Annotated in this window: 111 protein-coding genes, 2 tRNA genes and 1 riboswitch (2 of these 114 only partly in view); of the genes, 38 read left to right on the top strand and 75 right to left on the bottom strand. The window is 63.7% G+C overall.

All coding sequences use genetic code 11. The features are described 5' to 3' along the window. Window positions 1-814: the 5' portion of a 2'-deoxycytidine 5'-triphosphate deaminase gene (locus tag L867_RS0122225; RefSeq protein WP_028738876.1), read on the bottom strand. The gene continues 284 nt to the left of window position 1, outside the view; 814 of the gene's 1,098 nt are visible here — the first part of the coding sequence; its start codon is at window positions 812-814; its stop codon lies off the left edge, out of view. Window positions 815-888: 74 nt separating this feature from the next. Further along, window positions 889-967: riboswitch (SAM riboswitch) on the top strand. A gap of 47 nt (window positions 968-1,014) precedes the next feature. On the opposite strand from L867_RS0122225, the gene L867_RS0122220 reads away from it, so the two are divergent. Both L867_RS0122220 and apaG read left to right on the top strand, forming a co-directional pair. Further along, window positions 1,015-2,199, top strand: a complete 1,185-nt coding sequence (locus L867_RS0122220; protein WP_028738875.1) for an O-succinylhomoserine sulfhydrylase — start codon at window positions 1,015-1,017, stop codon at window positions 2,197-2,199. A 204-nt stretch (window positions 2,200-2,403) separates the two neighbouring features. Next, window positions 2,404-2,796 carry a Co2+/Mg2+ efflux protein ApaG gene (gene apaG / locus L867_RS0122215; RefSeq protein ID WP_028738874.1) on the top strand — a complete coding sequence of 131 codons (393 nt, stop codon included), beginning with the start codon at window positions 2,404-2,406 and terminating at the stop codon, window positions 2,794-2,796. Between the two features lie 52 nt (window positions 2,797-2,848). On the opposite strand, the gene L867_RS0122210 is transcribed toward apaG, so the two are convergent. From L867_RS0122210 to L867_RS0122200, 3 genes are all read right to left on the bottom strand, one after another. Further along, window positions 2,849-3,838, bottom strand: a complete 990-nt coding sequence (locus L867_RS0122210) for an Hsp33 family molecular chaperone (protein ID WP_028738873.1) — start codon at window positions 3,836-3,838, stop codon at window positions 2,849-2,851. 147 nt (window positions 3,839-3,985) lie between these two features. After that, on the bottom strand, window positions 3,986-4,903 hold the full coding sequence (gene argF, locus L867_RS0122205; RefSeq protein WP_028738872.1) for an ornithine carbamoyltransferase: 918 nt from the start codon (window positions 4,901-4,903) through the stop codon (window positions 3,986-3,988). A 22-nt stretch (window positions 4,904-4,925) separates the two neighbouring features. After that, window positions 4,926-6,122: an aspartate aminotransferase family protein gene (locus tag L867_RS0122200; RefSeq protein WP_028738871.1), complete on the bottom strand. Its 1,197-nt coding sequence runs from the start codon at window positions 6,120-6,122 to the stop codon at window positions 4,926-4,928. A 436-nt stretch (window positions 6,123-6,558) separates the two neighbouring features. On the opposite strand from L867_RS0122200, the gene L867_RS0122195 reads away from it, so the two are divergent. Then, window positions 6,559-7,095, top strand: a complete 537-nt coding sequence (locus L867_RS0122195) for a GcrA family cell cycle regulator (protein ID WP_028738870.1) — start codon at window positions 6,559-6,561, stop codon at window positions 7,093-7,095. Between the two features lie 84 nt (window positions 7,096-7,179). On the opposite strand, the gene phoB is transcribed toward L867_RS0122195, so the two are convergent. The 7 genes from phoB to phoR form a co-directional block, all read right to left on the bottom strand. Then, the gene (phoB, locus tag L867_RS0122190; protein ID WP_028738869.1) at window positions 7,180-7,863 is read right to left on the bottom strand and encodes a phosphate regulon transcriptional regulator PhoB; all 684 of its coding nucleotides are present in this window, start codon (window positions 7,861-7,863) and stop codon (window positions 7,180-7,182) included. A 31-nt stretch (window positions 7,864-7,894) separates the two neighbouring features. Continuing rightward, window positions 7,895-8,608, bottom strand: a complete 714-nt coding sequence (phoU, locus tag L867_RS0122185) for a phosphate signaling complex protein PhoU (RefSeq protein WP_028738868.1) — start codon at window positions 8,606-8,608, stop codon at window positions 7,895-7,897. A gap of 46 nt (window positions 8,609-8,654) precedes the next feature. Further along, on the bottom strand, window positions 8,655-9,470 hold the full coding sequence (gene pstB, locus L867_RS0122180; protein WP_028738867.1) for a phosphate ABC transporter ATP-binding protein PstB: 816 nt from the start codon (window positions 9,468-9,470) through the stop codon (window positions 8,655-8,657). Between the two features lie 11 nt (window positions 9,471-9,481). After that, a complete protein-coding gene (pstA, locus tag L867_RS0122175; RefSeq protein ID WP_028738866.1) occupies window positions 9,482-10,819 on the bottom strand; it encodes a phosphate ABC transporter permease PstA in 1,338 nt (445 codons plus the stop codon). After that, complete coding sequence (gene pstC / locus L867_RS0122170; RefSeq protein ID WP_028738865.1) at window positions 10,816-12,276, bottom strand: phosphate ABC transporter permease subunit PstC; 1,461 nt, start codon at window positions 12,274-12,276, stop codon at window positions 10,816-10,818. The genes pstA and pstC overlap by 4 nt, the downstream gene beginning before the upstream one ends. 73 nt (window positions 12,277-12,349) lie before the next feature. Then, window positions 12,350-13,390, bottom strand: coding sequence for a substrate-binding domain-containing protein (locus tag L867_RS0122165; RefSeq protein ID WP_028738864.1), 1,041 nt, complete (start codon window positions 13,388-13,390; stop codon window positions 12,350-12,352). 194 nt (window positions 13,391-13,584) lie between these two features. After that, window positions 13,585-14,838, bottom strand: a complete 1,254-nt coding sequence (phoR, locus tag L867_RS0122160; protein WP_408606003.1) for a phosphate regulon sensor histidine kinase PhoR — start codon at window positions 14,836-14,838, stop codon at window positions 13,585-13,587. A gap of 213 nt (window positions 14,839-15,051) precedes the next feature. Here phoR and ppk2 point away from each other — a divergent pair, with 213 nt between their 5' ends. Further along, complete coding sequence (gene ppk2 / locus L867_RS0122155; RefSeq protein WP_028738862.1) at window positions 15,052-15,939, top strand: polyphosphate kinase 2; 888 nt, start codon at window positions 15,052-15,054, stop codon at window positions 15,937-15,939. 17 nt (window positions 15,940-15,956) lie between these two features. Here the strand turns inward: ppk2 and L867_RS0122150 are convergent, their stop codons facing one another. Further along, on the bottom strand, window positions 15,957-17,177 hold the full coding sequence (locus L867_RS0122150) for a hypothetical protein (RefSeq protein ID WP_028738861.1): 1,221 nt from the start codon (window positions 17,175-17,177) through the stop codon (window positions 15,957-15,959). Between the two features lie 293 nt (window positions 17,178-17,470). On the opposite strand from L867_RS0122150, the gene L867_RS0122145 reads away from it, so the two are divergent. Together L867_RS0122145 and L867_RS0122140 are read left to right on the top strand one after the other, a co-directional pair. Continuing rightward, window positions 17,471-18,430 (top strand): NAD(P)H-dependent flavin oxidoreductase, encoded by a 960-nt coding sequence (locus tag L867_RS0122145; RefSeq protein ID WP_028738860.1) that lies wholly within the window; start codon window positions 17,471-17,473, stop codon window positions 18,428-18,430. A gap of 135 nt (window positions 18,431-18,565) precedes the next feature. Continuing rightward, window positions 18,566-18,641, top strand: a tRNA-Thr gene (locus L867_RS0122140). Window positions 18,642-19,049: 408 nt separating this feature from the next. Here the strand turns inward: L867_RS0122140 and L867_RS0122135 are convergent. After that, a complete protein-coding gene (locus L867_RS0122135) occupies window positions 19,050-20,357 on the bottom strand; it encodes a UDP-glucose dehydrogenase family protein (RefSeq protein WP_028738859.1) in 1,308 nt (435 codons plus the stop codon). Between the two features lie 284 nt (window positions 20,358-20,641). After that, window positions 20,642-21,031 (bottom strand): PRC-barrel domain-containing protein, encoded by a 390-nt coding sequence (locus L867_RS0122130; protein WP_037174197.1) that lies wholly within the window; start codon window positions 21,029-21,031, stop codon window positions 20,642-20,644. A gap of 316 nt (window positions 21,032-21,347) precedes the next feature. Here L867_RS0122130 and L867_RS0122125 point away from each other — a divergent pair, with 316 nt between their 5' ends. Both L867_RS0122125 and pgi read left to right on the top strand, forming a co-directional pair. Then, complete coding sequence (locus L867_RS0122125; RefSeq protein ID WP_028738857.1) at window positions 21,348-23,063, top strand: long-chain fatty acid--CoA ligase; 1,716 nt, start codon at window positions 21,348-21,350, stop codon at window positions 23,061-23,063. 131 nt (window positions 23,064-23,194) lie between these two features. Further along, window positions 23,195-24,823 carry a glucose-6-phosphate isomerase gene (pgi, locus tag L867_RS0122120; protein WP_028738856.1) on the top strand — a complete coding sequence of 543 codons (1,629 nt, stop codon included), beginning with the start codon at window positions 23,195-23,197 and terminating at the stop codon, window positions 24,821-24,823. A 3-nt stretch (window positions 24,824-24,826) separates the two neighbouring features. Here the strand turns inward: pgi and L867_RS0122115 are convergent, their stop codons facing one another. Then, window positions 24,827-25,429 carry a hypothetical protein gene (locus L867_RS0122115; RefSeq protein ID WP_028738855.1) on the bottom strand — a complete coding sequence of 201 codons (603 nt, stop codon included), beginning with the start codon at window positions 25,427-25,429 and terminating at the stop codon, window positions 24,827-24,829. 82 nt (window positions 25,430-25,511) lie between these two features. Between L867_RS0122115 and L867_RS26615 the strand changes: the two genes are divergently transcribed. Together L867_RS26615 and L867_RS0122105 are read left to right on the top strand one after the other, a co-directional pair. Then, window positions 25,512-26,066 (top strand): DUF2975 domain-containing protein, encoded by a 555-nt coding sequence (locus L867_RS26615; RefSeq protein WP_028738854.1) that lies wholly within the window; start codon window positions 25,512-25,514, stop codon window positions 26,064-26,066. 3 nt (window positions 26,067-26,069) lie between these two features. Then, on the top strand, window positions 26,070-26,279 hold the full coding sequence (locus tag L867_RS0122105; RefSeq protein ID WP_028738853.1) for a helix-turn-helix domain-containing protein: 210 nt from the start codon (window positions 26,070-26,072) through the stop codon (window positions 26,277-26,279). A gap of 27 nt (window positions 26,280-26,306) precedes the next feature. Here L867_RS0122105 and L867_RS0122100 read toward each other — a convergent pair whose 3' ends face one another. Both L867_RS0122100 and L867_RS0122095 read right to left on the bottom strand, forming a co-directional pair. Further along, on the bottom strand, window positions 26,307-27,233 hold the full coding sequence (locus L867_RS0122100; RefSeq protein ID WP_028738852.1) for a carbohydrate kinase family protein: 927 nt from the start codon (window positions 27,231-27,233) through the stop codon (window positions 26,307-26,309). A gap of 83 nt (window positions 27,234-27,316) precedes the next feature. Further along, entirely contained in the window at window positions 27,317-28,009 is a 693-nt protein-coding gene (locus L867_RS0122095) for an orotate phosphoribosyltransferase (RefSeq protein WP_028738851.1), read from the bottom strand. Between the two features lie 520 nt (window positions 28,010-28,529). Here L867_RS0122095 and L867_RS0122090 point away from each other — a divergent pair. Continuing rightward, window positions 28,530-29,117, top strand: a complete 588-nt coding sequence (locus L867_RS0122090) for a ferritin-like domain-containing protein (protein WP_210163662.1) — start codon at window positions 28,530-28,532, stop codon at window positions 29,115-29,117. A gap of 63 nt (window positions 29,118-29,180) precedes the next feature. On the opposite strand, the gene L867_RS0122085 is transcribed toward L867_RS0122090, so the two are convergent. The 10 genes from L867_RS0122085 to pxpB all read right to left on the bottom strand — a co-directional run bounded on the left by L867_RS0122085 (window position 29,181) and on the right by pxpB (window position 38,882). After that, window positions 29,181-29,534 carry a DUF805 domain-containing protein gene (locus tag L867_RS0122085; protein ID WP_028738849.1) on the bottom strand — a complete coding sequence of 118 codons (354 nt, stop codon included), beginning with the start codon at window positions 29,532-29,534 and terminating at the stop codon, window positions 29,181-29,183. Window positions 29,535-29,659: 125 nt separating this feature from the next. Then, window positions 29,660-30,697, bottom strand: coding sequence for a dihydroorotase (pyrC, locus tag L867_RS0122080; RefSeq protein ID WP_028738848.1), 1,038 nt, complete (start codon window positions 30,695-30,697; stop codon window positions 29,660-29,662). Between the two features lie 87 nt (window positions 30,698-30,784). Continuing rightward, complete coding sequence (locus tag L867_RS0122075) at window positions 30,785-31,870, bottom strand: HD-GYP domain-containing protein (protein ID WP_037174194.1); 1,086 nt, start codon at window positions 31,868-31,870, stop codon at window positions 30,785-30,787. Between the two features lie 17 nt (window positions 31,871-31,887). Further along, complete coding sequence (locus tag L867_RS0122070) at window positions 31,888-34,098, bottom strand: ATP-binding protein (protein WP_037174318.1); 2,211 nt, start codon at window positions 34,096-34,098, stop codon at window positions 31,888-31,890. Window positions 34,099-34,124: 26 nt separating this feature from the next. Further along, complete coding sequence (locus L867_RS0122065; protein WP_028738845.1) at window positions 34,125-34,622, bottom strand: molybdopterin-dependent oxidoreductase; 498 nt, start codon at window positions 34,620-34,622, stop codon at window positions 34,125-34,127. A gap of 27 nt (window positions 34,623-34,649) precedes the next feature. Continuing rightward, window positions 34,650-35,042: a response regulator gene (locus L867_RS0122060; RefSeq protein ID WP_028738844.1), complete on the bottom strand. Its 393-nt coding sequence runs from the start codon at window positions 35,040-35,042 to the stop codon at window positions 34,650-34,652. 189 nt (window positions 35,043-35,231) lie between these two features. After that, complete coding sequence (locus L867_RS0122055) at window positions 35,232-35,948, bottom strand: Crp/Fnr family transcriptional regulator (RefSeq protein WP_232364001.1); 717 nt, start codon at window positions 35,946-35,948, stop codon at window positions 35,232-35,234. 160 nt (window positions 35,949-36,108) lie between these two features. Further along, window positions 36,109-37,149 carry a 4-hydroxyproline epimerase gene (locus tag L867_RS0122050; RefSeq protein ID WP_028738842.1) on the bottom strand — a complete coding sequence of 347 codons (1,041 nt, stop codon included), beginning with the start codon at window positions 37,147-37,149 and terminating at the stop codon, window positions 36,109-36,111. A 24-nt stretch (window positions 37,150-37,173) separates the two neighbouring features. Next, on the bottom strand, window positions 37,174-38,193 hold the full coding sequence (locus L867_RS26135; protein WP_051439158.1) for a 5-oxoprolinase subunit C family protein: 1,020 nt from the start codon (window positions 38,191-38,193) through the stop codon (window positions 37,174-37,176). Then, window positions 38,190-38,882, bottom strand: coding sequence for a 5-oxoprolinase subunit PxpB (gene pxpB / locus L867_RS0122040; protein ID WP_232363993.1), 693 nt, complete (start codon window positions 38,880-38,882; stop codon window positions 38,190-38,192). Before pxpB ends, L867_RS26135 begins: the two co-directional genes overlap by 4 nt. A 113-nt stretch (window positions 38,883-38,995) precedes the next feature. Between pxpB and L867_RS0122035 the strand changes: the two genes are divergently transcribed. Genes L867_RS0122035 through L867_RS26610 form a run of 4 tightly spaced genes read left to right on the top strand, consistent with a single transcriptional unit; the run spans window position 38,996 to window position 41,997 of the window. Then, window positions 38,996-39,760: a LamB/YcsF family protein gene (locus L867_RS0122035; RefSeq protein WP_028738840.1), complete on the top strand. Its 765-nt coding sequence runs from the start codon at window positions 38,996-38,998 to the stop codon at window positions 39,758-39,760. Window positions 39,761-39,770: 10 nt separating this feature from the next. Further along, complete coding sequence (accB, locus tag L867_RS0122030) at window positions 39,771-40,232, top strand: acetyl-CoA carboxylase biotin carboxyl carrier protein (RefSeq protein ID WP_028738839.1); 462 nt, start codon at window positions 39,771-39,773, stop codon at window positions 40,230-40,232. 5 nt (window positions 40,233-40,237) lie between these two features. Next, on the top strand, window positions 40,238-41,596 hold the full coding sequence (gene accC / locus L867_RS0122025; RefSeq protein ID WP_028738838.1) for an acetyl-CoA carboxylase biotin carboxylase subunit: 1,359 nt from the start codon (window positions 40,238-40,240) through the stop codon (window positions 41,594-41,596). Then, entirely contained in the window at window positions 41,593-41,997 is a 405-nt protein-coding gene (locus L867_RS26610; RefSeq protein ID WP_051439157.1) for a hypothetical protein, read from the top strand. The genes accC and L867_RS26610 overlap by 4 nt, the downstream gene beginning before the upstream one ends. 43 nt (window positions 41,998-42,040) lie before the next feature. Here the strand turns inward: L867_RS26610 and L867_RS0122015 are convergent, their stop codons facing one another. Together L867_RS0122015 and trxC are read right to left on the bottom strand one after the other, a co-directional pair. Further along, on the bottom strand, window positions 42,041-43,285 hold the full coding sequence (locus L867_RS0122015; RefSeq protein WP_408606005.1) for an alpha/beta hydrolase: 1,245 nt from the start codon (window positions 43,283-43,285) through the stop codon (window positions 42,041-42,043). A gap of 166 nt (window positions 43,286-43,451) precedes the next feature. Beyond that, a complete protein-coding gene (gene trxC / locus L867_RS0122010) occupies window positions 43,452-43,895 on the bottom strand; it encodes a thioredoxin TrxC (protein WP_028738836.1) in 444 nt (147 codons plus the stop codon). 84 nt (window positions 43,896-43,979) lie between these two features. On the opposite strand from trxC, the gene L867_RS0122005 reads away from it, so the two are divergent. Next, window positions 43,980-44,282 carry an ArsR/SmtB family transcription factor gene (locus L867_RS0122005; RefSeq protein ID WP_028738835.1) on the top strand — a complete coding sequence of 101 codons (303 nt, stop codon included), beginning with the start codon at window positions 43,980-43,982 and terminating at the stop codon, window positions 44,280-44,282. Window positions 44,283-44,325: 43 nt separating this feature from the next. Here L867_RS0122005 and L867_RS0122000 read toward each other — a convergent pair whose 3' ends face one another. The 4 genes from L867_RS0122000 to L867_RS0121985 form a co-directional block, all read right to left on the bottom strand. Next, window positions 44,326-45,819 carry an acetyl-CoA hydrolase/transferase family protein gene (locus L867_RS0122000; RefSeq protein WP_028738834.1) on the bottom strand — a complete coding sequence of 498 codons (1,494 nt, stop codon included), beginning with the start codon at window positions 45,817-45,819 and terminating at the stop codon, window positions 44,326-44,328. Window positions 45,820-46,044: 225 nt separating this feature from the next. Next, window positions 46,045-46,121: transfer RNA gene (locus tag L867_RS0121995), tRNA-Arg, on the bottom strand. A 136-nt stretch (window positions 46,122-46,257) separates the two neighbouring features. Further along, entirely contained in the window at window positions 46,258-47,742 is a 1,485-nt protein-coding gene (locus L867_RS0121990; RefSeq protein ID WP_028738833.1) for a sensor histidine kinase, read from the bottom strand. Between the two features lie 221 nt (window positions 47,743-47,963). Continuing rightward, window positions 47,964-49,988, bottom strand: a complete 2,025-nt coding sequence (locus tag L867_RS0121985) for a methyl-accepting chemotaxis protein (protein WP_028738832.1) — start codon at window positions 49,986-49,988, stop codon at window positions 47,964-47,966. A gap of 433 nt (window positions 49,989-50,421) precedes the next feature. Here L867_RS0121985 and rpmH point away from each other — a divergent pair, with 433 nt between their 5' ends. Genes rpmH through yihA form a run of 5 tightly spaced genes read left to right on the top strand, consistent with a single transcriptional unit; the run spans window position 50,422 to window position 54,524 of the window. Then, window positions 50,422-50,556: a 50S ribosomal protein L34 gene (gene rpmH / locus L867_RS0121980; RefSeq protein WP_028738831.1), complete on the top strand. Its 135-nt coding sequence runs from the start codon at window positions 50,422-50,424 to the stop codon at window positions 50,554-50,556. 26 nt (window positions 50,557-50,582) lie between these two features. Continuing rightward, window positions 50,583-50,972 (top strand): ribonuclease P protein component, encoded by a 390-nt coding sequence (rnpA, locus tag L867_RS0121975; protein ID WP_028738830.1) that lies wholly within the window; start codon window positions 50,583-50,585, stop codon window positions 50,970-50,972. Then, a complete protein-coding gene (gene yidC / locus L867_RS0121970) occupies window positions 50,972-52,837 on the top strand; it encodes a membrane protein insertase YidC (protein ID WP_037174191.1) in 1,866 nt (621 codons plus the stop codon). Before rnpA ends, yidC begins: the two co-directional genes overlap by 1 nt. 60 nt (window positions 52,838-52,897) lie before the next feature. After that, window positions 52,898-53,815, top strand: coding sequence for a DMT family transporter (locus tag L867_RS0121965; protein ID WP_028738828.1), 918 nt, complete (start codon window positions 52,898-52,900; stop codon window positions 53,813-53,815). Between the two features lie 49 nt (window positions 53,816-53,864). Continuing rightward, a complete protein-coding gene (gene yihA, locus L867_RS0121960; RefSeq protein WP_028738827.1) occupies window positions 53,865-54,524 on the top strand; it encodes a ribosome biogenesis GTP-binding protein YihA/YsxC in 660 nt (219 codons plus the stop codon). 54 nt (window positions 54,525-54,578) lie between these two features. Here the strand turns inward: yihA and L867_RS0121955 are convergent, their stop codons facing one another. From L867_RS0121955 to L867_RS0121945, 3 genes are all read right to left on the bottom strand, one after another. Next, window positions 54,579-55,136 (bottom strand): fasciclin domain-containing protein, encoded by a 558-nt coding sequence (locus L867_RS0121955; RefSeq protein ID WP_028738826.1) that lies wholly within the window; start codon window positions 55,134-55,136, stop codon window positions 54,579-54,581. 213 nt (window positions 55,137-55,349) lie between these two features. Further along, complete coding sequence (locus tag L867_RS0121950) at window positions 55,350-56,072, bottom strand: anti-sigma factor (protein WP_028738825.1); 723 nt, start codon at window positions 56,070-56,072, stop codon at window positions 55,350-55,352. Beyond that, the gene (locus tag L867_RS0121945; protein WP_028738824.1) at window positions 56,044-56,604 is read right to left on the bottom strand and encodes a sigma-70 family RNA polymerase sigma factor; all 561 of its coding nucleotides are present in this window, start codon (window positions 56,602-56,604) and stop codon (window positions 56,044-56,046) included. The genes L867_RS0121950 and L867_RS0121945 overlap by 29 nt, the downstream gene beginning before the upstream one ends. Window positions 56,605-56,782: 178 nt before the next feature. Between L867_RS0121945 and argB the strand changes: the two genes are divergently transcribed. Then, window positions 56,783-57,670, top strand: coding sequence for an acetylglutamate kinase (gene argB, locus L867_RS0121940; protein ID WP_028738823.1), 888 nt, complete (start codon window positions 56,783-56,785; stop codon window positions 57,668-57,670). 30 nt (window positions 57,671-57,700) lie between these two features. Here the strand turns inward: argB and L867_RS26125 are convergent, their stop codons facing one another. From L867_RS26125 to L867_RS26120, 4 genes are all read right to left on the bottom strand, one after another. Next, window positions 57,701-58,234, bottom strand: a complete 534-nt coding sequence (locus L867_RS26125; protein WP_051439156.1) for a methylated-DNA--[protein]-cysteine S-methyltransferase — start codon at window positions 58,232-58,234, stop codon at window positions 57,701-57,703. Between the two features lie 93 nt (window positions 58,235-58,327). After that, a complete protein-coding gene (locus L867_RS0121930) occupies window positions 58,328-59,242 on the bottom strand; it encodes an EamA family transporter (protein ID WP_028738822.1) in 915 nt (304 codons plus the stop codon). A gap of 65 nt (window positions 59,243-59,307) precedes the next feature. Continuing rightward, window positions 59,308-60,429, bottom strand: a complete 1,122-nt coding sequence (locus L867_RS0121925) for an NAD(P)/FAD-dependent oxidoreductase (RefSeq protein ID WP_028738821.1) — start codon at window positions 60,427-60,429, stop codon at window positions 59,308-59,310. Window positions 60,430-60,508: 79 nt separating this feature from the next. Beyond that, window positions 60,509-61,465, bottom strand: a complete 957-nt coding sequence (locus tag L867_RS26120; RefSeq protein WP_051439155.1) for a LysR family transcriptional regulator — start codon at window positions 61,463-61,465, stop codon at window positions 60,509-60,511. A gap of 140 nt (window positions 61,466-61,605) precedes the next feature. On the opposite strand from L867_RS26120, the gene L867_RS0121915 reads away from it, so the two are divergent. The 3 genes from L867_RS0121915 (at window position 61,606) to L867_RS0121905 (ending at window position 64,163) form a co-directional block, all read left to right on the top strand. Then, window positions 61,606-62,376 carry an ABC transporter substrate-binding protein gene (locus L867_RS0121915; protein ID WP_028738820.1) on the top strand — a complete coding sequence of 257 codons (771 nt, stop codon included), beginning with the start codon at window positions 61,606-61,608 and terminating at the stop codon, window positions 62,374-62,376. A gap of 146 nt (window positions 62,377-62,522) precedes the next feature. Then, window positions 62,523-63,242 carry a pyrimidine 5'-nucleotidase gene (locus tag L867_RS0121910; protein ID WP_028738819.1) on the top strand — a complete coding sequence of 240 codons (720 nt, stop codon included), beginning with the start codon at window positions 62,523-62,525 and terminating at the stop codon, window positions 63,240-63,242. Window positions 63,243-63,353: 111 nt separating this feature from the next. After that, entirely contained in the window at window positions 63,354-64,163 is an 810-nt protein-coding gene (locus L867_RS0121905) for an EF-hand domain-containing protein (RefSeq protein WP_028738818.1), read from the top strand. A 71-nt stretch (window positions 64,164-64,234) separates the two neighbouring features. Here L867_RS0121905 and L867_RS0121900 read toward each other — a convergent pair whose 3' ends face one another. Then, window positions 64,235-65,095 carry an LOG family protein gene (locus tag L867_RS0121900; protein ID WP_028738817.1) on the bottom strand — a complete coding sequence of 287 codons (861 nt, stop codon included), beginning with the start codon at window positions 65,093-65,095 and terminating at the stop codon, window positions 64,235-64,237. Between the two features lie 154 nt (window positions 65,096-65,249). On the opposite strand from L867_RS0121900, the gene dapD reads away from it, so the two are divergent. The 4 genes from dapD (at window position 65,250) to L867_RS0121880 (ending at window position 68,380) form a co-directional block, all read left to right on the top strand. Further along, a complete protein-coding gene (gene dapD, locus L867_RS0121895; RefSeq protein WP_028738816.1) occupies window positions 65,250-66,107 on the top strand; it encodes a 2,3,4,5-tetrahydropyridine-2,6-dicarboxylate N-succinyltransferase in 858 nt (285 codons plus the stop codon). A 5-nt stretch (window positions 66,108-66,112) separates the two neighbouring features. Further along, a complete protein-coding gene (locus tag L867_RS0121890) occupies window positions 66,113-66,496 on the top strand; it encodes a DUF805 domain-containing protein (protein WP_028738815.1) in 384 nt (127 codons plus the stop codon). Between the two features lie 107 nt (window positions 66,497-66,603). After that, window positions 66,604-67,797, top strand: a complete 1,194-nt coding sequence (gene dapE, locus L867_RS0121885) for a succinyl-diaminopimelate desuccinylase (RefSeq protein ID WP_028738814.1) — start codon at window positions 66,604-66,606, stop codon at window positions 67,795-67,797. Further along, the gene (locus L867_RS0121880) at window positions 67,784-68,380 is read left to right on the top strand and encodes a hypothetical protein (RefSeq protein WP_028738813.1); all 597 of its coding nucleotides are present in this window, start codon (window positions 67,784-67,786) and stop codon (window positions 68,378-68,380) included. The genes dapE and L867_RS0121880 overlap by 14 nt, the downstream gene beginning before the upstream one ends. A gap of 6 nt (window positions 68,381-68,386) precedes the next feature. Here L867_RS0121880 and arsH read toward each other — a convergent pair whose 3' ends face one another. From arsH to L867_RS0121845, 7 genes are all read right to left on the bottom strand, one after another. Continuing rightward, on the bottom strand, window positions 68,387-69,109 hold the full coding sequence (gene arsH / locus L867_RS0121875) for an arsenical resistance protein ArsH (protein WP_037174188.1): 723 nt from the start codon (window positions 69,107-69,109) through the stop codon (window positions 68,387-68,389). Further along, a complete protein-coding gene (gene arsC, locus L867_RS0121870; RefSeq protein ID WP_028738811.1) occupies window positions 69,106-69,519 on the bottom strand; it encodes an arsenate reductase (glutaredoxin) in 414 nt (137 codons plus the stop codon). The genes arsH and arsC overlap by 4 nt, the downstream gene beginning before the upstream one ends. A gap of 81 nt (window positions 69,520-69,600) precedes the next feature. Then, entirely contained in the window at window positions 69,601-70,362 is a 762-nt protein-coding gene (gene truA, locus L867_RS0121865; RefSeq protein WP_028738810.1) for a tRNA pseudouridine(38-40) synthase TruA, read from the bottom strand. Next, window positions 70,362-71,297, bottom strand: coding sequence for a methionyl-tRNA formyltransferase (gene fmt / locus L867_RS0121860; protein WP_028738809.1), 936 nt, complete (start codon window positions 71,295-71,297; stop codon window positions 70,362-70,364). The genes truA and fmt overlap by 1 nt, the downstream gene beginning before the upstream one ends. 63 nt (window positions 71,298-71,360) lie before the next feature. Continuing rightward, window positions 71,361-71,876 (bottom strand): peptide deformylase, encoded by a 516-nt coding sequence (gene def / locus L867_RS0121855; RefSeq protein ID WP_028738808.1) that lies wholly within the window; start codon window positions 71,874-71,876, stop codon window positions 71,361-71,363. 90 nt (window positions 71,877-71,966) lie between these two features. After that, window positions 71,967-73,481: a globin-coupled sensor protein gene (locus L867_RS26115; protein ID WP_104368065.1), complete on the bottom strand. Its 1,515-nt coding sequence runs from the start codon at window positions 73,479-73,481 to the stop codon at window positions 71,967-71,969. Window positions 73,482-73,652: 171 nt separating this feature from the next. Continuing rightward, a complete protein-coding gene (locus L867_RS0121845) occupies window positions 73,653-75,185 on the bottom strand; it encodes a globin-coupled sensor protein (RefSeq protein ID WP_028738807.1) in 1,533 nt (510 codons plus the stop codon). A gap of 323 nt (window positions 75,186-75,508) precedes the next feature. Between L867_RS0121845 and L867_RS0121840 the strand changes: the two genes are divergently transcribed. The 3 genes from L867_RS0121840 (at window position 75,509) to L867_RS0121830 (ending at window position 80,246) form a co-directional block, all read left to right on the top strand. Beyond that, on the top strand, window positions 75,509-76,726 hold the full coding sequence (locus L867_RS0121840) for a DNA recombination protein RmuC (RefSeq protein ID WP_051439154.1): 1,218 nt from the start codon (window positions 75,509-75,511) through the stop codon (window positions 76,724-76,726). A 42-nt stretch (window positions 76,727-76,768) separates the two neighbouring features. Further along, complete coding sequence (locus L867_RS0121835) at window positions 76,769-77,668, top strand: ribokinase (protein ID WP_028738805.1); 900 nt, start codon at window positions 76,769-76,771, stop codon at window positions 77,666-77,668. 223 nt (window positions 77,669-77,891) lie between these two features. After that, window positions 77,892-80,246: a methyl-accepting chemotaxis protein gene (locus L867_RS0121830; RefSeq protein WP_028738804.1), complete on the top strand. Its 2,355-nt coding sequence runs from the start codon at window positions 77,892-77,894 to the stop codon at window positions 80,244-80,246. Between the two features lie 89 nt (window positions 80,247-80,335). Here L867_RS0121830 and L867_RS0121825 read toward each other — a convergent pair whose 3' ends face one another. Further along, on the bottom strand, window positions 80,336-81,280 hold the full coding sequence (locus L867_RS0121825) for a nucleoside hydrolase (RefSeq protein WP_028738803.1): 945 nt from the start codon (window positions 81,278-81,280) through the stop codon (window positions 80,336-80,338). A gap of 155 nt (window positions 81,281-81,435) precedes the next feature. Here L867_RS0121825 and L867_RS0121820 point away from each other — a divergent pair, with 155 nt between their 5' ends. Then, complete coding sequence (locus L867_RS0121820; RefSeq protein ID WP_028738802.1) at window positions 81,436-81,861, top strand: Hsp20 family protein; 426 nt, start codon at window positions 81,436-81,438, stop codon at window positions 81,859-81,861. 49 nt (window positions 81,862-81,910) lie between these two features. Then, window positions 81,911-82,168 (top strand): BQ00720 family protein, encoded by a 258-nt coding sequence (locus L867_RS0121815; protein WP_028738801.1) that lies wholly within the window; start codon window positions 81,911-81,913, stop codon window positions 82,166-82,168. A gap of 9 nt (window positions 82,169-82,177) precedes the next feature. On the opposite strand, the gene trmB is transcribed toward L867_RS0121815, so the two are convergent. From trmB to L867_RS0121735, 16 genes are all read right to left on the bottom strand, one after another. Continuing rightward, on the bottom strand, window positions 82,178-82,879 hold the full coding sequence (gene trmB / locus L867_RS0121810; protein ID WP_028738800.1) for a tRNA (guanosine(46)-N7)-methyltransferase TrmB: 702 nt from the start codon (window positions 82,877-82,879) through the stop codon (window positions 82,178-82,180). A gap of 6 nt (window positions 82,880-82,885) precedes the next feature. Further along, on the bottom strand, window positions 82,886-84,124 hold the full coding sequence (gene metK / locus L867_RS0121805; RefSeq protein ID WP_028738799.1) for a methionine adenosyltransferase: 1,239 nt from the start codon (window positions 84,122-84,124) through the stop codon (window positions 82,886-82,888). 169 nt (window positions 84,125-84,293) lie between these two features. Beyond that, window positions 84,294-84,713 (bottom strand): helix-turn-helix domain-containing protein, encoded by a 420-nt coding sequence (locus L867_RS0121800; protein WP_028738798.1) that lies wholly within the window; start codon window positions 84,711-84,713, stop codon window positions 84,294-84,296. A gap of 147 nt (window positions 84,714-84,860) precedes the next feature. Continuing rightward, window positions 84,861-86,450 (bottom strand): apolipoprotein N-acyltransferase, encoded by a 1,590-nt coding sequence (gene lnt / locus L867_RS0121795; RefSeq protein ID WP_028738797.1) that lies wholly within the window; start codon window positions 86,448-86,450, stop codon window positions 84,861-84,863. Between the two features lie 101 nt (window positions 86,451-86,551). Continuing rightward, on the bottom strand, window positions 86,552-87,730 hold the full coding sequence (locus L867_RS26110) for a transporter associated domain-containing protein (RefSeq protein ID WP_084638688.1): 1,179 nt from the start codon (window positions 87,728-87,730) through the stop codon (window positions 86,552-86,554). Window positions 87,731-87,742: 12 nt separating this feature from the next. Next, entirely contained in the window at window positions 87,743-88,249 is a 507-nt protein-coding gene (gene ybeY, locus L867_RS0121785; protein ID WP_028738796.1) for an rRNA maturation RNase YbeY, read from the bottom strand. 15 nt (window positions 88,250-88,264) lie between these two features. Further along, window positions 88,265-89,320 (bottom strand): PhoH family protein, encoded by a 1,056-nt coding sequence (locus L867_RS0121780; protein WP_028738795.1) that lies wholly within the window; start codon window positions 89,318-89,320, stop codon window positions 88,265-88,267. A 39-nt stretch (window positions 89,321-89,359) separates the two neighbouring features. After that, on the bottom strand, window positions 89,360-90,766 hold the full coding sequence (gene miaB, locus L867_RS0121775; protein ID WP_028738794.1) for a tRNA (N6-isopentenyl adenosine(37)-C2)-methylthiotransferase MiaB: 1,407 nt from the start codon (window positions 90,764-90,766) through the stop codon (window positions 89,360-89,362). 56 nt (window positions 90,767-90,822) lie between these two features. Then, the gene (locus tag L867_RS0121770; RefSeq protein ID WP_028738793.1) at window positions 90,823-91,620 is read right to left on the bottom strand and encodes a lysophospholipid acyltransferase family protein; all 798 of its coding nucleotides are present in this window, start codon (window positions 91,618-91,620) and stop codon (window positions 90,823-90,825) included. 30 nt (window positions 91,621-91,650) lie between these two features. After that, a complete protein-coding gene (locus tag L867_RS0121765) occupies window positions 91,651-92,079 on the bottom strand; it encodes a Fur family transcriptional regulator (protein WP_028738792.1) in 429 nt (142 codons plus the stop codon). Window positions 92,080-92,122: 43 nt separating this feature from the next. Next, the gene (locus L867_RS0121760) at window positions 92,123-92,620 is read right to left on the bottom strand and encodes a GNAT family N-acetyltransferase (protein WP_028738791.1); all 498 of its coding nucleotides are present in this window, start codon (window positions 92,618-92,620) and stop codon (window positions 92,123-92,125) included. A 6-nt stretch (window positions 92,621-92,626) separates the two neighbouring features. Further along, complete coding sequence (gene tsaB, locus L867_RS0121755; protein ID WP_028738790.1) at window positions 92,627-93,277, bottom strand: tRNA (adenosine(37)-N6)-threonylcarbamoyltransferase complex dimerization subunit type 1 TsaB; 651 nt, start codon at window positions 93,275-93,277, stop codon at window positions 92,627-92,629. Between the two features lie 24 nt (window positions 93,278-93,301). Further along, window positions 93,302-93,865 carry a NifU family protein gene (locus tag L867_RS0121750; protein ID WP_028738789.1) on the bottom strand — a complete coding sequence of 188 codons (564 nt, stop codon included), beginning with the start codon at window positions 93,863-93,865 and terminating at the stop codon, window positions 93,302-93,304. Between the two features lie 112 nt (window positions 93,866-93,977). Further along, window positions 93,978-94,469, bottom strand: coding sequence for a universal stress protein (locus L867_RS0121745; protein WP_028738788.1), 492 nt, complete (start codon window positions 94,467-94,469; stop codon window positions 93,978-93,980). Between the two features lie 82 nt (window positions 94,470-94,551). Continuing rightward, window positions 94,552-95,616 (bottom strand): tryptophan--tRNA ligase, encoded by a 1,065-nt coding sequence (gene trpS / locus L867_RS0121740; protein ID WP_028738787.1) that lies wholly within the window; start codon window positions 95,614-95,616, stop codon window positions 94,552-94,554. Between the two features lie 105 nt (window positions 95,617-95,721). Then, on the bottom strand, window positions 95,722-96,117 hold the full coding sequence (locus tag L867_RS0121735; RefSeq protein WP_028738786.1) for a VOC family protein: 396 nt from the start codon (window positions 96,115-96,117) through the stop codon (window positions 95,722-95,724). Between the two features lie 211 nt (window positions 96,118-96,328). Between L867_RS0121735 and L867_RS0121730 the strand changes: the two genes are divergently transcribed. Then, the gene (locus L867_RS0121730; RefSeq protein WP_028738785.1) at window positions 96,329-96,760 is read left to right on the top strand and encodes a YcbK family protein; all 432 of its coding nucleotides are present in this window, start codon (window positions 96,329-96,331) and stop codon (window positions 96,758-96,760) included. Window positions 96,761-96,774: 14 nt separating this feature from the next. Here L867_RS0121730 and murJ read toward each other — a convergent pair whose 3' ends face one another. From murJ to mutS, 3 genes are all read right to left on the bottom strand, one after another. Beyond that, window positions 96,775-98,343: a murein biosynthesis integral membrane protein MurJ gene (murJ, locus tag L867_RS0121725; RefSeq protein WP_028738784.1), complete on the bottom strand. Its 1,569-nt coding sequence runs from the start codon at window positions 98,341-98,343 to the stop codon at window positions 96,775-96,777. Between the two features lie 2 nt (window positions 98,344-98,345). Next, entirely contained in the window at window positions 98,346-101,174 is a 2,829-nt protein-coding gene (locus L867_RS0121720; RefSeq protein WP_028738783.1) for a [protein-PII] uridylyltransferase, read from the bottom strand. A gap of 98 nt (window positions 101,175-101,272) precedes the next feature. Then, window positions 101,273-104,008: a DNA mismatch repair protein MutS gene (gene mutS, locus L867_RS0121715; RefSeq protein WP_037174181.1), complete on the bottom strand. Its 2,736-nt coding sequence runs from the start codon at window positions 104,006-104,008 to the stop codon at window positions 101,273-101,275. A gap of 113 nt (window positions 104,009-104,121) precedes the next feature. Here mutS and L867_RS0121710 point away from each other — a divergent pair, with 113 nt between their 5' ends. Beyond that, window positions 104,122-106,407, top strand: coding sequence for an NADP-dependent malic enzyme (locus tag L867_RS0121710; protein WP_028738781.1), 2,286 nt, complete (start codon window positions 104,122-104,124; stop codon window positions 106,405-106,407). Here L867_RS0121710 and L867_RS0121705 read toward each other — a convergent pair. Then, window positions 106,389-107,321 (bottom strand): LysR substrate-binding domain-containing protein, encoded by a 933-nt coding sequence (locus L867_RS0121705; protein ID WP_028738780.1) that lies wholly within the window; start codon window positions 107,319-107,321, stop codon window positions 106,389-106,391. The genes L867_RS0121710 and L867_RS0121705 overlap by 19 nt on opposite strands. Window positions 107,322-107,461: 140 nt before the next feature. Here L867_RS0121705 and L867_RS26105 point away from each other — a divergent pair, with 140 nt between their 5' ends. After that, window positions 107,462-107,692 carry a hypothetical protein gene (locus tag L867_RS26105; protein WP_146086616.1) on the top strand — a complete coding sequence of 77 codons (231 nt, stop codon included), beginning with the start codon at window positions 107,462-107,464 and terminating at the stop codon, window positions 107,690-107,692. Here the strand turns inward: L867_RS26105 and L867_RS0121695 are convergent, their stop codons facing one another. From L867_RS0121695 to L867_RS0121670, 6 genes are all read right to left on the bottom strand, one after another. Beyond that, window positions 107,693-108,571, bottom strand: a complete 879-nt coding sequence (locus L867_RS0121695; protein WP_028738779.1) for a GNAT family N-acetyltransferase — start codon at window positions 108,569-108,571, stop codon at window positions 107,693-107,695. Between the two features lie 148 nt (window positions 108,572-108,719). After that, window positions 108,720-109,211 carry a signal peptidase II gene (lspA, locus tag L867_RS0121690; RefSeq protein WP_028738778.1) on the bottom strand — a complete coding sequence of 164 codons (492 nt, stop codon included), beginning with the start codon at window positions 109,209-109,211 and terminating at the stop codon, window positions 108,720-108,722. Beyond that, the gene (locus tag L867_RS0121685) at window positions 109,208-110,068 is read right to left on the bottom strand and encodes a TrmH family RNA methyltransferase (RefSeq protein ID WP_028738777.1); all 861 of its coding nucleotides are present in this window, start codon (window positions 110,066-110,068) and stop codon (window positions 109,208-109,210) included. Before L867_RS0121685 ends, lspA begins: the two co-directional genes overlap by 4 nt. After that, window positions 110,065-111,270, bottom strand: coding sequence for a class I SAM-dependent methyltransferase (locus L867_RS0121680; protein ID WP_408606000.1), 1,206 nt, complete (start codon window positions 111,268-111,270; stop codon window positions 110,065-110,067). Before L867_RS0121680 ends, L867_RS0121685 begins: the two co-directional genes overlap by 4 nt. 54 nt (window positions 111,271-111,324) lie before the next feature. Then, window positions 111,325-111,669, bottom strand: a complete 345-nt coding sequence (locus tag L867_RS0121675; RefSeq protein ID WP_028738775.1) for a hypothetical protein — start codon at window positions 111,667-111,669, stop codon at window positions 111,325-111,327. A 109-nt stretch (window positions 111,670-111,778) separates the two neighbouring features. Then, the gene (locus L867_RS0121670) at window positions 111,779-112,081 is read right to left on the bottom strand and encodes an integration host factor subunit beta (RefSeq protein WP_028738774.1); all 303 of its coding nucleotides are present in this window, start codon (window positions 112,079-112,081) and stop codon (window positions 111,779-111,781) included. Window positions 112,082-112,424: 343 nt separating this feature from the next. Here L867_RS0121670 and lptC point away from each other — a divergent pair, with 343 nt between their 5' ends. Continuing rightward, window positions 112,425-112,711, top strand: the beginning of a protein-coding gene (lptC, locus tag L867_RS0121665) for an LPS export ABC transporter periplasmic protein LptC (protein ID WP_028738773.1). It continues 379 nt past the right edge of the window; 287 of the gene's 666 nt are visible here — the first part of the coding sequence; its start codon is at window positions 112,425-112,427; its stop codon lies off the right edge, out of view.

Genomic DNA, 112,711 nt, shown 5'->3' with positions numbered 1-112,711 from the left:
CGGCATAGAGCGGCGGGACATGCACCGCCTCATTGGAGACGAGGATGTAGAATTCATCCGGATCGAGGATGAGCTCGTCGGCGCCGCGGCTGTAGAGCGGCTCCCAGAAGTCAAGCACGTCATGCGCGGCCTTCTTGTCGACGTCGATCACGCCGGTATGGTGCTTGCCGCGATAGCCGATCAGGCCGTGCTCGCCGGTGCCCTTCAGGTCGATCGACAGCGCGATCCCGCCGCCCGAGACGTTCGGCGCTTCGCTGGCGACAAGAGTCTCCGCCGCATGCAGGTCAAGCAGTTCCCGCTCGCCGAGCAGCGCCTGACCGACGCGGAAGCGGATCTGCGACAGGCGCGAGCCGCGCCTAACGATCACCGGGAAGGTGCGCGGGGAAATCTCCAGATAGAGCGGCCCCTTGTAGCCGGCCGGGATCTTGTCGAATTCCTGGGCATAGTCGACCATGACGCGGGTGAAGATGTCGAGGCGGCCGGTCGAGCTCTTCGGATTGGCCGATGCCGACATTGCGGCCGGCAGGTCGAGGCTCTCCATCAGGGGGACGATATAGACGCAGCCGGTCTCCAGCACGGCGCCGTTTTCCAGGTCGATCTCGTGCAGGGTCAGCCGTTCGAGCTTGTCGGCGACGGTGTGGGCGCGCCCCGGCATGAAGCTCGCACGCACGCGCAGGGCCTTTGCGCCCAGGCGAAGGTCGAGGCTGGCCGGCTGGATCTGGTCATGATCGAGCATCATCTCGCTCATCAGCCGGCCTTCGCCGAAGAGCGTGCCGATGGCGCTGTCGGAGAGAATGCCCGTGGTCCTGGTCATCTTGCGTCTTCCTGTTTGGGGCCGACAAAACCAAAGTCGAGGAATTGACGCAAGCCCGCGATGGGCGTATGGCAAGCTTATCCCGTGGTGATTTGGCCGGTCGGCTTGCAGCCACGTTAAACAAATGGCTAAAGAGACCGGGTGCTAGAAACCGGTCCGATTTCGCGACCGGTTTTTTTGTATTCGAAAGGCTGAAAGGCATGAGCAAGAACTGGCGTCCGGCAACCCAACTGGTCCATGGTGGAACTCTTCGCTCGCCCTATGGCGAGACCTCCGAGGCGATCTTCCTGACGCAGGGCTTCGTCTACGAAAGCTCGGAAGCGGCGGAAGCACGCTTCAAGGGTGAGACGGACGGCTATATCTACGCTCGCTACGGCAGCCCGACCAACGACATGTTCGAAAAGCGCATGTGCCTGCTGGAAGGTGCCGAAGACGCCCGCGCCATGGCCTCGGGCATGGCCGCCGTCGCCGCCGCCGTGCTGTGCCAGGTGAAGGCCGGCGACCACATCGTCGCCGCCCGCGCCCTGTTCGGCTCCTGCCGCTATGTCGTCGAAACGCTGGCGCCGCGCTACGGCGTGGAATGCACACTGGTCGACGGCCGGGATCTGAAGAACTGGGAAGCGGCGATCCGGCCGAACACCAAGGTCATGTTCCTCGAAAGCCCGACCAATCCGACGCTCGAAGTCGTCGACATCGCCGGCGTCGCCAAGCTCGCCGACCAGGTCGGCGCCACGCTGATCGTCGACAATGTCTTCGCCACCCCCCTCTTCCAGAAGCCGCTCGAACTCGGCGCCCATGTGGTCGTCTATTCGGCGACCAAGCATATCGACGGACAGGGCCGCTGCCTCGGTGGCGTCGTACTCTCGTCGAAGGACTGGATCACAGAGAACCTGCAGGACTATTTCCGCCATACCGGCCCGGCCATGTCGCCGTTCAATGCGTGGACACTGCTGAAAGGCGTCGAGACTCTGCCGCTGCGCGTCAAGCAGCAGACGGCGAATGCCGCGGCGATCGCCGACTTCCTGGCCGAGCAGCCGCAGGTCGCCAAGGTGATCTATCCCGGCCGCGCCGACCATCCGCAGGCCGACATCGTCGCCAAGCAGATGACCGGCGGCTCGACGCTCGTCGCCTTCGAGATGAAGGGCGGCAAGGACGCTGCGTTCAAGCTGCAGAACGCGCTGGAGATCGTCAAGATTTCCAACAATCTCGGCGACGCCAAGAGCCTGATCACCCATCCGGCCACAACGACGCACAAGAACCTGACCGACGAGGCGCGTGCCGAACTCGGCATGTCCGGCGGGACGGTGCGCCTGTCCTGCGGCATCGAGGATACGCAGGACCTGCTTGAGGACTTTGCTCGCGCCATCGCGTCCGTCGGCGCCTGAGCGCGGCTCCAGCACTGCAAGGCCCCAGAAAAGTCCGGGTGAGCGTCTTGCGCGCCCGGACCGCGGCCCTTAACCCCAACCATTAGCATTAACAACGAAATCTCTGCCGGACCGGTCGCTTTGACCGGCCGGTGCGCTTGTATTTTTCCTTCATCGCGCCATGCTGTAGGCTATGCTTAGCGAAGCTTTAAAAAGGTCCCGTGCATGTATCGCGCCGTGACACGCGACATCGAGGTCAGTGTCGAACCTTATTACCTGGAGGAGCAATCCGATCCGGAGGACAGCCGCTATGTCTGGGGCTACCGCATCGTGATCGCCAACCACTCGACGTTGCCGGTGCGGCTGATGCACCGCTACTGGCACATTACCGACCAGAACGGCCAGGTCGATGAGGTGCACGGCCCCGGCGTCATCGGCGAACAACCGCGGCTGAGACCCGGCGACACGTATGAGTATTCGTCCGGCTGCCCGCTCGACACCCCATCGGGCATGATGTTCGGCCACTACCAGATGGAAGCCGACGACGGCGAGGTCTTCGAGGTCGCCATTCCCGCTTTTTCCCTGGATGCGCCGGGCATGGTGAGGGTGCTGAACTGAAACCGGCAGGGCTCGAGACCCTGCCGCTGTATTCCTTCGATCTCGCCCCTGCTCAGGCGTTGACGACTTCCGCCGCCTCATAGCGATAGGTGGTCGAACAGAACTCGCAGGTGACCGCGATCGCGCCATCCGTCTGGCTGGCATCGATCTCTTCCTGCGAGAAGCTCGACAGCACGCCCTTGATCTTTTCGCGCGAGCAGCTGCAGCGGTCATAGACGGCATGTGGCTCATAGACCCGGACGCCGCGCTCGTGGAACAGCCGGAACAGCAGGCGCTCCACGCCGATCTGCGGATCGGTCAGCTCGTCGGCGTCGATCGTGTCGACCAGCATGCGCGCTTCCGCCCAGGCGTCGTCCTCCGAGTGCGGCCGGTCACCATTGTCGCCGTCACCGCCATGCAGGTCGGAGTGGCGCATGCGTTCCGGCGCCTCGGGCAGGAACTGGGCGATCAGCCCGCCGGCACGCCAGGTGCGGCGGGGGCGCCCTTCCTCGTCGCGATCGAAGAACTCGGCGGCACCGAGGCGCACACGCGTCGGGATCTGCTCCGACTGGCGGAAATAGACCCCGGCAATATCCTCCAGCGAGGCGCCGTCGAGCGGCACGATACCCTGGTAAGGCTGCATGAAATTGCCCTGGTCGATGGTCAGCGCCAGCACGCCCGCACCCAGCAACTGCTCGGGCGAGGCGCGGCCGGCGGCGACGGCCTCGGCCAGACGCTCCTCGTCGAAGCGGGCATAGGCGCGGACATTTTCCGGCGAGGCGAAATCAGCGACCAGCAGGTCGACCGGACCGTCGCTCTTGGTCTGGACGGTGAACTTGCCCTCGAACTTCAGCGAGGTGCCGATCAGCACGGTGAGCACGATCGCCTCGGCCAGCAGCCGGGCGACCGGCTCGGGATAGTCATGGCGGGCAAGAATTGCATTCAGCAAGGGACCGATCTGCACGGCGCGACCGCGCACGTCGAGCCCTTCCACCTGGAAGGGCACAACCCGGTCATCACCGGCGAAACCGAATTCGCCAAGCTCGGCAGGCCTGTTCATCATCATTGTACTCCTGGCGCCTTGGCGCTCGAACATGGCGAGGCGCTGGGCCTCTTTCTCAACGGCACAAATGGGAACCGGGCGGAAAAAGATCAAGCGCGGCGAAAGCACTTGTTCCGCCGCGTGTTCCTCAAGCTTGTGCCGCCGCGATCAGATGGCGCCGAGGCACCAGGCCAGGATCGACTTCTGCGCATGCAGGCGGTTTTCCGCCTCATCGAACACGACCGACTGCGGACCGTCAATCACCTCGTCGGTCACTTCCTCGCCGCGGTGGGCCGGCAGGCAGTGCATGAACAGCGCGTTCGGCTGGGCCTGCTTCATCAGCGCGGTATTGACCTGGAACGGCTGAAACACATTGTGGCCGCGTGCCTTGTGCTCCTGGTTCATCGAGATCCAGGTATCGGTCACCACCGCGTCGGCACCGTCCACGGCGCGCTCCGCGTCATGGCACAGCATGATCTCGCCGCCATTGTTACGCGCCCAGTTGAGGATCTTGTCGTCCGGCTCGGAACCCAGCGGCACGGCCATGTTCATGCGGTAGCCGAAGCGGGCCGAGCCCTCGACCAGCGAATGCAGGACATTGTTGCCGTCGCCGGTCCAGGCGATGGTCTTGCCCTTGATCGGGCCGCGATGCTCCTCGAAGGTCATCACGTCGGCCATGATCTGGCAGGGATGGGTGCTGTCGGTCAGCGCGTTGATCACAGGAACGGTGGCGTGCTCGGCCATTTCCAGCAGCCGCGAATGATCCGTGGTGCGGATCATGATCGCGTCGACATAGCGCGACAGGACCTTGGCCGTGTCGCCGATGGTTTCGGCGCGGCCGAGCTGCATTTCGGTGCCGGACAGGAACAGCGTCTCGCCGCCGAGCTGGCGCATGCCGACGTCGAAGGAGACGCGGGTGCGCGTCGACGGCTTTTCGAAGATCATCGCCAGCATCTTGCCGGCGAGCGGCTTTTCGGCGGTGCCGGCCTTGGTCGACTGCTTGCGCGTCTTGGCGTCCTCCAGGATCAGCCGGAGGTCGGGTGCCGTCATGGCGGAGAGATCGAGAAAATGCTTCGGGGATGCCATGTCTTGCTTACCTGCCCTGGTTTTACGACGCCGCTGCGAGCTTGCCCTGCAAATGCTCGGCCGCCTGTTCGATACGCTTCAACCCTTCCCTTGCCTCTTCGACCGTGACGATGAGAGGCGGCAGGAGGCGGATGACGTTGTCGCCGGCGGGAACGCCCAGCACATGCTCCTCGCGCATCGCCATCAGCAGGTCGGTGTTGGGGACCTTGGCCTTGATGCCGAGCATCAGGCCCTCGCCGCGGATCTCCTCGATGATATCGGGATAGCGGTCCTTCAGCGATGCCAGTCCCTGGCGGAAAATCAATGCCACGTCGCGGACGTGATCAAGGAAGCCATCGGCCAGCACGACATCGAGCACGGCATTGCCGACGGCCATGGCGAGCGGATTGCCGCCATAGGTCGAACCATGGGTGCCGGCCTTCATGCCGGAGGCTGCTTCTTCCGTCGCCAGGCAGGCGCCGAGCGGGAACCCGCCGCCGATGCCCTTGGCAACCGCCATGATGTCCGGGGTGATGCCGGCCCATTCGTGGGCGAACAGCTTGCCGGTCCGACCGACGCCGCACTGAACTTCGTCCAGCACCAGCAGCAGTCCGTTGTCGTCGCAGATCTGGCGCAGCGCCCGGAGGAATTCGTTGGAGGCGGTGCGCAGGCCACCCTCGCCCTGCACCGGCTCGATCAGGATCGCCGCCGTCTCCTCGGTGATCGCCGCCTTTACCGCGTCGAGATCGCCGAACGGCACCTGGTCGAAGCCGGGGGCCTTGGGGCCGAAGCCTTCAAGATACTTCTCCTGGCCACCGGCGGCGATCGTCGCGATGGTCCGTCCATGGAAGGCGCCTTCGAAGGTGATGATGTGGAAGCGCTCGGGATGGCCCTTGGCGAACTGATAGCGGCGCGCCGTCTTGATCGCGCATTCCAGTGCCTCGGCGCCCGAATTGGTGAAGAAGACGCGATCGGCGAAGGTCGCCTCGGTCAGCCGGCGACCGAGCGTCTCCTGGCCCGGGACATCATAGAGATTCGAGAGATGCCAGACCTTGCCGGCCTGGGTCGTCAGCGCCTCGATCAGATGCGGATGGGCGTGGCCGAGCGAATTGACCGCGACGCCGGCCGCGAAGTCGAGATAACGTTCGCCACCCTCGGTCACCAGCCACACGCCCTCGCCTCGCTCGAACCGCAAGGGCGCGCGCATATAGGTCTGATAGAGGGGAGAGGCTTCGGCCATGATGAAAACACTCCTTCGGGAGGGCTTGACGGGACTACGGGCGCTTCTGATCTCGCGGCGAACGGCGCCTTGAAAAATCAAAAATGCCGCCTTGCGGCGGCGGGGCACTATCGACATTTCGACCTTGCCTGTCAACGAAACAGCGCGGCGCGCCTGAATTTTCGGCCCTGCCGGAAGCACGACAGCGACTTTTGGCCGCCCGCACCGGCGCGACGCGCCAAGGTAGCAAGTTGGGGAAAACTCCAAAATCGATTCGCGATGATTCGCCCGACTCTTGTCACGGAGTCAGCCCGGCACTAGGTTAACAGTCAATAAAGAAACTGCATGCGGCGGAACCAGTCACCGACAGTATCGAGGCGAGTTTGTTTCGGATCCTTCCGAAGCAACGGTGAGCGATTCTGCCATCACATATCGCGAGCGGCGGAGAGATAACGGCATGAATTGGACTGATGAGCGCGTCGAGAGACTGAAGCGTCTCTGGTCGGAGGGCTTGAGCGCAAGCCAGATCGCAGCACAACTGGGCGGCGTCAGCCGCAATGCCGTCATCGGCAAGGTTCACCGACTGAACCTTCCGGGCCGCGCCAAGGCCGGCGGCAGCTCGGCTGCGACGCGCGCCGCCAAGCGCCCGGCCCCCGCGCCGCGGGCAACGACCTTCCCCTCGCGCGTCGCGACCCGCACGGTCACCCGCGCCTCGGGCACCAACATGCTCAAGGAAGAGATCGAAATCGACGGCATCGAGGAGATCGCGGTCTCCCCGAGCCGGGGCGTCATTCTGCCGATTTCACGCAAGCTCGCCCTGACCGAACTCACCGAACGCACCTGCAAGTGGCCGATCGGCGACCCGATGAAGGACGACTTCCACTTCTGCGGCTGCGAATCCGCCGACACGTCGCCCTATTGCAGCTATCACGCCAAGCTGGCCTATCAGCCGGTCGGCGAGCGCCGCAAGGCGGCGAACGCGGCACCGCGCTGAGCGCAGCCTCCGGCAGCCAGTGAAAATGCAAAACGGGCCGTAGAGGCCCGTTTTTTGTTGGTCTGACTGAACGGTTCGTGCCGCTCAGGCTTCCATCGAGTAGCCGGCGCCACGGACCGTGCGGATCACGTCCTGCAGGTTGGAGAAGTTCAGCGCCTTGCGCAGCCGTCCGACATGAACATCCACCGTGCGCTCGTCGACATAAATGTCGTGGCCCCAGACGCCGTCCAGCAGTTGAGAACGCGAGTAGACGCGGCCGGGCGATGCCATGAGAAATTCCAGAAGGCGGAATTCCGTCGGACCGAGGCGCACTTCGCGGCTCTTGCGGTGAACGCGATGGGTCTCCCGATCAAGCTCGATATCCCCGCAGCGCAGCACGCTGGAGAGCACTTCCGGGCGGGCACGGCGCAACATGGCCTTGACACGGGCCATCAGCTCCGGCGTCGAGAACGGCTTGACGACGTAGTCGTCTGCGCCGGTCGCAAGTCCGCGGACCCGCTCGCTCTCCTCGCCGCGCGCCGTCAGCATGATGATCGGCAGACGCTCGGTTTCGGGGCGCATGCGCAGACGGCGGCAAAGCTCGATGCCGGACACGCCGGGCAACATCCAGTCGAGGATCAGCAGATCCGGGACGCGTTCCTGCAGGCGCAGTTCCGCCTCGTCCCCGCGCAGGATCGTTTCAACCTCGTAGCCTTCAGCTTCGAGATTGTAACGGAGCAGGACGCTGAGGGCTTCCTCGTCCTCGACGACGGCGATTTTGGGGAGCATGTCGGTCGATAACCTCTCGAATGCAGCCGAGTTATTCGGTGACGGCGCCGAAGGAAGAGGTCATGTCATCCTTCGGTCGCTCGCCCTCGGGCTGGTCGCCCGTGGCCATGTAGTAGATGGTCTCGGCGATGTTGGTCGCATGGTCACCGATGCGCTCGATGTTCTTGGCGCAGAACAGGAGATGGGTACAGCTGGTGATGTTGCGCGGATCTTCCATCATGTAGGTCAAGAGCTCGCGGAAAAGCGAGGTGTACATGGCGTCGATTTCCTCGTCGCGATCACGGATCGACTTGGCCTTTTCGACCGAGCGCGTGGTGTAGACGTCGAGCACTTCCTTGAGCTGGATCAGGGCCAGTTCGCTCAGATGCTCGAGGCCACGGGCCAGCTTGCGCGGCACGCCGGTCGCCTGGATGGCCATGACGCGCTTGGCATTGCTCTTGCCGAGATCGCCGACGCGCTCCAGGTCGTTGGCGATGCGCAGCGCGCCGATGATTTCGCGAAGGTCGGCTGCGACCGGCTGACGGCGGGCGATGGTGATGATCGCCTTGTCGCCGATCTCGCGCTCGGCGGCATCCATGATCACGTCATCGGAAATGACCTTCTGGGCCAGCGCCGCGTCGGAATTGACCAGCGCACGCACGCTGTCGCCGACCATCTGCTCGGCCAGGCCGCCCATCTCGATGATGCGGCGCATCAGGTATTTCAGTTCTTCGTCATAGGCGGTGTAGATATGCGATGCCGACATGTTCGTTGTCCTTGAAATTGGTGTCCGCTCGATCAGAAGCGCCGTCTCAGCCGAAGCGGCCCATGATGTAGTCCTGCGTGCGCTGATCGTCCGGATTGGTGAACATCTTGTCCGTGTCGTTCTCCTCGACCAGCAGGCCGAGATGGAACATCGCGGTGCGCTGCGACACGCGGGCCGCCTGCTGCATCGAGTGGGTGACGATGACGATGGTGAAGTTGGCACGCAGTTCGTGGATCAGTTCTTCAACCTTGGCGGTGGCGATCGGGTCGAGCGCCGAGCAGGGCTCGTCCATCAGGATGACTTCCGGGCTGACGGCAACCGCGCGGGCAATGCACAGGCGCTGCTGCTGGCCACCGGACAGGCCGGTGCCCGATTCCTGCAGGCGGTCCTTCACTTCGTTCCACAGGCCGGCCTTCTGCAGGCTGCTTTCGACGATCTGGTCAAGATCGGCCTTGGAACGGGCCAGGCCATGGATGCGCGGGCCGTAGGCGACGTTTTCGTAGATCGCCTTGGGGAACGGGTTCGGCTTCTGGAAGACCATGCCGACGCGGGCGCGCAGTTCGACCACGTCGATGGAGGGGTCGTAGATGTCCATGCCGTCGAGCGTGATCTTGCCGGTGACCCGGCAGCTGGCGATGGTATCATTCATGCGGTTCAGGCACCGCAGGAAGGTCGACTTGCCGCAACCGGACGGACCGATGAGCGCCGTCACGGTGTTCTTGCGAACATTCAGATTGACGTCATAAAGCGCACGCTTCTCGCCATAGTACACCGACACGTCTTGGCCGATCATCTTGTAGTCAACTTCGGTCATTTTCTGTTCCAGTGCCTTCTCTACAGCTGCGTCTGACAACATGTTCATCTCTTGGCTCCTTACCAGCGCCGCTCGAAGCGACGGCGGAGAATGACGGCAATCAGGTTCATGCACAGCAAGAACACCAGCAAGACGATGATCGCACCCGATGCACGTTCAATGAATGCCGGATCACCGCGCTGCGTCCAGTTGTAGACCTGAACCGGCAGGGCCGAGGCCGGATCGAAAAAGCCTTCCGGAGGGGACCTCGGATACTCCCGCACGAACGCCACCATGCCGATCAGCAGGAGGGGCGCGGTTTCGCCGAGCGCGCGGGCGAGCCCGATGATCGTTCCCGTCAGGATGCCGGGCATCGCCAGCGGCAGGACGTGGTGGAACGTCGCCTGCATCTTCGACGCGCCGACGCCAAGTGCGGCGTCGCGGATCGATGGCGGCACCGCCTTCAGCGCGGCGCGCGTGGCGATGATGATGGTCGGCAAAGTCATCAGCGTGAGCACGAGGCCACCAACGACCGGCGCCGACTGCGGCAAGCCCACGAAGTTGATGAGGACCGCGAGCCCGAGAATGCCGAAGACGATGGAAGGCACGGCTGCAAGATTCGCGATGTTCACCTCGATGAGGTCGGTGAAGGGGTTCTGCGGCGCGAATTCCTCGAGATAGATCGAGGCGGCGACGCCGAGCGGCAGCGACAGCACGAGCACGATCAGCATCATGTAGGCCGAGCCGATGATGGCGACGCCCAGGCCCGCCGCCTCCGGACGCGTATCGGACGCATCCGGCGCGGTGAAGAACGACCAATTGAAACTGCTCGTCAGGATGCCCGCGGTCTTCAGCTTGTCCGCCAGCATCAACTGCTCGGGAGAGACGTTGCTGTCGAGCTCGGCGCTCGCCATCGTCACGCGTCCCTTGTAGTAGCCGTCGATGCGGCCGGCGGCGAGCAGATCGAAATGCACGGTCTGGCCGATATTTGCGGGATCGGCGATCACGAGCCTGCGCAGATCCGCAGGCGCTTCCTTGGAGATCAGCGCTGCGGCCGTCTTCGCGTCGAGCCCTTCGACGGCGACGCCCTTTGCGGCCATCGCATCCTTGAGGGCCGTTTCGATCAGCGGCAGATAGCCGAAGGTCGAGATCTTGGCGATCGCCTCTGGATTGCGGCTGCCATCTTTGTCCAGCTTGGCCGGATCGAGATAGATGTCCAGGCTGATATAGGTCTGGCGGAAGGAGGACAATCCGCTCGTGAAGATCGACGTCAGCAGGCCCACAAGCGCGAGTACGCCAATGGCTACCGCGATTATGCCCAGCATGCGAAAGCGGCGCTCGGAAGCATTGCGGCGACGGATTCTCGCGCTGTCGGTCAGCACCGTCCTTCGAAGCGTGTCAGCGGTGAAGTCGGTCATTCGTACTGCTCCCGGTATTTGCGGACAATGTAGAGGGCCAGCACGTTCAGCCCAAGCGTAATGACAAAGAGTGTGAGACCGAGGGCGAATGCCACCAGAGTCTCGGGACTAGCGAATTCGGTGTCACCCGTCAGCTGGCTGACGATCTTGACAGTCACCGTCGTCATCGCCTCGAACGGATTAAGCGACAGCTTGGCGGAGGCGCCCGCGCCGAGCACCACGATCATGGTCTCGCCGATCGCGCGGCTCGCCGCCAGGAGAATGGCGCCCACGATGCCCGGCAGGGCGGCCGGCAGAACGACCTGCTTGATCGTTTCCGACTGCGTGGCCCCGAGGGCGTAAGCCCCATCGCGCAGCGCCTGCGGAACGGCGTTGATAATGTCGTCGGACAGCGAGCTGACGAACGGAATGATCATGATACCCATCACGATACCCGCCGTCAGCACCGACGAGGAAGACGTTCCCAAGCCGAGCGGCTCGGCGAGCCAGTCCCGCAGAAACGGCCCGAGGGTGACGAGCGCGAAGAGGCCGTAGACAATCGTCGGGATGCCGGCAAGGACCTCGATCGCCGGCTTGACGAAGCTGCGCGCAGTCGGCCCGGCATATTCGGCGAGGTAGATCGCGATCATCAGACCGAGCGGAACGGCGACGATGAGTGCCACCAGCGAGATGTAGAATGTGCCCCAGAGCAGCGGAAGAATGCCGAGTTCGGAACCGCCGCGGAACTGCGGGTTCCAGACGGTCGAGAAGAAGAATTCCCGCGCGGAGTACATCTTGAAGAAGGAATAGGTCTCGAACACCAGCGAGGCGACGATGCCGATCGTCGTCAGGATCGCCACCGTCGAGGCGGCGATCAGCAGAACCCGGACGAAACTCTCGCTGACATTGCGGGCGCGCATGTCCGGCGAGATGCGCCGGTACGACCAGAAAGCGAGACCGATCGACAAGGCCAGCATCAGTACAGTCAAAGCGGTGTTGCCGGTCTTGGTGTCCTGCCGATAGGTCTTGGCGGCCTCGAACACCTCGGTCGGCACTTCACCGCCCAGCGCCACGCCGACCTCGGCGAGACGGGTGCGCACATTGGTGAAGTCGGCGCGCATGTCGGACAGCTGGCTCTCTTCGAGCCCGCCCTGCGCCAGCACGGCGTCGAGGCCCTCGGCAATGCGCCTGACGTCAGCCATCACGAGGCTGCGTGCGCCGCCGTCGGGAATGGCGCTATCGGGGATCATGCCGCTGACGCGGGTCTCGATGAGCATGGGCTGCACCAGCAGCCAGGCGACCAGGACGAGGAGGGCCGGAACGGCCGCGAACAGCGCGACGGTTTGGCCGTAATAACCAGGAAGGGAATGAAGCTTTCTGCCACGTGCCGCGGCAAGCGACAGCGCGCGCCGCCGGCCAAGAACGTAGCCGAGGACAGCCAGTACCGCCACGACAAGGATAATCATGCCCACGTTCATTTCGCCCGCAACCTCCGGAAACAGTGGAAATCGGCGGCGCGATCATCGCGCCGCCGGATCGTCGTCGGCTGAATTACTTCAGCGGACCCATCGGGGTGCGAGCCTTGACGGCTGCCTGGGTCTTGGCAAGTTCCGGGTCGGAAACGAGGCCGTAAGCGGCAAGCGGGCCATCCGGGCCAGCCATTTCGTCGGAGACGAAGAACTCGACATATTCCTGCAGGCCGGGAACAACGTCGAGATGGGCGTTCTTGACGTAGAAGTAGAGCGGACGCGAGACCGGATATTCGCCGGAAGCGATCGACTCGACCGACGGAACGACACCGCTCATGGTGCCGACGCGCAGCTTGTCGGTGTTGTTCTGGTAGAAGGAGAGACCGAAGACGCCGATGCCGTTCTTGTTGGCAGCGACGCGAGCCAGCGTCTCGGTGTAGTCGCCGTCGATGTCGACGGAAACGCCGTCGGTGCGGATCTGCATGCAGGCCTTGGAAGCCTTGTCCTTCTCACCGGCATTTTCGGCGAGGAGAACGTCGTAGGTGCCATTTTCCTTGCAGCCGTCGACGATGACCTTTTCATCGAAGACTTCGCGGGTGCCGTGCTTGGTGCCCGGGATGAAGGCGAGGATCGGCTGGGCCGGAAGGTCGGCGCGGATTTCGTTCCAGGCCTTGTTCGGGTTGTCGATCAGCTTGCCGTCCTTGACGATCTTGGCGGCGAGAGCCGAATGCCAGTCAGCCGGGGTGAAGGCGTATTCCGGGCCGCTGATGTCGGAAGCGAAGACGATGCCGTCATAGCCGATGCGGACTTCCTGGATTTCCTTGACGCCGTTGGTGGCGCAGGTGTCGATGTCCGACTGCTTGATGCGCGACGAGGAGTTGGCGATGTCGATGGTGTTCTCGCCCACGCCTTCGCAGAGCTTCTTGCGGCCAGCGCCCGAACCACCCGATTCAACGACCGGGGTGGGGAAGTCGGTGTTTTCGCCGAAGGCTTCGGCAACGATGGAAGCGTAAGGCAGAACGGTGGAGGAGCCAGCGATCTGGATCTGGTCACGGGCGACAGCGGCGCCAGTGAAGGCGACCGAGGCAACAAGGGCTGCCGCCGAAAGTTTCAAAACGTTCATTTAGATTTCTCCCGTCATTGGGCTGGTGGGTCGTTGCGACCAAGTTCAGCGTTGTCCGCCAAAGATCAGCACGCCGTTCATACCGATCCTTCCCCCACGCTTTTATGTCAGTTCAATGAAACATTTGTGACAATTCATCCTACTGATTTTGCTGAGCTTTTCAGAATCATGAAGCCGGACGCCCGAGTTTTATGTCAAAAACGCACGGTGAACTCGGTTCCCTGGTCGATTTCCGAGCGGACAATCAGCCTGGCGCGGTGGCGGGTGAGGATGTGCTTGACGATCGCCAGCCCCAATCCGGTGCCTTTCTTCGAGCGGCTGTCGGTCACGCTGACGCGGTAGAAGCGCTCCGTCAGGCGCGGAACATGCTCGGCCGGGATGCCCGGACCGTGGTCGACAATGCTGACTTCGACGGAGCCGCCGGCCGGATTGCGGACATAGACGTCGACGACCTTGCCCTCCTGTCCGTACTTGCAGGCGTTCTCGATCAGGTTCTCGAACACCTGGACGAGTTCGTCCCGATCGCCCAGCACCTCGACCTTGCCGCCTGGAACATGAAGCCGGATTTCGACATCGAGATCGGAGGCGAGCGGCGCCAGGCTGTCGCGCACATGGCCGATGACCGGCACGAGATCGATCATCTGGTCGGGCGCGATGTGGGCTTTCAACTCCAGCCGGGAGAGCGACAGCAGGTCGTCGACCAGACGGCTCATGCGGTTGGCCTGGTCCAGCATAATGGCGAGGAAGCGCTCCTGCGCCTTGGGGTCGGCGCGAGCCGGCCCCTGCATGGTCTCGATGAAGCCGCGCAGGGAGGCGAGCGGCGTGCGCAGCTCATGGCTGGCATTGGCGACGAAATCGCTGCGCATTCGGTCGATGCGGCGCAGTTCGGATATGTCCTTGAACGACAGCAGGAACAGATCCTCCCGCGCGCCTTCTATATGGAGCGGCGCGATGCGGACGATATAGACCCGTTCGGAGGGAAGCCGCTCGGAATGCTCGATCTGGTTCGGCTCGTCAGTGGCGATTGTCTCGCGCACCATGTCGAGAACGCTCGGCGAGCGGAACCGCGCCGAGATATGGAGACCGGGTTCGAGCGCGCCGAAGGCCTTTTCCGCCGCGCGGTTCTGCTCGCGCAGGACGGCATCGCGGCCAAGAACGAAGACCGGCAGCTCGATGGCGCCGAGGACGGCGGAGATCACCGGACCTGACGCGTCGACCTTGTCGACCGGCGACGGTGCAGGTGTGGTCTCGGATCGGGCCACGGGCTGGTCCGCGCCATTGCGCACAAGGATGGCGATGACCGACAGGCCGAAGAGAATTGCCGCAAAGGCCGGCTCCGCGCCGGAGAGATAGGCCGCGAACGAGACGAGCGCGGCGGCGGCGAGATAGGCCCAGCCGGACGCGGCGCGCCGCAGCAGACGTCGCCAGCCAAAGGAATTTCCGCTCAAGAGGCGCCCGCCTTCATGTCTCGTGTCCGATCATCAAACTGCCCTCATAGCGTCGATTCATGACAGATGTTTGCGGGCCGCACCATAACGCACCATGGTTTTCCACGACCCTCACGTTCCTTGAGGATATAAGCAAGGGCTTGAATCCGTGCGGCAAATATGGCCTGACTAGAGCTCGCCCGGCGTCGGCCGCGGCGCGCGGGAGAAAAAAGCATGAACACAGCACCGGAAAGCCGCGCCGTCGAACTGAAGCTCGACGGCGAGATGCGCATCTTCGACATCGACGATCCGAAACTGCCCAAATGGATCGACGACGAATCCCTCGCCTCGGGAGGCTTCCCCTACGAGAAGAAGATGGACGAGGACGAGTATGAGAGCGAACTCGAAAAACTGCAGATCGAACTCGTCAAGGTGCAGTTCTGGCAGCAGAAGACGGGCCAGCGCGTCATGGCCCTGCTGGAGGGGCGCGATGCAGCCGGCAAGGGCGGCGCGATCCATGCGACGCTCTCCTACATGAACCCCCGTTCCGCCCGTGTCGTGGCATTGACCAAGCCGACCGAAACGGAAGCCGGGCAATGGTATTTCCAGCGTTACGTTCCGCATTTTCCGAGCCGCGGCGAGTTCGTGCTGTTCGACCGCTCCTGGTACAACCGGGCCGGCGTCGAACCGGTCATGGGGTTCTGCACGCCGGAACAATACGACGACTTTCTCAAGCAGGCGCCGCGCTTCGAAAAGCTCGTCGAGCAGGACGACATTCACTTCTTCAAGTTCTGGCTGGATATCGGGCGCAAGATGCAGCTCGAGCGCTTCCACGACCGGTGCCACGACCCGCTGAAAATGTGGAAGCTGTCGTCAATGGACATCGCCGCGCTGGACAAGTGGGAAGACTATACCGAGAAGCGCGATCGCATGCTGAAGGAAACCCATACGGACCACGCGCCGTGGACGGTCATCAAGGCGAACGACAAGCGGCGCGCGCGATTGAACCTGATCCGCCACATCCTGCTTTCGCTGGACTACGAGGGCAAGGACCAGGGCAAGATCGGCAAGATCGACGAGAAGATCATCGGCGCCGGCCCCGGCTTCCTGACAAAGGGCTGAATGCGCGGCCGGGCGATCTATTCGCCCGGCAGGATGCGCACCGAATAGAGATTGACGCCGCGGCCGGTGCCGCCGAGATCGCCGTTCAACAACAGGCGGCCGGCTGTGCCGGGCGACATGGTGCGATCGAACGACACGCGGAACAACACGTCGGACTTTTCCGGATTGACGGTAAACCGGTGGCGCGCGCAGTCACCGAGCCGGCCGAAATCGCAGGCAATGGAAATCTGCACCGGCTTGTCGTCGGCCGACTGAAGCGTCACCGCGATGGTCGAGGTTCGCCCGGCCATCTCCTGCAGCACCTCGGTCGGAACCGTGATCTCGGCGCTGCCGTCGGCATCTGCGCTGCGCGAAACCACCTGCACCGCCGTGCCATCGCTCGCCGCGACGACATCGACCAGGGCATTGCCACGGGCCCGGATCGCGGAGATCTGCTTGGGCTCGAACACCTGGATCCAGCTGTCGGAGAAACCGCTCTGCGTATCGAGCACGCGTGGTTCGGCGGTCGTTTCGGCCGGCTGATCCGTGGCAGGCTGGGGAGCCGGTTTTGCCGCCGGTTCGGCGCCGGTGAAATCCTCTTCCTCGGCGCGCGGCGGCGGATTGGGAACGCTGGTATCGCGCTCCGACACGGACAGCAGCAGGCCGGTCGAATACACCCACCAGGCCCCCATGCCGAGCGTGGCGAACAGAATGGAGAGCGCGAAAAGGCGCGAGTAGACGCCGCGGCGCGGCTTGCGCGGCCGGATCGGCGCCTCGGCGCGCACCTCGATCGCCTCGTCGACCGCTTCACCGAGCGGACGCCCGTCCGGCTTATCAACGGACGGCTCGGGCCAATGGTGACGGGACGCGGTCAGGCCTTCGCCGCCTACGGCCGGTGACGGGGTCGCATGACCCGGCTCGCCGAAACGGGGCTCGGCACGCGGCGAGGCCGTGATGGGCGGGGAAACGTCAGGGGCCGAAACAGGTGCAGGCGCTTCAGCGGCTGCGGGGCGCATCGGCGGTTCCGGGGGGCTGACGGCGTCGTCGAGACGGCTGCGCTCCTCCTGCTCGATCGCGTGGATCAGCGCCTCGAGCCGGTGGCGCTGATGGGCGACCGTTTCGGCGTCATTGATGTTCTGCTTGCGCAACCCGCTTTCCAGCGCCTGGCGCGCCGACTGATAGATCCGGGCGCGGGTTTCCGCATTGGTGCGATCCGAGCGCTCGAGAGCGTTTCTGATAGCGGCTTCCAATCCGTTCAAGGGCGATCCTGCTCCTGCCGGCGGCAACTGTCCCGCCACAACTGTGCTTTTAACGATTCGGTAACGGCTGGCGCCGCGATCCGCAAGCCCTGCCGTTTGTGTTACACGGGATACGCAGAAGAAAGTGGCGTTCATGAGGACCGGCCACATCGACGGGCGGGCGCCGGCGCCGGCGCCCCCAGCGGTGAATGCCCAGGCGGCGGCACGAGACACCGCCGGTGGTCTTTTCCTTGCGCCCGGCTTCTGCTAGTTTATTGACGTTTCCGTAAACGTAACATCTAGCGAGGCTCTCCATGGCTCTTCCCCCGGTCCTTTCCGACAATCTCAGGCTTCCGGTGGTGGCCTCGCCACTGTTCATCATCTCCCATCCCGACCTGACGCTGGCGCAGTGCAAGGCCGGCATTGTCGGCTCGTTCCCGGCGCTGAACGCCCGCCCGGAGGCCCAGCTCGACGAATGGCTGGCTGAGATCACCGAGGAACTGGCGAGCCACAATGCCAAGAATCCGGAGCGCCCGGCGGCCCCCTTCGCCGTCAACCAGATCGTCCATCCCTCCAACAAGCGGCTGGAGCATGATCTGATGATGTGCGTGAAATACAAGGTGCCGATCGTCATCTCCTCGCTCGGCGCGGTGCCGGAAGTGAACGCTGCCGTGCATTCCTATGGCGGCATTGTGCTGCATGACGTGATCAACAACCGCCACGCCAATTCGGCGATCCGCAAGGGCGCCGACGGCCTGATCGCGGTGGCGACCGGCGCCGGCGGCCATGCCGGCACGCTGTCGCCCTTCGCGCTCATCCAGGAAATCCGCGAATGGTTCGACGGGCCGCTGTTGCTGGCCGGCGCGATCTCGACCGGCGGCGGCATTCTTGCCGCCCAGGCGATGGGTGCCGACATGGCCTATATCGGCTCGCCCTTCATCGCCACGACCGAGGCGCGGGCGTCGGACGCCTACAAGCAGGCGATCGTCGAAGCCCATGCCAACGACATCGTCTATTCCAATTTCTTCACCGGCATCCACGGCAACTACCTGAAGTCGTCGATCGTCGCCGCCGGCATGGATCCGGACAACCTGCCGGTCGCCGATCCGTCGAAGATGGATTTCGACAAGGCGACCACCGGCGCCAAGGCGTGGAAGGACATCTGGGGCTGCGGCCAGGGCATCGGCGCGGTCAAGGCGGTCGAGCCTGTCGGGGCGGTCGTCGACCGGCTGGAGAGCGAATACCAGGCTGCCCGCGCCCGCCTCGCGCTCTGAGGCCGCCGTTAGGGACCGCAGGGCTTTGCCAAACAGGAAAACCGCAGAAGCGGAAAATCCCGGCTTGAAATTCCGGCGCGATGCCTGTATCAGCGCCGACAGATCAACGAACCGCACGCGCTGCGGTTCGCGTTGGCCGCTTTAGCTCAGGTGGTAGAGCACATCATTCGTAATGATGGGGTCGCAGGTTCGAGTCCTGCAAGCGGCACCACTCAACATCCTCATTTTTGTAAAGTTATCTTGTTGCCCCGGAGATCGGCTGCCTTTGGGCGCGCTCCGCGTCGCCACCGCGGCAGGCCATTTGAGGGTTTCAACGATCTGAATGGCCAACCTATTTTTTTCGTCGCGGCCATCGAATTCCGCTCTCGATCGGCACTTTCGCAGTCCGCAAATCGAGAGTGGGTCCCATGCTCAAGCATGCGAGGCCGGGCTATCGTCCGGGCCTTGGGCTTCGGAGCCACAGATGAAAACAGGAATCTGCCGCGGGTCCAACCCAGGAATTCTTTGAACATCTGCACCGGATGCGCGCGAGGCCCGCTCGAACGCCGCACCGAACGGGCTGCGCCGCCGCCAGGGCGGGCGGCAGCGCTTTCTCGACCCGCCAATCCGCGGAGGTGTTTTACTCCGCGCGACCGACGCTCTCGTAGACGAAACCGTGCTTGCGCGCCTCCGACGGCGTGTAGATGTTGCGCAGGTCGACGAGAACGGGCTGTTTCATCATGCCCTTCAGACGGGGCAGATCGAGGGAGCGGAACTGCTTCCACTCGGTGATGATCACCAGGGCGTCGGCCCCGTCGGCGACCGCATCGACATCGTCATGGTAGGAGAGTTCCGGCATGACGTGGCGGGCCGCCGGCATGCCTTCCGGGTCGTGGGCCTTCAGCGTGGCGCCCTTGTCAAGCAGCGCCTGGACGATCGCCAGCGCCGGCGATTCGCGGATGTCGTCGGTGTCCGGCTTGAAGGTCAGGCCGAGAATGCCGATCGTCTTGCCGCGCAGTTCGCCGCCAAGCGCGCGCTCGACCTTGCGAGCCATGGCACGCTTGCGGGTCTCGTTGATGCCGACGATCGTCTCGATCAGGCGGATCGGGCTGTTGTGATCCTGCGCGGTCTTGACCAGCGCCAGTGTGTCCTTCGGGAAGCAGGAGCCGCCATAGCCCGGTCCGGCATTGAGGAACTTGAGCCCGATGCGGCTGTCCAGACCCATGCCGCGGGAAACGTCCTGCACGTTGGCGCCGACCTGTTCGCAGAGATCGGCGATCTCGTTGATATAGGCAAGCTTCAGCGCCAGGAAAGCGTTGGCGGCGTATTTGGTCAGTTCCGCGGTCCGACGCGACGTGAAGATGACCGGGTGGCGCACCGGATCGAGGGCAGCATAGACCTCCGCCATGATGGAGCGCGCCCGATCGTCGTTCATGCCGACCACGACACGGTCCGGCGCCATGAAGTCATCGATGGCGGCACCTTCGCGCAGGAATTCCGGGTTGGAGACGACAGCCACGTCGGCATCCGGATTGGCTTCACGAATGATCCGCTCCAGTTGATCGCCGGTGCCGACCGGCACGGTCGACTTGGTGACGATCACGGTGAAGCCACTAACGGCGGCAGCCACTTCGCGCGCTGCGGCGAAGACATAGGTGAGATCGGCATGGCCGTCGCTCTTGCGCGAGGGCGTGCCGACCGCGAGAAACACCACATCCGCACTGGCCACCGGTTCGACAACATCCGTGGTAAAACGCAGGCGCCCGGCCGCGACATTCTTGTGAATCAGATCGTCGAGACCCGGCTCGAAGATGGGCACCTCGCCACGGTTGAGCTGGGCGATCTTTTCAGCGGCCTTGTCGATGCACACGACCTCGTGGCCGAAATCCGACAAGCAAACACCCGAAACCAGTCCGACATAACCCGTACCAATGATTGCAATGCGCACGCCCAACTCCATTTGGCTCAATCGGCCGAAGGTGTCTTCGTTCGAACCTGGTCCGACTTACAGTGAAATCGGAGAATTGAGGAAGAAGAACGAACGCCGACTTCTATGCCGTGAATTAGATTTATTGATTACGAGAAGATACTTACCGCATCGCAAAATGAAAACCAAGAGCATCTGTCAGTCAATCCGCGAGAACGCGGCGCGAAGACTCCCTGACCGAGAAAGGCGCCAGACAAGCAAAGGCCCCGCCGAAGCGGGGCCCTGCAAGACAATGCGCGGAACGATCAGATCCAGTAGGGCGGCACGCCGTAGAAGTCGTAGACATTGCGACCGTTGTCGCGATACCAGTCACCATTATCGTCGGCCAGACGCGGAGCGCCTTCAATCTGCTTCTTGGTAAGATCGATGCGGTAGCCGTCGACCGTCTCGTCATAGGTGAGCTTTTCCCAGGGCAGCGGGTAGTAGTCGTCACCGATGCCAAGGAAGCCACCGAAGCTCAGCACGGCATAGGCCACGCGACCGCCACGCTTTTCCAGGATGATTCGCTTGACCGAGCCGATCCGCTCACCGTCGACACCATAGACGGCGGTGCCGTCGACCTTGTCGCTGGCGATCAGTGATGCCGTATCCTTGACATAGGGGTCGCGGTTCGTCGCTTGTGTATTCTGATGCATGGCGCACCCTCCTTTTTCCAGTGTGGCGATGAAGGCGAAACGGTCGCAGCGGCCAGAAAGTTCCCGCCGGTCAAAAGCGCGACGGACGTTTGCCAGGCCGATCGGCGCGGTTGTCTACGCTCCTTGCTGTGCGAAGGTGAGCTACGCCAAAGCCTTGGACGACGGCCGGTGGATTATTGACGCTTACGTCAAGGTTATATAGAGCTAGGGACTTGAACCGGACTGCCAAACGCATAAGCTCGCTAAAGCATCTGGGAGGATCGCAGGTCCGCCGCTTACGGCAGACATGGCACAATGGACGTCGGGAGGGGAATACATGACGGACGCAACCAGCCGCCTCAGTGGCCGGGCATCGGAGAAAATTTGGCTCGATTCTTATCCGTCGGCTGTGCCCGCGGATATCGCGCCCCATGCCCACCCGTCGCTGGGCAGTCTTTTCGAGAGCAGTTGTGCCACCTATGCCGACCGCCTGGCATTTTCGAGCATGGGCCGAGGCATGACCTTCCGCGAACTGGAGATCCAGTCGCGCAAGGTCGGCGCCTGGCTTCAGGCAAAGGGTCTTGTCAAGGGCGACCGCGTCGCCGTCATGACGCCGAACATCCTGCAAAATCCGGTTGCCGTGTACGGCATCCTCCGGGCAGGCTTCACGGTCGTCAACGTCAACCCGCTCTACACCCCCCGCGAGCTGCAGCACCAGTTGAAGGACGCCGGCGCCAAGGCAATCATCGTGCTGGAGAACTTCGCCGGCACTGTGCAGCAGGTCCTGCCCAATACGCCGGTCAAGCATGTCATCGTCGCCACCATGGGCGACATGCTGGGCCTGAAGGGCCATATCGTCAACTTCGTCGTGCGCAAGGTGAAAAAGCTCGTTCCGGCCTGGTCGATCCCCGGCCATACCAGCTTCAAGACCGTTCTCTCCGAGGGCGCCCGCCAGACGCTGAAGCCGGTCGACGTGGTCGCAAGCGACGTCGCTTTCCTGCAGTATACCGGCGGCACGACGGGGGTTTCCAAGGGCGCGACGCTGACCCATGCCAACCTGCTCGCCAACAAGCAGCAGATCGCCATCTGGCTCGAGGCGGCCTTCGCGATCAAGGGCCGGCCGGAGGTCATGACCTTCATCTGCGCCCTGCCGCTCTACCACATCTTCGCACTCACCGTGAATTCCCTGATGGGGATTGCCACCGGCAGCCACAACGTGCTGATCGCCAATCCGCGCGACATCCCGGCCTTCGTCAAGGAACTGCAGAACCACAAGGCGCATATCTTCCCCGGCCTCAACACGCTGTTCAACGCGCTGATGAACAATCCGGACTTCAAGAACCTCGATTTTTCCTCGCTGCTGCTGGTGCTCGGCGGCGGCATGGCCGTGCAGCGGCCGGTGGCGGAACGCTGGTACCAGATGACCGGCTGCCCGATCACCGAGGGGTACGGCCTTTCGGAAACCTCGCCGGTCGCTACCGTCAACCGTCTCGACAGCACCGAATTCAGCGGCATGATCGGACTGCCCCTGCCCTCGACGGACATCGAGATCCGCGACGAGGAGGGCGCCACGCTGCCGATCGGCGAAGTCGGCGAAATCTGCATCCGCGGCCCCCAGGTCATGGCCGGCTACTGGCAGCGACCGGAGGAGACGGTCAAGGTCATGACCGACGACGGCTTCTTCCGCTCCGGCGACATGGGCATGATGAACGAGGGCGGATACGTCAAGATCGTCGACCGCAAGAAGGACATGATCCTCGTCTCGGGCTTCAACGTCTATCCGAACGAGATCGAGGAAGTGGCCGCGATGCATCCGGGCGTGCTCGAATGCGCAGCGATCGGGGTTCCCGACGCCCATTCCGGCGAGGCGGTGAAGATCTTCGTCGTCAAGAAGGACCCGGCCCTCACCGAGGCCGACCTGAAGGCGCATTGCGCGACCAATCTCACCAACTACAAGCGTCCGCGCTTTATCGAATTCCGCAGCGAACTGCCGAAGTCGAATGTCGGCAAGATCCTGCGGCGCGAACTGCGCGACAGCGAACCGACCAAATAACGACCGCTCCCGGTCGAGCCAGTGCAGACGCCCGGATTTGCCCAGCGCAGTCCGGGCGTTTTCGTGCGCTTGATCGCCGGCACCGCCCGGAATAGTGTCGCCCCCATCTCCGCCAAATCAGGGACACGAAGATGCAGGCAATCATCGACAAACTCACGAGCACTGCCGCGGCCACCCGTGCCGAGGATCTGCGCGCCGCCTTTGCCGCCGATGCCCGGCGCTTCGCCCGCTTCAGCACGACGCTGGACGACCTGCTGATGGACTATTCCAAATGCGCGGTGAACGGGGAGATCATGGCCCTGCTCGAGGAGCTCTGCGCGGCGGCGGGCGTTGCCGAGAAGCGCGACGCGATGTTCTCGGGCGAGCCGATCAATTTCACCGAAGGCCGGGCTGTCCTGCACACCGCGCTGCGCAACAGGTCGAACACGCCGGTCCTGGTGGACGGACAAGACGTGATGCCCGGCGTCAACGCCGTTCTCGCCGCCATGGGCCGCTTCGCCGAAGGGATCCGCTCGGGCGCGCTCACGGGCGCGACCGGCAAGGCGATCACCGATGTCGTCAACATCGGCATCGGCGGCTCCGACCTCGGTCCGGTCATGGCGACACTGGCGCTCGCCCCGTTCCACGACGGTCCGCGCCTGCATTTCGTCTCCAATATAGACGGCGCCCATATCGCCGACACGCTGAAGACGCTTGCCGCCGAGACGACGCTGTTCATCGTCGCCTCGAAGACGTTCACGACGATCGAAACGATGACCAATGCGCAGACGGCGCGGCGGTTCGTCGCCGAAAAACTCGGCGAGGCGGCGGTCGGCAAGCACTTCGCCGCGGTATCGACGGCGCTCGACAAGGTCGCCGCCTTCGGCATCGATTCAGAGCGGGTGTTCGGCTTCTGGGACTGGGTCGGCGGGCGCTATTCGATCTGGTCGGCGATCGGCCTGCCGCTGATGATCGCCATCGGCCAAGAGGATTTCGGCCGCTTCCTCGATGGCGGCCATGCAATGGACCAGCATTTCCGCAACGCACCGTTCGGCCAGAACCTGCCGATGCTGCTCGGCGCGCTCGGCGTCTATCATCGCAATGTGCTCGGCTACCAGACGCGCGCCATCCTGCCCTACGATCAGAGGCTGTCGCGTTTTCCCGCCTATCTGCAGCAGCTCGACATGGAATCGAACGGCAAGAGCGTGACGATCGACGGCAAGCCGGTCCAGGGTGCTTCCGGCCCCGTCGTCTGGGGCGAGCCCGGCACCAATGGCCAGCACGCCTTCTACCAGCTGATCCACCAGGGCACGAGCGTGATTCCGACGGAGTTCATGATCGCCGCCAACGGCTTCGAGCCGGATCTCAGGCACCAGCATGAACTGCTGATCGCCAATTGCCTGGCGCAGTCCGAAGCGCTGATGAAGGGCCGCACGCTCGCCGAAGCCAAGAGCCAGCTGACCGCCAAGGGTGTCCCCGACGAGGAAGCCGACTTCCTCGCTCCGCACCGCGTCTTCTCCGGCAACCGCCCTTCGATCACCTTCGTCTACGACCAACTGACGCCCTATGCGCTCGGCCGGCTGATCGCGCTCTACGAGCATCGGGTCTTCGTCGAAGGGGTGATTTTCCGCATCAATTCCTTCGACCAATGGGGCGTGGAACTCGGCAAGGAACTGGCGACCGGGCTCCTGCCGGTCGTCGAGGGCAAGGTTACGGCCACCGGCCATGACAGCTCGACCGCCGGGCTCATCAAGGCTCTGCTCGACGCCGCGCAAGGTTGAGGCCTAAGACGCGTTCACGCACTGCGGCACCGATTTGAGACCGGCTTGTTTGAGGATGGTCCGCAGATCGACGCCGCGAATGACCGGCAGATATTCGCTGCCTGCACTTGCCTGCAGCCAGATATCCAAGGGCAATGGCTGGCCTTCGGCCGGAAACGGCTCACTCCAGCATCCGCCGGCTAGACTGACAGAAAGGTTGCCGCTGCCGTTGTGGCCGGCCTGTTTCGCCTCGCGAACGGTCTGCTGGAATTTCACAACGGATTCAACTTCGCGAGCGCCGAGACTGAGCATCATGGCTTGCTGGCCGAGCCGCGGAGGCGGCAACGACTGCAAAGCGGCCGCATTTCCTGAGACTATCTGCAGATCGAATACCTTGGTGCTGGCGAGCGTTCCTGATTCCGACCAACCAAACCCGAGGCGAGCATCCCCTGTCTTCAACCGCAATGCAGTTGGCGCAAAGAGGGCGACACGGAATTCCGCCGGATTGGCATCGAGCGGTGAGAGTGCGGCCAACTTGGCGGCGCTGGATATGCCGCTCGACATACAGGAAGGCAGCCCGACAAGGGCCGAAGCAAAGAGGACGAGGCTGATGAAAGCGTTCTTCATGGAGATATCCCACAGTGATTGACGAGATTTAATTATTGTAATACGATAATTTTTACAATCCCCTCAATAAGAGATTTTCTCGATGACCCAAACTCCACTGACCCGCATCAGGTCCCTGAGCCGCAAGATGAAACTGCTGATAGCCCTGGCTGCGGTCGGCTTTGCTGCCGCTCTTGCCTATCTTGCCTGGATGGTCGCCTTCGACATCGAAGGGCTGAAGGTCCTGATCGCCCGCTATCCGCTTTCCGGGACGTACCCGCTTGCCCTGAGCGGAAGGGCCCTTGGCGGGCTTGCCGCTCTCGCTGTCGCGAACAGCATCCTAATCACCGCCGGCATCTGGACGCTCTGGGCAATGTTCGACCATTTCGAGAAGGGCGACATATTCTCGGAGAGAAGCGGTGTGCTTCTGCGCCGCACCGGCTATCTTGCCCTGATCGGAGGCATTTCGAGTTTGCTATCGCGCACGCTTGCGATATTGGTGGCCACCTATGACAATCCTCCGGGACAGAAAATGCTCTCCATAGGCATTTCCAGCACAGACATCGGATTGTTCATTCTGGCCGGACTACTGTTCGTTCTCGGCCACATCATGGTGATCGCGGCCGGGATCGAAGCCGACAACCGGAGCTTCGTCTAACGCATGCCGATCGTCGTCAATCTGGATGTAATGCTGGCCAAACGAAAAATGCGATCGAAGGAACTGTCGGAGATCGTCGGGATCACCGAGCAGAACATCTCGTTGTTGAAATCCGGAAAGGTCAAAGGCGTACGCTTTGACACGCTGGAACGGATCTGCGAGGCGCTCGGATGCCAGCCGGGCGACATCCTCGAATACCAGCCGGAAGCCTGACCCGCCGACGGCTGGCCCTGAGCGATTTCAGAAGCCGATCTCAGAGGCGAAGGGCGGGTTGGCGCCAGCGCGAGAAACGGTGACCGCAGCAGCCCGCGCGCCGAGCTCCAGGGCGGAACGCACGGCGGCCTCATCGAGCGCCGCGACCCGGGCCTTGGTCAGCAAGTCCTGCCGCTTCAGCGATGCCAGAATGCCCGCATCGAAGGTATCACCAGCGCCGACCGTGTCGACCACCTGAACACGCTGGCTCGGCACGGAGACCTTGAAACGGCCGGTGTAGCCGGTCGCGCCGTCGGCGCCGCGCGTGATGACCACGAGCTTGGCTCCGGCATCCAGCCAATAGCGGGCGAGATCGTCATGGCTGCCAGACAGGCCGAACCATTCGAGGTCCTCGTCGGAGAACTTGAGGATGTCGGACATGGCGGCCATGCGGTTGATCCGCGCCATGTGCGCGGCCTTGTCCTTGATGAAGCCGGGGCGGATATTGGGGTCGAGCGAAATGACGCGGGTTTGATGCTCGCGCGCCATCAGCGCCTCGTAGGTCGAACCGCAGGGTTCGGGAATGAGGCTGATCGCGCCGAAATGCAGGGCCTCGCAATCCGCGCCGAGCGCCGGCAGATCACCGGGCGAAATCATCCGGCCGGCGGTGTTCTCGTCATAGAAGGCATAGCTCGCCTGGCCATTGACCAGCTTGACGAAGGCGATTGTCGTCGGCCGCGACGACGTCGCGCAGAAGGCGGAGTCGACGCCGCTGGACGCCAGGGTCTCGCGCAGGATGTCGCCCATCATGTCGTCGGAAAGACCGGTGAAGAAACCGGTCGGAATGCCGAGACGGCCGAGCGCGATCGCGGTGTTGAAGATCGCGCCGCCGGCATAGGGGGCAAACGCGCGCTCGCCGAGCGTCGTCTCCCGCGGCAGCATGTCGATCAATGCTTCCCCGCAACACAAGATCATCCGACCGTCCTCCCGATAAGCTTCACTGCCCGAATGGATTTCAATCGATTTAATCCATTCGACGCGAAAAGGCCAGCCCCGCCTCAGCCGAGCGAAGCGACCCCGCCATTGCGGCCCGACCATGCGAGCGGCGCATCAAGGAAAGCCTCGACCTCGGACAGCGTCTTGTCGTCGAACAGTCGGCGCTCGCGGGCGACGGCGAGCACGTTGCGCCAGGTGGCGATATGATGCAGCGTGACGTTGCCGTTGGTGAAGCGTTCCCCGGCTTCGGGGAAGATGTCGTAGTAGAACAGCGCGACCCCGTGATCGACGACGCCGCCCGCAGCGCGGATCGCATCGATGAACTTAAACATGCTGCCGCCGGCCGTCGTCAGGTCTTCGATCACCAGCACCCGTGCGCCTTCCGGCATATGGCCCTCGATCTGGGCGTTGCGGCCGTGGCCTTTCGGCGCCTTGCGCACGTAGATCATCGGCAGGCCGAGCCGTTCGGCGAGGAAGGCGGCAAAGGGAATGCCGGCCGTTTCACCGCCGGCCACCACGTCGAACTGCTCGAAGCCGGCATTGCGCATCACGGTGGCGGCGGCAAAATCCATGATCGCCGAGCGGATGCGCGGATAGGAGATCAGCTTGCGGCAGTCGATATAGACCGGGCTCATCATGCCGGAGGAGAGCTTGTAGGGCTTGTCGGCGGAAAAATGCACCGCCTTGATCTCCCACAGCATCTTCGCCATCAGTTCCGCCATGACGGCCGGTTCGGGAAAGGTCGTGGTGATCATGGGCGGATCCTCGTGTTCGCGTTGCATTGGGTCGATTGCTTGTGTTCTCGCGACGACGGCGGCGAAAATCAAGCATTCCCTTGCCACGCGGCTTAGCAGCAAGATGTGCCCGTTTCCAGACATTCGACAGTGAAAACGCAGCGTTTCATGCCGCCCTTGCCATTTCCGCGGAGCCTTTGGGTGCCCGGGCCACCGTTGGAGAACCGGACTTCGCGCAGCGATCGTTAAGTCCATGTCATCTTCGGCTTACCGCGAATTAATCTGCCGTCCATCAGATAGATATGATTTTCCATATATAAATGAATCGACAGCCAAAGCAGAGATTTAGGCCGAGGCGGCTGTCCTCGGCAGGCCGACTAACCCCGGGGGAAGTTCATGTTTCGCAGATTCTTCATCTGGCTCATGCCGCTCTTCAACCGCCGAAACCGCAACCGGTCGCAAGGCCGGCCTCAGGGGCGAGGCGGACACGGCCACTGATCACACAAATCCTGCAATCGACACGACACTGAAGGAGACAAACATGTCCAGAATGACCCTTTCGATCATCGCAGCGGGCCTGATCGCAGTAACGACCATCGGCACTACCGCCAAGGCCGCAACGCTGACCGACGGCGCACGGACCGCCATTGAGGCAGCGCTGGAAGACGAGCACAGGGCGGAAGCCTTCTATGCCGCCGTCATGGCGAAATTCGGCGAGGTCCGGCCGTTCAGCAACATCATCCGCGCCGAGCAGACGCATGCATCCGAACTGAACGCGCTTCTGCAGAATTACGGGCTGGACCAGAAGACCACCAACCCTCATCTGGGCTCCGCAGAGTTTGCCGCCCTCGTGCCCGAAACGCTCGCCGAAGCCTGCAAGATGGGCGTCGATGCCGAGATCGCCAACCGCGATCTCTACGACAAGAAGCTGATGCCTGCCGTTCAGGATTACGCGGACGTTCAGATCGTGTTCACAGCCCTCCGGGACGCCTCGGAAAACAAGCACCTGCCGGCTTTCGAGCGCTGCGGCGGTGGGCAGGGACAGGGCATGGGCCAAGGGATGGGCCAGGGCCAGGGCCATGGTCAGGGCATGGGCATGGGCCATGGAAAGAACGCGACCCAGCCCTGAATACCCAAAGACCGCGAGGTTCGACCGGCTCCTTTTCAGCCGGTCGAACTTCTCATGCGCGGGTCAAGCAACCGGCTGCGGGCCGAAGCGATTTTCGCCTGGCTGGCCCGGCTGGACATTGAAGTAGATGAGGACGATCCAACCGACGACCGGCACGAGCGCCAGCAGCAGCCACCAGCCGGAACGATCGATGTCATGCAGGCGGCGGGCGCCAACGGCAAGCTGCGGAACGATCAGGGCCAGCATGGCCACGGTATTCAGCACCTGGCCGTCAAACAGCATTCCGTCCACTATGCCGGTGATGATGTTGACGATGAAGACGAACAACATGAACCACCAGAACTCGGGGCGCGCCGCGCGACCGGTGAAGGTGGCGTATTTTGACAGAACGGCCTGAACCGCTTCCTGAAAGCTCATGAAACACTACCCCGATTGAAGATGCCAGAATGAACACTTGTCTAAGCCATGCGTCGCGCTTCGACAACCCGATACGCAGACGGGCACAGGAATAGCCGATCGGCCCGGGCCTTGGCGTCGACTCCCTACGCGACGTCCCAATGCAGCGGGAACATGGGATCAAAGACGGTCACCGGTCCGGCCCCCGTTTCGATCTTGGCCGGGAAGCTCACAGCCGCATCGCGCCTGACCAGAGTGATGGTCTCGTCGTTGGGCGCAAGGCCATACCAGGCCGGACCGTTCAGCGAGGCAAAGGCTTCGAGCTTGTCCAGCGCGCCTTCCTGTTCGAACACATGGGCGAGACAGCTCATGGTGTTGATCGAGGTGTAGATGCCGGCGCAGCCGCAGGCGCATTCCTTCAGCGGATCGACATGCGGGGCGGAATCGGTGCCGAGGAAGAAGCGGCGATCGCCCGAGGTCGCGGCAGCCCGCAGCGCCAGGCGATGGCTCTCGCGCTTGGCGACCGGCAGGCAGTAATAGTGCGGCTTGATCCCGCCGACGAGGATGGCGTTGCGGTTGATGATCAGATGGTGGGTGGTGATCGAGCCGGCAATGTTGCGCTCGGCCGAGCGGATATAGTCAATGCCGTCCGACGTGGTCACGTGTTCCATCGTCACCTTCAAGTCCGGGAGACTGCGGCGCAGCGGATCGAGCACGGTGTCGATGAAGACCTTCTCGCGGTCGAAGATGTCGACCTCGGGCGTGGTCACCTCGCCATGCACGCAGAGCGGCAGGCCGATCTTCGCCATGCGTTCCAGCACGGGCATGGCCTTTGCCATGTCGCGCACGCCACCATGGGAATTGGTGGTGGCGCCGGCGGGATAGAGCTTCACCGCGGTGATCAGGCCGCTTTTCGCGCCCTCCTCCACGTCGTCCGGGCTCGTATCCTCGGTGAGGTAGAGCGTCATCAGCGGCTCGAAGCGGCCCCCCTTCGGCAGCGCCGCCATGATGCGCTCGCGGTAAGCCCTCGCATCCGCCGTCGTGACGACCGGCGGCACGAGGTTCGGCATGATGATGGCGCGGGCGAAATGCCGGCTGGTGTCGGCGATCACCCCTTCGAGCATCGCGCCGTCGCGCAGATGCAGGTGCCAGTCATCGGGGCGGCGGATGGTGATCGAGCGCATGACAAAACCTCCGGGGCATGGGTCTCGACCCCGCAGATAGCATGTTCCCGATGCGGGTCAAACCTGCCTTTGGAGTGTTTCCTGGCTCTAGGCGACCTTGCCGGAAAGTGCCGCAAGCGTTCTTTCCGCCTCCTCGAGCTGCTCGCGCCGATCGTTTTTCATGATCGAGCTGATCTTCGGCAATGCGCGCTCGAAGGCGGCGACGCAATCCGGATCGAACTGAGTGCCCGAGCGACCGAGGATATGCTCGACAGTACGGTCGAAAGACCAGGCCGGTTTGTAGGGCCGCTCGGTCGTCAGCGCGTCGAAATTGTCGGCGATGCAGACCACTCGGCCGGAGATCGGGATGACCGTGCCGGCCAGCCGGTTCGGGTAACCCTGGCCGTCCCAGCGCTCGTGGTGGCTGGCGGCGATTTCGGATGCGAGTTGCAGGAGCGAGGAATGCGAGCGGGCGAGGATGTCGCTGCCGATCTGCGCATGCGCCTGCATCTGCCGGTACTCGGCCTCAGTCAGACGCCCCTGCTTGAGGAGCACGGTATCCGGCATCGCCACCTTGCCGATGTCGTGCATCGGCGCGGCCAGGCGGATGTCGTTGCAGAACTGTTCGGGCAGACCGAGCTCAAGCGCGATCGCCTCGGAGTAGGCGGCCACCCGCAGGGTGTGGCGCGAGGTTTCCGGATCCTTGTAGCCGGCGGCGAGCGTCAGGCGATGGATGATCTCCTGCTCGCGCAGACGCAGTTCGCCAACTGCGCGGTCCACCTCGCGGCGCAGCCACTCGGCCTGGTCGGCCAGCTGCCGGCGGGCGCGGGCGAGCGACACGATGTTCTGCACGCGCGCCTGGAACTCGACGGGATTGATCGGCTTCGTCAGGAAGTCGATGGCGCCGGCGTTGAGTGCCGCCATGCGGGTCGTCATGTCCTTGTCGGCGGTGACGAAGATCACCGGCACCTGGGCATATTTCTCGAAACGCACGATCTCGGTGAACAGCTCGACGCCGTTGTAGACGGGCATCTGGTAGTCGATGATCGCGATGTCGAAATCGAGATCCGGAAGCGCCGACAGCACCGCGTCAGGGCTTGCGAAACCGAGCGCCTCGCAATTGTCCAGCTTGCCGACGAGTTTCGTCAGAAGCTTCAGGTTGGTGCTGTTATCATCCACCAGCAAGATACGCATAGACGCCTCCTTCGCTCTCAAGCGACAAGTTTGAATTTCAAGGTCTCGATTTCGCCGCTCAGCTTGTCGACGTCGGCAGGCGACGGTCGATGGCTGCGCAGTGCATGCGCACTGTCGGCGATGTCGTTCAGGCCGACATTGACGGCGGCACCCTTGATCGTGTGCAGAACACGATCGATCTTTTCAGGGTCGTGATTGGCCAACGCGACATGCAGATCCTGGATCAGCCCGCTCGCGTCGTAGAAAAAGGATTCGACCAGCTCGCGGAACACGTCCTCGCCCAGAGCCTCGACCAGCTCGGACTGGCGCGCCTCGTCCAGGCCCTCGATCGACAGCGGGGGAAAATCCACGTCGTCGATGATGATCGGTTCCGGCAGGCCGATGTCGTTTTGCATGTCCCGGCCCTGCCCGTTTACCGGGATGTCGACGATCGAATGAATCACGTTGCGCAGCCTTTCCATCGTTACCGGTTTCGATTCGAAGCCGGCCATGCCTGCCTCGATGCAACGCCGCCGGTCGTCGTCGGAGGCATTCGCCGTCATCGCGACGATCGGCGTGGCAGAACACAGTCCACCGTCGGCAATGATGCGTCGTGTCGCCTCAATGCCGTCCATGACCGGCATCTGCATGTCCATCAGAATGACGTCGAAGGCCTGTTCCCGGGCGATCGAGACTGCCTGCGCCCCGTCCCCGGCGACAACGACTTCCTGTCCAAGTCGATCGAGGAAGCGGGTGGCGACCATCTGGTTGACGCGATTGTCCTCGACCAGAAGGATGCGCAGGCGCGGCAGCGGTGCCTTGTCCTGCCCTGTCGCCTGGCGGCGGACCTCGTCCTTGCCGACGGCGACGACGGCAAGCTCGAACCAGAAAATGCTGCCGACGCCGACTGTGCTGCTCATACCCAGCTCGCCGCCGAGCTTTTCGACGATCTGTTTGCAGATGGTCAGACCGAGGCCCGTGCCGCCATATTTGCGGCTGATCGAGGCATCAACCTGCGAGAACGGCTTGAACAACTTGGCAAGACCCGCCTCGTCGATGCCGATGCCGGTGTCCTCGACCTCGAAGCGCATCATCAGCTTGCCGTGGCGGTAAAACTCGCGAAGACGCAGCGTCACCGTGCCCTTGCTGGTGAACTTGACGGCATTGGACAAGAGATTGAGCAACACCTGGCGCAGGCGCGTCGGATCGGTGCGCACAAAGAGCGCATCGAGTGAATCGGGGATGTCGAGCACGACCGTATTGCCGTGGTCGTCGGCGCGGCCGCGGATGATGCTGACCGTGGTTTCGGCCAGCGCGCGAATGTCGACGGCGCGCTCCTCGAGCTCCAGCTTGCCGTGTTCGATCTTCGAATAGTCGAGGATCTCGTTGATCACCTCCAGCAAGGCCTCGCCGGACGAACGGATGGTCTTCACGCTCGACAGGGCATCGTCGGGAAGCTCGGAGAATTCCAGCAGTTCCGACATGCCGAGGATCGCGTTAAGCGGCGTGCGGATCTCATGACCCATCGTCGCCATGAACTGCGACTTGGCGCGGTTGCCGGCATCGGCGGCCTCATAGGCTTCCGTCAGACGGTGGGCCATGCCTTCCAGCTCGACGCCGGCCTTGCGCACCGACTTCAGCTGCCGGCGCAGCGTCACGACAAGGAACACCACCGAGACCATCAGAAGACCGAGCATGATGGCGGAGGTCTTTTCAAGCTCAAGAATGGTGTCGCGAGCGTCGGCCCTGTCGGCGCTCAGCTGCATGTTGGTTTGGATCAGCAGCGCCTCGGTCGTCTTCGAGAGAGCGGCCAGCGCGTCGTCAAGGCTTTCAAGCTCGGCCGCAGTTGGCGTATCGCCAAGGGTGTAGGCATCGAAGGTTGCCTGAAAGGCCGTGACCTGTGCCGTGATTTCACCCAGCAGCCGGACAACCTTCGGATCATCGGAGAAATAGTCGCCGAACTTCGATTCGATCACCAGCTGCGTGCGGGAATAGAGGATGTCGTAACGCAGGGAAAGTTCGCCGAGCAGCGCCGGGCTCGGCGGCTGACGGCGCAGCTCGGCGAGGCTGTAGTCAAGCGCGCGCGCCTCACGGTCGAGCTGGTAGACCGACCAGACGGCGTTCTCGCGAATGCCATCCTGGAGGAACCGGAACTGGCGGGAAATGTCGACGAAGAGCACGATCAGCACGAACAACAGGACGGCCGACACCAGCTGCAGGATCAGCGTGGTGCTGCCTGTCTTGCGCATGATGTCGCCGGACCTGTGCACTCGTATCACTGAACGACCTCGATCTGTTTGATCTGCCAGACGGAGCGAGCGAAGTACTTCTCGTTGAACAGCGAGCTATCCTGGTCGAAGGGGTAGACCAGCATGGATGGTCCCTTGGTCCGCACGGTCATGACCTCGCCATCCAGCCGGGTGGCAAGGATGGTGTCCATGGCGAGCGCATCGGACATCGGTACTTCGGCGGAATAGCCGTTCAGCGCATGGACAAGCAGGCGGCTGCCCTCGGCACCGGCCGCCTTCAGCACTTCGCGCAGCAAGGGACCGGAAAATTCGACCTCGCCCTGGGTCCAGGGCGTGTCCATCTTTGCGCGCCGCCCTTTCAGGGCATCGAGCATTGCCAGGTCGAAGACCGCCGACCCATCACGGTTCGGCTCCGCCACGACACCGACGATCGTCAGGATCACCGGGCCCTTCGGCTCGTCGAGCGCTGCAGCAGGGCTCGCGGCGAGAACCGCGGCCAGAAGAATGGCAAGGAGAGGTTTCATGTGTGCACCCATCAAGAGCGGTCTGTCTCAGCCGGCCAGGACCTGGGGGGCCGGGCCACGTCCAAGGTAGGACGAGAGCAGCGAGCGAAAGGCCACGGCTTCGACCGGCTTGGTGAGAAAGTCGGTCACGCCGCCTGCCCTGGCGGCTTGGCGAAGGCCTGGCTCCTGGTCGGCCGTGACCATGACGACGGGGATGTCGTCGTAGCGCTCCATCATGCGGATCGCCTTGACGAATTGCAGGCCGCTCATGCCCGGAAGCATGTGATCGACGATCAGCATATTGTAGAAACGGTTGTGGCAGAGCGTCAGTGCCTTGGTGGCATCGGCCTCGACCACGATCTCCTCCTCGGTCACCTTCTTGGCAAGGTGCTTCAGGATCATCGCATTCGTCGGATTGTCTTCTACGATCAGAATGGTCATGCCCGGTCTTCCTTCGCTCCAAACCGCTTATCCTGCAGGATTTCCTAGCAGGTGGAGCCTGAGATACGCTGAACCATTTTGAATCAATTTTACCGATCGCTACTTTAAGTTCTTCTTAATTTTTAGAGCGCGCTAAATCGCCGCCGTCCGGGCCGGCGGTACACCTGTCTTGGGGCACAGCTCCGCGGCTCAGCCCTCGAGTGCGCGCGAAATGCGACGCGACAGCTCGACCGGGTTCTTCAGGATGATGGCGCGGCTGGTGCGTTCGATCAGCTGTTCGCGGATCAGCCGCGACATTTCCCGCGACACGGTCTCGCGGCTGGAGCCGATATGCTCGGCAAGCTCGGCATGGACGAGCGGCGGTGAGATGATCCGCTCGCGTCCGCCGTCGCCGCGCAGGCGCGAGAGCCGCAGCAGCGCATTGTAGAGACGATGCTTGGTGTCGAGAAAGGACAGCTCGGACACGCGCTCGTTCATCGAGCGGATGCGGCCCGACAGCAGTCGCATCAGGGACAGACAGACTTCCCGACGGGTCTGCAGGATGTCGTGGAAGACGGCATAGGGAATGACGGTCACGACCGCATCGCTGACCGCCATCAGGCTGGCCGAGCGGGCCATTTCGTCGATCGCCGACAGTTCGCCCAAAAGGTCGCCGCGCCGGAATGTGCCGAGAATGGCCTCCTTGCCGACGGTGAAGCGCAGCACGGCGCGAATCTCGCCGCTCTGCACGACGAAGACATCTTTCGATGCGTCCTCATAGTCCACGAGACTTTCGCCGGCGCAAAGATTGCGCGTGTGACAGCGCGCCAGCCAATCATTGTCTTCGCCGGCGCTCAGGCTGGCAAATATCGACGTGCCGCGCAGCGTGGAAAGACTGTGCGCGTTGTTTTGCGAAGGGGCTCCCACGGACAAATGATCTTCCACTTTTCTTGCTCATGCACCAATCAGGGCGACGCGAATACGATCGCTTCTTAAGCTGCCACCGTCGGAAAGTGCAAGTCTGGATCGACCAAGAACCTGTCGGTGTATTACCGCCGGGTTAATGGCGCGCCGCAAAGCAGTCCTATTAACCAATCGAACCCGCCGAGGGTCCCCAGACATCGGTGAGGGCGAAGCCATCGGCCAGCGGGTCGAACGGATCGAGCGCCACCTGGTGCAGGCCGAAGGTGAAGCCGCGGCCGCTGATCGTCGGGATGACGGCGGGGCGTCCGGCGACCTCGGTGACTTCCTTCAGGCCCACCTCGAATTCCGAGCCGATGATCGAGCGGGATTTCAGCACGTCGCCGACCTTGACCTTGCCGCGCGCGTAAAGCGTTGCGAGGTTGGCGGAATTGCCGGTGCCGCAGGGCGAGCGATCGACGCGGCCGGGCCACATGGTGGTGCAAGTGCGGATCGCGCCGTCGGGATCGACGTCGCGGAACATCACGTAGGCCACGCCGGAGATTGCCGGGATTTCCGGGTGGACGACCGGAATGCGGCGATTGATCTCTTCCTTGAGGATCATCCCGGCTTCGACCAGGCCGCGGGCATTGGCCTTGTCGATGGTGAGCCCGACCTGGCCGACATCGACCAGCGCATAGAAGATGCCGCCATAGCTGAGGTCGAAGGTGATGCGGCCCCATTGCTCGGTCTCGAGGCTGACGTCCAGCTCATGCACGAAGGACGGGACCATGGTGAGCTTGACCCGCTCGCAGCGGCCGTCGCGGCAGGTGGCGGTGGCGGTCACCAGGCCGGCGGCGGTGTCGAGCACCACCGTCGTCTCCGGCTCGGTCATCTCGACGATGCCGCTTTCGAGCAGCGCCGTGGTGATGCAGATCGAGTTCGATCCGGAGCTCGCATGGGCCTGGTCCGGCTGCAGGATGACGAAGCCCGCATCGGCCTTGGGGTTCTTGGCCGGCAGCAGGAGATTGACCGAGCCGATCGGCGCGCCGCGCGGCTCGAGCACGAGGAAGCGGCGGAGTTCCTGCCCCTTGGGGTCGTTGTTCAGCCAGTGCAGCTGTTCGGCAATCGTATCGCCCGGAATCTTCGGCACGCCGCCGACCGCCACCTTGCCGATCTCGCCCTCGCAATGGACGTCGATCAGCTGAAGAGTACGTTTCCATCTCATGGTCTTGCTCCGTCAGTCAGGATTTCAGGCTTTCGCGCGAGACAGCGCGGCCAGGTGTTCGGGATGCGACTTGTCCTTGCGGGCAAGGGCTGAAAAGGCGGCAGCACGATCAATCGCGGCGCGCCCGGCGCGCAACGCGGCGACGGCCTCGGCGCGGCTTACCACAGTGAAGCGCAGGCGACTGCCGACCGGGGACTGGCCCAGCCGCCAGAGATCCGCCTCGATCACATGGGCGATCTTCGGATAACCGCCGCAGGTATTGGCCTCGGCGAGCTGGATGATCGGCTGGCCTGACGGCGGCACCTGGACGGTGCCCGGCATGATGCCGTGCGAATGCAGCTCGAGCTTTTGCGTCAAGGTGAGTGCGGGGCCGGACAGGCGATAGCCCTGGCGGTTGGCATCGTCCGTGACCTGCCAGGCGGCGGCTTCGAGGGCCTCGACCGCCGCGGGCTCGAAGGACCCGTATTCCGCCCCCGGCAGAACCCGGATCGGCCTGTCCTCGCCAATGTCGAGCGTCGATCTGCCGATCTCCGCGGGTTCCAGGCCGAAGCCCGCCGGCAAGCCGGTCGCGGTCATCGGCGCAAAGCCGGTGTCGAGCCGGTCGCCACGACGCAAGCCCCTGCCCTCCAGGCCGCCCCAGCCGCTTTTCAGGTCGGTCGAGGCCGAGCCCAGCACGGCGGGAACGCGAAGGCCTCCGGAGATGGCGACATAGGCGCGCGCGCCACTGCGCGGCAGGCCGAGTTCGAGCATGTCGCCGGTGCGAACGGGCAGCGTCCACCAGGAGGGATAGGAAATTCCGTTGAGGGTCACGGGGCAATCCGCGCCGGTGACGGCCACCAGCGTCGCCTGGCCGAACCGCAACCGAAACGGAAAGATCGCCACTTCGATCGCCGCGGCACTAGCGTCGTTGCCGATCATTCGGTTGACCAGTTCCAGCGCCGGCGCATCCATGGCGCCGGAGCGGGAGACGCCGGCGTCGAGATAGCCGAAGCGGCCGAGGTCCTGCACGGAGTTGGCCGCGCCTGTCGTCAGGATCTCGATCATGCCCGGATCTCCTTGACGACGAAACGGATACGGTCACCGGCGCGAAGGGCGGCCGGCGGTTCGCGCATCGGATCGAACAGATGAAAATCGGTGTGGCCGAGAATATGCCAGCCGGAAGGTGCCGTCAGCGGCATGATGCCGGCCTGCGCGCCGCCGATGATGACGGAACCCTCGGGCACGCCCATGCGGGGAACCGCGCGGCGGGGCAGCGCAAGGGCCGGATCGAGCCCAGAGAGATAGACGAAGCCGGGCATCGCCCCGACGGCTGCAACGGAATAGACGGGTGCAGCGTGCATCGCGACCAGGCGCTCTACCGTCAGCCCCTTTGACGCGGCGACTTCGGCAAGATCGCTGCCTTCGTTGCCGTAGACGACGGGGATCTCCACCAGACGTCCAGCGGCCGGAGCAGCCTCCGTCGCCGTCCACTGGCCGAGCATGTGGGCTTCGAGCCTGTCCGGGTCGAGGCGAAGCGGGTCGAAGAGGACCATCAGGTTGTTCATGCCGGGTGCGACCTCGGAGACGCCAGGAATGGGGCGGAGGCCATCGGCAAAAACCCAGATGCGTTCCTGCAAGGACGCATCGAAAACCGGGCCGGCGACATCGAATAGAAGCGCCCCTGCCCCTTCCGGGCTGATCCGCGGATTATCGCCGTGCTCCTGCATGCCTGCCTTCATCGTCGTCTCTCTCATGGTGATATATCAGAATATGGTGGAGACCAAGAGCATTTCTTCGTCCGGCCATTGTGCATTCCCTTGGGCTCGACCTACTATTCGGGAAAACATCAACAGGGATCGTAAGCGGCATGTCACTCAGCGTCGACCTCAATTCCGATATGGGCGAAGGCTTCGGCGCCTATCGCATGGGCGACGACGAGGCGATGCTGTCGATCGTCAGTTCGGCCAATATCGCCTGCGGCATGCATGCCGGCGATCCGGACATCATGGCCTCGACCTTCGCCATCGCCAAGGCCAAGGGCGTCGCCGTCGGCGCGCATCCGGGTTTCCCCGATCTCTGGGGTTTCGGCCGGCGCAACATTCCCTTTTCCGCCGGCGAGATCGAGCGGCTGGTCGCCTATCAGATCGGCGCGGCGCAGGCACTTTCGACCTATGCAGGCCACCCGATCACCCATGTGAAGGCGCATGGCGCGCTTGGCAACCTCACCCAGCAGGACGAGAGCGTGGCGCAGGCCGTCAACAACGCGATCAAGGCCGTCGACCCGAAGCTCGTCTGCCTGACCATCGCACTTGGCCACCAGGAACGGCTGGCGCGCGAGATGGGGCTGGAATGCCGCTCCGAGATCTTCGCCGACCGGGCCTATACCGACGAGGGCTTCCTCGTCCATCGCAGCAAGCCCGGTGCTGTCATCCACGATGCCGACGCAGCGGCGGCGCGCGTGGTGCGCATGGTGAAGAACGGCGCGATCGAGACGATCACCGGCCGCGTCATCGTCACCCCGGTCGATTCGATCTGCGTGCACAGCGACACGCCGTCCGCCGTCGACATCGCCCGGACGATCCGCGCGGCGCTGGAAGCCGACGGTATCGCCATCGCCAACTTCCTGCGTTGAGGGAACCGCCATGGACCTTTCGACGATCGAGAGACTGATGCAGATGCTGGAGAACTCCACGCTCAACGAGCTGGAGGTCAGCGAGAACGGCATGCGCATCCGTCTCGCCAAGACGGCGGGCCGCAACGGCGGCGCCCCTGCAGTCGTGCCCACGCGTCGCGATACGCCCGAAGCCATGGCGGCGGCCGAGATCGCCGCGCTGATGGCGCTTCCCGATATCCCCGAGATCGACGAGGCCGTGATCGTCGCCGGCCTTTCCGGCACGTTCTATCGCGCACCCGCACCTGGTGCGGAACCCTATGCGAAGGAAGGCGACCTGATCGAGGAAGGCCAGACGGTGGCGCTCGTCGAAGCGATGAAGATGCTCAATCCGGTGGAGGCGCCGCGCGGCGGCCGCATTGTCTCCATCCTCGTCGCGGATGGCGAACCGGTGACGCCCGGCACGCCGCTCATCCTGCTTGCCTCGGACTGATGCGCATGTTCGACAGCGTGCTGATCGCCAATCGCGGGGAGATCGCCTTGAGGATACTCAGGGCCTGCCGCGACCTTGGCCTGAAGACCATCGCCATTCATTCGGAGGCCGACCGCAATCTCCGTCATGTGGCGCTCGCCGACCAGGCGCTCTGCATCGGCCCGGCGCCGGCGGCGCGCAGCTATCTCGACAGCCATGAAATCCTGCTTGCGGCACAATTGACCGGCGCGGGCGCGATCCATCCGGGCTACGGCTTCCTGTCGGAAAACGCCGACTTCGCCGAAATGGTCGAACGGGCCGGCATGGTCTTCGTCGGCCCGCCATCGGCGGCGATCCGGATCATGGGCGACAAGGTGGCCGCCAAGCGGGCGATGATCGCGGCCGGCGTACCCTGCGTTCCCGGCCCCGACAGCGCCCTGCCGGAAGACCCGGCGCGTATCGCCGCCGTCGGTGAGGAGACCGGCTATCCGCTGATCGTCAAGGCATCGGGCGGCGGCGGCGGGCGCGGCATGCGCATCGTCCGCGATCCCGGATCGCTTGCGGCCGCCGTGCAGATGGCACGCGAGGAGGCCGGGCGGGCGTTCGGCAATCCCGAGGTCTATGTCGAGCGCTTCCTCGAATTCCCGCGCCATGTCGAGATCCAGGTTCTCGCCGACAATCACGGCAATGCGATCCACCTCGGCGCGCGCGACTGCTCCACCCAGCGGCGGCACCAGAAGCTGATCGAGGAGACGCCCCCGCCCGGCATCGATCCGGCCGCCATCGACGCGATCGGTCGGCGCTGCGCGGCGGCGTGCCTGGCCATCGGCTATCGCGGCGCCGGCACCTTCGAATTCCTCTACGAGGACGGCGCGTTCTACTTCATCGAGATGAACACGCGGGTGCAGGTCGAGCATCCAGTAACCGAAGAAGTCACAGGTGTGGACATCGTCCGCGAACAGCTACGCATCGCCATGGGCGAGAGGCTCGGGCTGACCCAGGACGAAGTGCTTCTCAGTGGCCATGCCATCGAGTGCCGGATCAATGCCGAGCACGCCTTCAACTTCACGCCGTCGCCCGGCAAGGTGACGCGTTTCATCGCGCCCGGCGGACCGGGCGTACGGCTCGATACCCATCTTTATCCCGGCTATGAAATCCCGCCGAACTACGATTCGCTGATCGCCAAGCTGATCGCCCATGGACCGACGCGCGAGAGCGCGATCGCCCGCATGCGGCGGGCGCTTCAAGAACTGACCATCGAGGGCGTGGAGACGTCAAGCGCCCTTCACCTGGCTCTGCTCGATGAACCCGGCTTTTCGGCCGGCGGCATCGACATCCATCATCTGGAGCGGCTGATGGCCGACGGATTCGGGAGGCCGCTATGAGCAGCGCGTGGATCCAATCCGTCCTTGAGCTGATGCAGCGCTACGGCATTGCGGAGTTCGAGTATCAGGACGACACCCGGCACATCGTGGCGAGCGGCGGCGAGGTATTCGAGGTCGGACAGAGGGCGGAAGAACCTGCCGCTCCCGCTCCGCGCCGCGCGGAAACGGTCACCGCACCGCATCTCGGGTTTTTCCTTCCCGAGCATCCATCCAGCACAAAAGACGCCGCCCTGCCCCGCCTCGTGCGGCGCGGCGAGATCATCGGCTACCTGAAGGCCGGCGCCCTGCTGCGCCCGGTTGTTGCACCATCCGACGGCGTGCTTTCGCGCCAGCTGGCCCCCAAGGGCGCGCTTGCGGGCTACGGCACGCCGCTGTTCGAGCTGCACGCAGCGGACCTCTAAGGGCACGGTTTGCGCTTCCGGCATGATCGGCCGGTCACCGCGCTCAAGGCCGGGTCGGCGTCAACACGGTGCCGGCGGCGCCGATCGTATTGCCGGCGGAGTTGCCGAGCAGCAGCCACTGGCGGCCGTAATTTCGCCGGGTGCGCGGGTCGAAGATGGAGATCGGGGCGCTGATCACTGTGCTTGCCGCCTGACCGACCGTGGTGCCGGCGCCGATGGCGACGGCGCCCAGGCTCTCGCCGAGCCCGACGGAGGAATCGGTCACCGCCTGGCCGGCGATCAGCCGCTCGCCGATCAGGCGCACCACTTCGGGGCTCTCGGCGAACTTTCCATGGTTCAGCGCATCGCCGGATTTCAGCTTGGTCAGGTCGAGCACGGAAATACCGGCCATTTCCAGCTGCGAGCGGTAGGGCTCGGTCGTCGGATCGATATGGCCGAGGCGGTCGACATTGCCGGAAATATGCTTCGATATGGTGAGAGCCCGGTCGTCGCGCGAGACGAACAGGGTGAAGTGCGGCGCCTTGCCGGCAAAGCTCTGGAATTGTTGGCCGAAGACGTCGACGTCGAGATCGGGCGCCGCAAGGATGACATTGCTGATCTTCGGATCGACACGGCCGTGGCGGATGGCCATCTGCCGCAGCGCTTCGACCGCAAGCCAGGTCCCCATGGAATGGGCCATCACCGTCACTTCGCCGACGGCCGGATTGCGGGCGATCTGCGTCAGCAGGTCCTCCAGCGCATCGCGCGAGTAGTTCGTGCTTTCCTTGTCGTAATTGTAGTCGAAGATTGAACCCCGCGACGGCCAGGTGAAGACCACCGGCACCACGTCCGCCTTGGAATCGTGGACGATCTGGGCAAAGCGGTAGACGGCTTCCTCGTAGAGATTATTGAAACCGTGGACGAAGACCAGGACGCGGCGGCTCTTGGGAACATGCCCCTTGAGCCAGGCCTCGCCTTCCTTTTCGTTTGTGATCGGATCGACGGCGACCGTGGTGAATTCCTTCTGCGGATCGGCCGGCAGGCGTTTCGGCCACTGGACCTGGCCGATCTCGCGATTGGCATCGGGCGGGATGGAGAGGGTCACCGCGTCGATCATCAGGCCGGAACCGCGCTCGCCGGTGAAAAGAACCGCCTTGTCGACCGCCGGCGCCCGCGTCGTCGCCGCGATCAACTCGACCTTGGTCGTGCCGTTGGCGGTATGGTTCGTGGGCTCCATGACGCCGATCGGCCGGCCGGCGCAGGCGGCCAGAACCAGGACCAAGCCGGCGAACAGCGCGCCGCGGCGCAGTGCCGCCCGCAGCGGCGCCTTGCGGGGCAGGGAAAGCGCGGACGCGGTATCGTTGCAGTTCGAATGCACGCTCTCTCCAACGCCGGACGATGACAGCTACAGCTGCGTCATACCGGGCTTGGCACGCGCTTTCCAGCCTTTTCGCTCGACCGCTCGCTTCCCTGCCTCAGGCGGCACCGAGCTGCGCGCGGGTCCAGTCGACGATCTGGCGCGCCGACATGGCGCCGGACACCCGGCCGATTTCGCGGCCCCCCTTATAGAGCAGCATGGTCGGGATGCCGCGGATGCCGAGTTTCGAGGCAAGCTGCGGCTCGTTTTCCGAGTTCAGCTTGAGCAGCCGGACGTCCGGCTCGAGCATACCGGCCGCTTCGGCGAAGGCCGGCGTCATCATCCGGCAGGGTCCGCACCACGGCGCCCAGACATCGACGAGGACCGGGATCTCGTTGCGGCTCATATGCTTCTCGAAGGTCGGGGCATCGGCATCGGCGGGATGGGCCTCGAACATCGCATGACCGCATTGGCCGCAGCGCGCCTCGGAGGCCGGGCGGTCGGCCGCCAGGCGGTTGACGGCAGAACACTGAGGACAAACTATCTTTCTGTCTTTCTGCATCTTGCGTATTCCTGCAGTTCCAAGCCCCTTGAAACAAGGGCTACCGACTTGACAATATATTCGGAATAACGTAGATACGCAAGAATGAAAGTTGATCCAGATACCATGCAGGAAGCCGCCGACGACGCCAGCGAGTTGCTGAAAGCGCTCGCCAACCGTCACCGGCTGCTCATTCTTTGCCAGCTGATCGACGGAGAGCGCTCGGTCGGCCAGCTCGCCGAATTCCTCGGCATTCGTGACTCGACCGTTTCCCAGCATCTGGCGCTGTTGCGTCGCGACCGGATCATCTCCGGCCGCCGGGATGGGCAGACGATCTGGTATCACATTGAGAGCGAGCCGGCGCGCAATGTGATCACCGCGCTCTACGGCAGCTTCTGCGCCGTGTAGCCGCATTCGCGCGGCCTCTTCCGAACATTGGCAACGACCGGCCTCACGCCGGTCGCATCGTGCCCTTCTCGCGCAGGTTCACATGCCAGGAGAGCGCTTCCTCGAGCACATGCGGCGTATGCCCGCCCCGCTTGACGGCACGATCGTAATAGTCCTGCAACGGATCGCGGTAATCCTTATCAACGCAGTTGGCGATGATCACCGCCGCCCGTTCGCGCGGCGCAAGGCCGCGCAGGTCCGCGAGCCCCACTTCCGTTACCAGGATATCGGTGTCGTGCTCGGTATGGTCGACATGGCTGACCATCGGCACGACGGAGGAGATCGCACCGTTCTTGGCGATGGACTTGGTGACAAAGATCGACATGAAGGCGTTGCGGGCGAAATCGCCCGAGCCGCCGATGCCGTTCATCATGTGGGTGCCGCCGACATGGGTCGAGTTGACGTTGCCGTAGATGTCGAACTCCAGCGCGGTGTTGATGCAGATCAGACCGAGACGCCGGATCACTTCCGGATGGTTGCTGATCTCCTGCGGGCGCAGCAACAGATGGTGCTTGTATTCGGATAGTCGCGGCAGGACCTTCTTGTACATCTCGGCCGACAGCGTGATCGACGAACCCGACGCAAAGGTCATCTTGCCGGAATCGATCAGCTCGAAGGTCGAGTCCTGCAGGACTTCGGAATACATCTTCAGGTCATGGAAGGGCGTGTCGATGAAGCCATGCAGCACGGCATTGGCGATCGTGCCGATACCGGCCTGCAGCGGCTGCAGCTCATAGCCCAGGCGGCCCTGCTTGACCTCGTTGAGCAGGAAATCGCTGAGATGGCCGGCAATCGCATTGGTCTCGGCATCCGGGGGCAGGATGGTGGACGAGCTGTCCTGCTTTTCCGAGACGACGATGGCGATGATCTTTTCCGGCGGAATCGGGATGAAAGGCAGGCCGACACGGCTTTCCGGAGTGACGATCGGGATCGGCATCCGGGTCGGGCGGCGGGACGGAATATAGATGTCGTGCAGGCCCTCGAGCGAGGCCGGCTGGGAAATGTTGATCTCGATGATGACCTTGTCGGCGAGAATGGCGAAGCTCGCCGAATTGCCGACCGAGGTGGTCGGAACGATGCCGCCGGTCTCGGTGATGGCGACCGCCTCGATGATGGCGATGTCGACCGGCTTGATCTGCTGGGTGCGCAGCTGCTCGACCGTTTCCGACAGATGCTGGTCGATGAACATCACCTCGCCGGCATTGATCGCCTTGCGCAGACCGGGATCCGACTGGAACGGAATGCGGCGCGCCAGCACATGGGCCTCGGCCAGCGTCTTGTCGAGATCGTTGCCGAGCGAGGCGCCGGTCATCAGGGTGATCTTGAGCGGATGGGTCTTGGCACGCTCGGCCAAGGCCAGCGGCACGGCCTTCGCCTCTCCGGCGCGGGTGAACCCGCTCATGCCGACCGTCATGCCGTCCTGGATGTAGGCTGCGGCCTCCTCTGCACTGACCAGTTTGTCGAGCAGCGGCTTAAATCTGATCCGGTCACGCAGCATAATCCATCCTCATGAGACAACGCATATTGGCCCGATCGTGCACCGACGGGCAGAGGCCATGGCTTAAAGGCCCGCGGCGCGAAAACGCAATCATTCTTCAGTCGCATTGCGCGCTTATCTGCCATGCGCTTGACGCATAGCAGACGGTTGACAAACGACAACGCGCAAAAACCCCGTCAGCACCGTATGCCGCGGAAGTCAAAGGCATTTCAGAAGAGAAGGAAATGGCGCACCCGAAGAGATTCGAACTCCTGACCCCCAGATTCGTAGTCTGGTGCTCTATCCAGCTGAGCTACGGGTGCGTACCGGTCCGACTGTCGTCGGCGGCGTGGCGATCCTCTAAAACGTGCCGCGGAGGATTGCAAGCACCTTTCGGAAAAAAGAGTCATTTTGCCGTCATGTGAAGGCCGGCACCCCGCATTTCCGGCAGATCTTTTTTCAGGCGCGGGCACGCCAATCGTCGAGAGCGACAGGCCGATCGGGAATTTCGACACGAAACAGCGTGCCGGGGCCTGGCTTTTCCACAAGGGCGATGGTTCCGCCATGGGCCAGCACGAGTTCGCGGGCGATCGCCAGGCCGAGCCCGATGCCGCCGGAGCGTGCCGAACCGCGGAAGGCCATGAACAGGTTCTCCCGTGCCTTGGGCGGCAGGCCCGGGCCGGTGTCATCGATGGTGATGGCGACCACGCTGCCGATCCGCTGGCCCGACAGCGTGATGCGGCGCAACACTGCAGGATCATCGCCGCCGTGATTGGCCAATGCCTGGACGGCATTGCGGCAGATGTTGTGAATGACCCGGAACAGCTGCTCGCTGTCCGCATCGACTTCGATGTCCCCGCCGACCATGTCGACGAAATCGATGCCGCTCTCCGGGCCGATGGCCAGAATCTCGCGCACCTCCTGGCACAGCCCCGACAGGGGGAAGCGGCGGCGCTTGGGTTCGGGCTCGGACGCCTGGCCGTAGGCGAGCACTTCGTTGGTATAGCCGACCGCGCGATCGATGGTGCGCACCAGCTTCGGGGCGAAACCCTTGACCATGGGGTCCTCGACATCAACGAGACGGTCGGACATCAGCTGCGCCGAGGCAAGGATGTTGCGCATGTCGTGATTGATCTTCGACACCGCCAGCCCGAGGTCGGCGAGGTTGCGCTGCTGTTTCAGCGTCTTCTGCAACTGCTCCTGCATCAGGGCAAGGTGGCGGCCTGCCAGGGCGATCTCGTCGTCGCCGGGTGCCGGCGGCAGGATGCGGGCGGGGTCCTCGGGGTTTTCCGCAAAGGCCTGCATGCTCCGGGTCAGCCGGCGCATGGGCCGAATCATCATGCGGTTGATGGCGATGTAGATGAGCGAGGCGGTGCTCAGCGAAATCATCAGGGACACGGAAAAAACGCTGCGGGCATAGGCGAGCATCGCCTTACGCAGACTTTTCTCCTCCATCACCAGCTCGATGATCATGTCGCTGTCGCCAACCGGTCCGTAGACCCGCAGCATGCGGTCGCCGCCGAGAATGAGCGTGTAGAGGGCGTCGCCGATCGACTGCAGGGCCGGCACGTCGGAGAGGTCGTATTTCGCGTCAACCTGCAGCGGCATGTCCTCGACCGCCAGCAGGCGCGAGGTCCCGTCCTTGCGCAGCACGATCGCCTTGGTGCCGGTGGCCATCAGCGTGTCGTCCTGCACGGCGCGGGGCAGTTCGGCCGGCTGCAGGCCGTCGATCACCACGCCGGCGGCAGCGGCGGTGTTCAGTCGGTCCTCCAGCCAGCGCAGACGCATGGTGGCGACCGACGGGACGAAGATCAGCACTTCCGCCAGCATCACGAAGGCCATGGTCAGCCACAGCAGCTTGCCCGAAAGGCCACGCAACCGATGCGGCATGACCGATGGCTCACTCGATTCGGCTTGCCGACCGGCTTCGCTCAGTCGCGCCATCGCCCACTCCCGTCGTCATCCTGGTCCGGACCGGCTGCTTTCCGGCCCGGCTCGACAATTTGCATTCTTCTCATATTAGCCGACGCGGGAGAATTGGCCAATGGCATCTCCGGCGCAGGCAGCGGAGACCCTCCGCTCACGGGGCGCCGCCCGCAAACGACGACGCCGCGACCCAAAGGTCGCGGCGCCTCGATCTCGATGGTCCCGTCCGGGGCGACGGATCAGAATTCTTCCCAGCTTTCCGTTTCCTGGACGGCAGCCTTGGCGGTGGCGGCGCGACCGCCGCCGAATGCCTTGGCCACGGAACCCATCATCTGGCGGGCCGGCGACGGCGCAGGCTTGTGCTGGGTGGACCGAGCGACAACGGGTGCCGCGTGGGAGCGTCCCTCGTCGCCGGTGCGGAAGTGGGCCACCAGCGCGGCCAGACCGTTGGCCTCCCCCGACAGCTTGTGGGTCGCCGCCGAGGTTTCCTCGACCATGGCCGCGTTCTGCTGGGTCACCTGGTCCATCTGGTTCATGGCGGTGGCGACCTCGGCGAGACCGGTCGACTGTTCCTTGGCAGCTGCGGCGATCGAATGGATGTGGTCGTTGATCTTGAGGACGCGTACCTCGATTTCCGACAGCGCCTCGCCGGTGCGCTGCACCAGCTTCACGCCGCCGGCCACTTCCTGGCCGGACTTGGTGATGAGCGCCTTGATGTCCTTGGCGGCGTTGGCGGAACGCTGGGCCAGTTCGCGCACCTCCTGGGCGACAACGGCAAACCCCTTGCCTGCGTCGCCGGCACGGGCGGCCTCGACGCCGGCATTCAGCGCCAGAAGGTTGGTCTGGAAGGCGATCTCGTCGATGACGTTGATGATCTGCGAGATTTCGCGCGAGGCCTGCTCGATGCGGCCCATGGCATCGACGGCATCGGAGACGACGATTGCCGACTGGGCGGCGCTCTGCTTGGCTTCGGTCACCATCTGGCTGGCTTCCTGGGCCCTTTCGCTCGAACCACGGACGACGACGGTGATCTCGTCGAGGGCGGCAGACGTCTCCTCGAGTGCGGCGGCCTGCTGCTCGGTGCGCTTGGCCAGGTCGTTGGTCGCCGAGGTCAACTCGCCGGTATTGCCGTTGATGAGGTCCGTCTTGCCGCGAATGTCCGTCATCGTGTGGCGGAGCCGCTCGAAGGTGGCATTGACGTTGGTCTGCAGTTCGGCGAAGGCGCCGCGGAAATCGCCGCGCATGCTCTGGGTCAGGTCGCCGGCCGAAAGGCTGGCAATGACGCGGCGGGTTTCCGAGATCCCCTGATCGACCGACGACAGCAGCGTGTTGATGTTGGCGGCGAAGCGGTTGAGGCTCTCGTCGTCATAGTCCTTGTCGATGCGCTTGGCGAAATCGCCGGCCGCAGCGGATGCCACGACCACCGACATGCTGGACTGGAGATCGTCGCTCTTGGCGCGCATCGCCGTTTCCTGGGCGTTCATGCGCTGGACGGCGAGACCATTGCGCTTGAACACTTCGACCGCGGCAGCCATGTCGCCGATTTCGTCGGCGCGGCCCTCGTAGGGGATTTCGGTGGTGAAGTCGCCGTCGGCCACGCTCTTCATCGCAGCGGTGACGTTGCGGATCGGGCGGCTGAGATGATTGACGCCGATATGGATGCCGAGGCCGGCGCCGATCGCCAGCGACAGCACCGTCACGCCGGAAATGATGACCAGCATGGTCTGCTGGAAGCTGGCAAGCGAATCCTGCAGCGCCTGAAGTTCACCTTTGTCGGCATCGACAACCGCGTCGATCTCAGCCTGGAAGGCCTTACGGTTGGCGCGGTTGGCTTCGGTATTTCCCTGTTCGTTGGCGGCCTTCGGGTCCACCGTCGTACCCAGGCGGGCAGTTTCCGAGCGGAAGGTGCGGAACTCGGCGGAGCGTGCCATCATCGCATCGAAGGTCGCCATCTGCGCCTCCGGCACGAGCGGCTTCCAGCTGGCCAGCACCTTGTCCATTTCGTCGAGGTTCTTCAGCAGGCCCTTGGCGAAGCTCTCGGCCTTTTCGGTGCTCGGCGCGGCGTAAATGCCGCGGGCTTCCATCACCACCCCGGTGACGAGGCGGTTCAGGCGCTCACCGAGATAGACGCGCTCGGATACCTCGCTCACCTGTTCCGACTTGGCGCCATACTGCGTGGTGACGAAGATGCCCATCGCCCCGATCACTATGGCCGCGAAACCAAGAATTCCAACCAATGAATAGACCTTGCCGCTGATCTTCACGAACTAACTCCTAAGTAAAAATGGAGAGGCTGCACGCCCCCTTATTTTTACAAAAATAAGGTTCCGCCGTTAACGAACTATTGCGATGCTAAAATACGCTGTTTTATCGGTGACGCCTGCGTCATAATTCGAATTTTGCGCGTCGCCGCGGTCAAAACGATCAAAACCGATCAGCAAATTGCCGGAATAGACAGAAATAGACCCAAAACGGCATTTCAGCATCTGGCGAAATGGTTAACGGGCAAAGGCGAGATCTCGCGCGCGCTCTTGGACACCGCAAACGGCGGGAATTGACTCCGCAAGCCATCGCCCTTATAAGCCGCGCACGTTCGGACCGACCCGCCCCTGTGGCGGATGTGGAGCCGTGCGTCAAATCCAACGCTCTTGCAGAAATGCAAACCCAAGAAGGGCCGCACACCGCGGTATTAAATAAATGAAGCGTACCTACCAACCTTCCAAGCTTGTTCGCAAGCGTCGCCACGGCTTCCGTGCGCGCATGGCAACCAAGGGCGGCCGCAAGGTTCTCGTTGCTCGCCGCGCTCGCGGTCGCAAGCGTCTCTCGGCCTAAGGCCGGGTTTGCCCGGGACCGGGCGAATGAATGTACCTAAAAAGAAACAAACTGTCGGGCGGCTGAAAAGCCGGCCGCAGTTTCTTGCCGTTCGCGCCGGAGAAAAGCGCAAGGGCGGGTTGTTCCTCCTCGAGGTCCTCGACCGCCAACAGCCGGACACCGAAGCGCGGGTCGGCTTTACCGTCACCAAGAAACACGGCAACGCGGTCGAACGAAACCGCATGCGGCGGCGCCTAAAAGAAGCCGTGCGGCTGAATGCGGCGTTTGCAATGCAGCCCGGACACGACTATGTGGTTGTCGCCCGCAGGGACGTGCTCCACGCACCCTTTGCGCGGATTGCCGCGCAATTGGCCGAGCGGATCAAGGCCAGACCGAAAAACGCAGGGTCCTCCGCGACCGATTCCAGGAAAGTATGATGCAAAACAACCGCAATTACTTCATCGCGATTGCCCTGTCTGTGCTGATCGTTCTCGGCTGGCAGTATTTCATCATGAGTCCGAGGATCGAGGCGCAGCGCATCGCCGAAGAGGCGCGCCTTGCCCAGGAAGCCCAGACGACCCAGGTGCAGCCGAATGCCGCCGCTCCCGCGGCCGGCACGGTTGCCGGCAACCTGCCGGGCAGCAGCGCCCAGGCGGCCGCCGAGACCAACCGCGAAGAGGCGATCGCCAAGTCCCCGCGCGTCGCCATTGACACGCCCGCGCTTGCCGGCTCGATCAATCTGACCGGCGCGCGCTTCGACGACCTGAAGCTCAAGGAATATCGCGAGACCGTCGACCGGACGAGCCCGATCATCACGCTGTTCAATCCGGCCGACACCAAGGACGGCTACTTCACCGAACTCGGCTATATTGCCGGCGAGAACGCCGGAGCGGTGCCGGGCCCGGCGACCGTCTGGACGCTGGTCGAAGGCGACAAGCTGACCCACGCGACGCCGGTCACGCTGTCCTTCACCAACGAGGCCGGCCTCACCTTCCTGCGCAAGATCTCCGTCGACGAGCACTACATGTTCACCGTCGAGGACACGATCCAGAATGCCGGGACGGCGAACGCCACGCTTGCTCCCTATGGCCGCATTACCCGCTACAACAAGCCGACGACCGCATCCGTCTACGTTCTCCACGAGGGCTTCCTCGGCGTCATCGGTTCGCAGAGCGGCCTGATCGAAGAAAAGTACAGCAATATCGAAGAGGAAGCCGTTGCCAACGAGAAGGCGACGGGCGGCTGGTTCGGCATCACCGACAAGTATTGGGCCTCGGCCCTCATCCCGCAGCAGACCCTTGCCTATGAAAGCCGTTTCTCGCACTTCACCGACGGCCAGCCGCGCTTCCAGGCCGACTACAAGAGCGATCCCACCACGGTGGCCGCAGGCCAGAGCACGACGCTCAAGCAGCTGGTCTTCGCCGGCGCCAAGGAAGTGCCGGTGGTCGACGGCTATGCGCTCGACAAATCCTGGTTCGGCAAGCTGTTTTCGAACCTGCGCTCCAGCGAGCCCGCGGCGGTACAGAGCTATGAGGTCCCGCGCTTCGACCTCCTGATCGACTGGGGCTGGTTCTATTTCTTCACCAAGCCGATGTTCAAGCTGATGGACTTCTTCTACCGTCAGGTGGGCAATTTCGGCATCGCGATCCTTTTGACCACCATCGTCGTCAAGGCGCTCTTCTTCCCGCTCGCCAGCAAGCAATATGCCTCCATGGCCAACATGAAGCGCATGCAGCCGAAGATGGAAGAGCTGAAAGCCAAGCACGGCGACGACAAGATGGCGCTGCAGCAGGCGATGATGCAGCTGTACAAGGATGAGAAGATCAATCCGATCGCCGGCTGCTGGCCGGTTCTCCTGCAGATCCCGGTCTTCTTCTCGCTCTACAAGGTGATCTACGTCACCATCGAAATGCGCCATGCGCCGTTCTTCGGCTGGATTCAGGACCTGTCGGCTCCCGATCCGACCACGTTCATCAACCTGTTCGGCCTGCTGCCGTTCGAAGGCCCGACCTTCCTGCATCTCGGCGTCTGGCCGATCATCATGGGTGTCACCATGTGGCTGCAGATGCGCATGAACCCGACCCCGCCGGACCCGACCCAGGCGATGCTGTTCAACTGGATGCCGCTGATCTTTACCTTCATGCTCGGCACCTTCCCGGCCGGTCTGGTCATCTACTGGGCCTGGAACAACACGCTCTCGATCGCCCAGCAGTCGGTCATCATGAAGCGCCACGGCGCCAAGATCGAGCTGTTCGACAATCTCAAGGCCATGTTCCGGCGAAAGCCCGCCAAGACCGAGTAGTCCCCGAAAGCCCCGGCCAGTCCGGGGCTTTCTTTTATGACCGCCACCCAACGAGTTCCGATGACCGCCGCACACTCCTCGCCCGTCTCCGCCGCCCGCCCCTGGCTCGGCATTGCCCTGGTGCTTGGCTCCGCCACCGCCTGGAGCTATGGCGGCGCGATCCAGCGTTTCATCAGGATGGACGACGGCTGGGCCATCGTCTTCTGGCGCTGCCTGTTCGGCGGCCTGTTCCTCCTGAGCTTCATGCTGATCCGCGACAGATTGACCGGGACGCTCCGGCTGTTCCGCGCGATGGGATGGCCCGGGCTCATGATCGCCGCCGGCTTTGCCGCCGTATCGACCTGCTTCGTGCTCGCCGTCAGCATGACACCCGTCGCCAATGTCGTGCTGTTCATGGCGGCCATTCCGCTGTTTGCCGCGCTGCTTGCCCGCGTGCTGCTTGGCGAAGCCATTACCGCGGTGACATGGGGAGCGATTGCCACCGTGATCGTCGGTGTTGCGATCATGGTATCGGCATCGATCGGCGAAGGCGGATCGATGGTCGGCCTTGCCCTCGCAGCCTCGATCCCGGTGATCTTCGCCTGCATGACTGTGCTGACGCGGCGGCATCCGGAGATCCGCATGACGCCCGCAGCCAGCACCGGCTGTTTCATCGCGGCGGCCATCGCCGCCACCCAGACCGTGAGCTTTGCCGTCAGCCTGCCGAATCTTGCGCTGCTGTTCGCCTTCGGCGCGCTGAACCTCGGGCTCGGCATGGCGATGTATGTGACGGGCGCCCGCATGATCCCGTCCGCGCTGGCGGCCCTTCTCGGCACGGCGGAGATGATCCTTGCGCCCGTGTGGATGGTTCTGCTGCACGATGAGGTGCCGTCATTCCGAACGATGATCGGCGGGGGCATCGTGCTTGTCGCGCTGTTCACCTACCTTATCGGCCATATGCGCCGCGAACTGGGGCCGCGCGTGCCCACCGCGTCTTGACTTTACCGGTCAAAACCCGGATTTCACAGGACATGCGAAAGGCGATCCCATGACAGACAACAACCAGAAGACAGATCAGCCTCTGTTCGGCCGCCCGTGGATCTTCATCCGCGGCGTGCCGTCAATGCAGTTCCTTCCCCCCGAAGGTCCGCTCGAAGTGGCCTTTGCCGGTCGCTCCAACGTCGGCAAGTCGTCGCTGATCAACGCGCTGGTCGGCCAGAAGGCCCTCGCCCGCACGTCGAACACGCCGGGCCGGACCCAGGAGCTCAACTATTTCGTTCCGGAAGGCTATTCGGGCGAGGCCGGCGACCTGCCGCCGATGGCGCTGGTCGACATGCCCGGCTACGGCTATGCCCAGGCGCCGAAGGAACATGTCGATGCCTGGACCAAGCTGGTCTTCGACTATCTTCGCGGCCGCGCCACGCTGAAGCGTGTCTACGTGCTGATCGACAGCCGCCACGGCATCAAGAAGAACGACGACGAGGTGCTCGACCTGCTCGACAAGGCGGCGGTGTCCTACCAGATCGTGCTGACCAAGACCGACAAGATCAAGGAAGCCGGCGTTCCGCGCCTGATCGCGGAAACCCTGGAAAAGATCAAGAAGCGCCCGGCCGCCTATCCCTTCATCGTCGCCACCTCCTCCGAAAAAGGAAATGGCCTCGACGATTTGCGCGGAGCAATCCTCGAGGCCATCGGCCAGGCAACCTGACGCAGTACGCCCGGCCTGGACATTGCCCCGCCAGAGGCGGGGCAGACGTTCGGCTCAGGCCTTCGGCAGCAGGACCTTGTCGATCACGTGGATCACGCCGTTCGACTGCTTGACGTCGGCGATGGTCACGGTGGCCACGCCGCCGTTCTCGTCGGTGAGCGTGATCTTGTCGCCATCCATCTTGGCCTGCAGCATGCAGCCGCCGACCGTCTTGACCGGATGGGTGCCGCCGTCGTCGGCGATCATCTTGCCGATGGCAGACGACATGGCGTCAGCCGCCACGACATGGCAGGTCAGAACCTTGGTCAGCTGATCCTTGTTCTCGGGCTTCAGCAGGGTGTCGACCGTGCCGGCCGGCAGCGCGTCGAAGGCGGCATTGACGGGCGCGAAGACCGTGAACGGGCCCTTGCCCGACAGGGTCTCGACGAGGCCGGCAGCCTTGACCGCGGCGACCAGCGTCGTGTGATCCTTCGAGTTGACGGCATTTTCAACGATGTTCTTGTCTTCGAACATGGCGGCGCCACCGACCATCGGGTTTTCGGCATGGGCGGCAACGGTGCCGGCTGCAAGGACGACGGCAAGGGTGAGCGGGCGAAGGGTGGTCTTGAACATTTCGGTTTCCTCTGTCCTGGTGTTCTCGATCCGTCCTCGGCGGCAGGATTGCCATCCGGGCGGTTGTTTCGATCCCGTTTGTCGGGAACACTACAGAGGACGAGAGCTCGGGCGAGGAAGTTTCAGGCGTCGGGCAAAAAACCGAAATTTTTCTCTATGATTTTGATATTTCTGTATTTTTATTGAGAACGACGCGCCGAGATGGCGCGCCTGTCACAGATGGGCCGGGCCGAGCGCGATGACCGGACCGGTGGCCTGGCCGGTGGGGGAGCCGCCGAAGGGTTCAAGGCTGACGGCGAGGATGACACCCTCGGCAAAGTGCTCCCGCAGTGTGTCGGGCACGATGATCTCGCCTTCGCCGGTCTGCGGCAGTACGCCGAGCGAACGCGGCGCCGCCTCGCCCTCGATCAGCCAGAGTTCCAGCGATTTCTGCTGCTGCGCGCCGGTCGCCACGGGCGTCACCTGCAACTTGCCGGAACCGCTGTCGTAGCGCGCGACGAGGCTGATGACACTGTCCTTGCCGGCAAGTTCCGCCACCAGCGGCTGGCCGCCTGCCGAGCGGTCCCAGAGCCCCGCCTCGGTTCCGGCGACGACCGCTGCAACGGCCGCGCCGGCAAAGGCCAGGCCGCGCCACAGGGCGAGCGAGTTCCACAGACCGCCGAATGCAGCCCCCCACGCGTCTCGCTGTGGCTGGGCGTAGATCTTGCTCTCGATCCTGGCGAAGAGTGCCTCGGGCGGCAGTTCGACGCCATAATCCTCGTTGAACTGCGAGAGATTGTCCTCCCAGCGCCGAACGATCACGGCGAAGCTGCGGTCATGCCGCAGCCGTTCCTCGACCTGCATGCGATCCTCGACGCCGAGCACGCCGAGCACGTATTCTCCGGCGAGCACTTCGTCGCGGGAGCGGTCACCCTTGCTCTGGTCTGGCGTCGTCATCCATGCACTCTCTCAATTTCAGCAGGCTGCGACGCAGCCATGTGCGCATCGTGTTCAGCGGCACCGCGAACCGATCGGCCAGTTCCTGATAGGACAGTCCCTCCACATAGGCATGCCTCACGGCGCGCGCCCGGTCAGGATCCAACGCTTGCAGACAGGTGTCAATCCGCTTTCCTTCCGAGCGCAACACCGCGCTCTGCTCCGGGTCGGCCGCGCTGTCGGCGAGGTCGATGACCGTCTCCAATTCTTGCGCCGGCGGGCGTCTTGACCTCAGACGGTCGATGCAATGATAGCGGGTGATCGCAGCGAGCCATCCCATGGCACCATTTCCCGACGAGGCGAAGCTTTCAGCACGCTGCCAGATCTTCATGAAGACATCCTGCAACGCCTCCTCGGCATCGGCCCTGTCTCGCAATATACGAAGGCAGATGGCAAAAAGTTTCGGCGAGGAACGGCTATAGAGCACAGAAAACGCTGAGCGGTCCTTGAGGGCCACCCGGCTCAGCAGCACGGCGATTTCGTCGCTAGGCATCGGCTTTCAGGCCCTCTCCTCCAGACGGCCCTCCCCCGGGCGCAATTTTTTCATGTCCTACAGGCGTCTACGCCATCCGGTCATCGCCGGATCATCGACGACGCATATCTTTTCCCGGATTATTCCATCGCGGGCGATCTTGCGCTAAAAGGCCGCGAACCAATCACGAGGGCATCCGATGACGGCATCCGAAAGCGAAACCCAGGCGCGGCTCCTTGCTCAGGCCCTGCCCTTCATGCAGCGCTACGAGAACAAGACGATCGTGGTGAAATATGGCGGTCACGCCATGGGCAATGCCGACCTCGGCAAGGCCTTTGCCGCTGACATCGCGCTCTTGAAGCAGTCGGGCGTCAACCCGATCGTCGTCCACGGCGGCGGCCCGCAGATCGGCGCCATGCTGACCAGGATGGGCATCGAATCGAAGTTCGAGGGCGGCCTGCGCGTTACCGACCAGAAGACCGTCGAGATCGTCGAAATGGTGCTGGCCGGCTCGATCAACAAGGAGATCGTCGCCCTCATCAACCAGACGGGCGAATGGGCGATCGGCCTTTGCGGCAAGGACGGCAACATGGTCTTCGCCGAAAAGGCCAAGAAGACCATCGTCGATCCTGACTCCAACATCGAGCGCGTCCTCGACCTCGGCTTCGTCGGCGAAGTGGTCGAAGTCGACCGCACGCTGCTCGACCTGCTGGCCAAGTCCGAGATGATCCCGGTCATCGCACCGGTTGCCCCGGGCCGCGACGGCCATACCTACAACATCAACGCCGACACCTTTGCCGGCGCCATCGCCGGGGCGCTGCGGGCGACCCGCCTGCTGTTCCTCACCGACGTTCCGGGCGTGCTGAACAAGAACGGCGAGCTGATCAAGGAACTCTCGGTTTCCGAGGCCCGCGCGCTGATCAAGGACGGCACGATCTCCGGCGGCATGATCCCCAAGGTCGAGACCTGCATCGACGCGATCAGCGCCGGCGTTCAGGGCGTCGTCATCCTCAACGGCAAGACGGCGCATTCGGTGCTCCTGGAAATCTTCACCGAGCACGGTGCCGGCACGCTGATCGTTCCCTGATCGAGGATTTGCCGGTCCGATCCCAATCGGTCAGAGGGCAAACAGCCCCACCGGCCGCATCTCGCCTTCGTGGCGCAGGAGAAATTTCTTGCGCCACAGCCCACCGCCATAGCCGGTGAGCGAGCCGTCGGAACCGATGCAGCGGTGGCATGGAATGACGATGGCGATCGGATTGGCGCCGTTGGCCTTGCCGACCGCGCGCACGGTTTCCATGCCCCCGACATTCCTGGCGATATCGCCATAGGAACAGGTTTCGCCGAGCGGCACCTTCAACAGCTCCGCCCAGACCTTCTGCTCGAATTCGCTGCCGGCCGGCGAAAGCGGCAGGGTGAAGTCGAAGAGTTCACCGGCGAAATAGGCCTTGAGTTCCCGGCCCATGGCCGTGGTGATCGCATTGCCCGCGGCGATGACATCGCAGCCGAGACGACGGCGCTGCCGCTCGAGCCTGTCGGCCGGCGATCCGTCATCCTCGAAGCCCAGAACCCGCAGATGCGTATCATCGGCGACGGCGACCAGGTCGCCGACCGGCGTGTCGAACCATTCGCAAAACAGCGCTTCCGTCATCTGGCTCAAGCCTCCCGCCTGTCGAGGAAGAAATGATAGTGAGTCGTTCCGGCGCCCGCAATCGGTGCGGGCAGGCCGAAATCGGGCCAGCGCTCAGACGACGAGCAGCAATAGGACCCCGGCGACGATCAGAACGCAGCCGGCGACCTCCAGCCGGTTGATCTTCTCCTTGAAGAAGAAGACCGAGGAGGCGAAGGTGAAGAGCATCTCGACCTGGGCCAGCGCCTTGACGACGGCCACCTGCTGCAGGGTCATGGCCGTGAACCAGCCGAAGGAGGCGGTCGCGCCGACGAAGCCGACGAGAATGCCGATCTTCCAGGCGGCACCGACCCGACGAAGCTCGGCGCGATCACGCCACAGCATCCAGAAGAGCATGGCGAAGGTCTGCACGAGGATGACGACGACCAGCGTGTAGCTCGCCTGCATGACGCTGTCGGGTGCGGGCAGACTCGGCTGCAACGCAAGCGACGCGGAGCGATAAGCAATGCCCGATACGCCGAAGAACAGGCCGGACAGCAGGCCAATCAGCGCGGTGCGGCTGAAGACCGAGGTAAACAGCGACGGCAGGGTCAGCGCCGTGCGCGCCACCGAGATCAGCATCACGCCGAGCACCGAGACCAGAATAGCCATCAGCGTCGGCACGGTGATCGTCTCGCCGAACAGGACCAGCGCGATCAGGGCGGCCTGGGCCGGTTCGGTGCGCGAATAGGCGGTGCCGACCGCGAAATTGCGGAACGAAAAGAGATGGACCAGCAAGAAGGTGGCGGCAATCTGGGCAAAGGCGCCGATCACCGCCCAGAAGGCGAAGGCGCCGTCCGGCACCGGCAGCGGTCGGCCAAGGCCATAGTGCAGCACGGCCAGATAGGTCAGCGCAAAGGGCACCCCGTAGCCGAAGCGCACAAAGGTCGCGCCCGTCGTGCCCATTCGGCCTTTCAGGTGCTTTTGCAGGACGGAGCGCAGATTCTGCAGGAATGCGCTGGCGAAGGTGATGAGGATCCAGGCGGGCATCAGGTGCTGTTAGCACCCGGCGACGGAACGGAAAAGCCGCCGGGCCGAGGAAAGCGACAGAAGGCTCAGAAACGTTGCGGCGAAAAGGCCGCCGGCGCGAGGCCTATGCGGGCGAAGCTCTCCGGAGAAGCGCTTCCGGTCAGCAGGCTGGCGGCGAGCGCGCCAAGCGCCGGTGAACTGAGGATGCCGTAGCCGCCCTGCCCGGCCAGCCAGAAGAAGCGCGGATTGTCGACGTCCGGCCCGATCACCGGCAGGCGGTCGGGCGCGAAGCTGCGCATGCCGGCCCAACTCTTGGCGATGCGGCGGACGTCCATGGTGGTTGCGGTTTCCAGATGATGCGCCGCCCAGGCGACGTCGATCTCTTCCGGCTGCACATCGCCCGGCTCACAAGGGGTTTCGTCGGCGGGCGAGACGAGCAGGCGGCCGGCATCGGGCTTGATATAGAACTCGTCGTCCAGTTCGTTGATTTCCGGCATGGTACGGGCGTCGACGCCGTCCGGCAGGTCCACGAGGATCGCGGTTCGGCGATGCGGCACGATCCCGATCGGCGCGACGCCGAAGAGTTCCGCCGTCGGATCGGCCCAGCCGCCGGTGGCATTCACCACAATCCGCGCGGCGATTGTCCCTCCCTCGGTGTCCAGAACCCATTGGCGGCCATCGTCGTGGGCGGACATCACGCCGGCGTTCTGACGGATCTCGACGCCGGCGCGGCGGGCGCCCTTCACATAGCCTTGCAGCAAGCTCTCGACCTCGATGTCCCAGAATTCCGGGTCGTGATAGACGCCGGCGACATAGGTAGGGTCGAGGATCGGCACCATGGCGAGGGCTTCTTCGATCGACAGGCGTGTGAGATTGTCGGCCTTCGTCCGTTCGACGGTGAAATGGGCCTCGAACCGTTCCAGCTTTTCCGCATTGGCGATCATCACACCGCCCCGCGGCACGAGCAGGGGCACGTCGGCGAAGCCCTGCGGCGGATGGTCGAAGAAATCGCGGCTGATGGCGGCGAGCGTGCAGACTTCGGGGCTGTTGTAGCGCAGCACGAATTCCGCTGCCGAGCGGCCGGTCGAATGGTAGCCGAGGCTCTCTTCGCGCTCGAGCACCACGACCGAACGGCTGGCGCCAAGGAAATAGGCGAGCGAGAGGCCGGCGATGCCGCCGCCGAGAATGGCGATGTCATAGGTCTGCATGCGTGGTTTTCCCGAATGAAGGTCGCATGCTAGCCGGGGAGGACACCCACATTCAAATTTATAGTTACAAAAGCAAGCATCAACCAAATTGATCTACGGTTTCATCCTCGAACAGCTCGAGCCCTTCCATCACCGCCACAAAGGCCTGCTCGGCCGGATTGAGCATGGCGTTGGGATTGCTGATCAGGAAGACCTCGCTGACCGGCAGGCTGCCGTAAGGCGGTAATTGCCAGAGCCGGCCGGCTTCGACCCAGGGCCGCACCAGATGATTGGGCAGCATGCCGATGCCGATATTGGCGGCGACCATGCGGATCACCTCCTCGACATGACTGGACACGGCGCGCACCTCCTGCCCGAACGAACCGACGGCCCGCACGGCTGTCACCGCATTCATGTGCTGGCCGCCGAGCACGTCGGCGGTAAACGCGACATAGGGATCACCGCGCAGGTCGTTGAGCGATGCGCCCTCCACACCGAACAGCCGGTGGCCGGCACCGCAATAGAGGGCATAGCGCTCCAGCTTGTAGGGGACCTTGGCCAGATGATCGGGAATGATGCCGTCGCAGATGCCGATGCTGGCAATGCCGCGCTCTACCGAACTGATGACGTCCGCCGTGGTCTCGATCGTCACGTTCATGGTGACCTTCGGGTGGGCGGCGAAGAAGCGCGCGGTCCGCTCGTCCCAGCCGGGGTGATGGACGTGGGAGACGGCATGGACCGAGACATGGCCGGTGATATCGGCGCCGGCGCCTTCCAGCGTATCCGGCAGGCGAACGACGGCGGCGAAGATGTCGCGCGCCTGGCGATACAGCCGCTCGCCGGCCTCCGTCATCTCGAAGCGGCCGGGGCGGCGGTCGATCAGCCGGTGACCGGTCGTTTCCTCGAGCCGTTTCAATGCCATGGAGACGGCCGGCTGCTGCAACAGCAGACGGGAGGCGGCGGCCGTGATCGATCCTTCCTCGACGACGACGGCGAAGGTTCGCAGCAGATTCCAGTCGAGATTGTGGGCGAAGCGTTCAAGCCGTTTGTTGGCCATGGGGTCGTCCCGATGAAAGGCGCCTCACAATAAATCACGTTGATATCGACTATTGCAACTATCTATTTCGCTGATGCCCTGGCGCTGCATAGACTGGCCGGCAAGGCGCCGCGAAAGGCGTCACAACAAGGGGAACGATCATGAAGAAAACCATTCTGGCTCTGGCCTTTACGGCCCTGACGGCGCTTTCCGCCCAGGCTGCCGACAAGCTGATCATCGGCACCGAGGGCGCCTATCCGCCCTTCAACTTCGTCGCCTCGGACGGCAAGGTCGGCGGCTTCGACGTCGAGATCGGCATGGCGCTGTGCGCCGAGATGAAGGTCGAATGCGAGGTCGTGACCCAGGACTGGGACGGAATCATCCCGGCGCTGCAGGCGAAGAAGTTCGATTTCATGATCGCCTCGATGTTCATCACGCCGGAACGGGCCGAGAAGGTCGCCTTCACCAAGTCCTACTACAAGGCGCCGATGACCCACATCGCCCAGAAGGGCGCCAACATCACCGACTTCTCCAACGAGGGCCTGAAGGGCAAGGTGATCGGCGCGCAGTCCGGCACGACCCAGGCCGAGTTCGCCACCGCCACCTACCCCGACCTCGACATCAAGCTCTATCCGACCCAGGACGAGGTCAACATGGACATGATCAACGGCCGCCTCGACGTCCAGATCGGCGACATGCTGCCGATGATGGACTGGCTGTCGAAGGGCGACGGCGCCAAGTGCTGCGAACTCGTCGGCGCACCGATCGCCGATCCGAAGTTCATCGGCCAGGGCGCCGGCATTGCGGTGCGCAAGGAAGACACCGACCTGCTCGCCAAGCTGAACGCGGCGATCGACGCCATCCGCGCCAACGGCAAATATGCCGAGATCAACAAGAAGTACTTCCCGATCGACATCTACGAGATGAAGTGATCGGGGCCAGCCGCCCGTTCGACACACGATCCCCTCGCGGCCGGCGCCGCGGGGGGATTTTCGTCTCGGGGAAATGCGGGCGTCTTCGGGCCGCCGGCCGACGCAGATCGGCTTGCCAAATCCGACGGTCCTGTCATAACGCCAGCATGACCGACAAAGCCCTTCTTCCGCACAAAGACGACTTCGCCCATGTCCGCGACTGGGTGTTCGACCTCGACAACACGCTCTACCCGCATCACATCAATCTGTTCGCGCAGATCGACCGCAACATGACGGCTTACGTGGCGCAGTTGCTGCAGATGGATCCGGTCGAGGCAAAGGCGCTGCAGAAGAAATACTACCACGACCACGGCACGACGCTGGCCGGCCTGATGCAGCATCACGGCGTCGATCCGAACGACTTCCTCGAAAAGGCCCATGCGATCGACTATTCGGCGCTGCTGCCCGACGAGACGCTCGGCGCGGCGATCAAGGCGCTGCCGGGCCGCAAGTTCATCTTCACCAACGGCACGGTCGCCCATGCGCAGGATGCCGCGCGGGCGCTTGGCATTCTCGACCATTTCGACGACATCTTCGATATCGTCGCGGCCGGCTATCAGCCGAAACCCGCCGGCAGCACATACGACAAGTTCACCAGCCTGAACCGCATCGATACGCGCCATGCCGCCATGTTCGAGGACCTGCCGCGCAATCTGGCGGTGCCGAAGGCGCTGGGCATGAAGACGGTGCTGCTCGTGCCGCGCAATCTCGGCGATGTCGTGCTGGAAAGCTGGGAGCTGGCCGACAACACCGATCCGGCAAGCATCGACTTCGTCACCGACGACCTCGCCGGCTTCCTTGGTCGTCTCATCGACGCCTCGGCTTGACGGATCTCAATCATTACCAAAGCTTCACCCAGCTTACCGATGTTTAAGTAGGTTCTTGCATTCGGCCGCCCTATCTTCCTCTCATCACCAGATGATGAAAGGAACTTTCCCATGACCGGCAAGACACTCACCCTCGCAGCGATCATCGGCAGCCTCCTGATCGGCACCTCGGCTTCGGTCGTTCTCGCCCGCCAGGATATGGGCCGCGGTCCGGGCGGCGAAGGCATGTTCGTCCGCATGCTGCAGGAATTCGACACCAACAAGGACGGCAAGATTTCCAAGGAAGAGTCCACGACCGCCAGGGACAAGATGTTCGCCACCATCGATGCCGACAATGACGGCGTGCTGATCCCCGGCGAGTTCCGCAAGCACCGCGAGGCCATGCGCGCCGCCCGCCAGGCGGAAATGCAGGCCAATGCGCCGGCCCCGGACGGCCAGGCTCAGGGTAATGGTCCCGCCGCCGGCCAGGGTCAGGGACAAGGTCAGGGCGCAGGCCAGGGACAGGGTCCCCAGGACGGCACCGGCCCGATGAACGGTCAGCAGCCGCGCGATGGAATGGGCAACCAGTTCGGTTGGGGTCCTGACGGCGACCGCGGTCCCGGTGGGGACGATTGCGACGGTCCGCGCCAGGGCAAGGGCCATGGCTGGGGCGATGACGACGACCAGCGCCACGGCAGACATCACGGCATGCGCGACGGCAACCGCGGCCCCGGCATGGAACGTGGCGGGCCGATGGGCGACCGCATGGGCGCAATGGGTCCGCGCGGCATGATGGGCATGGCCGACACCGACGAGAACGGCCAGATCAGCAAGGACGAGGCCGCAGCAGTGGCCGACAAGATGTTCACGCAGATGGACACCGACAAGGATGGTGCCATCACCGTGGACGACTTCCCGAAGCGCGGCTTCTGGATGCAGTAAGCGCCACCTGCAAGCAACAAAAGAAGGCCCGCGAGCATGCTCGCGGGCCTTTCCTCGTCCAGACTGCTTTTTCAGTGTTCGTAGTGGTCGGCGATGATCTGCCAGGCCGCGTCGGCGGTCTCGACAAAGTTCAACAATTTCAGATCGTCGGGTGCGATGGTGCCGAATTCGGCCAGCGCCTCGAAATTGACGATGCCTCGCCAGAACGCCTCGCCGAACAGGATGAGCGGGATCGGCGCCATGCGCTTCGTCTGGATGAGCGTCAGCGCTTCGAAAAATTCGTCCAGCGTGCCGAAACCGCCGGGAAAGATGACGATCGCCTTGGCGCGCATCAGGAAGTGCATCTTGCGGATGGCGAAATAGTGGAAGTTGAAGCTGAGCTCCGGCGTTACATAGGGGTTCGGCGCCTGTTCGTGCGGCAGAACGATGTTGAGCCCGATGGTCGGGGCCCCCATTTCCGCGGCGCCCCGATTGCCCGCCTCCATGACACCCGGTCCGCCGCCCGTCGTCACGACATATTCATGGTGGTTAAACTGGGCCGCATAGCCGGCGCACAGGCGGGCGAACTTGCGCGCCTCCTCGTAGTAGACCGATGCCGCCGTCAGGCTGGCGCGCTGGGTCTCGTTGCGCGCCGCCCAGGCATCCTTGCCGGGCTCGGGAATGCGCGCGCCGCCGAACATGACCACCGTCGACTTGATGCCGCGCTCGGCGAGGATCATCTCGACCTTCAGCAATTCGAGCTGCAGCCGCACCGGGCGCAGTTCTTCGCGCATCATGAAATCATCGTCGACATAGGCGAGCCGGTAGGACGGGGATTCAGACTGCGGCGTGCGGGGCACCTCCGCGGCGCGTCTGCGGTCGGTCTGGCTGTCCTTCAGCGCGGCCCACGATCCGTCCTTGCTCCGTTCCCGGCCATTGGAGGGTTTTGCCATTTTTCATGCCTTTCTTTGTCGCGATCGGAGACGCCGAATGCGCCGGCGGCTGTTTTCAACCCCGGGCGAATGCGCTAGAGCAAGGGTCAGTTCCCGATTGCGAATGCGGGTATCGTCCGGTTCAACGATAGACAACGAAGTTTAAGGAATTCAGATGAACGCCACGGATCTCAACGCCCTCGAACACGTCATCGAAGCGGCATTCGACAATCGCGACACGGTCAGCACCTCGACCCGCGGCGAGATCCGCGATGCCGTTGAAACCTCCCTCAACCTGCTCGACAGCGGCAAGGTGCGCGTCGCCACACGCGGCGAGGACGGCAACTGGACGGTTCATCAGTGGCTGAAAAAGGCCGTGCTTCTTTCCTTCCGCCTGAACGCCATGGAAGTGGTGAGCGGCGGCCCCGGCGGCTCGACCTGGTGGGACAAGGTGCCCTCCAAGTTCGAAGGCTGGAGCACCAATGAATTCGAGCGCGCCGGCTTCCGCGCCGTGCCGAACGCCGTCGTGCGCCGCTCGGCCTATATCGCGCCCAATGCCATCCTGATGCCATCCTTCGTCAATCTCGGCGCCTATGTCGGCGAGGGCACCATGGTCGATACCTGGGCGACCGTCGGCTCCTGCGCCCAGATCGGCGCGCATGTGCATCTGTCCGGCGGCGTCGGCATCGGCGGCGTTCTGGAACCGATGCAGGCCGGCCCGACCATCATCGAGGACAACTGCTTCATCGGCGCGCGTTCTGAAGTCGTCGAGGGCTGCATCGTCCGCGAGGGCTCGGTGCTCGGCATGGGCGTGTTCATCGGCAAGTCGACCAAGATCGTCGACCGCGCCACCGGCGAGATCTCCTATGGCGAAGTGCCGCCCTATTCCGTCGTCGTCGCCGGCTCGCTGGCCTCCGACAAGACCATGGCCAACGGCCAGCCGGCGCCGAACCTCTACTGCGCCGTGATCGTCAAGCGCGTCGACGCGCAGACCCGCTCGAAGACTGGCATCAACGAGCTTCTGCGGGACTGAGGCCGATGCAGACGCCGGCCCGTCGGCCGACCGTCGCCTGGCTGTTCTTCAGCCCGTCGGGCCGCGCCGGACGGCAGGTGTTCATCCTCGGCTGGCTGTTCTGGATGACGCTCAACTGCTACGCCGTCGCCTCCCTCGCCCTCCACCAGGAGGACGAGGATCTGTTCCGGCTGTTCAGCCTGCTGTTCTTTGCCGGCGTGACGGTCTCCGTCGCCTCGACGGTGATGATGAGCGTCAAACGGCTGCACGACATGGGCCTGCCGGGGATCCTCGTCTTCGTGCTGTTCGTGCCCGCCGTGTCCTTCGTCATGCTCTTCGTGCTCTGTCTGTGGCCCTCGGCGTCAGGACCGAACGCCTATGGCCCGGCACCGGACTGGCCGAAAAGCTGAGCCGGCCCTTGGCTCGTGACAGGCGCCGGCCGATCGGCTAAACCTCACTCAACCTCCCAGACGGTCGCGGCAGCCACGCTGCCGGACCTCGACAGCGCCCAGAGATCATGAACAGCACCAATCCCGCCGAAGTCCTCCAGGCCCTCATCCGCTGCCCGTCTGTGACCCCCGCCGAGGGCGGCGCGCTCACGACATTACAGGCCCTCGTCGAGCCGCTCGGCTTCAAGGTGGAGCGCATGACGGCCAGCGAGCCGGGCACGCCCGACATCGAAAACCTCTATGCGCGGCTCGGCAGCGAAGGCCCGCATCTGATGTTTGCCGGCCATACCGATGTCGTGCCGGTCGGCAACGAGGCCGACTGGAGCCACCCGCCCTTTGCTGCAGAGATCGCCGACGGCATGCTCTACGGGCGCGGCGCCGTCGACATGAAGGGCGGCATCGCCTGTTTCGTCACGGCACTCGCAAGACTGGTCGAGGAGAAGGGTCCGCCGAAGGGTTCGGTGTCGCTGCTCATCACCGGCGACGAGGAAGGCCCGGCCGTCAACGGCACGGTCAAGCTGCTCGAATGGGCCAAGGACAAGGGCGAACACTGGGACGCCTGCCTGGTCGGCGAGCCGACCAATCCCGACCAGCTTGGCGACATGATCAAGATCGGCCGGCGCGGCTCGATCTCGGCGACGGTCACCGTGCGCGGCGTGCAGGGGCATGCGGCCTATCCGCATCTCGCCGACAATCCGGTGCGTGGCGCGGTGCGCCTGGCCGATGCGCTGATGCATCCGCCCTTCGATCATGGCACCGACAATTTCCAGCCGTCCAATCTCGAGGTCACCTCGATCGATGTCGGCAATCCGGCGACCAACGTCATTCCCGCCTCGACCAGCTTCAAGTTCAACATCCGCTTCAACGATGTGTGGACGGCGGAGAGCGTCCAGGCCGAGATCCTGCGCCGGCTCGACGAGGCGGCGGCGGAGAACCATCTGCGTCCGGGCCGCGATCCGGTCGCTTACGAGATCGTCTGGTCGGAGCGTCCGAGCCACGTCTTCCTGACGCGCAACAACGCGCTGATCGCATCCCTGTCCGGCGCGATCGAGACCGTGACCGGCTCGACGCCGCAACTGTCGACGACAGGCGGCACTTCGGACGCGCGCTTCATCAAGGACTATTGCCCGGTGGTGGAATTCGGGCTGGTGGGCCAGACCATGCACATGGTCGACGAACGCGTCGCGGTCGAAGACCTGGAAACGCTGACCCGGATCTACAAGACCTTCATCGAGCAGTGGTTCGCGAATGCCAACGCTTAAGGAGGTCGAATTCTACCTGACCGGCCTGTGGCTGCTGTTCCAGCAGAACCCGAAAGGCTTTTCCCATCTCGATTTCTCCGACCGCGGCGCCTTGCGATCGTTCTGGGCGGCATTCTTCGTCCTGCCGACCACGCTGCTCACCTTCCTGTGGTGGCGGAGCATCTATCTGCAGACCCTGCCCGAGGGGGCGGACGTCGGGGCGCTGTTCTTCTTCCGGCTCGCGCTGGTCGAAGTCGCCAACTGGATCGTGCCGCTAGTGCTGGTCGGCCTGCTCAGCTGGCTCGTCGGCATCGGCGACAAATTCCTGTCGATCGTGGCCATCTCCAACTGGCTGACGCTGCCGGTGGCCTATGGATATGGCGTGCTCCTGCTGATCATGATGCTGCTGCCGAGCCTCACCGGGCTCGCCGTCATCCTGTCCTACCTGATGGCGCTGGCACTGGTGATCACACTCTTCCGCATCTTCCGCATGCTGCTCGGCGAGCATGTGCTGACCATCGCGACGGTCACAATGGTGCTGCTGGTGCCGACGATGATCCTCTCGGAATTGCTGGAGCGCTATCTCGACATCTATCCGGGCTGAAAAGACTCAGATCGAGCGCTGGTTGACCCGCTTCGACAATTCGGCCGCGGTCTCGACCCGCTCCGAATAGCGCTCGACCAGATAGTCGGAGCGCTCGCGCACCAGCAGCGTGAACTTGACCAGCTCCTCCATCACGTCGACGACGCGCTCGTAATAGGAGGACGGCTTCATCCGTCCCGCGTCGTCGAATTCGCTGAAGGCCTTGGGCACCGACGACTGGTTCGGGATGGTGACCATGCGCATCCAGCGGCCGAGCACGCGCATCTGATTGAGCGAATTGAAGCTCTGCGATCCGCCGCAAACCTGCATGAGCGCCAGCGTCCGGCCCTGCGTCGGGCGGATCGCCCCCATGGACAGCGGCAGCCAGTCGATCTGAGTCTTCATCGCCCCCGACATGGCGCCGTGACGCTCGGGCGAGCACCAGACCTGTCCCTCGGACCAGAGGGACAGATCGCGCAGTTCCTGCACCTTGGGATGCGACGCCTCGACCTCGTCGGCGAGCGGCAGGCCGTGCGGATCGAAGATGCGGACTTCGGCGCCGTAGCGGCGCAGGATGCGGGCCGCCTCTTCCGTCAGCAGCCGCGAATAGGAGCGCTCTCGCAGCGAGCCGTAGAGCATCAGGATGCGCGGCGGATGGGTCATGCGCTCCGGTAGGAACAAGCGTGCCTCGTCGACGGCACGAAACTGGCTGTCGTCGATGTTCGGCGTATCGGTATCCTCGATGCTCATTCCACGGCACCGCCCGTCCTGACGACTTCGCCGTCCTCCTTGGTGTAGGTGTCGACGGGGTTTTCCAGGATGTCCAGCACAGCTTCGGAGGGACGGCACAGGCGCGTGCCCTTCTCCGTCTCGACGATCGGGCGGTTGATGAGGATCGGATGCGCCATCATCGCATCGATCAGTTGTTCGTCGGAAAGGCCGGCATCATCGAGGCCGAGTTCCTCGTAGGGCGTGCCCTTCTTGCGCAGCAGTTCGCGCGGCGCGATGCCCATCTTGCCGATCAGTTCGACCAGCCGCTCGCGGCTCGGCGGGGTCTTCAGATATTCGATGACCACCGGCTGCTCGCCCGACTGGCGGATCATTTCAAGCGTGTTGCGCGACGTGCCGCAGGCGGGGTTGTGGTAGATGGTGACGGTCACGGGTTTCTCCATATTTCGAGATTTCTTGAAATATGGATATGTCATTTCCGAGCGCCTGACAAGCGTCCGGCGTGACGCCGCTCAGGCGGGTTCGTCGCCCGGATAGTCCACCTTGAGGAAGAACAGTCCTTCCGGCGGCGCCACGGGACCGCAGGCGGCGCGGTCGCGCGCCTCGAGTGCGGCCTGCACGTCGTCAGGCGTCATCCTGCCTTCACCGGCGCGCTTGAGCGTTCCTGCGAAGGAGCGGATCTGGTTGTGCAGGAAGCTTTGCGCTGTGGCGCGGATTTCGATCAGATCGCCCTGCCGCGTCACGTCCAGCCGATCGAGCGTCCGCATCGGGCTATTGGCCTGACAGCGGATGGAGCGAAACGTGGTGAAGTCATGGTGGCCGATGAGCCTCTGGGCGGCCGCGTGCATCGCTTCCTGGTCGAGCGGCTTCGACACCCACCAGGCGCGCTCGGCCTCGAGCGCGAGGCGAGCGGGGCGTGTGATGATGCGATAGAGATAATGCCGGCGGATGGCGGAGAAGCGCGCGTCAAAACTGTCATCAACCGCGCGGACATCCAGCACGGCGACCCGTTCGCCCGCCGATGCCAGATAGGCGTTCAGCGCGTTGCGCAGCGTGTAGGGGATCCAGGCGCGCGTCAGGTCGACATGGACCACCTGCCCCTTGGCATGCACGCCGGAATCGGTTCGACCGGCACCGCGGATCGACACGGTTTCGCCGGTTAGCGAGAGGACTGCATTTTCGAGCGCAGTCTGCACCGAATGGCCGTTGTCCTGGCGCTGCCAGCCGACATAGGGGGAACCGTCATATTCGACGGTCATGCGAAAACGCGGCATCAGTTTAGAACCGTTCCGGGCGAAACGGGCGTTCCGCGCAGGAAATCAGCCGCATCGAGCGGTTTGCCTCCGGCCTTCTGCAGACGGGTCAGCCGCACCGCGCCGTGTCCGCAGGCGACGGTCAGCGATTGATCAAGGACCGCGCCGGGGCGGCCTTCGCCCTCGGCCAGGGTCGAGCCGAGAACCTTGATCCGCTCGGGCTTGCCGTTCACTTCCAGCTCGAACCACGCGCCGGGAAAGGGCGACAGGCCGCGAATGTGATTGTGCACCTGCGCGGCGTCACGGGAAAAATCGATGCGCGTCTCGGCCTTGTCGATCTTGGCGGCATAGAGCACGCCCTGTTCGGGCTGCGGCACGGTCTCCAGCGTGCCGGCCTCGAGCGCCGCCATGGCCTCGGCCATGCCTTCGGCGCCGATGACGCTCAAGCGGTCATGCAGTTCGCCCGCGGTCATGTCCGGCCCGATCGCAATCGTGCGGGTGAGCGCCACCGGGCCGGTGTCGAGCCCCTTGTCCATCTTCATCACCATCATGCCGGTCTCTGCGTCGCCGGCCATGATGGCGCGCTGGATCGGGGCCGCTCCCCGCCAGCGCGGCAGGAGCGAAGCATGCCCGTTATAGGCGCCAAGCCGTGTGCCGGTGAGGATCGCCTCCGGCAGCAGCAGGCCATAGGCGACGACGACGGCCACGTCGGCGTTGAAGGCACGGAAGCGGTCACGCTCCTCCGCCTCGCGAAAATTCAGCGGATGCAGGACCGGCAGACCGAGCCGCTCGGCGGCGAGATGGACGGGAGACTTTTGCAGATCGAGCCCGCGCCGCCCGCCCGGACGCGGCGGCTGGGTATAGACCGCGACGATCTGGTGGCCGGCCGCCGCCAAAGCCTCAAGCGTGGCGACGGAAAATTCTGGGGTGCCCATGAAGATGATGCGAAGTGCCATGATGGTTTCCACCCCTTCCGCGATCGACGCCCGTCTCCGCCGGCGAGGATCGCCGGCCGATGATCAGAGCGCCTTCGACTTTGCCGCCTTGGTGAACTTCTTGATCACCATCTCGCGCTTCAGCCGGGAGATATGGTCGATGAACAGAACGCCGTTGAGATGGTCGATCTCATGCTGCAGGCAGGTCGCCAGCAGGCCGTCGGCCTCGGTCATCTGTTCCTTGCCGTCGCGGTCGATCGACTTGACCGTCACCATCGCCGGGCGCTCGACCTCGGCATAGTAGTCGGGGATCGACAGGCAGCCTTCTTCATAGACGGAACGCTCATCCGACGACTTGATGATCTCGGGATTGATGAAGACCAGCGGCTGCTTGTCCTCGCCTTCCTTGGAGACGTCGATCACCAGCAGGCGGCGCGACACGCCGACCTGGATGGCGGCAAGGCCGATGCCCGGCGCCTCGTACATGGTTTCAAGCATGTCGTCGGCCAGCTTCTGGAGCTCGGCATCGACACGTTCGATGGACGTGGAAACCTGGCGCAGCAGGGGATCCGGGAGGATGATGAGGGGCTTGATCGTCATGCGGCTCCCATAACGCATCTTTTGCGGCGATGGAATCGAAAAACGCGGACATTGCCCGCGTTTCCGACAAGACTTTGGCCGCGTTGCGGATCAGGCTGCCTGTCGGCGCTGGTCCTGGCGGCGCTCGGAGACATGGTCGCCATCGGCGCCCGAGCGCGTGCTCAGTTGCGCGAGCAGCTGTACCAGACCGACGACTTCGCTGCGCAGGCGCTGGGTCTCGGCCGAGGTCTGCTCCACCATGGTCGAATTCTGGTGCGTCAGCTTGTCCATGCTCTGGGTCGCCTGGTTGACCTCCTTGAGGCCGGTCGCCTGGTCCTTGGCGGCGGTGGCGATCTCGGACACGATGGAATGGATCGTGTCGATGCGGCTGATCATGTCGGTGAGCGCCGTACCGGTGTTGGAGACCAGGCCGACGCCCTCGTTGACCTGATTGCTGCTCTGCGAGATCAGGCGCTTGATTTCCTTGGCGGCATCGGCGCTGCGCTGGGCGAGCTGGCGCACTTCCTGGGCGACAACGGCAAAGCCCTTGCCGGCATCACCGGCACGCGCCGCCTCGACGCCGGCATTGAGCGCCAGCAGGTTGGTCTGAAAGGCGATCTCGTCGATAACGCCGATGATCTTGGAAATTTCCGTCGAGGACTTCTCGATCTCCGCCATGGCGGAAATCGCCTGGGCGACAACGTCGCCGGAGCTGCGTGCCTGCTGCTGGGTATCGTGTACCGCCATGGAGGCGCGTTCCGCATTGGTCGCCGTCTGGCCGACGCTCACCGACAGCTGCTGCAGGGCGGACGAACTCTCCTGCACGCCAGCGGCCTGCTTGGCCGTGCTGACGGCGATGTCGTCGGAGGCCTTGGCGATGGTTTCGGTGCCGTCGAGAATTTCTTCCGACGCGCGACGGATGGAGGCGAAGGATTCGCTGAGCCTGACGATCGTCTCGTTGTAGTCGGTCGCCATCTGCTTGAAATTGTCCGGCAGGTCGGTGGTCATCCGGTTTTCGAAGTCGCCGCGGGCGAGCGCTTCGAGACCACGGCGCAAATGCTCCATGGCGAGCTGCTGATCGGATTCGAACTGCTTGCGGTCTTCCTCGAGTTGCTTGCGCCGGTCCTCAAGCGAATCGAGGTAGACCGAGATCGAGTAATCCATGTCGAGCATCGATGCCTTGATGAGCGCGCCGAGCTTGTCGGCCAGCGCCTCCGCATGGTGCTTGCCGAAGGGGAATGGCCAGTGCTTGACGAGCACGCCGGCGACCAGTTCGGTCATCAGCATGGAATAGCCACCAATGTACCAGCGCGGCTCGAGGCCGATACGGGCGTGGGCCTTACCGATCGCGGTCACGCCCTTGACGTAATCCGGATCGAAGGTGCCCTTGGAAACCTTGTCCCAATGGTTCATCTGGGCATTCTTTGCCCCTGCCATATGCTCCTTGCCGCTGAAGAAGCGGGCGATCTGCGGGGTGGCGCCGACCTTGGCATAGAATTTGTCGAGCACGCCGCCGAGCAGTTCACCGAGTGTCGGCCGCAGCGAGTTCAGTGTCTTGGACGTCTTCTGGTCAATCTCGAGGAATGCCAGACGTTCCTTCAAACTCTTGTCTGCTTCTACACTCATAATATCGCCATGCCTTCCGAGGGAGCTGGGGTAGCCCCCCTTAAATTTTAGGAATATGTCACAACAATTCGTGAAATTCCTAAATGGAGCATGAACGCGGGGTGCGAGAAATCACGATGGCAGAAGCCGCCTGCCCCTGTCGGACAGGCGGCCTCGCCCGTAGCGATGCCGTCAACCGGCGCGGCGATAGCTCGACATGCTGTCCTGGGAGCGACGTGCGTGGGACGTCGCGTTTGCGGCACTGCCGTCGCGCGTCTTGAACCCGCGCAGCGCGGCAACCAGACGTTCGACCTCGTCTCTCAGCGTCAAGGTCTGCGCGGACGTCTCCTCGACCATGGCGGCGTTCTGCTGGGTGATCGTGTCCATGCTGGCGACCGCCGCGTTTACTTCCCGCAGGCCGCCGGACTGGTCCGACGCGGCGCTGGCGATACCGGCGACGATGCCGTTGATCTCGCCGATCCGGACGATGATCTTGTCGAGCGCTTCGCCGGCATTGTTGACCAGCCCGACACCAGTCTCGACCTGTCCGGAACTCTGGGAGATCAGGCCCTTGATCTCGCGGGCGGCACTGGCACACCGTTGCGCCAGTTCGCGAACCTCCTGGGCCACGACCGCGAAGCCACGGCCGGCCTCGCCCGCACGGGCCGCCTCGACCCCGGCATTGAGGGCCAGCAAGTTGGTCTGGAAGGCAATTTCGTCGATGACGCCGATGATCTTGGAGATTTCGTCGGAGGACTTCTCGATCGCGCCCATTGCGCTCACCGCGCGCGTCACCACTTCGCCCGAGGCCCGCGCCTCATTGAGAGCGATGCCGACGACACTCGCCGCCTTCTGCGCGCCATCGGCCGCCAAGGTGACATTCTGGGTCAATTCGTGCAGCGCGGCGGTGCTTTCCTCCAGGCCAGCGGCCTGCTGTTCCGTGCGCTGAGCCAGATGATTGGACGCATCGGAAATGGCGGTCGTCGAGCGCAGGATCTCCTCGGCGGCGCTTCGCACCGTGCCGATCGTGTCACGGAGCTTCTCGACGGAGGCATTGTAGTCCTGGGCCATGCCGACGAAGTTTTCCGGTTGCTCGGGAGAGAGCTTCGCTTCAAGGTCGCCGCCGGACAGCCTGCTCAGCACCTCGCTCAAGGCCCTGAGCGCCAGAACCTGTTCCTGCTCGGCCTTGGCGCGCGCATCTTCGGCCGCCTTTCGCTCGGCGGCCAGAATATCGAGATAGACGGTGATGGCGTAGTCCATGTCGAGCAGTGCGGCCTTGACCAGCACGCCGATCTCTTCACCAAGGACCTTGCCCTCCTTGCGCGCAAACCGCGACGGCCAGCGCTCGCGTACCACGGCGTGAATGAGTTGCTCGACCAACAGGGCATAGCCGCCAATATACCAGCGGGGCTCCAGGCCGATGCGGGCATGCGCCTTGCCGACCGCCGTCACGCCCTCGACATAGCGCTCGTCAAACTGCGCCGTCGTTACGATACCCCAGTGGCCTTCCTGCCGCTTCTTGGCCCCCTGGAGGTGGTCCTCGTTGCGAAAGAAGGCAGCGGTCTCGGGGGTGCTCCGGACCTTCTTGTAGAAAACGTCGAGCGAGGCGCCGATATTCTTGCTGATGCTCGGCGCCAGTGCCCGCAGTTGCTGCCTGGCCTTTTCGTCGAGCCCAAGGAACTCGAGGCGGGCATCAAGACTGCTTTTCTCTTTGTGTGTGGTCATGGACGCCCCCGTGTGTTGAGTTCAGCTTTGACATGCACTTCTGCAATGCGTTATTTGGTTCCCCATAAACTACCTAGAATGGTAAATATTTAATTTAACTAATGTTCAATTTATCGCAATGCGAGAAATAGACGACATCTGCACGCCGTCGACGCGGTCGCCCAGGCGAGAAAAGACCGTCGCCGCACATCCCGCCCGATTGGGGGAAGAAATGACAATTCGCGCGAAGAGCCAAAAGGCCTGACGCTCCGGCATGCGGCCGGCCAACAAATGTTCCTGATTTGATCTGTCGCGGCCGGACGAATCTGCTAGTCTCCGCCGCCATGAACAGCACCGACCTTACCGCGCTCGCCATCGACACCTTTGGCCTTTCTCCGGCTGCCCTCGCCGGCATCGTCGGTGCCGCGCTGCTGGTTGTCCTTCTCGTGCTTCTTGTGTCCAATCGCCGGTCCAGCCGCATTCGCGCCGAGCTCGCGCTGGAAGCCGCAAGACGCGAGGCGGTGGCGGACGCCCGGCTTTCGGAACTGCTGAAGGCCCAGGCGGAGATGCATGGACGGCTCGCCGCGATGTCCGACGTGTTCGGCAAGCGTCAGTCGGAGCTCAACCAGACGATCAGCCAGCGGCTGGACGGCATGACCCATCGCATCGGGGCGACGATCACCGAGCAGACGAAATCGACGCATGAGAACCTGCGCCACCTGCAGGAACGGCTGGCCGTCATCGATGCTGCACAGAACAACATCCAGTCGCTGGCCAAGGACGTGGTCGGGCTGCAGGCCATCCTGTCGAACAAGCAGACCCGCGGCGCCTTCGGCCAGTCGCGCATGGAGACGATCGTCGCCGACGGCCTGCCGATGGGCGCCTATGCCTTCCAGTCGACCCTGTCGAACGGCATGCGGCCGGACTGCACGATCCGCATGCCGAACGGCTCGCCGCCGCTGGTGATCGACGCGAAATTTCCGCTCGAGGCGTGGAACGCCATCCGCGACGCCCAGACCCCGGAGGAGAAGAAGGCGGCCGGCCAGAATTTCCGCCGTGATATCGAGGTGCATATCCGCGACATCGCAGCGAAATACCTGATCGCCGGCGAAACCCAGGACATGGCTTTCCTCTTCGTGCCGTCGGAATCGATCTTTGCCGAGATCCACGAACATTTCGAAGCCATCGTCCAGAAGGCCCATCGCCTGCGCGTCGTGATCGTCTCGCCCTCCCTGCTGATGCTGTCGATCCAGGTGATCCAGGCCGTGCTCAAGGATCAGCGCATGCGCGAACAGGCGCACCTGATCCAGGGCGAGGTTCTCCATCTGATGGAAGACCTGCTTCGTCTCGACGAACGCACGAGAAAACTGCAGGGTCATTTCCTGGCGGCCCAGAAAGATGTGGACATGATTCTGACCTCGGCCGACAAACTGACGAAACGGGGCGCGAAGATCGAGGCGCTCGAGTTCCAGACGGGCGCAGCGACATTGCCGGAGGATAGTCAGAGATCGGTGGAAAGCCGGACTGGCCTCTTGAAGCTCCGGATCGTCGACGAAGAATAGGATCGGGTCCTCGAAACACCGAGACCAAGGACGGAAACACGCATGATTACTGTATTCGGCTCCATCAACATGGACCTCATCGCCACCACACCGCGACTGCCGAAGCCGGGCGAAACGGTAGCCGGCACCGGCTTTTCGACCGCCGCCGGTGGCAAGGGCGCCAATCAGGCGCTGGCCGCCCGCCGCGCCGGGTCGACCGTGCGCATGGTGGGTGCCGTGGGGCGCGACGAGTTCGCCGACCCGGCGCTGGCTCTGCTGGACGAAGCCGGCAACGACCTGTCCACGGTCCGGCGTGTCGACGGCCCGACCGGCATCGCGGTCATCCTGGTCGGCGGCGGCGGCGAAAACATGATCACCGTGGTGCCTGGCGCCAACGGTGCGGTGGGCGAGCAGGAGGCCAAGGCAGCCGTCGCCGCCATGCAGCCGGGCGATTTCCTCATGCTCCAGCTGGAGGTCCCGGCAGCCTCGGTCGAGCGTGCGCTGGCAGACGCCAAGGCACGCGGCGTGACGACCGTTCTCAACATTGCTCCGCTGACGGCCGAGGCCGCACGCCTCGGGCGCATGGCCGACATCGTCATCGCCAACGAGACGGAATTCGAACGCCTGGCCAGCCGCGACGGACTCAACGCGGCCGAACGCGAGCAGACGCTGATGCGCCTGCACAAGGAGACCGGTCAGACACTCATCGTCACGCTCGGCGCCGACGGCGTGATCGCCGCGCGGGATTCGACGCTTTACCGGACCCTGGGCCTGGCCATCGAACCGGTCGACACGGTCGGTGCCGGCGACACTTTCTGCGGTTATCTCGCGGCCGCCCTGGATCAGGGCATCGCTTTCGAGCAGGCTCTCCGCCGCGCCGCCGTTGCGGGCTCTCTCGCCTGCCTGAAGGCTGGCGCCCAGCCGTCGATTCCGACCGTGGACGAGGTCGAACGGCGCGTTTAGGATAACTTTGTTTCGCTGTGCGACAGTCGCCGTTTGGCGTTACTGGAGGCAGGCAAGAAAATGCAGAGTGACTTCAAATCTCGTTAAGCTTTCGGGTCTCATATTAGCTTCGATTGGCGTACACCCCCCCTTTGAGAGAAGTGGGGGTGTGCTAGCGCACCATGATGGTGTGGACCGCCCGGTTGCGTCCCTGAGCCCTTCCCCCGTGCGTTTCGAGGTTTCCATGCTGAAGTTCATATCCCGCTCCATCGCGGCGAAGCTGCTCGTCGTGACCGGCGTGGCGATCGCCTTCGTCCTCATGCTCTCCAATCTCTTCCTGATCTACGAGACGCGCGACCGCGTCCAGACGCTGACCATGCAGCAGGCGACAGCGGAGGCGGAAGCCATCGCCCAGGAAATCGCCGGCGACATCGGCGAGCTGGCCAGCGCCGCCCGAACCATGTCGGGTGTATTGGGCCGCGGCCACGAAGGTCAGTCTTTCGACCGCAAGGGCGCGATGAACCTGCTCAAGGCAAATCTCGAACAGAACCCGTTCGCCTTCGGCAGCTGGTTTGCCGAAGCTGAGAAAGCCTTCGACGGGCGCAAGGACGACGTGGTCGGCAATGCCGAACTCGGCGCCAACGCCAACGGCGTCTTCACACCCTACTGGTCGAAGGACCGCAACGGCGCGATCCAGTTCTCGACCTTCAACAACGACTACACCGCCGAATGGTATGCGCTGGCCGCAAAGAGCGGCAAGGGTGCGATCACGGCGCCCTATCTCGCGGAAGGGACGGATGTCCCGACGACGATGAGCTCGATCGCCTATCCGGTCATTTCCGGCGGCAAGATGATCGGGGTCACGGGGGTCGATATCTCGCTTGCCTCGCTTTCGGAAAAGCTCAAGGCCCTTCGTCCGTTCGAAACCGGCCGCGTGATGCTCGTGGCGCAGAACAGCCAGTGGCTCGTCGCCCCCTCCGACGACCTGCTGATGAAGCCCTATGAGGTGGCGGGCGCCGATGCGCTGAAGACCGCACTGTCGTCCGGCAAGAGCAGCCTCGTGAAGGATCTCGAGGAAAATGGTGCCGACGCATTCGACCGCCTGCTCTTTCCCTTCGAGGTTCCGGGCGTGAATGCGACCTGGTCCGTCATCGTCGACATTCCCCATAGCGCCACCGGTGCCGCAGTCGAAGCGCAGACGCTGATCATGATCGTCGCCGGCCTGATCGTTCTCGGCGCCGTGATGGCCAGCCTGTTCCTGGCGGTCCGCGCCTTTGCCCAGAAGCCCTTGCAGGCCCTGCTGGAGGATGTCGGTCGGCTCGGCCAGGGCAATTACGAAACTGCAGTCAAGGGCCAGGAGCGCAGCGACGAACTCGGCCTCGTGGCCAAGGCGCTCGAGGGCTTCCGCCACCGTCTGGCTGACAGCCGCAAACTCGAAAGCGAAGCCGAGCAGCAGCGCGGTGCGGCCGATGCCGAACGCCGTCGCTCGGAACAGGAACGCAGTGATTCTCTCGGCGTCCAGCAGCAGGTCGTCAGCGTTCTCGGCACCGGCCTGTCGCAACTGTCGCAGGGCAATCTCGGCTATCGCATCGAAGACGAGTTCCCCGGCGAATACGCCGCCCTCAAGCGCGACTTCAACGATGCGCTGGCAAGCCTGGAATCGACGATCACTGCGGTCAATTCGAGCGTCGTCAACATCGGCGCCGGCAGCGGCGAGATCGCCGAAAGCGCTGCGGATCTGTCCAAGCGCACCGAACAGCAGGCCGCAAGCCTCGAAGAGACGGCAGCAGCCCTCAACGAACTGACCGAGCAGGTCAATGCCAGCGCCGTCAACGCCAATACGGCCGCGGCAACGGTCAACCTCGCCTGCGAGGATGCCGAACGCTCGGGCGAAGTCGTGCAGAAGGCCGTCACCTCGATGCACGGCATTGCCCAGTCGTCGCAGGAAATCTCGCGCATCATCGGCGTGATCGACGAGATCGCCTTCCAGACCAACCTTCTGGCGCTCAATGCCGGTGTCGAAGCCGCCCGCGCCGGTGAGGCCGGCAAGGGTTTTGCCGTCGTCGCCCAGGAAGTGCGTGAACTCGCGCAGCGCTCCGCCAGCGCGGCGAAGGAGATCAAGACGCTGATCACCACCTCGGGTGCGCAGGTCAAGGACGGCGTCGAACTGGTCGGCCAGGCCGGTCACACGCTGCACAAGATCGCCGGCCAGGTCATGCAGATCAACGACCTGATCCGCCAGATCTCCGCTTCGGCCAGCGAGCAGGCCTCGGGCCTGAAGGAGATCAACTCGGCCGTCAACCAGATGGACCAGGTGACCCAGCAGAACGCGGCAATGGTGGAGGAGACAACCGCCGCCAGCATGACGCTGAGGAGCGAATCCGAGAACCTGAGAGACCTCGTCTCGCGCTTCACGGTCACGGGTGCGAATACCTACCGGTCGTCGCCGCAGGCTCTCTCCTCGTCGCTGACATCGGTTGCCCGGACCATGCGGACAGCCGCCCCGAGCGCTCCTGCGGCCGCATCCCGCCCGGCGCCGAAGCGTGCCGCCGGCGGCGGGTCCTCGGCCGCTGTAGCAGAGGACTGGCAGGAATTCTGAGCGGATCCACGGGCTACACCCGGGCGCCAGACAGATGGAAAACAAAAGGCCGCCGGAGCGATCCGGCGGCCTTCTGCGTTTCAGGGCATTCAGAGCCGCCCGAAGCGCTCGATCAGCAAGTTGAAGAAGCCGTCCGCATCGACATTGCGCATCACCTGCGCATTTGCAGCCCGTCCGGACACCCGCCACCAGTCGACGACCGTCATGCCGACCGTCAGTTCGGATTGCGTCTCGATCTCGACATTGCAATGGCGGCCGGAGAAGAGTTCCGGCTTGAGCAGATAGGCGATGACCGTCGGATCGTGCAGCGGGCCGCCGTCGGAGCCGTACTTTTCCTCATCGAAGCGCTCGAAGAATTCCAGCCATTCGACCATGGCCTTTGCGGGGCGGGTGCCGAGCGCCGAAAGTCGCGCGACGCGGGCCTTTGTGGTCATCAACTGGTGGGTCACGTCGAGCGGCATCATGACCAGCGGAATGCCGGAGCCGAAAACGATCGAGGCGGCCTGCGGGTCGACGTAGATATTGAACTCCGCAGCCGGCGTGATGTTGCCGCCCTCGAAGAACCCGCCGCCCATCAGCACCAGTTCGCGAATGCGCGGCGCGATGTCCGGCGCCTTCTTCAGGGCAAGCGCGACATTGGTGAGCGGTCCGAGCGTGCACAGCGTCACACTGCCTTCCGGCTCGCGACGCAGGGTCTCGATGATGAAATCGACAGCGTGCTGTGGCATCACCGCCATGGTCGGCTCTTCGAGTACGGCGCCGTCGAGGCCCGTCTTGCCGTGGACATGCTCGGCGGTGACCAGCGGACGCTCTATCGGCCGGTCGGCACCTTCGTAGACCGGGATATCGGTCCGGCCGCACAGCTCGCAGACGATGCGGGCATTACGGCTGGTCCACCGCAGCGGAACGTTGCCGGCGACCGTCGTGATGCCGAGGATTTCGAGTTCCGCCGGGCTTGCAAAGGCGAGCATGAGCGCGGCGGCATCATCCTGGCCAGGGTCGGTGTCGATAATGATCTTTCTGCGTTCCGTCATGCGTCCGATCTCGAATTTGAGGGCCCGCCAGTTGAGCCCGCCGGCAACGCTTGTCAAGATCCGAAGCGCTTGCGGAGCCGCCTCGCCCAACCCATATTCAGGGTCATGACGATTTCGGTCCCGGCCGGAAACGGCATCCTGGACGAGGACCATCGATGAGAAGCACCAAGACATCGGCGCGCCCGCTGCTGATCGGATTCGGAATGGGCGATCCGGTTTCGGGGCGCGTCAACCGACCGAGCGACGGCTATCCGCCGTTCAACATCGAGAGATTGCGCAGCGACGAGACGGTGGCCGAGCGCTTGCGAATCACCCTGGCCGTCGCCGGCTTCGGCGAAGACGAACTGGAGGTCCTCGTCGAGGCCGAACAGCTCGTCATCCGCGGGCGCCAGGCCGAGCGCGACGAGCCGAACTATCTCTTTCGCGGCATCGCGGCCCGCCAGTTCCAGCGGGTTTTCCTGCTTGAGAGCGGCATGGACGTGCTCAGCGCGACGCTGCGCCACGGCCTTCTGTCGATCGATCTCGTGCGCCCGCAATCGGCCGAGGTGGTGCGAAAAATTAACATTTCCGCTGCACAGTAGGGTTAACGGCATGATCGTGCCGTGGCTCCCTCAGTGGCGGAGGATCGGAATGTTGATGAGAGAAGTAAACGGCCGCCTGACCCAATCCGAACTGGCGCATCTCGGCGCCGGCGAAGTCGGCTACATCCGCAAGATGCGCTCGGAAGAAGTGTCCCGCTGCTTTCCCGAAGCACCGGATATCGACCCCAGTCTCGACCTATGGGCCCTGTTCGGCGCGGACGGCACGCCGATCCTGCTGACCGACAACCGCTCCAGCACCTTCTACAAGGCTGCCGAGGACGACCTCAAGACGGTCAGCCTCCACTAACCGTTTCTATCACGACTTACGGAATGTGAGATAGGCAGAGGCGCGACCCTCGCGCTTCGCCTTGGCTTCGTAGCGCGTTCCCGGCCAACCGGAAAACGGGGTCAGCCAGTCGGAGGCGTTGCGCGCCGTCCATTCGAAGCCGCCATGCTGCCGGCAATGCTGCAGCGTCCAGTTGACATAGGTATCGATGTCCGAGGCGAAGCAGAACAGCCCGCCCGGCTTCAGCACGCGGTGGAAGCGGTCGAGATTGACCTGCGAGACGAAGCGCCGTTTCCAGTGTTTCTTCTTCGGCCAGGGATCGGGATAAAGCAGTTCGATCTGATCGACCGAGCCCTCCGGCATCCAGTCGAGCAACTGGGTGGCGTCATCGTCATGAACACGGATGTTCTTCAGCCCCTCGGCCTCGACCACGGCCAGGAGCTTGGCCATGGAATTGACGAAAGGCTCGACGCCGATAAAGCCGGTGTCCGGGTTGGTGCGGGCGCGGTGGACGAGATGCTCACCGCCGCCGAAACCGATCTCAAGACGAACCTTGTCCACGGCGTGCGGAAACAGCGCGTTGAGGTCAGCCGGCGGCCTGGACACCAGGTCGATCTTCAGCTCCGGCAGGAGGGTTTCCATTCGCTCGACCTGCTGGTCGCGCAATGGCTTTCCCTTGCGTCGACCGAAGAAAGCTTCGGTCGACCGTGTCCTGCGTTCCGCTTCCGTCATTTCGCCTTAAGCCTTGAGAGCATCCTTGAGCGGCTTGACCAGATCGAGCTTCTCCCAGGAGAAGGAGCCGTCACGGCCAGCCTTGCGGCCGAAATGGCCGTAGGCGGACGTCTTAGCATAGATCGGCTTGTTCAGGTCAAGATGGCGGCGGATGCCCGACGGCGAAAGATCCATGACCTTGCGGATCGCGGTCTCGATCTCGTCTTCGGTCACCTTGCCGGTGCCGTGCAGGTCGACATAGATCGACAGCGGCTGGGCGATGCCGATCGCATAGGAGATCTGGATGGTGCAACGTTCGGCGAAACCCGCGGCCACGACGTTCTTGGCGAGGTAGCGCGCGGCGTAGGCGGCCGAACGGTCGACCTTGGTGGTGTCCTTGCCGGAGAAAGCGCCGCCGCCATGGGGGGCCGCACCGCCATAGGTGTCGACGATGATCTTGCGGCCGGTCAGGCCGGCATCGCCGTCCGGGCCGCCGATGACGAACTTGCCGGTCGGGTTGACGTACCACTTGCAGTCGTCGGCGATCTTCAGGTCGCCGAGCGCTTCGCGGATATAGGGTTCGACGACCGCGCGGACCTTGTTCGAGTCCCAGCTCTCATCGAGATGCTGGGTGGAAAGAACGATCGACGCCACTTCGAAGGGTTTGCCGTCGACGTAGCGAACAGTCACCTGGCTCTTGGCGTCGGGGCCAAGCTTGGCGGCCTCGCCTTCGCCCTTCTTGCGGGCGGCGGCGAGGAGCTGGAGAATCCGGTGGGCGTAATAGATCGGCGCCGGCATGAGGTCAGGCGTCTCGAGGCAGGCATAGCCGAACATGATGCCCTGGTCGCCCGCGCCTTCGCTGTTGCTGTGATCGGCGGCCTTGTCGACACCCTGGGCGATATGCGCCGACTGCGAATGCAGGAGCACGTCGATGCGCGCCGTCTTCCAGTGGAAGCCTTCCTGCTCGTAGCCGATGTCGCGGATCGCCTTGCGGGCGGCCGACTTGAATTTTGACGGATTGATGACTTCGTTGCCGTTCTTGTCGAGCTTCATCAGGCTCGGCGGCAGGCGAACCTCGCCGGCGATGACGACACGATTGGTCGTTGCCAGGGTTTCACACGCAATACGCACGCCCCATGGGTCAACGCCGGTCTTGGCTGCTTCCCGGTATACCAGATCGACGATTTCGTCGGAGATGCGGTCACAGACTTTATCCGGATGACCTTCGGACACAGATTCGCTGGTAAAAAGATAGTTCGCGCGCATTCGGGATTCCCCTCAAAGAACAGGCCTCGCCCTTGTTACTCAGTTCACGCGCGAAAAACAAGCAGACAACGACATAAATATATCTTTATGTGGGAATTTCAGGACCCCCGCCAGACAGAAAAAAAGCGACCGAAGGGCCGCTCTCTTTCGCACCCGTCTGGCCAAAAGGTCAGTCAGCGTCCGCTTCCGCGGCCAGTGCCTTGACGAGGTCGACCAGCTTGCGACGAACCTTGGGATCGGCGATCTTGACGAAAGCGCGGTTCAACTGCAGGCCTTCCGACGACGACAGGAAGTCGACGACATAGTTGGAGCTGGACGCTTCGGCCATGCCGTTGGCACCCGACGACTGTTCGCCCGGCGCATCTTCGAAGAAAAAGGAAACCGGGACGTTCAGAATATTGGAGATGTTCTGAAGGCGGCTGGCGCCAACGCGGTTTGTGCCTTTTTCGTATTTCTGGATTTGCTGGAAGGTGATTCCGAGGCTCTCGCCCAGTTTCTCCTGGCTCATGCCCAGCATGGTGCGGCGAAGACGAATCCGGCTACCGACATGAATGTCGATCGGGTTCGGCTTCTTTTTATTCTCGATCATGTTGCGATCCTGACAAGTGTTGGCAATTCGACCATGACCCTCTGCGCCGGACGGAGCATAACGTGGCGTTGCACACGCCATTCATGAACTTCAAGCATACGTACGGACCTATGGTTCAATCCACTATGCAATTTTAGGGGTTTTTGGTCAATTCTTCCGAAAAATAAAACCCATGCGTGAAATCAACGCAGCCGATGCGACGGCAAGCATAACCAACCAGAAGTTTAGTTTGCGATCACTGTTGTTCCAATTCGAGACAGCAATGACACCAAAGGTTGCATCTTCCGCTCCCCGGGCATTCAGCGCCACCCCAGAAATAATACGCCCGCGCGGATCAACAACGGCGGAAATGCCGTTGTTGGCGCCCCGAATGAGCGTCAAACCTGCCTCAACGGCGCGTATGCGCGCCTGGAGAAAGTGCTGATAGGGCCCCGGCGTCGCGCCGAACCACGCATCGTTCGTCAGGTTGACAATGGCGCCGGCCTTGCCTGCCGGGATGTCAACTTCATCGGGAAATATGATCTCGTAGCAGATCAGCGGATAGAGACCGATCCCGGACGGCAGGGTCAAAAGCGTGCGCTGCGAGGCCGGAGAAAAACCACCCGGCAGGCTGATCAGATTGTCGAAGCCGACCCGGCGCAGCACCTCCTCGTAGGGAACGTATTCGCCGAAGGGAGTCAGGTGCACCTTGTCGGAAGCGGAGAGGATCTGCCCCTTGTCGTCGATCACGTAGACCGAATTGTAGTAGCGCGGCGCCTGGCCCGCCCCCTGATCCTCGGCACGCACAGCGCCGGTCACCAGCACCTGGCCATCCTTCAGCATATCGGCGATCCGCGACAAGGCGTCGGGATGCTCTGTGAGGATGAACGGGATGGAGGTTTCCGGCCAGACGATCATGTCCGGCTCCGGCTTGCCGGGCTCGACCGGCTGCGCCGACAGCGCAAGGTGCTGGTTGAACACATCGATGCGATCGGCATTCTCCAGCTTCTTCGCCTGGTCGATCGCCGGCTGCACCAGCCGCACCGTCAGACTGCTTGCGCCGGCCGGCAGAAGCTCCTGCAGCCTGAAGGCGCCATAGCCGAGATGGGCGGCAAAGAGCAGGCCGGCCAGCGCAAGCCCCGGAACAAGCCCCTTTCGGGTGCCGAGCAGCGCCGGCGCGGCGAAGACGAAGACGGCAAGCGTGCTGACCCCGAACAGCCCGAGCGGCGCGGCTGACTGCATCATCAACGGGATCGGCATCGCCCCATAGCCGATGGCATTCCACGGAAAGCCGGTCGCTACGAAGCTGCGCAGCCACTCGGCCAGACCGAAGCCGGCGGCAAGTGCCGCTATCCGCCCCATGCCATCCGACCAGACGAGCCGGGCAAGCGTCGTCGCCAATCCGTAGAAGATCGCCAGCACCGCCGGCAGGCCCAGCACGGCCAGCGGCAGCGCCCACGCGAACTCCTCGGCCTCGAACAGCAGCGCATTGCCGAGCCACCAAAGTCCGGCAGTGAAATAGCCGAAGCCGAACAGCCAGCCGGTGACAAAGGCGGATCGCAAACCGAAGGAATGGCCGCGGTCAGGATTGCCGGAAATGCCGTCCAGCAGCCAGACGAGAAGGGGAAAGGAGATGAAGAAGACGGCAAAGAAGCCGAAGGGTGGCAGCGCGAGCGCGCCGAGCGCTCCGGCGAAAAACGCCAGAAATGCGCGTTTCGCCCCCCCGAGCAGCATGATCCTCCCGGCCAGCCGTTCCATGCCCCGTCCCTTTCCATGTCCGCGAATCGTTTCGTCCGCAGTGTTCCAAAAAACACCGGGCTTGTCGTGCGGATAGGAACGGATCGCCGGAGACCGGGGCGTCAGGCGTTGCTATCGGCGTCCGTCGGAAGCGCCTCGTCCATCACGGCCAAATCTCCTTTTGCCGCGGCTCGCGTCTTCCCCGACGAGGCGGGCACCTCGACTTCACCCTTCGTGACGCGCCGGCGGGCCGCAGGGCGCTTGCGCACGATGCGGACACGCTTGATGCGCCGGGGATCTGCATCGAGAATGTGGAATTCGAAGCCGGGCAGCGCCTGGACGACCTCGCCACGCACAGGAATGCGTCCCAGCGCCGCGAAGATCAAGCCACCCAGCGTGTCGACGTCGTCGAGTTGATCGCGAACATCGAAATCGGAGCCAATCGCCGCGGCAATCTCCTCCAGTTCGATGCGTGCATCGGCCACCAGCACGTCATCCGACACACGGCTGAACATCGCCTCCTCGTCGTCATGCTCGTCCTCGATGTCGCCGACGACCATTTCGACGATATCCTCATGGGAGACCAGCCCGTCGGTGCCGCCATATTCATCGATCACCAGGGCGATCTGGGTGCGGGCCGCCTGCATCCGGCTCAACAGATCGGAGGCCAGCATCGAAGGCGGAACGAAGAGGATCGAACGGACGATGCCGCATTCCGCGACGGTCTTGGAAAGGTCGACACGCGCAAGGTCGAAATCCGTCTTGGCCGCGCGCGTGGGTTTATCCGCCTTCTCCGTCTTTTCCTGGGCCTGCCGCACACCATTGCGGCGCTTGTTGCGGGCCTGCTTCGTCACATAGGACAGAAGATCGCGGATGTGCACCATGCCGCGCGGATCATCGAGCGTGTCGCAGTAGACCGGCATACGCGATCGGCCGGACTCCTCGAAGATCACCATCAACTCGCCGATGCTGATGCTCTGGTCGACCGCCTCGATGTCGACGCGCGGGACCATCACGTCCTCCACCCGCACCTCGCGGAAGCGCAGGATGTTGTTGAGCATCGCCCGTTCCTCGGGCGTGAAGACGTCGCCGGTGCCGGCATCGGCTCTAAGAGCGTCCGTCAGGTCCTCGCGCAGGCTGGACGCCTGCGACGGCCTCAATATGCGGGCGGCTCGCGCCCAAAAGGAAGTGTTTGCTCGGCCGGTACTCTCCGGCCGCGAAGGACTGCCGCCTTCATCCGAAGAGGAACCGTCCGATCCCTCATTGGCCTCAGAGGCCGCTCTCGTCGAAAAATCGCTCATTATTCCAAACTGTCAAACCGGGTCCTGGCCCGCATAGGGATCAGATAAGCCAAGCGAGGCCAAAATGCGAGTCTCGATGCTCTCCATTCTTTCCGCCTCTTCGCTGTCCATGTGGTCGTAGCCGAAGAGATGCAGGAAACCATGGACCATGAGATGGGTGAGATGGTCGTTGAAGCTCTTGTCGAGATCGGCTGCTTCGCGCTCAACCGTCTCCCGCGCGATGATGATGTCGCCCAGCATCGGCCCCGGCTTGCCTCCGGGAACGAGCGGGAAAGCCGGGAAGGACAGCACGTTGGTCGGCTTGTCCTGGCCGCGCCATTCCGCATTGATCGCCCGCACCTGCGCGTCGTCGGAAAAAACCAGGGACACTTCCGGAGGCATGGCGGGGAAAGGCTGCTTCTCCTCGGCCTTCAGGAAGGTGGCGGCCGCCTCGAGCACATGGCTCGAGACGGTCTCAAGTTCCACTTCTTCCGGCCAGCCATCGGCTTCGACGGCGATCTGGATGTCAAGTTGCTGCATGGGTCTTCGTCCGGCCTAACGGTCGGTCTGCTCGCTTTCGTCCTGCACCGCATATTGCGCGTCATAAGCCCGGACGATGCGTCCAACCAGCGGATGGCGCACGACATCGACGTCCTTGAAGCGCACGAAGGACACACCCTCCACGCCGTTCAAGATCTGCAGCGCCTCGACCAGTCCGGATTTCACGCCCCGCGGCAAGTCGATCTGGCTGGGGTCGCCGGTGACGATCATGCGGGCGTTCTCGCCAAGACGGGTCAGGAACATCTTCATCTGCATCGATGTGGTATTCTGCGCCTCGTCGAGAATGACTGCGGCATTGGCCAGCGTGCGTCCGCGCATGAATGCGAGCGGCGCGATCTCGATGACGCCGGCGGTAATGGCGCGTTCGACCTTGTCGCCGGGCATCATGTCGTAGAGCGCGTCATAGAGCGGGCGAAGATAGGGATCGACCTTCTCCTTCATGTCGCCGGGCAGGAAGCCGAGGCGTTCACCGGCCTCGACGGCCGGACGGGACAGGATGATCTTGTCGACCACGCCGCGCTCCAGCAGTTGCGCCGCGTGGGCGACCGCCAGATAGGTCTTGCCGGTACCGGCCGGACCGACACCGAACACCAGTTCCGAGCGCTCGAGCGCGCGCATGTAGACGTCCTGCGTCGGCGTGCGGGCGGAAATGGTCTTCTTGCGGGTGGCAATCTGCGCCATGGAGAGCTTGGCCTTGCGCTCCATCGTCGGCAGCGTCAGCTGATCGTCGGCGGCAACCGCCATGCGGATCGCACCCTCGACGTCGGACGATTCGACCGAACCGCCGCTCTGCAGCCGCGCATAGAGGAAGTCCAGCGCCCGGCGCGCCTGGTTGGTCGCCAGCAGATCGCCGGAAATCGACACGGAATTGCCGCGCGCGCGCGCCTGGATCTGCAGCCGATCTTCCAGCAGCTTGAGGTTCTGGTCGAACTGGCCGAAGAGCTCGCTGGCGAACCGATTGTTCTCGAACGTCAAGATGAAGTGATTGGCGTCGGTCACGGCGGCTTGGAGGTTGCGTGAGGATGAAGAAATCACTTCTTGTGCGTTCAAGCGATCAGGCTCCTGTTCGATCAGGTCATGGCCCTCACTCTAACCCTCTGCCACCTCGGCAAACAAGCTGTTTGGGCCGGCTGCGGTGATTCGTACATTGATAATGTCACCGATTTTCGATGCGTTTGCATCAACATTCACCGATTGCAGCCAAGGAGATCGTCCGATCAATTGACCGGGCATGCGACCGGGCTTCTCCAGAAGTAAGTCGATTTCACGTCCAATCAAGGAGCGGGAGAAATCCTGCTGCTGTTTCAGCAGCAATTCCTGAAGCCTGGCCAGGCGTTCGACCTTGACCTCTTCGGCCACATGATCCGGCAGGTCGGCGCCCGGCGTGCCGGGACGGGTCGAATATTTGAACGAATAGGCCTGAGCGTAGCCGACGGTTTCGACCAGATCCATGGTCGCCTGGAAGTCCGCGTCCGTCTCACCGGGGAAGCCGACGATGAAATCGCCGGACAGGGCGATGTCCGGCCGGGCGGCCCGGATGCGCTCGACGAGCGCGATATATTCCGAAGCCTTGTGACGGCGGTTCATCGCCTTGAGGATGCGGTCCGAACCGGACTGCACCGGCAGGTGCAGATAGGGCATCAGCATTCTCAGGTCGCGATGCGCCTCGATCAGCCGGTCATCCATGTCGCGGGGATGGCTGGTGGTGTAGCGCAGCCGGGCGAGCCCCGGGATCTCCGCCAGCCTGTAGAGCAGTTCGCCAAGGCCGATCGCCCGGCCCGCGGCATCCGTGCCGTGCCAGGCATTGACGTTCTGGCCGAGCAGGGTGAGTTCGCGCACGCCGGAGGCGACCAGTTTTTCGGCTTCCAAAACGATCTGGGCGATCGGCCGGGAGACTTCCGAGCCACGGGTATAGGGCACGACGCAGAAGGTGCAGAACTTGTCGCAGCCTTCCTGGACAGTGAGGAAGGCGGTGACGTTGCGCACCCCGCCCTTGACCTTGGCCGGGTCCGGCAGATGCTCGAACTTGTCTTCCAGGGCGTATTCCGTATCGACCACCCGCTCGCCGGTTCGGGCGCGACGCAGCGCCTGCGGCAGGCGGTGGTAGGTCTGCGGGCCGATCACCACGTCGACGGCGGGCTCGCGGCGGGCGATCTCGTCGCCTTCCGCCTGGGCGACGCAGCCGGCGACCCCGATCATGAACTCGCGGCCTTCGGCTGCACGCGCCTTCTTCGTCTCGCGTAGCCGGCCAAGCGCGGAATAGACCTTTTCGGCCGCCTTCTCGCGGATATGGCAGGTGTTCAGCAGGACCAGATCGGCATCGTCCATGGTCTCCGTCGCGATATAGCCCTCGGCGGCCAGCGCATCGGTCATGCGGCCGGAATCGTAAACGTTCATCTGGCAGCCATAGGTCTTGATGAAGACCTTGCGTTCGGCAACGGCGGTGGCGCCTTCCGGCTGGCCCGTGGCGTCGAGAAGTGCGGTGTCCTGTGTCATGCGGGCTATTTAGTGGTTTTTCCCGGCGGATTAAACCGAAAAGTGGAGCCGGAGGCTCAGCGCCACAGCCGGCCGCGCAGATGGTCGAGCAACATGCTGCGAATCCGCTTCTCCACGAGCCCCGCGACCTGCTTGCGATTGCCCCCCTCGCGGTACTCCACCACCTCGCCGAAACTGACATCGACGTCGATCGCACCGCTTTTCAAGACGCCCATCAGATGCGGCACCATGCCGACATCGCCCGGCCAGCCGGCGATCGGCCGATGATAGCGGCCCATCGGCATGCCGTGCACCCGGGTATAGGCGATTGCCACCGGCTGGACGTAGACGACGCCCTCAGGCGCCAGCGGCAGGGCCGCGGCGGCGGCACCGAACAGGGAGGTCTTGACCTCGAGGACGCGGTTGCCGTCGGAGGTCGTGCCTTCCGGAAAGAGCACGACGATCTCGCCATCGGCCATGCGCTCGGCGATCTCGCTCACCTGGTCGCCGGTGCGGCGCTTCTGTTCGCGCACCACGAAGATGCTCTTCTGCAGCTTGGCGAGCGTGCCGAAGATCGGCCAATCGGCCACTTCGGTCTTGGCGATGAACACGACGTCGGCCAGCGCCCCGAGCACCAGGATGTCCTTCCACGAGGCATGGTTGGCGGCGATCATCAGGGGCCGGTGTCGTTCGAGCGTTCCGTGGGCGCGGATGCGGATGCCGATCAGCCGGCATGTCGTGCTGTGCCACAGCCGCGGCAGACGACGGCGAAGCTTCCAGTCGAAGCGCAGCGCCAGCAACTGCAGCGGTGCCAGTACCAGCGTCACGAGCAGCACGAGAAGCAAGGCAAGCCCGACCCTGAGCCAGTTGATCACGCAATCACCCTCGATGGCGGATGCATGGGCTCAGCCTTCGTCCTTGGCCAGCGGCACACCGTAGAGTTCCAGCCGATGATCGACGAGGCGGAAGCCGTGTTCGCGCGCAATGCGCTCCTGCAACGCCTCGATCTCCGGCGAGTGGAACTCGATGACCACGCCGGTCTTCAGGTCGATCAGGTGGTCGTGATGCTCTTCCGGCACCGTCTCATAGCGCGAGCGGCCGTCGCGGAAGTCGTGGCGTTCGATGATGCCGGCATCCTCGAACAGCTTGACCGTGCGATAGACCGTGCTGATCGAGATCTTCGCGTCGATCTTCACCGAGCGGCGATAGAGTTCCTCGACATCGGGGTGATCGGCGGACTCCTCGAGAATCCGCGCGATGATACGGCGCTGCTCCGTCATGCGCATGCCGCGCTCGACGCACAAGTCTTCCAGCGATTTAAGTGCTTCGCTCATGGCCACATGTTTCCCGCGCATGTCGGACGTATGACAGAGGCAACTATCGAAGATCGCGACGCATGACAAGCGCGGACGACCGCCGTCCACTTGCGTCGGTATAATAGGCCGGCCGTTCGCCGGCCTTCTGGAAGCCGAGCTTGCGGTAGAGACCAAGCGCCGCCGCGTTGCCGTCATCGACTTCAAGGAACATCGCTTCCCCGCCGCGCCCGCCCGCCTCGCGCATCGCCGCCTGCATCAGGCGCCAGCCAAGACCAAAACGGCCGAACTTGTCACCGACGGCAATGGTCAGGATCTCGGCCTCGCCGGCCGTTTCGCGCGCCAGCACGAAACCTGCGAGCGGCGCCTTGAAGATCAGCGTATTGGTCTGCCAGACGACGAAACCGAAGGAATTCGGCTGCAGCAGCAGGCTCAGGAATTCGCCGTCGTTCCATGCCTTGGAAAAGCGCTGGGCATGCACTTCGGCCACCGCCGCGCAGTGCTCGGTGGACATGGGTACGATTTCGAATTCGGGCTTTCGCTTGAGATAGGTATCCAGCATAGGCTTTCACGCTCGGGAAACGGCAAAGCCCGTCTGCGGTTTTGCATCGGGGCCTCGCAAATATAGCGGCTTCGGCTTGCCCGCAGCTTTCGCCTCTGCGCCAAGCCTGGCGACGACGGAAATGGAAAAGCGATCCTTCTCAGTCTCTGCGTCCGGATCCAAGAGCAGCGCGCCCGCCGACCCGGTGACCTGCCATTCGCCAGAGGCCGCGATTTCGCGGAAGCGATCGAGCGAAACCATTTCCGGCTCCCCCTGCGGCACACGGGCCGCGGAGAAGCGCTGCAGATAGATTTCCGCGCGCTTGGCATCCATGGCAGCCAGCACCGGACGGCCGGTTTCCTCGGCCGTGTTCGCCAACGCAGCCAGCGTGGAGACACCGACGGCTTCGACACCAAGCGACAGCGCCAGACCGCGTGCGGCCGCAACGCCGACCCGGATGCCGGTGAACGAGCCCGGTCCGACGGTCACGGCAACGCGCTCGACAGCAGAGAGATCAAGATCCGCGGCCGCCAGGGCCGCGTCGATCGTCGCCATCAGCTTTTCCGCATGGCCGCGGCCGATCATCTCGGTCGACACGCCCAGCAGACGCTTGGCTTCTCCGTCATAGACGGCAGCGGAACAATCGACCCCGGCCGTATCGATCGCCAGTACGATCATGCCCTGCTCCTCGTCCAACCCTTGTCAGACTGCTTCGACTTCCTGGACCTCGGGCACGAAATGGCGCAGCAGGTTCTGCACGCCGTGCTTCAGCGTGGCGGTCGAGGACGGGCAACCGGAGCAGGCGCCCTTCATGTTGAGATAGACCTTGCCGTTCTTGAAACCGCGGAAGGTGATGTCGCCGCCGTCCTGGGCAACGGCCGGACGGACACGGGTTTCCAGCAGTTCCTTGATCGTCGCGACGATGGTCTCGTCGCCGGCCTCGAAGAATTCTTCCTCGCCGTCCTCGTCATTGGCGGCGGCGGCCGAACCCATGACCTTCGCGCCACTCATGAAATGCTCCATGATCGTGCCGAGGATCGCCGGCTTCAGGTGCTGCCATTCCGGGCCGTCCTTGGTGACGGTGACGAAATCATAGCCGAAGAAGACCCCGGTCACGCCGGGAATCGAGAAGATGCGGGCCGCCAGCGGCGAGACGGCAGCGCTGTCGGCGTCGCGGAACTCGGCGGTGCCGGACTCCATTACCACCTTGCCGGGGAGGAACTTGAGGGTCGCCGGGTTCGGCGTGGCTTCGGTCTGGATGAACATGGGAACCTCCGAGCGGCTTCAAGGACCGCCGTTCAATTTAGAAAGCTTCAAAAGAAATAGGCCCGAACGCGACTGCCTTCAAGTCTGGATTTGGCTTTTGCCATGGGACCGATCAGCAGAGCGCGTCGATTTCCTCGTTGGTGAGGGAATCCGGCAGAACCGTCACCGGGATCGGAAAGGCGGCGCCGCGCCCGGCGATCATCGATACCAGCGGCCCCGGGCCTTCCTTGGTCGAGCCGGCCGCCAGAACGAGGATGGCGATGTCGCGGTCTTCCTCGATCAGGGCATTGATCGCCGTGGTGGAATTTCCCTCGCGGATGACGATTTCGGGCTCGATCCCGATGGTCTCGCGCACCGTCTGCGCCGCCTTGGCCATCACGGCTTCGGCCTCTTCGCGGGCCTCGGCCCGCATGATCTCCTCCACCCCCAGCCATTGCTGGAAGTCGCCTTCGGGGATCACATACATCAGCACCAGGCCGCCATTGGAGTTCTTGGCGCGCCGTCCTGCATAGTGGACCGCGCGGGAGCATTCCGGCGTGTTGTCGATCACCGCCATGAACTTGCGGCGGTGACCTTCGAGGCGTGACAGGCGCGTTGAAACCATAGGGAACCCCGCCGCAGGATGGGTTGAACTTCGGCCGTTCAGCGACTGGTTCAGAGCCCCAGCCGCGCGGATCGCGGCGACTTTACTGCACGAAACCGATAATGTCGCGGACTTCCTTCATGGTTTTTTCGGCACGTGCCCGCGCCCTTTCGCCGCCGTCGCGCAGGACGCCGTCGATATAGGCGGTGTCGCCCATCAGACGGCGCATTTCACCGTTGACCGGCGACAGGACGTCGACCGCAAGCTCGACGAGGGCCGGCTTGAACACCGAGAACTGCTGTCCGCCGAACTCGTTGAGCACGTCTTCCTTGGTGCGGTCGGAGAGGGCTGCGAAGATGCCGACCAGGTTGTCGGCCTCAGGGCGGCCCTTCAGGCCTTCGGTCTCGCTCGGAAGCGCGTCCGGGTCGGTCTTCGCCTTGCGGATCTTCTTCGAGATCGTTTCCGCGTCATCCATCAGGTTGATACGCGACAGGTCGGACGGATCCGACTTCGACATCTTCTTGGTGCCGTCCTTCAGGCTCATGACGCGGGGCGCGGGGCCCTCGATCAGCGGCTCGACCATCGGGAAATAGGCATGCACCGGCTCCTCGCCGACGGTAATGTCGATGCCGTAGCCGGTGCGGCGGATATGATCGACGAAATCGAGATTGAACTTCATGGCGATGTCGCGGGTCAGTTCCAGATGCTGCTTCTGGTCCTCGCCGACCGGCACATGGGTGGCGCGGTAGACGAGAATGTCGGCGGCCATCAGGCTTGGATAGGCATAGAGGCCGAGCGAGGCCTGCTCGCGGTCCTTGCCGGCCTTGTCCTTGAACTGCGTCATGCGGTTCATCCAGCCGATGCGGGCGACGCAGTTGAAGATCCAGGCGAGCTCGGCATGCTGCGGCACGGCCGACTGGTTGAAGACGATATGGTTCTTCGGGTCGATGCCGCTGGCGAGGAAGGCGGCCGTGATCGACCGGATCTGGCCCTGCATGTCGTCGTGGACGAGCTGCGCCGTCAGGGCGTGCAGGTCGACGACGCAATAGATGCAGTCGTGATGTTCCTGCAGCGCGACGAACTTGCGGATCGCACCGAGATAATTGCCGAGATGGAGGTTGCCGGTCGGCTGAACGCCGGAAAAGACCAGCGGCTTGAACTCACCCATGATTGTCCTCAACAGGCTGGTGGAGGGCCCGATCTGTCGATCGAAATACGCTGCGGCTTATGCACGCCGGATCGCCCACAATCAAGAGCCTGTTTCCCGCACCGCTCAGCCGGCAGGCTGAATGAGATCCCAGCGATTACCGAAGATATCCTGAAAGACCGCCACGGTCCCATAGGGTTCGTGACGCGGCACCTCGAGGAAGGTCACCCCGGCGGCGAGATAGGCCGCATGGTCGCGGGCAAAATCGTCCGTCTTGAGGAAGAAGCCGACGCGTCCGCCGGTCTGATTGCCGATCGCTCCCACCTGCTCGACGCCGTCTGCCCGGGCCAGCAGCAGCGCCGCTCCCTCTACGCCCTTCGGCTTGACCACGAGCCACCGCTTTCCATCCGGCTGGGGTGTGTCCTCGAGGCAGTCGAAACCGAGAATATTGCAGTAGAAATTCCTGGCGCGGGCATAGTCATCGACAACGAGGGCGACGAGGAAAAGCGATTGGGAGGGCATCTTGGCTCCTGACTGGCGGCGGCCTGCGGGCTCGCAGAGCGAGGGACAAAGGGTCGATTTGGTCGAAAAGTTAAGTCAATTTAACCATTGAGGCAGCATAAATCCCGAATTGAAGCAAATTGCTCCTTATTCATGTCACTTTTGGAAATGAAATACTCCCTCGCAACCTAATCAACCTTTCATGACGAAAGGTCCTTTCACGGGGGATGCCATGCGCATTACTTTTCGCGTCGCGCTTGCCTGTCTCCTGGCACTCGGCCTCGATGCCACCGTCGAAGCCGGTGAGAGCCAGAAACATCGCGTCACAAAGCTCAATCACGACTACACGGCGGCCTATACTCTGCAGCGGGTCAGTGTCAGAGCCGGCTGCTTTCCGACGAAACTGAAGGCGATCCTCGCCCACATCGCCGTGGAGACGAAGCGCAAGCCGATCATCACGTCGGGCCATCGCCCGCATTCCGGCACGTCGCAGCACAGCCATTGTTATGCAGCCGACATTCGGGTGCCGGGGGTATCGGAAAAGCGCGTGCTGGCGGCCGCGGCGACCGCGCCCGGCATTGGCGGCATCGGTCGCTACTGCAACGGCCTGGTGCATGTCGACATCGGCCCGAAGCGCACCTGGACGCACTGCAAGAGACGCTAGACGGAAACGCCCGGTCAGACCCTGGGCTTGCGCTTGAGGTTCCGCCGCAGCATGCTGAGATCGGCGCCGCCGATGGCAAAGGCAATGACGAAATAGACCACCATGGCGACGGCAACCAGACCGCCGAGCGCCGTGACCTGATGGAGAAGCGAGGCCTCCGGCGCCAGCCAGGTCGACCAGTAGTCCGACAGATAGACGAGCATGACCGCCATGATCGTCGCGGCGACGATGAGGCGCAATGTGCGGGTGACGAGCGCCCATTCCCAGGTCAGATGGCCGCGCCGATGCAGCGTGGCGAACAGCAGGATCGTGTTGACCCAGCCGGCCGCCGCTTCGGCGACCGCGATACCGCGCTCGGCCAGAATCGGAAAGAGCGAGATCGCCAGCGCCGAGTTGATCACCACCGAGACGCCGGTGAACCGCATCGGCGTGCGGGTGTCCTCGCGTGCATAGAAGCCCGGCTGCAGCGCCTTGATCATCACGAAGCCCGGAAGGCCGATGCCGTAGATCGCCAGGATGGCGGCGACGACCGTGGTGTTCTCCTGCGAAAAGGCGCCACGCTCATAGAGCACGCGGATGATCTCGTCGGACAGCACCCACAGCGCAGCCGCCGCCGGCAGCGTGAGGAACAGCACGAATTCCATCGAGCGGTTCTGGATATTGCCGGCTTCCTTCATGTGTCCGGACTTCAGCGCGCGCGCGAGTTCGGGCAGGAGCACGACACCGACCGCCACGCCGACGACGCCGAGCGGCAGCTGGTAGATGCGGTCGGCATATTGCAGGGCGGCAATCGCCCCTTCCTTGCCGGAGGCGATCGCCTGTCCGATCAGCTGGTTGATCTGGGTGATGCCGCCGGTTACCGCCGCCGGAACGGCAAGCACCAGAAGACGCTTCACATTGGGTGTAAAGCGCGGAAACTTGAAGGCGATGCTCATGCCGGCATGGCGCACGCCGGCATAGACGACGGCCATCTGCAGCAGGCCCGCGCCGAGCACCGACCAGGACAGATACCAGGCGGTCAAGGCGGGATCGGCACCGTTGTAGAGCGCCCAGAACAGTGCGCCGATCATCATCACATTGAGAAAGACGGGGGCGATCGCGGCGGCAAAGAAATGGTGCAGCGAATTCAGCATGCCGGAGAGCATGGCCGTCAGCGACATGCACATCAGATAGGGAAACATGACCACGGCGAGCCGGACGGTCAGCGAGAATTTCTCCGGATCGTCGGAAAAGCCCGGCGCAATGACCCATCGCACCAGGAGCGGCATGGAAAGCTCCATGACGATGGTGATGAGCAAGAGCACCGAGAACAGCACGCCGAAGACTTCTTCGGAAAAGCGCTTGGCGCCATCGACGCCGTTCGCCTCGATCTCCTTGGCGAAGAGCGGAACGAAGGCGGCGTTGAAGGCCCCTTCGGCAAAAAGCCGGCGGAAGAGGTTCGGGAAACGGAAGGCGGCATAGAAGACGTCGGCCATCGGCCCCGTGCCGAGGGCGGCCGCCATCAGCGTTTCGCGGGCGAAGCCGAAGACGCGGCTGCCGAGCGTCGCGCCGCCGACGGTCATGAACTTCTTCACCAGTCCCATGGTCAGACCTTGGCCTTCTTCTGGGCGGGCACGGAACGCTGGACGGCCTGGGCAATGATGCCGGAGGGCATTCGATCCCGCAACTCGTCACCCTGCTCGGCCATGACACCCTTCAGCTGGGTGACGATGCTGGCCTGGCGGTTCTCGTTGGTGATCTTCTGGCCGACCAGGTCGGTGACGTAGAAGGTGTCGATGACCTTTTCGCCGAAGGTGGTGATGCGCGCCGAGTGAATGTCGAGCGACAGGTCGGACAGGACGGCGGTGATTTCCGCCAGCAGGCCGATGCGGTCAAGGCACTCGACCTCGACAACCGTGAACTTGTTGGACAGCGCGTTGGAGATCGTCACATCCGGCTGGACCGGGAAAGTCTTGTTCTTCTTCTTGCCCTTGCTGCGCGTGGCGATGACTTCCGGCAGGCGCTTGTGGCCCGACAGCACATCCTCGATCATCTTGCCGATGGTGGCGGCGCGGCGCATCTCATCCTCGTCGATCGGGAATTCGCGGTTGATCAGGATGGTGTCGAGCGCACGGCCGTCGGAGGTGGTGAAGATCTGCGCGTCGGCGATGTTGGCCCCGGCAGCCGCGCAGGCGCCGGCGATGATCGACAGCAGGCGCGGATGGTCAGGCGAGAGCACCGTGATCTCGGTGATGGCGTGGAAGGAATGGGTCCGGACCATGGTCGCCAGCGCCTTGCCGGCCTTGTCCGACTCGCGGATGAAATGGGCGTGACGGATCTGATCCTCCAGCTCCACGGAGAGCAGGTAGGGCTCGTAGTGCAGCTTGGTATAGGTCTTCTGGTCCTTCTGGCTCCAGTTGCCAAGCGCCTTGCCGAGCTGTTCGGCGGCATGCTTCGCCCGCTCCTTGCGCGAAACCTCGGAGAAGCCGCCGGAGAGCAGGAGCTCGGTCTCGTAGTAGAGCGTACGCAGCAGCTGGCCCTTCCAGCCGTTCCACACGCCCGGGCCGACGGCGCGGATGTCGCAGACGGTCAGCACGAGCAGCATCTTCAGCCGGTCGAGCGACTGGACCTTGTCGGCGAAGTCGGTGATCGTCTTGCGGTCGTGCAGGTCGCGCGTCTGGGCGACCATCGACATCAGGAGATGCTGTTCGATCAGCCAGACGACGAGTTCGGTCTGCTTGGGGTTCAGGCCGAAGCGCGGGCAGAGCTTGCGTGCCACTTTCGCGCCCGCGATCGAGTGGTCTTCCTGCCGGCCCTTGGCAACATCGTGCAGCAGGACGGCCACATAGAGCGACTGGCGGTCCTCAATGCCCGGCAGCAGCTTGGCGGCGAGCGGATGGATCTCCTCGGCCTTGCCCTTTTCGATCTCGGCAAGAACCTCCACTGTGCGGATCAGGTGTTCGTCGACCGTGTAGTGGTGATACATGTTGAACTGCATCATCGAGACGATCTTGCCGAACTCCGGCACGAAACGGCCGAGCACGCCGGATTCGTTCATCCGGCGCAGGATCTGCCCCGGATCACGGCGCGAGGTCAGCACGGCGAGAAACAGCCGGTTCGCCTCCTCGTTCTCGCGGAAATCATGGTCGATCAGCGCCAGCGAGCGTGTGACGGCCTTCAGCGCATCGGGATGGAATTCCAGGCCGTTCAGGTCGGCGACATGGAAGAGCCGCATGATCGACACGGGATCGCGCTTGAACACCTCCGGATCGGCAAGCGCGATGCGGCCGCGATCCTCGATGAATTCGGGCGTACCGGGGATCTTGCGCGGCCGATTGGCGAAGCGGCCGATCACGCCGGTCAGGCCCGGCGCAGCCTTCGCCTGCTGTTCCTCCAGTTCGGCGCAGAAGATGCGGGTCAAGTCACCGACATCCTTCGCCACCAGGAAATAGTGCTTCATGAAGCGCTCGACTGCCGAGAGGCCGGGGCGTGGCTGGTAACCGAGATTGCGGGCGATCTCCGGCTGAATGTCGAAATAGAGGCGCTCCTCCGGCTTGCCGGTCAGGTAGTGCATGTGGCATCGCACCGCCCAGAGAAAATCGTCGGCCTTCTGGAACAGGCGCCATTCCTGGCGCGACAAGACGCCGAGACGGACGAGATCGCCGGCATCGCGGACGTGGTACTTGTACTTGGCGATCCAGAACAGCGTCTGAAGGTCGCGAAGCCCGCCCTTGCCCTCCTTGACGTTCGGTTCGACGAGGTAACGGCTGTCGCCGGCCTTGCGGTGGCGTTCGTCGCGCTCGCCAAGCTTGGCGGCGATGAATTCGGGCGCGGTGTTGTTGGTCACTTCCTGGTCGAAACGGCGCTGCAGTTCGGTGACGAGGTCCTCCTGGCCGCAAACGAAACGCGTTTCGAGAATGGCGGTCCGGATCGTCATGTCGCCCTTCGACAGGCGCATGCACTCATCCACCGTACGCGTCGCATGGCCAACCTTGAAGCCGATGTCCCACAGCAGATAGAGCATGAACTCGACCGCCTTGTGCATGTCGGCGGTCAGCTTCGGCGGGGTAAGAAACAGGAGGTCGATGTCCGAACCCGGTGCAAGCGTGCCGCGGCCATAACCGCCGACCGCCGAGACAGCGACCATGTCAGCCTTGTCCCGATAGACATGGCGGACGAGGAGATCGAAGATCACCGAGATCAGCTGGTCCTGGATCCAGGAAATGCGCTGGGCGCAATTGATGCCGCTGCCATCGGCGAAGAGCTTGGCCTTTGCGACCTCGCGTCCATCGGCGCTCGCCTTCTTCAGGATCGGCAGCAGGCCGGCGCGAATGTCGAGCAGATGGCCGGCATGGGCGCGGGCAACGGCCTCGCAGTCGGCCTTGAGGGCGGCGACGTCGAGCAGGTCACCGTATTCGAGTTCGGTCATGGCCATTGTTGCGGCTTGCTTTCCTGGCTTGTCGGCTGGCCCGAGGGCCGGCGACGGATGGCGCTATAACGCCTTTCAGGCGCATTGGACAGGGATATTAGCCGTCAAGGCTTGCCAAGTTGTTTCCTCAGGTCATAGAGCGCGTCAAGCGCCTGGCGCGGCGTCATGTCATCGAGATCGAGACCTTTCAGCATTTCCTCGACCTTCGAGGGACCTGCCTTACTCGCCTCCTCACGGCGCACCGCCACCTGGAAAAGCGGAAGATCGTCGATCAGCGAACTCGCCGGATTCTTTCGGTCGGCATCCTCGAGCCTTGTCAGCACGTCGCGCGCGCGGGCAACGACCGAGGCCGGCAGGCCGGCAAGGCGGGCGACTTGGATGCCGTAGGACCGGTCAGCCGCGCCGGGGCCGACTTCGTGCAGGAAGATGACGTCGTTGTCCCATTCCTTGACCCGCATGGTGACGTTGGAAAGGCGGCCGAGCTTTTCCGAGAGCACCGTCAGTTCGTGAAAATGGGTGGCGAACAGCGCGCGGCAGCGATTGACCTCGTGCAGATGTTCGACCGCCGCCCAGGCGATCGACAGGCCATCGAAGGTCGCGGTGCCGCGGCCGATCTCGTCGAGGATGACGAGCGAGCGCTCGGTCGCCTGGTTGAGGATCGCCGCCGTTTCGACCATCTCGACCATGAAGGTCGAGCGGCCGCGCGCCAGGTCGTCGGAAGCGCCGACGCGGGAGAACAGACGATCGACCACACCGATATGGGCAGAGCCCGCAGGCACGAACGAGCCCATCTGCGCCAGGATGGCGATCAGTGCGTTCTGGCGCAGGAAGGTCGACTTACCGCCCATGTTGGGGCCGGTCAGCAGCCAGATCGCTCCGTCCGAACCGGTCTCGGAGGGCGAGAGATTGCAGTCATTGGCGATGAAGGGGCTCGCCGACTGGCGGCGCAGCGCCTGTTCGACCACCGGATGCCGGCCGGCGACGATGGAGAACATGTTGCTGTCGTCGACCAGCGGGCGGCAATAACCCTGCTCCTCGGCAAGGGCTGCCAGCCCGGCGGCGACGTCGATCACGGCCAGCGCCCGCGCCGCCGCCTTGATCGGCTCGGCAGCGGCGACCACCGCTGCCGTCATCCGTTCGAAGGCTTCGAGTTCGATCGCCAGCGCCTGGCCGGCGGCATTGGCGATGCGGGTTTCGAGATCGGCAAGCTCGGTCGTGGTGAACCGCATGGCGCTGGCCATGGTCTGGCGGTGAATGAAGCGGGCCTTGGCCGCCTCCCCTTCCGTCATCGTCCCGGAATTGCCCGCCGTCACCTCGATGAAATAGCCGAGCACGTTGTTGTGCTTGATTTTTAGCGACTTGATGCCGGTCTCTTCGGCATATTGCAGCTGCAGGCCGGCGATCACCCGGCGCGACTGGTCGCGCAGCGCCCGCACCTCATCGAGTTCGGGCACGGCACCGCTCTTGAGAAAGCCGCCGTCGCGCTTCAGCAGCGGCAGGTCTTCGGCCAGCATCGCGCCGAGAGTATCGGCGAGGCCTTGCGGCAGGGCCTTGAGATCGGCGACGGCACCGGCAAGCTCTTCGGGAAGAACCGCGTCGCCCAGCAAGCCAGCGACTTCGCCCGCCGTGGCGATCCCCTGCAGGATGGCGCCGAGGTCGCGCGGGCCGCCGCGATCGAGCGCCAGGCGCGAAAGCGCGCGCGGCATGTCGGGCACGCGCTTCAGGCCGTCGCGCAGCCGATCGGAAAGTGAAGGCTCCGACAGCAGGAAGGCGACGGAATCCTGGCGGCCGGCGATCGCATGCGGATCGGTCAACGGCGACATCAGCCGCTCGGCCAGAAGGCGGGCCCCGCCGCCGGTCACCGTCCGATCGATGGCTTTGAGCAGCGAGCCGTTGCGATCGCCGGACAGCGTCTTCACCAGTTCGAGATTGGCGCGGGTAGCCGGATCGATGAACAAGGTCGAGGCCGCACTCTGGCGCTCGGGAAGCCCGAGCGGCGGGCGCTCCGATATCTGGGTCTTCTCGACATAGGCGACGGCGGCGGCAGCGGCGGCGATCTCCGCGCGGCTGAACGTGCCGAAACCATCGAGCGTCTTGACACCGAAATAGCGGGCGATGCGTCCTTCCGCCGTGGCGCTGTCGAACAGCACGGCCGGCTGGGGCACGACCACGCGGCCCAGCACGTCGAAGGCGGGCTTCAGCTCAGGATCGAAGAACAGCGTGTCGGCGACGATCAGCTCGCGCGGCTCGATCCGCAGGATATCGGCGAGCAGGCGACCCTCATCGGTCTCGGCAAGACGAAAGATTCCTGTCGAGATGTCGATCCAGGCGATCGCCAGCTGCGGCGTGGCACCGCCCCGGATGCGGGTGAGCGCCATCAGGTAGTTCGATTCCGATGGCGAAAGCAGCTTTTCCTCGGTCAGCGTGCCGGGCGTGACCAGGCGCACGACGTCACGCTTGACGACAGATTTCGATCCGCGCTTCTTCGCCTCGGCCGGATCCTCGACCTGTTCGCAGACGGCGACGCGGAAGCCGAGCGAGATCAGCCGCTGCAGGTAGTCGTCGGCGGCATGGACGGGCACGCCGCACATCGGGATGTCCTGGCCGAGATGCTGGCCGCGCTTGGTCAGCGTGATGCCGAGCGCCCGCGAGGCGTCGACGGCATCCTCGAAGAACAGCTCGTAGAAATCGCCCATCCGGTAGAACAGCAGGCTGCCCGGATTGTTGGCCTTGATCTCGATATACTGTTCCATCATCGGGGTCGCGGATGCGCGGCTTTCCTCCGAGGCAAGCTCGGCGGCGTTCAGGACCTCGTTGGTGGGGGCGCTGTTGATTGTCACTGTCTAAAGTTTTCTTGAAAAGGAAGTCGTGCAACACTAACGACCTATAGCAAACAAAAACAACCACCAAGGACAGCCAGGGCAAGGCTGCCCACAACAAGGTTCGAGGGAACATGGCAAGCAAGGATCGTAACCCGCGCAGCAAGACGTCCGTCACCGAGCAGGAAGCGCTCGACTTCCATTCGCAGGGACGGCCCGGCAAGCTGGAGATCACCCCGACCAAGGCAATGGCCACCCAGCGCGACTTGTCGCTCGCCTATTCGCCTGGCGTCGCCGTTCCGGTCAAGGCGATCGCCGCCGATCCGGCCACGGCTTACGACTATACGACGCGCGGCAACATGGTCGCCGTCATCTCGAACGGTACGGCGATCCTCGGGCTCGGCAATCTCGGCGCACTCGCCTCAAAGCCGGTGATGGAGGGCAAGGCCGTGCTCTTCAAGCGCTTCGCCGACGTCGATTCCATCGACCTCGAAGTCGATACCGAAAATGTCGAGGAATTCATCAACTGCGTGCGCTATCTCGGCCCGTCGTTCGGCGGGATCAATCTCGAGGACATCAAGGCGCCGGACTGCTTCATCATCGAACAGCGGCTGCGCGAGATCATGGACATCCCGGTCTTCCATGACGACCAGCATGGCACGGCGATCATTGCGGCGGCAGGCCTGATCAACGCGCTCGAACTGACCGGCCGCGACTTCAAGAGCACGAAGCTGGTCTGCAACGGTGCCGGCGCTGCCGCGATCGCCTGCATCGAGCTCATCAAGGCCATGGGCTTCAATCCCGCCAACGTCATCCTGTGCGACACCAAGGGCGTGATCTACCAGGGCCGCATCGAGGGCATGAACCAGTGGAAGTCGGCGCATGCGGTCAAGACCGACCGCCGCACGCTGAGGGAAGCCATGGAAGGCGCCGACGTCGTACTCGGCCTGTCGCAGAAGGGGGCCCTCTCCTCCGACATGATCCGCTCGATGGCGGCAAACCCGATCATCTTCGCCATGGCCAATCCCGATCCGGAAATCACGCCGGAGGAAGTCGCCGAGATCCGCGACGACGCGATCATGGCAACCGGTCGTTCGGACTATCCGAACCAGGTTAACAACGTTTTGGGCTTTCCCTACATCTTCCGCGGTGCGCTTGACGTGCGCGCCTCGCAGATCAACGACGCCATGAAGATCGCGGCCGTGCGTGCACTTGCCAGCCTGGCGCGCGAAGACGTGCCGGACGATGTTGCCGCGGCCTATCAGGGCAACCGGCCGCGTTTTGGACCTGAATACATCATTCCCGTGCCCTTCGACCCGCGCCTGATCTCGGCCATTCCGGTCGCCGTCGCCAAGGCGGCCATGGAGACCGGCGTCGCACGCAAGCCGATCGAAGATCTCGGCGCCTACAGCCGCGAGCTTTCGGCCCGGCGCGATCCGATCGCCGCCACGACCCAGCACCTCTACGAGCGGGTGCGCCAGAACCCGAAACGCGTGGTCTTCGCCGAGGGCGAGGAGGAACAGGTCATGCGGGCGGCGATCTCGTTTGCCAACCAGGGGCTCGGCACCGCCATCCTGCTCGGCCGCGATGCACCGCTGAAGGAAACCGCCGAACGCGCCGGTATCGATCTCGACCGGCCCGGCATCGAGGTCGTCAACGCCCGCGTCTCGAACCGCGTCGAGGCCTATACCGAATATCTGTATTCGCGCCTGCAGCGCAAAGGCTACCTGCACCGCGACTGCCAGCGCCTGATCAACACCGACCGCAACCACTTCGCCGCCTGCATGGTGGCGCTCGGCGATGCCGATGCCATGGTGACGGGTACGACGCGCAACTATTCGACCGCGCTCGAGGACGTGCGCCGCTGCATCGATCCGCAGCCGGGCCACCGGGTGATCGGCGTCTCGCTGGCGCTGACCCGCGGCCGCACGGTGCTGGTCGCGGACACCGCCGTCCACGACATGCCGACTGCGGAGGAACTGGCAGATATCGCCGAGGAAGCGGCCGGCCTTGCCCGGCGCCTCGGCTATGAGCCGCGCGTGGCCCTTCTCGCCTACTCGACCTTCGGCCATCCGACCGGCGAGCGTTCCGAGCGGTTGCGCGAAGCGGTGAAGATCCTCGACGCACGCCGCGTCGACTTCGAATATGACGGCGAAATGGGGGCCGACGTGGCGCTCAACGCCCACCGCATGGAGCAGTATCCGTTCTGCCGCCTGTCGGGCACGGCCAACGTGCTCGTCATGCCGGCGATCCACTCCGCTTCGATCTCGACCAAGATGCTGCAGGAACTCGGCGGCTCGACCGTGATCGGCCCGCTGCTGGTCGGGCTGGAAAAATCGGTGCAGATCGCCCAGATCGGCGCCAAGGATACCGACATCGTCAACATGGCGGCGATTGCCGCCTACAATGCCGGCGAGTGAGGCCGGTCCGGGGCGGCTTTCGCGAGCCGCTCCATATCCTCGGCCAATTCCTCCTTCAGCCAGCGGCGGAACGCCGCGACCTTGGGGTCGGGACGGGCGGTTTCGGCCGTGACGAGATAATGGCCGTCCCCCGTCGCCACCCAGGGGCCGAAGGGTACGACCAGCTGGCCGGCCCGGATCGCATGGGAGGCGATCGTCTGCCAGGCGAGCATCACGCCCTGGCCGGAGATCGCCGAGTCGAGGCAGAGTGACGCCTCGTTGAAGACATGGCGGACATTCACCGGTCGGCCCGCAAGGCCGACCGCGCCGAGCCAGACATCCCACCCGAACATGGCCCTCCCGTCGATGATCGCCGGCAATTCCAGGATATCCTCTGGAGCGGACAGCCGTTCGGCGAGGGCCGGCGCGCAGACCGGAAAGATCCTCTGTTCGAGCAGCAATTCGGCGCGTGCTCCGGGCCAGTTGCCCTTGCCGACGCGAATGCAGAGATCGACGTCCGACACCGCCGGATCGACGAGCCGGGTCGTGGCGTCGATCCGCAGGTTGATGTCGGGGTGGCGCTCGGAGAAGGCCCCCAGCCGGTAGACCAGCCAGCGCGCGGCAAAGACCGGTGCGACCGAGATCGTCAGCAGGTCGTCATTGCGGTGATGGGCGGCAGCGACCGCTCCCGACAGCAGACGAAAGGCCTCGGCCAGCCGGGGCAGGATGTCGCGGCCCGCCTCGGTCGGCACCATGCCCTTCGGCTGCCGCTCGAACAGCTTGTGGTGCAATTGCTGCTCGGCCTTGATCACCTGCTGGCTGACGGCACCGACCGATACGCCCAATTCTTCGGCCGCGGCCGGAAGCGAGCCCAGCCGGCCGACCGCCTCCACCGCACGCAGGCCGTTCAGATGGATGAGATTGAGATTTCGCATATAGCTTTTCTAAAGGCTCTCCCCACGAAACTCAATTGCGAGGCGTGCAGGATCGACCGATTATTGTCTGGATGAAGCAGGCGGCCGCGGGCTCTCCCGAGCAGGCCTTCGTCTTGACGCGTCAGGAAAGGAGCGTGCCGATGCTGAAGTTTTTCTTCGGTCGCCAGCAATCCCGCAGAGACTGGAAACAGGCGGACGACGACTGGTCACGGGATCCGCTCGCCCATCCGGCGATTGCCGCCATGTCGGCGCGCGAGCTTGCCGACCTGCCGCTCGTGCCGCCGCCGAGCGACGGGCGTGACTGTCAAGCGTTCAGCAGGCAGAGCGCGCCGGCTGGCGAAGCCATGGGCGGAGACCGGACTGTCCGGTGATCAGCTGGCGAAGCGGCCCGCGTCGGCGCCATAATAGTTGCGGTAACGGTCCGATATGCTGGAGATCGGCAGCACGATCAGGGCATCGGTAGTGTTGAAGGCGTGGTCGACCACAGCGCCCTCGCCGATCATCGCGCCGAGCCGCAGATAACCCTTGATCAGCGGCGGCATGGCGGCAAGCGCCCTGCGCGGGTTGATGGCTTCGACCGGCATCAGGTCCATTTCGCGATAGAGTTCCGGCAGCGCCCGAACAGCCCATTCGCCACGGGCCACCGCATGGTGGTAGAGGAAGGAGAGCGCCAGGGCGTGTTCCTCCGGCCGAATGCCGGGAAACGAACCACAGCCGAACATCGCGTCGACACGGTGCATCAGCGCATAGGCCCAGCAGCCCTGCCACAGCAGTTCCACTGTCCGCTTGGTGCGATAGTCCGGCAGCACGCAGGAACGGCCGAGTTCCATGAAGCGTTTCTCCGGATGACGCGCCATCAGGGTCTCGACATCGAATTCGGTCGCCGAGTAGAAGCCGCCGTGGTTTCGCGCCACATCATGACGCAGCAGGCGATAGGTGCCGACGATCTGGTCCTCGGGATCCCCCTCGACCGAGCGGTCCAGCACCAGGAGATGATCGCAGACCGAATCCCAGGCATCGATGTCGCGCTTGCGGCGTGCCGCGTCCGGGGCGATCTGTGCGCCCATTTCCTCGATGAAGACGCGATAGCGCACGGCCTGCGCGGCGTCGATCTCGCGTTCGTTGCGGGCGATCCGGGTTTCGAGATTGCCGATGCGTCCAAGCAGGCCTTCCGACGGCCTGGCCGCCGCACTGTTGGACTGCGCGGCGCCATCAACCAGGGACACTCGATCCAAAAGTTCAATGCTCATAGCGACTCGTCCAGCTAGCGTTCAGAGCCATAAACCACGGATATGCGACAACAAAGTGACAGGGATTACGGCATAATCGCGGTGTGTCGCGCCCGCCCCTTTTGCTTCACTTGCGCCGTCGAATATCCGGTCTGCGGCAATTTTCAGATTACGCCTTTGAAGCGCGATGCGCCAGTATCTCGTCCACAAGAATGAGGGCCGCACCGACGGAAATGAGGCTGTCCGCAAGGTTGAAGACAGCAAAAGACCAGTTCTGCGTGTAGAACAGCACGTAATCGACCACATGGCCGTAAATGAAACGGTCGATGATATTGCCAAGAGCGCCGGCGATGATCATGGCAAAGCCGAGATGAGCGATGTGATGGCCGGGGCCGGTGCGTCCCCAGAGCCACATGACGAAGGCGACGATGGCGATCCGGAGCCCGACGATGAACCAGCCATGGGCATCGGCCAGCATGGAGAAGGCAACGCCAAGATTGTGCGTGCGATAGAGCGCCAGCATGGGCATGACCGGCACGGCCTCGTGCAGCGGCAGGTAAAGCTCGACGGCCAGCTTGATCGCCTGGTCGAGCAGCAAAGCGGCGACGATGAAGATTGCGGCCGGCAAGGGCCGGCTGAAGGGCGCGAGGAATTCGTTCATCTGGGTGCGTCGAGGCTCAAAAGGTGCCGACGCACTTCGAACAGCATGACGCCGGTCGCGACGGCGAGATTGAGGGAATCGGCGCGGCCGACCTGCGGAATGCGGGCCAGCGCATCGGCGGCTCCCGCCAGATCGTCCGGCAGGCCGGACTGCTCGTTGCCCATCATCAGCACGACCGGCTTGCTGCGGTAGTCGATGGTGCGGTAGTCGACCGCGCCGGCGAGATGGGTCGCCACAAGCCGCGCGCCGCTGTCCTTCTTCCAGCGCAGGAAGTCGGCGGGCGTCGCCTTGACCAGCGGCACGGCGAAGAGAGAGCCCATCGTCGCACGCACGGTTTCCAGCGAAAACGGATCGGTGCAGTCGCCGACCAGGATCACACCCGAAGCGCCGGCGGCGTCGGCCGTGCGGATAATGGTGCCGAGATTGCCGGGATCGCGGACCCGGTCGAGCGCCACCCAGGTCTCCGATGCGGAAGGACGGACATCCTTCAGCGCCATCCAGCGCTGCTCGAACACGCCGGCGACCATCTGCGGATTGTCGCGACGGGTGATCGCCGACATCACTTTCTCGCTGACCTCGAGCACCAGACCGCCGGAGGCGATGGTGCGGGCGGCGGCCTTCTCGACCATGGGCTTGCCCTTGGCCGCCTTGGAATAGACCAGCGTGCGGATCGTCCAGCCGAGTTCGAGCGCGTCAATGACCAGCTTCAGGCCTTCCGCCATGAAGGTCTTCGTCTCGTCGCGCGCCTTTTTCAGCGACAGCGCCTTGATGTCCTTGATGATCGGGTTGGCGAGGCTGGTGATTTCCTTCACCTGGCCGACGCGGCGCGGACCGTCGTTCCTGTAGTCGTCGCTCATTTCGGCACCCAGCGGCTGAAGAGTGAGGTCGAGAGCGCGCGTCCGGGGGTCTTGCCGTCGAGGCCGGCCTCGCGGATCACCAGTTCGCCCGACTCGACCAGTCCGCCCTTGCCGCGCATCGTCTCGCGCATCAGTTCGTGGATCGAGTAGAAGCTCGCGCGGATCGAATAGGCGGTCAGCACCAGACCCAGCGCATTGGGCGCCAGGAGCTCGCGGCAGATGTCGAGCATCAACGGCAGGTGCTCGAACAGGTGCCAGACCTCGCCGTTCGGCCCGCGGCCGAATTTCGGCGGATCGGTCAGGATGATGTCGTAGCGGTGGCCGCGCCGTTCCTCGCGCTGGATGAACTTCATCGCGTCGTCGCAGATCCAGCGGATCGGCGCCTTGTCGAGCCGGCTCAGCGACTGGTTCTCGCGCGCCCAGCCGATCGCCTTCTTGGACGCATCGACATGGGTGACCTCGGCTCCGGCGGCCGCCGCAACCAGGGAGGCGACGCCGGTGTAGCCGAACAGGTTCAGCACCTTCAGCGGCCGGCCGGCCGTTTCGATGCGTTCCTTCATCCACGTCCAGTGGGCGATCTGCTCGGGAAACACACCGACATGACGAAAGGAGGTGAAGCGGCCGAGGAAATCGACGCCGAGCAGCGACAGCGGCCAGGTTTCGCCGAGCGCCTCGCGCGGGAAGCGCCAGCGGCCCATGCCGTCCTCGTCGGTGTCGCCGGTGAAGATCGCGTCGGCGCGCTCCCAGACATGCGCCGGCAGCGCCTTCGGCCACAGGGCCTGGCCCTCGGGCCTGACGACCCGATAGGGACCGTACTGTTCGAGCTTTTCGCCCGCGCCGCTGTCGATCAGGTGGAAATCGCCGGCACCCTGGGATTCCAGGATCAGCGGCACGCGCTCGGCCGGGCGTTCTCCGGTCCGCACCTGCAGCGTGCGCTGGGGCTCGGCGGGCGCCGTCACGGGTTCCGACACCGCTGGGGTGTCCGCCGACCGCGGCGCGCGTGTCGCGCCTTCGGGACGACGATCGCCACGCGGCTTGAAGGACGCCGCCTTTTCCGTATCTCGGGGGCCGCCCGTGACAGGCTTCGTCGCCTTGCCGGTTTTTCCGGCGGATGCCTTCTGCATCGGCCGGCGTTCCTTGTTCTTCACACGCTGATCCTGCTTGTCCTGAAACTGAGCGAAACGCCTTAGCACCACCGCCATGCAGGGAAAAGCGCTTTCACGATGCCGAAGCCGCTCCCTCGCCCGGAGGCGGCGTTACTTCGCGGGCAACTGCGGAAGTCCTCGGCCGGCGATATCCTCGGCGCGGCTCTTGTGGAGATCGGCCTCCGCCTGCCAGCGCACCGCCGAGCGAGATTCTGTGCGCGCCTTCTTGCGGTACTTGCCCTGGGCGAGCCAGGTCGCTGCCGAGCCCAGCAGCAGGCCGAGGATGAGCGCGAGGAACAGGAAGACGAAGAACGGCGCGGTCAGCGACAAAAGCGCATCGTCGGGCTTGAACGGGTTGAGCGCCAGCGTCACGGCCTGCCGATTGGCGACCGACAGGACGATCAACACGATCGCCAGGGGCACGAAGACAACCAGACTGACGACTTTCTTGACCATAGCGCACTACTCCTCGGCGGCTTGCCGCCACGCATCCGGATTCAGCTCGGCGGATGCCTCCAAGTTAAGCCCGACCGGGGGCTTTTCAAGCGCTCCGGGCTTCGATCTCTTATTCGTCGCCTTCGTCGGCCATGCCGGGGTTCAGCCGCTCGCGCAGTTCCTTGCCGGTCTTGAAGAACGGGACCCATTTCTCTTCGACGAAGACGGTCTCGCCGGTGCGCGGATTGCGTCCCGACCGCGACGGACGGTTCTTCACCGAAAAAGCGCCGAAGCCGCGCAGTTCGACGCGATTTCCCGCCGCTAGCGCGTCGGTGATCTCGTCCAGCACCGCATTGACGATATTTTCGACGTCACGATGATAGAGGTGCGGATTACGCGCCGCGACAATCTGCACCAGTTCCGACTTGATCACGCGCGCCCCCTGAATGGTTGAGTAAACCTTGGTCGCCCCAAACGTGCCAAACCAAAAAAGCAGCGTCAAGGAACAACTTAACCAGCCCGAGGCGATCTGCCGGGCCGCCGGTAAAACACCACAATGTCACGCGATAATCAACCTTCGCGGTGGCAATGCGACATCTCGGGCGCCGAGGATCGGCCAGAACCTCTGCCGAAGGGCGATCGGGCGCATGCAAGGCGCCGCGGCTTGTATTCGCAGCCGCAATTTCCATATTGGCAAGCGAACGCAATAATGCGAAATGTCAGCCGGATTCCACCCAAAGCGTTTCCGGGCGGGCAAACCCGAACAGGCCTCATGCATGCTGAATCGCGTAGACGATAGTGCGACGACCGCTGGCGGCCGGCCAGGCGGCGATCCCTATCGTCTTGCCGTCAGCCATTCAGCACGGGTCAAGCGGCTGAAGATCCTGCTTCCGATCGGCGCCTTCATCATTTCGCTCGCCTTTTTCGGCGTCTCCGTGGTCAGGGCCTACCTGCCGGAAAACCTGCAGATTGCCTCCGCCAAGATCGAGAACGGCAAGGTCGTGATGGAAAAGCCGGCGATCGCCGGGCGCAACGAAGACGGCATCAGCTATTCGATGCGCGC

It is taken from the genome of Paenirhizobium selenitireducens ATCC BAA-1503 (assembly GCF_000518785.1).
Lineage (GTDB): Bacteria > Pseudomonadota > Alphaproteobacteria > Rhizobiales > Rhizobiaceae > Allorhizobium > Allorhizobium selenitireducens.
Note: the sequence above shows the minus strand (reverse complement) of the source record. Positions and strands in the feature narration are given on the sequence as shown.

Bases quoted from the DNA above. Each gene is read 5' to 3' on its own strand.
- L867_RS0122220 (WP_028738875.1), top strand. From the start codon at position 1,015: ATGAGCAAGAACTGGCGTCCGGCAACCCAACTGGTCCATGGTGGAACT.
- apaG (WP_028738874.1), top strand. From the start codon at position 2,404: ATGTATCGCGCCGTGACACGCGACATCGAGGTCAGTGTCGAACCTTAT.
- L867_RS0122210 (WP_028738873.1), bottom strand. From the start codon at position 3,838: ATGATGAACAGGCCTGCCGAGCTTGGCGAATTCGGTTTCGCCGGTGAT.
- argF (WP_028738872.1), bottom strand. From the start codon at position 4,903: ATGGCATCCCCGAAGCATTTTCTCGATCTCTCCGCCATGACGGCACCC.
- L867_RS0122200 (WP_028738871.1), bottom strand. From the start codon at position 6,122: ATGGCCGAAGCCTCTCCCCTCTATCAGACCTATATGCGCGCGCCCTTG.
- L867_RS0122195 (WP_028738870.1), top strand. From the start codon at position 6,559: ATGAATTGGACTGATGAGCGCGTCGAGAGACTGAAGCGTCTCTGGTCG.
- phoB (WP_028738869.1), bottom strand. From the start codon at position 7,863: ATGCTCCCCAAAATCGCCGTCGTCGAGGACGAGGAAGCCCTCAGCGTC.
- phoU (WP_028738868.1), bottom strand. From the start codon at position 8,608: ATGTCGGCATCGCATATCTACACCGCCTATGACGAAGAACTGAAATAC.
- pstB (WP_028738867.1), bottom strand. From the start codon at position 9,470: ATGAACATGTTGTCAGACGCAGCTGTAGAGAAGGCACTGGAACAGAAA.
- pstA (WP_028738866.1), bottom strand. From the start codon at position 10,819: ATGACCGACTTCACCGCTGACACGCTTCGAAGGACGGTGCTGACCGAC.
- pstC (WP_028738865.1), bottom strand. From the start codon at position 12,276: ATGAACGTGGGCATGATTATCCTTGTCGTGGCGGTACTGGCTGTCCTC.
- L867_RS0122165 (WP_028738864.1), bottom strand. From the start codon at position 13,390: ATGAACGTTTTGAAACTTTCGGCGGCAGCCCTTGTTGCCTCGGTCGCC.
- ppk2 (WP_028738862.1), top strand. From the start codon at position 15,052: ATGAACACAGCACCGGAAAGCCGCGCCGTCGAACTGAAGCTCGACGGC.
- L867_RS0122145 (WP_028738860.1), top strand. From the start codon at position 17,471: ATGGCTCTTCCCCCGGTCCTTTCCGACAATCTCAGGCTTCCGGTGGTG.
- L867_RS0122130 (WP_037174197.1), bottom strand. From the start codon at position 21,031: ATGCATCAGAATACACAAGCGACGAACCGCGACCCCTATGTCAAGGAT.
- L867_RS0122125 (WP_028738857.1), top strand. From the start codon at position 21,348: ATGACGGACGCAACCAGCCGCCTCAGTGGCCGGGCATCGGAGAAAATT.
- pgi (WP_028738856.1), top strand. From the start codon at position 23,195: ATGCAGGCAATCATCGACAAACTCACGAGCACTGCCGCGGCCACCCGT.
- L867_RS0122115 (WP_028738855.1), bottom strand. From the start codon at position 25,429: ATGAAGAACGCTTTCATCAGCCTCGTCCTCTTTGCTTCGGCCCTTGTC.
- L867_RS26615 (WP_028738854.1), top strand. From the start codon at position 25,512: ATGACCCAAACTCCACTGACCCGCATCAGGTCCCTGAGCCGCAAGATG.
- L867_RS0122105 (WP_028738853.1), top strand. From the start codon at position 26,070: ATGCCGATCGTCGTCAATCTGGATGTAATGCTGGCCAAACGAAAAATG.
- L867_RS0122100 (WP_028738852.1), bottom strand. From the start codon at position 27,233: ATGATCTTGTGTTGCGGGGAAGCATTGATCGACATGCTGCCGCGGGAG.
- L867_RS0122095 (WP_028738851.1), bottom strand. From the start codon at position 28,009: ATGATCACCACGACCTTTCCCGAACCGGCCGTCATGGCGGAACTGATG.
- L867_RS0122090 (WP_210163662.1), top strand. From the start codon at position 28,530: ATGTCCAGAATGACCCTTTCGATCATCGCAGCGGGCCTGATCGCAGTA.
- L867_RS0122085 (WP_028738849.1), bottom strand. From the start codon at position 29,534: ATGAGCTTTCAGGAAGCGGTTCAGGCCGTTCTGTCAAAATACGCCACC.
- pyrC (WP_028738848.1), bottom strand. From the start codon at position 30,697: ATGCGCTCGATCACCATCCGCCGCCCCGATGACTGGCACCTGCATCTG.
- L867_RS0122075 (WP_037174194.1), bottom strand. From the start codon at position 31,870: ATGCGTATCTTGCTGGTGGATGATAACAGCACCAACCTGAAGCTTCTG.
- L867_RS0122070 (WP_037174318.1), bottom strand. From the start codon at position 34,098: ATGCGCAAGACAGGCAGCACCACGCTGATCCTGCAGCTGGTGTCGGCC.
- L867_RS0122065 (WP_028738845.1), bottom strand. From the start codon at position 34,622: ATGAAACCTCTCCTTGCCATTCTTCTGGCCGCGGTTCTCGCCGCGAGC.
- L867_RS0122060 (WP_028738844.1), bottom strand. From the start codon at position 35,042: ATGACCATTCTGATCGTAGAAGACAATCCGACGAATGCGATGATCCTG.
- L867_RS0122050 (WP_028738842.1), bottom strand. From the start codon at position 37,149: ATGAGATGGAAACGTACTCTTCAGCTGATCGACGTCCATTGCGAGGGC.
- L867_RS26135 (WP_051439158.1), bottom strand. From the start codon at position 38,193: ATGATCGAGATCCTGACGACAGGCGCGGCCAACTCCGTGCAGGACCTC.
- pxpB (WP_232363993.1), bottom strand. From the start codon at position 38,882: ATGAGAGAGACGACGATGAAGGCAGGCATGCAGGAGCACGGCGATAAT.
- L867_RS0122035 (WP_028738840.1), top strand. From the start codon at position 38,996: ATGTCACTCAGCGTCGACCTCAATTCCGATATGGGCGAAGGCTTCGGC.
- accB (WP_028738839.1), top strand. From the start codon at position 39,771: ATGGACCTTTCGACGATCGAGAGACTGATGCAGATGCTGGAGAACTCC.
- accC (WP_028738838.1), top strand. From the start codon at position 40,238: ATGTTCGACAGCGTGCTGATCGCCAATCGCGGGGAGATCGCCTTGAGG.
- L867_RS26610 (WP_051439157.1), top strand. From the start codon at position 41,593: ATGAGCAGCGCGTGGATCCAATCCGTCCTTGAGCTGATGCAGCGCTAC.
- trxC (WP_028738836.1), bottom strand. From the start codon at position 43,895: ATGCAGAAAGACAGAAAGATAGTTTGTCCTCAGTGTTCTGCCGTCAAC.
- L867_RS0122005 (WP_028738835.1), top strand. From the start codon at position 43,980: ATGAAAGTTGATCCAGATACCATGCAGGAAGCCGCCGACGACGCCAGC.
- L867_RS0122000 (WP_028738834.1), bottom strand. From the start codon at position 45,819: ATGCTGCGTGACCGGATCAGATTTAAGCCGCTGCTCGACAAACTGGTC.
- L867_RS0121990 (WP_028738833.1), bottom strand. From the start codon at position 47,742: ATGGCGCGACTGAGCGAAGCCGGTCGGCAAGCCGAATCGAGTGAGCCA.
- rpmH (WP_028738831.1), top strand. From the start codon at position 50,422: ATGAAGCGTACCTACCAACCTTCCAAGCTTGTTCGCAAGCGTCGCCAC.
- rnpA (WP_028738830.1), top strand. From the start codon at position 50,583: ATGAATGTACCTAAAAAGAAACAAACTGTCGGGCGGCTGAAAAGCCGG.
- yidC (WP_037174191.1), top strand. From the start codon at position 50,972: ATGCAAAACAACCGCAATTACTTCATCGCGATTGCCCTGTCTGTGCTG.
- L867_RS0121965 (WP_028738828.1), top strand. From the start codon at position 52,898: ATGACCGCCGCACACTCCTCGCCCGTCTCCGCCGCCCGCCCCTGGCTC.
- yihA (WP_028738827.1), top strand. From the start codon at position 53,865: ATGACAGACAACAACCAGAAGACAGATCAGCCTCTGTTCGGCCGCCCG.
- L867_RS0121955 (WP_028738826.1), bottom strand. From the start codon at position 55,136: ATGTTCAAGACCACCCTTCGCCCGCTCACCCTTGCCGTCGTCCTTGCA.
- L867_RS0121950 (WP_028738825.1), bottom strand. From the start codon at position 56,072: ATGACGACGCCAGACCAGAGCAAGGGTGACCGCTCCCGCGACGAAGTG.
- L867_RS0121945 (WP_028738824.1), bottom strand. From the start codon at position 56,604: ATGCCTAGCGACGAAATCGCCGTGCTGCTGAGCCGGGTGGCCCTCAAG.
- argB (WP_028738823.1), top strand. From the start codon at position 56,783: ATGACGGCATCCGAAAGCGAAACCCAGGCGCGGCTCCTTGCTCAGGCC.
- L867_RS26125 (WP_051439156.1), bottom strand. From the start codon at position 58,234: ATGACGGAAGCGCTGTTTTGCGAATGGTTCGACACGCCGGTCGGCGAC.
- L867_RS0121930 (WP_028738822.1), bottom strand. From the start codon at position 59,242: ATGCCCGCCTGGATCCTCATCACCTTCGCCAGCGCATTCCTGCAGAAT.
- L867_RS0121925 (WP_028738821.1), bottom strand. From the start codon at position 60,429: ATGCAGACCTATGACATCGCCATTCTCGGCGGCGGCATCGCCGGCCTC.
- L867_RS26120 (WP_051439155.1), bottom strand. From the start codon at position 61,465: ATGGCCAACAAACGGCTTGAACGCTTCGCCCACAATCTCGACTGGAAT.
- L867_RS0121915 (WP_028738820.1), top strand. From the start codon at position 61,606: ATGAAGAAAACCATTCTGGCTCTGGCCTTTACGGCCCTGACGGCGCTT.
- L867_RS0121910 (WP_028738819.1), top strand. From the start codon at position 62,523: ATGACCGACAAAGCCCTTCTTCCGCACAAAGACGACTTCGCCCATGTC.
- L867_RS0121905 (WP_028738818.1), top strand. From the start codon at position 63,354: ATGACCGGCAAGACACTCACCCTCGCAGCGATCATCGGCAGCCTCCTG.
- L867_RS0121900 (WP_028738817.1), bottom strand. From the start codon at position 65,095: ATGGCAAAACCCTCCAATGGCCGGGAACGGAGCAAGGACGGATCGTGG.
- dapD (WP_028738816.1), top strand. From the start codon at position 65,250: ATGAACGCCACGGATCTCAACGCCCTCGAACACGTCATCGAAGCGGCA.
- L867_RS0121890 (WP_028738815.1), top strand. From the start codon at position 66,113: ATGCAGACGCCGGCCCGTCGGCCGACCGTCGCCTGGCTGTTCTTCAGC.
- dapE (WP_028738814.1), top strand. From the start codon at position 66,604: ATGAACAGCACCAATCCCGCCGAAGTCCTCCAGGCCCTCATCCGCTGC.
- L867_RS0121880 (WP_028738813.1), top strand. From the start codon at position 67,784: ATGCCAACGCTTAAGGAGGTCGAATTCTACCTGACCGGCCTGTGGCTG.
- arsH (WP_037174188.1), bottom strand. From the start codon at position 69,109: ATGAGCATCGAGGATACCGATACGCCGAACATCGACGACAGCCAGTTT.
- truA (WP_028738810.1), bottom strand. From the start codon at position 70,362: ATGCCGCGTTTTCGCATGACCGTCGAATATGACGGTTCCCCCTATGTC.
- fmt (WP_028738809.1), bottom strand. From the start codon at position 71,297: ATGGCACTTCGCATCATCTTCATGGGCACCCCAGAATTTTCCGTCGCC.
- def (WP_028738808.1), bottom strand. From the start codon at position 71,876: ATGACGATCAAGCCCCTCATCATCCTCCCGGATCCCCTGCTGCGCCAG.
- L867_RS26115 (WP_104368065.1), bottom strand. From the start codon at position 73,481: ATGAGTGTAGAAGCAGACAAGAGTTTGAAGGAACGTCTGGCATTCCTC.
- L867_RS0121845 (WP_028738807.1), bottom strand. From the start codon at position 75,185: ATGACCACACACAAAGAGAAAAGCAGTCTTGATGCCCGCCTCGAGTTC.
- L867_RS0121840 (WP_051439154.1), top strand. From the start codon at position 75,509: ATGAACAGCACCGACCTTACCGCGCTCGCCATCGACACCTTTGGCCTT.
- L867_RS0121835 (WP_028738805.1), top strand. From the start codon at position 76,769: ATGATTACTGTATTCGGCTCCATCAACATGGACCTCATCGCCACCACA.
- L867_RS0121830 (WP_028738804.1), top strand. From the start codon at position 77,892: ATGCTGAAGTTCATATCCCGCTCCATCGCGGCGAAGCTGCTCGTCGTG.
- L867_RS0121825 (WP_028738803.1), bottom strand. From the start codon at position 81,280: ATGACGGAACGCAGAAAGATCATTATCGACACCGACCCTGGCCAGGAT.
- L867_RS0121820 (WP_028738802.1), top strand. From the start codon at position 81,436: ATGAGAAGCACCAAGACATCGGCGCGCCCGCTGCTGATCGGATTCGGA.
- L867_RS0121815 (WP_028738801.1), top strand. From the start codon at position 81,911: ATGTTGATGAGAGAAGTAAACGGCCGCCTGACCCAATCCGAACTGGCG.
- trmB (WP_028738800.1), bottom strand. From the start codon at position 82,879: ATGACGGAAGCGGAACGCAGGACACGGTCGACCGAAGCTTTCTTCGGT.
- metK (WP_028738799.1), bottom strand. From the start codon at position 84,124: ATGCGCGCGAACTATCTTTTTACCAGCGAATCTGTGTCCGAAGGTCAT.
- L867_RS0121800 (WP_028738798.1), bottom strand. From the start codon at position 84,713: ATGATCGAGAATAAAAAGAAGCCGAACCCGATCGACATTCATGTCGGT.
- lnt (WP_028738797.1), bottom strand. From the start codon at position 86,450: ATGGAACGGCTGGCCGGGAGGATCATGCTGCTCGGGGGGGCGAAACGC.
- L867_RS26110 (WP_084638688.1), bottom strand. From the start codon at position 87,730: ATGAGCGATTTTTCGACGAGAGCGGCCTCTGAGGCCAATGAGGGATCG.
- ybeY (WP_028738796.1), bottom strand. From the start codon at position 88,249: ATGCAGCAACTTGACATCCAGATCGCCGTCGAAGCCGATGGCTGGCCG.
- miaB (WP_028738794.1), bottom strand. From the start codon at position 90,766: ATGACACAGGACACCGCACTTCTCGACGCCACGGGCCAGCCGGAAGGC.
- L867_RS0121765 (WP_028738792.1), bottom strand. From the start codon at position 92,079: ATGAGCGAAGCACTTAAATCGCTGGAAGACTTGTGCGTCGAGCGCGGC.
- L867_RS0121760 (WP_028738791.1), bottom strand. From the start codon at position 92,620: ATGCTGGATACCTATCTCAAGCGAAAGCCCGAATTCGAAATCGTACCC.
- tsaB (WP_028738790.1), bottom strand. From the start codon at position 93,277: ATGATCGTACTGGCGATCGATACGGCCGGGGTCGATTGTTCCGCTGCC.
- L867_RS0121750 (WP_028738789.1), bottom strand. From the start codon at position 93,865: ATGTTCATCCAGACCGAAGCCACGCCGAACCCGGCGACCCTCAAGTTC.
- L867_RS0121745 (WP_028738788.1), bottom strand. From the start codon at position 94,469: ATGGTTTCAACGCGCCTGTCACGCCTCGAAGGTCACCGCCGCAAGTTC.
- trpS (WP_028738787.1), bottom strand. From the start codon at position 95,616: ATGGGTGAGTTCAAGCCGCTGGTCTTTTCCGGCGTTCAGCCGACCGGC.
- L867_RS0121735 (WP_028738786.1), bottom strand. From the start codon at position 96,117: ATGCCCTCCCAATCGCTTTTCCTCGTCGCCCTCGTTGTCGATGACTAT.
- L867_RS0121730 (WP_028738785.1), top strand. From the start codon at position 96,329: ATGCGCATTACTTTTCGCGTCGCGCTTGCCTGTCTCCTGGCACTCGGC.
- murJ (WP_028738784.1), bottom strand. From the start codon at position 98,343: ATGGGACTGGTGAAGAAGTTCATGACCGTCGGCGGCGCGACGCTCGGC.
- L867_RS0121720 (WP_028738783.1), bottom strand. From the start codon at position 101,174: ATGGCCATGACCGAACTCGAATACGGTGACCTGCTCGACGTCGCCGCC.
- L867_RS0121710 (WP_028738781.1), top strand. From the start codon at position 104,122: ATGGCAAGCAAGGATCGTAACCCGCGCAGCAAGACGTCCGTCACCGAG.
- L867_RS0121705 (WP_028738780.1), bottom strand. From the start codon at position 107,321: ATGCGAAATCTCAATCTCATCCATCTGAACGGCCTGCGTGCGGTGGAG.
- L867_RS26105 (WP_146086616.1), top strand. From the start codon at position 107,462: ATGCTGAAGTTTTTCTTCGGTCGCCAGCAATCCCGCAGAGACTGGAAA.
- L867_RS0121695 (WP_028738779.1), bottom strand. From the start codon at position 108,571: ATGAGCATTGAACTTTTGGATCGAGTGTCCCTGGTTGATGGCGCCGCG.
- lspA (WP_028738778.1), bottom strand. From the start codon at position 109,211: ATGAACGAATTCCTCGCGCCCTTCAGCCGGCCCTTGCCGGCCGCAATC.
- L867_RS0121685 (WP_028738777.1), bottom strand. From the start codon at position 110,068: ATGAGCGACGACTACAGGAACGACGGTCCGCGCCGCGTCGGCCAGGTG.
- L867_RS0121680 (WP_408606000.1), bottom strand. From the start codon at position 111,270: ATGGCGGTGGTGCTAAGGCGTTTCGCTCAGTTTCAGGACAAGCAGGAT.
- L867_RS0121675 (WP_028738775.1), bottom strand. From the start codon at position 111,669: ATGGTCAAGAAAGTCGTCAGTCTGGTTGTCTTCGTGCCCCTGGCGATC.